Source organism: Phytohalomonas tamaricis (assembly GCF_003012345.1).
Taxonomy (GTDB): domain Bacteria; phylum Pseudomonadota; class Gammaproteobacteria; order Pseudomonadales; family Halomonadaceae; genus Phytohalomonas; species Phytohalomonas tamaricis.
In genome coordinates, this window is record NZ_PVRV01000023.1 from 337,072 (window position 1) to 452,414 (window position 115,343).

Genomic DNA, 115,343 nt, shown 5'->3' on the forward strand with positions numbered 1-115,343 from the left:
ATTCAGTCCGGCCTGCAGCTCGGCCCGAATGTCCTCTGGGGATTCACTACGCGGATTATCATCGGTAATCACAACATCATCAGCATGCTGCTCTGCGATGCTGGCCATCACCGGACGTTTGCCACGATCACGATCGCCACCGCACCCCACGACACACCATAGTCGACCGGGAACATGCGCTTTAAGCGCGACGAGCGCATTCTCAAGCGCATTAGGGGTATGGGCATAATCCACTACCACTACCGGGCACCCTGCTCGCTTGAGTCGCTGCATGCGTCCGGGGACAGGCGTGAGCGTTGCAGCCGCTTGCCACAGGGCATCGAGGCTATCGCCTAACGCATAAAGTGTCGCTATCGCCAGGAGCACATTATCTAGGTTGAAACGGCCCATTAACGCAAGCGTGAGAGTCCTCTCACCTTCCGGCGTTTTGATCACGGCGCTTTGACCATCAGACTCAGCCCGCCACCGCTTAATGCGGAACTCACAGGTAGCGTCACGTCCCACAGACACCACCTTCACATGCGACCTGACGCCGGCCGTCATCAAACGGGCCAGCGGGTCCTGGGCATTAACAATCGCAACTTCAAGCTCATCACGCTGAAAAAGGCGCGCCTTTGACGCCGCATAGGCACTCATGCTGCCGTGATAATCAAGATGATCACGGGTGAGATTGGTAAACACTGCCGCTCGGATATGGCAACCATCAAGCCGCCCCTGATCGAGCGCATGGGATGATGCCTCCATTGCCACACGCTCACATTGCTGATCAGCGAGCATGCGCAACGCCCGCTGCACACCTACTGCATCCGGCGTCGTCAGGCCCGTATCGGTCAATGCGCCAAGGCGTCCACACCCTAATGTACCGATAAGCCCGGCAGGATGATTCAGCCGCTGTGAAAGTTCTGCAAGGTAATGGGTCACTGAACTCTTGCCATTGGTACCGGTCACTGCGATTTGCGCAAGCGACTCAGGCACAGCAAACGCTTGATGGGCTAACTCTCCAAGACACGACTTGACGTCATCACTCACCATAACGCGCGAGTCTGTGCTTGGATAAGGCGCCTGCGCCAGCACCAAAGCTGCACCTGACGCAAGCGCCGCATCAATATAGTCACGGCCATCCTGACGTGTACCTGGAATAGCGATAAATACATCGCCTGCTACAATCCGGCGCGAGTCAAGGTGTAGATTCAAATGGCTACGAAGTTCAGGCCAGACACGCCCCGGCCATAAAGCGTCAAGAACATGGCGCAGATGCGCTCCTTGCAGAACATCATTCATTCTATTGACTCCGCAACATCATTGGCCGCTTCCGCTTCCTTGACCTGCTCTTTGGGCGACTCCCATTTCCCGTGAGTCTGCTCATCGGGAGGCACATCAAGTAGCCGTAGCGCCTTACCGGCAACACGGGCAAAGATGGGCGCGGCAACCAGGCCACCGTAATACTCTTCACCCTTGGCGTTGTCGATCGAGATCACCGTAATGATGCGCGGATCGGTCACCGGAGCGATACCGACGAAATTGGAGCGATACGCCTCGGTCTGATAACCGGTAGTCAGTACCTTACGCACCGTACCGGTTTTCCCCGCGACGCGGTATCCTTCTATGGCTGCGCGGCTTCCGCCGCCGTAAGGCCCGACGACCGTTTCCATCATCTCCAGCACGCTATGGGCAATCTCAGGCGAAACGATCTGATCCCCCTCAGGCGGCTTGTCGACTTTTAAAAGCGTTGGCGGCACACGCTTGCCATCGTTAGTCAGTGCGGTATAGGCACTCGCCAACTGCACGGCTGATACTGACAGACCATAACCGTAGGCGATGGTGGCACGCTTGGCTTTTGACCAGTGGTAAGGCGGCGGCAAGCTTCCCGTTGTTTCACCGGGAAACCCCAACCCCGGCGCATGGCCCAGGCCGAGCTTGTCATATTGATTCCAGACCGCATCATCGGGTAGCGCAAGCGCCATATGCGTCATGCCAATGTTTGATGATTTAGTGATGATGCCGGTCATCGTCAATTTGCCGAAATTGCGAATATCACGAATGGTATAACCATCGAGGCGCATCCAGCCCGGTGAAGTGTCAATGACCGTGTCTGGTGTGAACTTGCCTGACGCCAATCCCGCTGTCATGGCCAGCGGCTTGACTACCGAGCCCGGCTCAAACGCATCGGTGATCGCCCGATTACGTAACCCGGCGATATCCATGTTGGCGCGATTATTGGGGTTATAGGAAGGTAGGTTGGCCATCGCCAGCACTTCACCGGTATGGGCATCCATCATCACCAGGGTACCGGCATCGGCATGATGCTCTTGAACCGCGGCCTTGAGCTCACGATAGGCCATATACTGCAGACGCAAATTGATGGAAAGCTGTAGATCGCCGCCCGGACGCGCCTCCTTGATCAAATGCAGATCACGTACCAATCGCCCCTTTCGATCCTTCAACACCCGACGCTTACCCGGCACGCCGGAAAGATACTTGTCATAGGCAAGCTCAAGGCCTTCCTGGCCATGATCATCGATATTGGTTACCCCGAGCACCTGCGAGGCGACCTCACCGGCCGGATAGTAACGCTTGTACTCATGCTTGCCGTAAACACCGGCTATTTGTAGATCAAGCACCGCCTGCGCTGGCTCAGGCGTGACCTGACGCTTCAAATACATGAAGCCTTTGTCACGATAACGATCGACGCGATCGATAAAAGTGGTAGGGTCTTCCTTTAGCGCCTTGGCGAGCATGGTCAATTGTACACGATCGTCAGGCAGCTCCTTGGGGTTGGCCCATAGCGTGACGACGGGGGTCGAAATCGCCAATGGTTCACCTTCCCGATCAGTGATCATACCGCGATGGGCATCGATGCTCTCGACCCGCAACGTCCGTGCATCGCCCTGCCCCTGCAGAAACTTATGATCGAGTACCTGCAGATCAATGATACGCCCCACCAGTACCATCAATGCCGCCAGGATCACGATAAGCATGAAGCGGTAGCGCCAAGGAGGAAGCGCACGCGATTGGATGGCTTTAGTGGATGGCACCTCGTCAGAGTGTGGACCGTCGTCGTAACGACTCATGGACGAATCACCTTGGTATCACCGACATCGGGCACATGCATTTCGAGTTTATCGCGAGCAAGCTCTTCGATGCGCGAAGGCGCCGACCAGGTGCTTTCTTCCAACAGCAGTCGACTCCATACCGTTTGCAACTGGTCGTGTTCGCGCTCCATCTGCTGCAGACGCGCATATTGCACACGCGTCTGGTGGGCACTGGTCACCACTGCAAATGCAGAGGCCAACACTATTATCAATAGGATCAACACACTCAAGTGAGTCGCCCTGAAGCTTAGCTTGGCCGGCCACTGCCCCGTGTGCTGCTTCCGACCCCGTCCATTACTAGCCATAGCCATGCCTCAAGCAAGCTTCTGCGCAACGCGCATAACGGCACTGCGTGCACGTGGATTGGCATCGACTTCGGCCTCGCCGGGACGCTGCGCCTTGCCGATAGCTTTCAAGCGCTTGTTGAGTTGGTCCTCACGCACCGGCATATGACGAGGCAAATGCATATCGCCTCTCGCCTTGTCACGAATGAAGCGTTTAACGATCCGATCCTCAAGCGAATGAAAGCTGATCACCACCAGTCGACCGCCTACAGCCAAGGCTTCCAATGCTTCATCCAACGCCGTCTCGAGCTGGCCCAGCTCGTCATTGAGATAGATACGCATCGCTTGAAAGGCGCGCGTTGCCGGATGCTTGCCTTTCTCCCAGGCGGGATGTGCGGTTTTCAGCAGCTCAGCCAGCTCACGGGTGTGGGTAATGGGACGCTCGCTGCGCCGTTCGATCACCGCGCGCGCCAGGCGCTTGGCGTAACGTTCCTCGCCATAAGTCTTGAAGACACTGGCAATATCGGCTTCCTTGGCATGATTGAGCCATTGCGCAGCACTCTCGCCTGAGTCGGGGTCCATACGCATATCGAGAGGGCCGTCACGCAAGAAACTGAAACCGCGCGCGCCGTCATCGAGCTGCGGTGAGGATACGCCGATATCGAGCAACACGCCGGAAAGCTGGCCATGCAAGCCATGACGCTTGGCGATGTCACCTAGTGTCGAAAAAGGCGCGCGCTCTATATGAAAACGAGGATCGTCAATAGCTGCAGCAGCGGCAATAGCTTCAGGATCGCGATCGATGGCCAATAAGCGTCCGCGCTCGCTGAGACGGTTCAACACCTCTCGCGAGTGACCGCCTCGCCCGAAAGTGCCGTCAAGATAATGACCATCGCGGTCGTGTATCAAGGCCTCAATCGCGCCCTCGAGCAGGACGCTCTTGTGCATATGGCTTTCACGGACGCGTGACGTTGGGGACATTCGATACTCGATACTGGCTGGCTACATGAGCGGTAAGAAATTAGGAGGGAGTCGGCCTGTAAGCCGGGTTCTGTCGAGGACAGTCATTCCTCTAGGACGCATGTCACCATACGCCTCAAGCAACCTACCCGAACCCAAGTGCGGGCCACACCAATGGGTTCCTATTTGGTCTTGCTCCGAGTGGGGTTTACCATGCCACGAACTGTTACCAGTCGCGCGGTGCGCTCTTACCGCACCCTTTCACCCTTGCCGGCAGCCTAAGCTGCTTAGGCGGTCTACTCTCTGCTGCACTTTCCGTCGGCTCACGCCGCCCAGGCGTTACCTGGCACTCTGCCCTATGGAGCCCGGACTTTCCTCTCCCGGATTAAAATCCGGCAGCGACTGTCCGGCCGACTCCCAAGCGCGCAAGAATACCAGTGCCCCAGCCTGCCCTCAACCATTCTCACGTCGATCCAGTAATCGCTGGTACCACTGCTTCTTGCGGCCGCCTAAAATACGCGCCGCAATATTGGCCGCCTGCTTGACGCCAACGCCTTCTTCCATCAATGCATCCAACAGCATTTCCGATTCAACCGTTGTACTTTCTTCCTGCTCCCGCGCCGGAGCACCAGCGATCATGACAACGAACTCTCCTCGAGCCTGATTGGGATCACTCTCAAGCCTTGCCAGTAGTGCCCGTGGAGTATCATCGAGAAAGGTTTCGAAGGTTTTGGTCAACTCCCGGGCCAGCACAATCCGACGTTCTGCCATAACCGCATCGATATCTTTCAATAGCGCATGAATACGATGGGGCGACTCATAAAAGACGAGGGTCGCCTCATCGGTGACAAGCGCCTCAAGACGCTGGCGCCTTGCGCCTTCCTTAGCGGGAAGAAAGCCTTCAAAGCGAAACCGCTCTGTTGGCAGGCCTGCAGCGGACAGGGCGGCAATCAGTGCACATGGCCCAGGAACAGGAATGACATTCAGTTGAACCTCACGTAGCGCCTTTACCACACGATAACCAGGATCGGAGATCAGTGGTGTCCCCGCATCGCTGATTAATGCCACACGCTGCCCTGCCATTACTGCAGCACGCAGCCGTTCAATACGCCCCGCTTCGTTATGCTCATGCAAGGACAGCATTGGCACTCTCACGCCTAGGTGATCGAGCAGCCGTGCGCTATGGCGGGTATCCTCAGCAGCGATGAGATCCGCCTGGGACAATATCTTGATGGCGCGTTGAGACAGATCCTCAAGGTTACCAATCGGTGTGGCAACCACGTACAATGCGCCTTCACGTGACTCGGTCATTTGACCATCCGATAACTAGTGACGAGGTTTCCGGTATGTAAAAGACATGACCGGATTCGAAAACAGGACTGGCGGAACAATCACGCCGTCATGGATCAAGGCTGACAAGGAACACGACTCATGCGCAATTCGTTGCGGCGTTTGACTGGCATAACATTGGCCGCATTCATTCTGAGCGGCTGCGCAGGCCAATCAATCGTCGACCGTTTCTCCGGTCCTTCTCCGCAAGAACTGCTTACCCAGGCCCAGCAACAGCAAGGTAGCGAGGCTGCGCAGACCCGCCTTCATGCGGCCGACATCCTAGCACGCCAGGGCGATAATGCGCAGGCACTGCAAATTCTCGACACGCTTGACGAGAAATCCTTACCTGCCGAGAGCAAAGGCCAGTGGGCGTTACTGACAACGCGCCTGGCACTTGCACAGGAAGACGGCCAGCGCGCCTTTAACGCCACTCAGGTACTTGATCAAAACGTAGCGCTTTCCAGTGATGAGCGTAATGAACTGCGCAAGCGCCGTGGCTTGGCACAGGCCATGCTAGGCCATGGCCTGGATGCGGCAATTACGCTGATCCAATTGCAAGGCGACAGCGGTGATCTTGGACTCAACGATGATATCTGGCGTCAGCTTACCCGTCTGAGCCCCCAACAGCTCGATGAGGTTGCCCGTCGAGGCGGCTCACTGGCCTCTGGCTGGGTCGATCTGGCTAACTTACGCCGTGAGCGCGACAGTGATATCGCCGGACTGTTTAATGCAGTACGCGGTTGGCAGGCGAGCCATCGCAATCATCCCGCCTCGCAGCGCCTACCTCAGGAGCTTAGCGCACTGCAGGATCTGCAAGGTCAGGAAGTCCATCAAATAGCCGTATTCCTCCCTGAAAGCGGGCCTCTTCAGTCTGTTGCCGATGCCATCCGTGAAGGTATTCGCGCTCGCAGCAACGATGCTGCCAACCAGGGCGAGTCAGCACCTCAGATCATGTTTTATGACACCACTGGGGGTGACATCGACGCGCTTTACGCTCAAGCGATGATGGAAGGTGCCCAAGTCGCGATTGGCCCACTCGACAAGGACAAGGTATCGCAGCTTGAGATGCGCAGTAACGTCCCCATCCCGACGCTGGCACTGAACTACGGCACGCATGCCGATAACAGTGCCAACAATCTGTTCCAGTATGGCCTGTCGGCCGAAGATGAAGCACGCCAGGCGGCCCACCGCGCCTATCTTGATGGGCATCGAAGCGCAGGTATCATGGTGCCTGATAACGACTGGGGCTCTCGCGTACTTGATGCCTTCCGAACACAATGGCAGTACGAAGGCGGCAGCGTCGGCAACGTTGTTATTTATGATCCCAAGGCAGCTGTCGCATCCTCGGTAAAGTCCCTTCTGGGCAGTAGCGCCGGCAGCCGCAACGCGACACGCAACATCGATATGCTGTTTCTGCTTGCGCTGCCCAACTATGCACGTCAGGTGCCACCCACGCTGGATTACTATTACGCCAGCAATCTTCCCATTTATGGCACGTCGCACCTTTACGATGGTCAGCCTCAACCACGCCTCGATCACGATCTGAACGGTGTGCTGTTCTGCGATATTCCATGGCAGATTCCCGACGCTGCCGTGGGCGGCACCGATGCGCTACCTTTCTCGGTCACCTATCAGCACTTCGCGAACAACGATCAAGCGTCCTTGTTGAAACTGCATGCCATGGGTGTCGATGCTTACGAACTGGCACGTCGGCTACCCATTCTTAATGCCGTGCCCGGCAGCGAACTTTACGGCGCAACCGGCATGCTCAAAAACGAGAGCAATAGACGTATTCGTCGTACGCTACCGTGGGCAGAGTTTCGCGATGGCATTCCCCAGCCCCCCAGCATTACGGCAACAAGCAATATTTCTGCCGGATCTGCTGGGCAGCAATAAGCGATGCTACCCAGTGAAAAGCGTCGCCGCGGTCAGGACATCGAAGTCCTGACCGCACACTGGCTCACGGCACAAGGGCTTACAGAAATCGCACGTAATCAGCATGCTCGAGGCGGTGAGATAGACCTGATCATGCGTGATGGCGAAACGCTGGTTTTTGTCGAAGTACGTTACCGTGCCACCACGCGCTATGGTTCCCCGCTTGAAACCGTGACAGTGACCAAGCAGCGCCGCCTGATCAAGGCAGCGCGTTTTTATCTTGCCAATAACCGGCTATCATGCTCGTGTCGCTTCGACGTCGTGGGCGTGACCGGCCACCTTTCAGCACTCGAATTCACCTGGATAAAATCCGCCTTCGATGCCTTTTAATGCGCCATAGCCGTCGCGGCTGACGCTAATCATATGAACAGCATCGAAACGCAGCTTTTCCTATTTACTGTTTAGAGCAATCATGGATTTTCAATCGCGCATTCTCGATCATTTCAACGCCAGTATCGATGCCAAGACTTACGCGAGCGAAGTGCTGCCTCCCTTCATTGAGGCCGCCAGCCAGATGATGGTGCAAAGCTTGATCAATGACGGCAAGATCCTGTCCTGCGGCAATGGGGGTAGCGCTGGAGATAGTCAGCACTTCTCTTCGGAATTGCTCAACCGCTTTGAACGTGAACGTCCTAGCCTTCCTGCGCTGGCATTGACTACCGACACGTCGACATTGACCTCAATTGCCAATGACTACAGTTACAACGATATATTTTCGAAACAGATTCGCGCATTGGGTCAGCCTGGCGATATTCTGTTAGCTATTTCAACCAGCGGTAACTCTGCCAATATTATCCAGGCGATCCAGGCTGCCCACGACCGTGAGATGAGCGTTGTGGCACTAACAGGACGTGACGGGGGAAACATGGCCTCGCTACTCGGCCAGGAAGACTGTGAAATCCGCATACCAGCCACCTCCACGGCACGGATTCAAGAGGTCCATCTACTGGTCATTCATTGTCTTTGTGATTTGATCGACTATCAGCTTTTTGGCAGCAACGAGTGATTATCATGCTTAAATCATATTTCAGTCTGGCGCTACTCGGTCTCGTGCTTGCAACCAGCGGATGCGCCAGCTTTTCTGGCAGTAGCCAACCAAACAGTGGCGTGCGTACGGAAAGTGCGGCGGCGCAAGACAGCACCATTCGTTCGACCATATTCCAGACGCTTGGCAGTAGAGATGCGCGTTTCAACGATGCCCATGTCAATGTTGACGCCTGGAACGGCTATGTTCTGCTCTCGGGTCAGGTGCCCAGCCAAGAACTCAAGGACAAGGCCGAGCAGATCGCACGTAATACCGCCAATGTTCGCAAGGTACACAATGCCTTATCGGTAGCGGCCAATACCTCAACGACACAGCGATTGCGCGACTCCTGGCTGACGACACGTATCACGACCAACTTCGTGACCAGCAACACCATCGACAGTGACCGAGTCAATGTCGTCACTGAAAACAATGTCGTGTACTTGATGGGGATCCTGCATGATTATGAAGTGCAAAATGTGGTCAACACGGCCGCCCAGGTAGGCGGCGTGCAAAAGGTCGTCAAAGTATTCGAATACACTCAGTGAAGCCGGTCGAATCCGGTCCAATCACTTGATGACGCGCAAGGAAGGCCGTCCTTTACTGGGGCGCTCTTCCTTCTGACTTTCATTTTCGGGCTCAGCAGACGCTTCGCTTTCGCTCTTGTCGACAGACTCTAGCTTTACCCCGCCTTTTTCTTCATCGCTGTCATCAACGACATCTGCATCTTCTTCCATACCTGGCATGATGGGCTCATGGCCAAAAACCATGCCTACGCCGTTCTCTCGCGAGTAGATCGCGATCAGCGCATTGATAGGAACCTCAACCTGCATTGGCTGACCGCTAAAGCGCGCATTGAAAGCGATCATGTCATTTTCCATGTACAGATCACGTACCGCACCTGGTGCGATATTCAAGACAATCTGCCCATTTTGAATAAATTGGGTCGGTACGATAACGCCTGGCTGCTCGGCATCAACGACAATGTATGGCGTGTTGTCGTTATCCAGCAGCCATTGATAAAGCGCACGAGTTAAATAAGGACGGCTGGAAAGCATCGCTACACCTTTCGCTGTCTGAAAAAGAAACGCGCGACACATGAGGCCGCGCGACGTAGTAGTTCTATATGACAATCTGCCCTACTTCAGGCACGCAACTCGCGTTCCGCTTCAAGCAGCGAGGCACGAAACGAATCCCGCGAAAACAAGCGCTCCATGTAAGCCTGTAATGGCTTGACCTGCTTTTCAGGCAGGTCAATACCCAAACTTGGCAAACGCCACAGGATGGGCGCGATACAGCAATCGACAAGGGAGAACTCTTCCGTCATGAAAAACGGCAGATCCTCGAAAATAGGACTAATGCCGATCATGCTCTCGCGAAGTTCTTTACGCGCCTGCTCGATCTCCTTCTTCGTCGCGTTCGCGTCGAGAATCGTCGTTACCTTTGTGCACCATTCATGCTCGATGCGGTGCATCCACAGGCGGCTCTGTGCTCGCGCAACAGGATAGACCGGCAACAGCGGCGGATGCGGAAAACGCTCATCGAGATACTCCATCATGACCTTGGACTCATAAAGTACAAGATCGCGATCAAGCAGCGTGGGGACACTGTTATAGGGGTTGAGGTCGGCAAGCTCGCTGGGGGCATTATCTCCCGACACTTCTACTATATCGACTGATACACCCTTTTCAGCGAGGACGATCCTTACACGATGGCTGTAATGATCGTCGCTACCGGAATAGAACGTCATAGACGACCGCTTGGCCACAACTCCCATGAAACTTTCCTCGTATCAATTCGAGCCAAAATGATAGCACGAGCTCTTCAGCTAGTGGGCAATATAGGCAAATGCAGCCAATCTCAGCATGACGTCATCTTCATGCATAAGACAACTGGCGCAGTCCTATAATTATGGTCATATCTGTATGAATCGTCTTCTGGTATCTAGTTATATATCCGATACTGCGACGACACTTACTTTACACGCCTGTGCTCACGACAAAAAACGCCCGGGGCAATCGCACCCGGGCGTTCTGATGTCGATACGCAGAACTTAACGCTTGGAGAACTGCGGACGACGACGTGCTTTACGCAGACCCACTTTCTTACGTTCAACCATACGCGCATCACGCGTTACGTAGCCGGCGTCACGAAGCGGCTTGCGCAGCGTTTCGTTGTATTCCATCAGAGCACGTGTAATGCCGTGACGAATAGCGCCAGCCTGAGCGGAACCACCACCACCCTGGACGGTGACATAGATATCGAACTGCTCGGTGGTGTCGGTCAGTTCAAGCGGCTGACGTACTACCATCTGAGCGGTAACGCGACCGAAGTATTCGTTCAGTTCACGCTTATTGACAGTGATCTTACCGCTACCCGGCTTGAGAAAAACACGAGCCGTTGAGGTTTTGCGGCGACCGGTACCGTAATACTGCTGTGCCATGATAGACCTTCCTTCAGATGTTCAGTTCTTGCGGCTGCTGTGCGGCATGCGGATGCTCGGAGCCTGCATAGACCTTGAGCTTGGAATGCATGGCACGCCCCAGGGGGCCTTTCGGCAGCATACCCTTGACGGCGAACTCGATGACGCGCTGCGGAGCGTGGTCGATCATCTGTTCGAAGGTCATGGAACGCAGACCACCCGGATAACCGGTATGGCGATAGTAATTCTTGGCCGCAGCCTTATTGCCAGTAACACGTACTTTCTCAGCGTTAATAACGATGATGTAATCACCAGTATCAACGTGAGGCGTGTATTCTGCTTTGTGCTTACCACGCAGACGACGGGCAAGTTCTGTCGCCAGACGGCCGAGAGTCTTGTCGGTCGCGTCGACAACGAACCAGTCGCGCTGGACGGTCTGCGATTTGGCGCTGAACGTCTTCATGAGTGAAATCACCTCAGTCGGGTTTCAGGCTTGGAAAAAAGCAAATGCCTTGAAACCAATCCCTATTTTTCTTGGTTGCCCTGAATCAAAAAACCCAGGCCAACATCGAGCGAGCGCGCATTATACAAGCCCAATCAAGGCAAGTTAAGACGCACAGTAAAATAAATCAGGGTTTATGCGGCAGCGCCAGATATTCATGCGATTGCATTTCCTGAAGACGAGACAAGGTACGCTCGAATTCAAATGCCAGATCACCGCCGGTATAAAGGTTTTCGGGCGCAGCTTCAGCCGTCATCAACAGCTTGACGCCACGATCATAAAACTCATCGACCAGATTGATGAAACGACGAGCCTGGTCGGCATTGTCTCCCCCCATCACAGGTACTTCTGATACCAACACGGTATGGTACTCCCGCGAGAGCTCTATATAGTCATTCTGGCTTCTCGGACCATCACACAAGGCGCTGAATGTGAACCAGACCACGCCTTCACATAGCCGCTTAGCGTTCAGTGTGCGGTTGTTGATGGTCAGCGCGGCATCAGCCTTCCCCTTATTACCCGCCACTTTTTCAAAGCTTCCCTCTAGCGCCTTCTCAGCAGCGGCATTTGCTGGATAATGGAAGATTTCTGCCTGTTCTAGCGTTCGCAACCGATAGTCGATGCCGGAATCGACGTTAACGATCTCACAATTGCGCTTTAGCAGATCAATTGCCGGAAGAAAGCGTGCGCGCTGAAGGCCATTTTTATACAGATCATCAGGTACAATATTTGACGTTGCGACCAGCACCACGCCTTGGGCAAAGAGCGCCTCAAGCAGATTGGCCAGAATCATCGCATCGGTAATATCCTTGACAAAGAACTCATCGAAGCAGATGACTCGCGCCTCACGCGCAAACTTGGCGGCAATCAGCGTCAGGGGATTCTTTTCGCCTTTATGTATCTCCAACTCACGATGGACACGCTGCATGAAGCGGTGGAAATGGGTACGCATCTTGTCCGAAAACGGCAGACTGTCATGAAAAGTATCGACCAGATAAGTCTTGCCACGCCCAACACCACCCCAGAAATACAAACCCATGACCCTCGGTTTGGCCGGAGCTTCAGGCGGCGTCTGCTTACGCCCGAAGAGCCCTGAAACACGCCCTTTCAATCCTCCATTATCCGAGACATGAGTTTTAGGCGTTGGCTTGGGGGTCGAGATCAGTTCGTCGTAAAGTCGCTGAAGATGCTTGACTGCGCGCTCCTGCGCTTCGTCATATTGAAAATCTTCACGCTTCAGGTCAGCCTGGTACTTTGCTAGGGGCGGTTGTTGAACACTCATGTGCTTTCGGTACGCTCGTAAAATCGTGAAATGTGGGCTTTAGTATAAAGTTTTCCGCCACTATAGGCACGATAGGGCAAGGCAATACGTTGACCCTGGGTACACGCGCCCTCTTATAATAGAGCCAGCGGGAATTGGCTGAGGATACATCAGCCTGAAATAAACAGGAGAGGCTTGTGAACGAAAGCAACATCGACTGGATCTTGGCGCTGGCGTGCTTGCTGGCAGGTATTGGCATTGGCGCGATAGGCTATCATTTGCTCAACGCCAACGTGGCACGTAACCAGAAGGTCAGACAAAAGCTTGCCGAAACCGAGCTGGAACTCAACCAGGTCCGTGATTCATTGAATAATCATTTTGCGCAAGCCGCTGAACTCATTAGCAACATCCAGCGTCAGAGTCAGGAATTGCAGCAGCAGATTATGCTGGGCGCCGACAAACTGAGTGATGACGTCCAGCTTAAGCGCCGCCTGCATCAACAAGGAGGTGAAGAGCTGGTCGATGATGAAAATGAATCGTCGCTATATGCGCCGCGCGATTATGCTGAGGGCACGGACATGTCCGATGATTATGTTATCGCGCCCAAACATGAGCAGGATTCCACTCAGCCGCCCCGCTACTGACGTTCAACGCTCAAATAGTACAGGCGGATTTGTTCGCCTGTACTTTCTCTTCTCCCTCATGCTTTCGCTGTATCAGCGCGTCGACATCTGCAACTCACTAGGCTGGGTTATCGATATCAACGAAGCGATGGGTAATGGGATACTGCGCAGCCAGCCAGTTGCCTAGCGCCTCAATACCGTAGCGTTCCGTGGCATGATGACCAGCAGAAAAGTAGCTGATGCCCTGCTCACGGGCCAGATGCGTTGTACGCTCGGATATTTCGCCGGAAACAAAGGCATCCACACCCGCATCCGCCGCCGCACTGATCATGTCTTGAGCTCCCCCGGTACACCAGGCAATCTTGCGAATATCGCGATTATGCCCTTCAATTACCAACGGCGGGCGCCTTAGCACATTCTCAATATGTGCTGCCATCGCCTGATTGCTCATCGGCGCGTCGGGAGTGCCAAAAAATAGAATGCCTTCTCCCAAAGGGGCGTCAATCGCGCCTTCGACCGACCAGCCTAGCTTTTTAGCCAGCATGGCATTGTTACCAAGCTCAGGATGGGCATCGAGGGGCAAATGGTAAGCGACAAGATTAATGTCATTATTAAGCAGGGTGGCAATGCGCTGATGCTTCATACCCGTAATGGCTACCGGTTCATTTTTCCAGAAGTAGCCATGGTGAACCAGCACCATATCAGCCTCCCACGCGACAGCCTCGTCAAGCAGCGCCTGACTTGCCGTTACGCCTGTCATGATCTTTTCAAGACGCTCACATCCCTCCACTTGAAGCCCATTGATAGTGTAATCCTTGAAACGGTTCGACCCTAAAAGGTCTTCCATGGCATGAATAAGTATGTTTCGTGCAATCATCAAGGCCTCCGGGCAAGCAAAATTATACAATGATACACTAGGCCCCATTGTAGGGGCGGCGCACCTGCCCTTCGACCATTTTCCAGACGCCTCTTGATAAGGATGTATAGATGCGCCGATTTCTGGTGCCCCTGATCTGGCCTGTACTTAGCGGCATTTTGCTGGCGTTTGTATTGTTAGATCATGTCCCGCAACTCATAGGCCCCTCCGCTGTTTCAAACTCTGAGACTTTGATATCTGCCCCAGCATCTCATTCCGTGCTGCAGGCGTCCACAGAGATTCACCGGACGCCCACGGTACGTGAAGCCACTGCGTTCAATCGCCATGATGGCCCCGCCAGTTACGCCGATGCCGTTGATAGCGCGGCCCCGGCAGTGGTTAACGTTTACTCATCGCGATTGATCGAAAATGACCAGCACCCCTTGATGTCCGACCCTTTCTTTCGCCAGTTTTTTGGCGATGGAACGCCGACACGTCGGCGTATGCTTTCCAGCCTGGGTTCCGGCGTCATTGTCAGCCCGGAGGGCTACGTGCTGACCAACAACCATGTCATCAGCGGTGCCGACGAAATCCAGGTCGCACTACGTGATGGAAGGGAAACGTTGGCCAAGGTCATCGGCACCGATCCAGAAACGGATCTGGCCGTCTTAAAAATCGATCTCGGCAATCTTCCCGTTATCGCCCTAGCTGACTCCGCCAATATCAAGGTAGGCGATGTCGCGCTGGCGATAGGCAACCCTTTCGGGGTGGGCCAGACGGTCACCATGGGAATCATCAGCGCAACGGGCCGCACTCACCTAGGCCTGAACGCCTACGAGGACTTCATTCAAACAGACGCAGCCATTAACCCAGGCAATTCAGGTGGTGCGCTGGTTAATGCAGAAGGTGCACTGGTCGGTATCAATACCGCCATCTTTTCACGTTCAGGCGGCTCTCAGGGCATCGGCTTTGCCATTCCGACCAATCTGGTACGCGACATTCTCAACGATCTGGTGGTACGCGGACGGGTTATTCGCGGCTGGCTGGGCATAGAAGCACAAGAGATATCTTCAGCCCTGGCGAACTCGTTTAATATCAAGGCTCCACGAGGGGTGGTCGTTACCAGCGTTGTCCCCGATGGTCCAGCGGACCGAGCAGGCGTCAAGTCTGGCGATATCATCCTTTCCATAGACGGTGCCCCGATGCTTGATGCACAGGCGGCGATGGTCGATATTGCCGAGGTTCAGCCCGGACACGAACTGCCGCTACAGCTATATCGCAACGGTAAACGCATCAATGTCACCATTCAGGTAGGTGAGCGCCCTTCTCGTCAAACCCCAGCACTCACCGGCCAATCGCCCCAGCCTGCTAACTGATTGCATAAAAAAGCCCCGCAAAGCGGGGCTTTTTACGAATAACGTATGCATTGACATTGGAATGACACGTGCAGCGATGCTCGTCCCTAGCTATTGCTCTTCGGCATACGGTTTTCAGCAGAACGGGCATGGGCTGTCAACGATTCACCACGGGCCAACACTGATGCGGTTTGCCCAAGCACCGCCGCCCCCTCTGGAGAACACTGAATCAGTGACGAGCGTTTTTGGAAATCATAAACACCCAAGGGAGAGGCAAAGCGCGCCGTGCCCGATGTAGGCAATACATGATTGGGCCCAGCACAGTAATCGCCAAGCACTTCGGCGGTGTAACGTCCCATGAAGATGGCCCCGGCATGACGCACCTGCTCGGCCATGGCTGCAGGATGCTCAACCGATAATTCCAGATGCTCAGGGGCAATACGGTTGGTAAGCGCTATCGCCTCCTCTTCACTCGACACTAGAATCAACGCACCACGCCCGCTTAGTGATGCCTCAATGATCGCCTCACGCTCCATGGTCGGCAGTAGCTTTTCAATGCTTGCAGCTACAGCGTCTCGGTGAGCGCTGTCCCAGGTAATCAGAATGGATTGAGCATCTTCATCGTGCTCGGCTTGCGAGAAAAGATCCATCGCCAGCCAGTCAGGATCGGTTCCACCGTCGGAGATCACAAGAATTTCCGAAGGGCCGGCAATCATGTCGATACCCACCTGGCCAAATACAGCACGCTTTGCGGTCGCCACGTAGATATTGCCGGGACCGACAATCTTGTCGACGCGCAGCACGCTTTCAGTCCCATAAGCCAACGCTGCGATGGCCTGGGCACCGCCGATAGTAAATACACAATCGATACCGGCCACGTGAGCTGCAGCAAGTACCAGTTCGTTCACGACGCCATCCGGCGTAGGAACCACCATGACGACTTCAGCTACGCCCGCAACACGGGCCGGAATTACGTTCATCAATACCGATGAGGGATACGCTGCCTTCCCCCCCGGCACATAAACACCCACCCGATCTAGCGGCGTCACCTTTTGGCCAAGCATGGTGCCATCAGCCTCAGTATATGACCATGATTCCGGCTTTTGTCGCTCATGGTACTCACGGATACGCTGAGCGGCCGTAGCCAGCGCTTCACGCTGCTGTTCAGAAATATTCTTGTAGGCTTCTGCAAGCCGCTTGGCATCCAGCGTCAACTCAGTCATGGATGACACTTCAAGCCGGTCGAAGCGATGGGTCATTTCAAGCACGGCAGCATCGCCCCGACTTCTAACCGCAGCGATAATATCATCGACTCGCTGCTGTACACCCTTGTCGGAAACGCTTTCCCATGCCAGTAACGCATCAAGGCGAGCGTCGAAATCATCATCCCGGCTGGATAACAGCGCCGGGCCCCGTAGCTTGTTATTCATATCGGGCTCCGCTGGGTTTAGGTCTCGCTGCGCCGCTTGTTCACGGCCTCACGCAGCCGCTCGACAAGCGGTGTAATACGCTCATGCTGCATGGTCATGGATGCCTTGTTGACGACAAGACGCGTGCTGATCTCAGTGATAAGTTCACGCGGCTCCATGCCATTGGCACGCAACGTGTTGCCGGTATCGACAATGTCGACGATTTCATCGGCAAGGTTCATCAACGGTGCCAACTCCATCGCCCCATAAAGCTTGATGACCTCTGCCTGAATCCCCTGGCTGGCATAATAACGCCGAGCAATATTGACGAACTTGGTCGCCACACGGCGTCTCGCATGACGAGGTGCACCCCCCATAATACCGGCCGTCATCAGACGACAGCGGGAGATGTTGAGATCCAGCGGCTCATACAGGCCTTTTGCGCCGTGTTCCATCAAGACGTCCTTGCCCGCCACACCGATGTCAGCCGCCCCTAGTTGAACGTAGGTAGGCACATCGGTGGCGCGAATGACAACAAACTTGACGTCGGGCAGGTTGGTGTCAAATAGCAGCTTACGGCTCTTGTCTAGATCTTCTGCAGGCACGATGCCCGCATCGGCCAGCAGCGGCAGAGTCTCTTTCAGAATGCGCCCTTTCGAGAGGGCAAGAATCAATGGTTTGCTCATGGTCCCGAGTCGCGGTCTGGGCCGTCAGAGGACGGCCCGGTGAACAATCAGCGCGGCACTCGTCTGATCTGAGCGCCTAGCAATCGCAGTTTTTCTTCGATGCATTCATAGCCACGATCGATATGGTAGATGCGATCGACGGTCGTTTCGCCCTGGGCGACAAGTGCAGCAATAACCAGACTCGCCGAGGCGCGCAGATCAGTCGCCATGACGGGCGCGCCGGAGAGCTGTTCGACGCCCGAGACCAGCGCCGTGTTGCCTTCAATCGTAATATCCGCTCCCATACGATTGAGCTCCTGCACATGCATGAAGCGGTTTTCGAAAATCGTCTCTACTACCCGTCCTATGCCTTCAGCGACAGCGTTCATCGCCATGAACTGCGCCTGCATATCAGTGGGAAATGCCGGGTAAGGTGCGGTACGTATGTTGACCGCCTTGGGGCGTTTGCCATGCATATCGAGAGTAATATAGTTCTCCCCGACACTGATTTCCGCGCCAGCTTCTTCGAGCTTGATCAGTACCGCTTCCATGATATCAGCACGCGTATTGCGTACTTTCACTCGGCCGCGTGTCGCCGCGCCGGCCACGAGAAAGGTGCCGATCTCGATGCGATCAGGCATGACATCGAAATGACAGCCGTGCAAGCGCTCAACGCCATCGATTACGATCGTGCTACTGCCGTGTCCAGAAATCTGCGCACCCATGGCGATCAGGCATTCAGCCAGATCGACCACTTCCGGCTCGCGGGCGGCGTTTTCAAGCACAGTGCGGCCCTGCGCCAGTGTCGCTGCCATCAGTAGATTTTCGGTGCCGGTTACCGTAACGGTATCGAGCACAATGTGTGCACCCTTCAGACGCTCATCGACTCGCGCACGGATGTAGCCATTCTCGACACGGATGTCTGCCCCCATTGCCTGGAGACCGCGAATATGCAGATCAACGGGGCGTGTACCGATCGCACAGCCACCCGGCAGGGATACATCGGCAGTACCATAGTGTGCCAGCAGCGGCCCCAGCACGAGAATCGATGCGCGCATTTTTTTGACCAGATCGTAAGGCGCATGACAATCACGTACACGGCCCCCGAGCTGCACGCTCATCTTCTCGCCCATGACAGGCTCGATACCCATCCGCCCCAGCAGTTCAAGGGTGGTGGTAATATCCTGCAGATGCGGCAGATTCCCGATGACGACAGGTTCCTCGCAAAGGAGCGTAGCCGCCAGAATCGGCAATGCCGAGTTCTTGGCGCCTGAAGCCCATACCTCGCCTGTCAACGGTACACCACCGCTGATAATCAACTTATCCATGCATATGTTTTCCAGCGTTCTTAAGCTTGCGGACCGTTCGGCTGCGGGTTTTCCGCTGCACTTGCCCACTGTTGCGGCGTAAAGGTCTTGATACTGACGGCATGCAAGGCGCCGCTGGCAATCTCATCGGACAAGGCCGAATAAATCAATTGCTGGCGTTTGACGGGCGTCAGTCCGGTAAAGATTTCTCCTACAGCGATGACCTTAAAGTTGCAGCCTTCGCCCTGGATATGGAACTCGCAATCATCAATACGCGATTCCAGACGTGTCTTGACGTCATTAGGTTGCATTGTCGCGTTCACTCCTGTGGATGACGAATTTACGCCTATGGTAAATGAAAAGGGAGGTGAAACGCGATTTTGTTCAGGCAGGAAATATTTCTTCCAAGTCTGCCAGTTCGACAAGCCCACGCAGACCCGGGGAAAGTTTGATGGCACTGATGCTTACATCGTGCCGGGACGCATCACGTATCCATTCAAGCAGTACTGAAAGCATGGCACTGCTGACACTTTCAACACCGCTTGCGTCAAGCACGAGCGCATCCTTGCGCTCATCGATCCACTTCCTGCCCGCAGCAGCAAGCGGCGCGGCATCATCAAAATCAGGTGCTCCACTTACGCGGAGCACCTGTTCATCAGCAATCAAGCAAACGTCACCATGATCATAGAGCGTGGTGGTCATTGCGGCTGGCCGTCCTGACCGCCTTCTTGCAGGTCGACATCGGGAGACCATGAGCTGATGACACGATCAAAATCACGATTGTTATCGCGCATCGCCTGATCGAACTGATTACGGAACGTAAGCCCCAGGTTAATGCCATTGACCACGACATTGATCACTTTCCAGCCATTTTGACGCTGCTTGAGCGTAAACGAGACCGGATAGCTCTGCCCGTTACGAGCAATGATTTCCATCTGTACATTAGCCTGGTCCTCGTATCGCTGGGGGCTTTGCTCATCCAGCACGCGCAGGGTTTCGTAATCGAACGTCACCAGGCCATTGGAGTAAGTATCTATCAGCGTTTGCTTGAATACATCGGAAAAACGCGAACGCTGCTCAGGTGAAGCCGCTTTAAAATATTTACCCATCACACCTGCGGAGATGTAATGGTAATCAACAATGGGGTCGAGTGTATCGTTGACAAGCGACTTGAGCTCATTGTGATGCTGATTGTAATAATCGCGGCGATTTTCCAGCTTCGACATCAAGGCATCGACGCTATTTTTAACCACTGCCACCGGCGATTCTTGTGCTGCCTGCGCACTTAAGGCGCTCAAACTAGCCAGAATGGTCAACATGACGAGGCAATATTTGAAAAGCTGCTTCATCCAAATCTCCTAATAATAAACTAAGGTATCGAACTATACGTTCAGTCTTTGCCCATACTGGACACGAACTGCTGAATAAGCTCTTCCAGTACCAAAGCCTGCTGGGTATCACGGATTGTGTCGCCATCTTTCAAGGTTTCGGGGTCGCCTCCCGTACTCAAGCCGATATACTGCTCACCTAAAAGCCCAGAGGTCAGAATGGCTGCGGTCGTATCCTGGGAGAGCTTGCCTTCAAGATCCTCATCGATCTGCATTGTGACCCGGCCTTCGTACCATTTAGGGTCGAGTTCAATGCTGGTAATCCTCCCCACCGTCACACCGGCCATCGTTACTTTTGAGCGCGCCTTGAGACCGCCTATGTTGCTGAAGTTAGCATAGAGCGTGAATGTCTGATCCGCTCGAGATGGCGTCAGACCACTCACCTGCAAGCCGAGAAATACCAGTCCCAGGAAGCCGGCAAGTACGAACAGGCCTACCCCGCCTTCAATCCATTTACTGCGCTTCATCCAAACTCTCCAAACATCAGCGCGGTCAGCACAAAATCAAGGCCGAGGACCGCGAGTGAGCCATATACCACGGTACGTGTCGTCGCGCGTGAAATGCCCTCGGACGTCGGTACGAGGTCGTATCCTTGAAAGACGGCGATCCAGGTCACAACAAGACCAAAGATGACACTTTTGACCATGCCGTTCAGGATGTCGTTAACGAAATTGACGCTGCTCTGCATATTGCTCCAGAAAGAACCCGCATAGACACCGAGCCAGTCAACCCCGACCAGATAGCCGCCATAAATACCCACGACGCTAAAGAACACCGTCAGGACGGGAAGAGAGACAAAGCCCGCCCATAGCCGTGGCGCAACAACGCGGCGCATCGGGTCGACACCGATCATCTCCATGCTAGTGAGCTGTTCGGTCGCTTTCATCAGGCCTATCTCCGCCGTAAGCGCCGAGCCGGCGCGCCCCGCGAACAGCAACGCAGTAACCACCGGCGCAAGCTCACGCAGAAGCGAGAGTGCCACCATCTGGCCAAGCGCCTCATCGGCACCAAAGCCGACCAGTACGACATATCCCTGCAAGGCGATTACCATCCCGATGAACAGACCCGACACTAAAATGATCGGCAAGGAAAGCACGCCAACGAAATGCATCTGCTGCAGCCACAGGCGAAAACCTTCTGCCCGCGGTATACCGATGAAGGCCTGAACGAGAAATATTGCTGATCGTCCCAACGCCTCCAACGCATCGAGCGAGACTCGCCCAAGAGCGACAATACGATTGATCATCGCTGCTGCCCCCTGCCTGCCAGAATATCGTCATAAAAGTTCGCGGCGGGATAATGGAACGGTACGGGGCCATCAGGCTTGCCATGAACGAATTGGCTGACGCGCGGATCAGCCTCGGCATTTAAGCTCTGGGGGGTACCGTGCGCCATTACCTTGCCATCGGAGATGACGTAAACATAGTCGGCGATGGTAAGTGTCTCCTTGATATCATGAGACACCACAATAGCCGTCATGTTGAGCGCCTGATTCAAGTTACGAATCAACTGTACCAATACTCCCATGGAGATAGGATCCTGGCCGACAAAAGGCTCGTCATACATGATCAGATCGGGATCAAGCGCAATAGCGCGGGCCAGAGCAACGCGCCGGGTCATACCACCGGACAGCTCGGCCGGCATGAGATGACGCGCACCACGCAGCCCCACAGCCTGCAGCTTGATCAAGACCAGATCACGAATCATCGATTCAGGCAGGTCCGTATGCACACGCAGCGGAAACGCAACATTTTCAAAGACACTGAGATCAGAAAACAGCGCACCGCTTTGAAACAGCATGCCCATACACCGGCGCATCCGAAATAACGCTTTTCGAGACAAGCGGTGCACATCCTGGCCAGCGATATGCACCTGCCCAGCTTCAGGGGTCAACTGCCCGCCGATTAGCTTTAAAAGCGTGGTCTTACCGGTACCGCTCGGCCCCATGATGGCAGTAATCTTGCCTCGCTGAACGCGCAGGTCAACACCTGAAAAAATCTCACGCCCGGAGCGCGAGAATTTCAGTCCTTTGACATCGACTAGTATTGAGTCGGTCATGCGACTCCTATCTTGTTCATAAAATTATCGAACATCGTATCCGAATTCTGCCAACCACCGCCAGTGCATCTTGCAAAGGCCTGACACGATACGTTTAATGGCACCCCACGACGCTTGGCCCCATGGGTGTGCGGTAGATGCGGCTTACAAAGCCCCGATGTGACTCACCGGGTTAACGGCCCCATGACAGCCCTATCGGCTTGGCGTATCGTGCAGCTCTTAGCGCCTTGGGCGTGTCGATGAACAGTCCGGATCGGTACCATGACAATCAATTCCGACCATGATTTTCGCGCTAGTGCGCGGCGCACATTGATTCTAGAACAGACCGCGATTGGCGATTTGATTCCCAAGCTGGGCGATGAGTTTGATCATGCCTGCCGGCTTATCCTCACCTGCAAGGGACGAGTCGTTGTGACAGGAATGGGAAAATCGGGGCATATCGGGCGCAAAATAGCCGCCACGCTCGCCAGCACCGGCACACCAGCCTTTTATATTCACCCCGGCGAAGCCAGCCATGGCGATCTTGGCATGCTCACACATGACGATCTGGTCATCGCGTTGTCCAACTCAGGTGAGACAGCCGAAATTACTGCCCTGTTGCCCTGGCTAAAACGTATGGGTATTTGTCTCATCAGCATGTCGGGACGTGATGACTCCACGTTGGCCCGCTACGCCGACGCCCATCTAGACGCCAGCGTCGAAAAGGAAGCATGTCCCCTCAATCTTGCACCCACCTCATCGACAACCGCTGCCCTGGCATTAGGTGATGCGCTAGCCATCGCCTTGCTTGAAGCACGCGGCTTCAGTGCTGAGGACTTTGCGCTTTCCCACCCAGGCGGCACACTAGGACGACGTCTACTTATCAAAGTAGAAGATGTAATGCACGGCGGCCTACAGTTACCTAGCGTGCCTGCAGGGAGTCCTCTACGCGACGCTTTGCTTGAAATCACCCGCAAGGGGTTAGGGTTTACCTGCGTTTTGTCACCCGATGGCAGGTTAGCGGGAATTTATACCGACGGCGATCTACGCCGAACATTGGATAACTACGGGGACCTGCGCCACGTTCGAATCGATGACGTGATGACCCCCGGCGGCAGAACCGTACCGCCTGACATGCTCGCCGCCGAAGCGGTGCGGATCATGGAACAGCACCGGATTACGGCACTAGTCGTCATCGACGATGAGTACCATCCGATCGGCGCGCTGAAAATGCAGGATCTTCTGACCAGTGGCGTGATCTGAACCGACGCCAGACGTTACATCAAGGAACACAACATGGTCCATATTCCCGTAAGCGCTGAGATCCTTACTCAGGCACGCACCATCAAATTGCTTGCACTTGATGTTGATGGCGTTTTGACGGATGGCCGTCTCCACTATCAAGATGATGGCAGAGAAAGCAAAAGTTTCAATATTCTTGACGGTCAAGGCATCCGCTTGCTGATTCAAAGCGGTGTATCAATTGCGATTATTACCGGAAGAGAGTCGTCCATGGTATCACGTCGTGCACAGGAACTGGGTATTGCGCACGTCCATCAGAAATGCAAGGACAAATGGACAGTACTGACGACACTGGCCGACGAACTGGGGCTTGAGCTAAAACAGATTGCCTATTGTGGCGATGATTTGCCTGACCTTTACACGATCTGTCACGTTGGGCTGGGGTTATCCGTACCCAATGCGCCAGAATATATTCGCTCACGGGCCAGGTATGTTACTCAGCAAGCAGGTGGACAGGGTGCGGTACGCGAAATTTGTGAACTTATCATTCAGGCACAAGGCGGTTGGGATGCCATCATGGCACACTATCAGCATGAACAACATTGACGTTCCTGCACTTCTTACGGACGCTTTACGTGTGAGACAGGGCATGCTTGCAGAGGACACTCCCGGTTATGGCGCTCACCTTTAAGCGACTGTCCCCCAAAATATGGTTAGTTGTCATGCTTCTGGCGCTCGGTGGCGTGCTTGCGCTGTTCGAACAGCGCGGCATCGTTACTGCCCCAGGTCCTTCTCCAGATACCGAAGAGGGCGAGCCTGACTATTATCTTGAGGGCGCCACTTATACCCACTTCGATGCCAAGGGACAGCCTTATCAGACGTTGACATCACCGCGTGTCAGCCATCTGCCGGCCGATGATATTACCTTAGCGCGACAGCCCCACGTTGAGCTTGTCGGCAAGGATCAGCATATCTGGCAGGCCGATGGAGACAGTGCCGAAATTGGCCCCAACAATGACACGCTCAAACTGATAGGCAATGCGAAATTGCTTGAGCCCACCGAAGGCTGGCAGCTCGAAACGGATGTATTACATTATGATCGGCGCGACGCTCATGCCTGGAGTGACAGCGAAACACGCCTGAGCCAGCATGAACAGCGCATGCGCGGCGATAGTTTCGATGCCTGGATTAATGAAGATCGAATGATACTGGACGGCAACGTGCGCGGCACTCTTCCGCCCCAATGAAGACGAACCGCCATATTGCCGCTCACCGGATAAGGAAATGAATTCATGACTCGCGCTCTGCTCGCCTGCTCCACTGCTTTCGCTCTGGCCTTTGGTGCCTCGAATGCATTTGCGCTCGATAGCGATGCTAATAAGCCTATCAATATCGCAGCCGACAAGTTGCAGATTGATGATCGGGCAGGTACTGCCATCTACACCGGCCAGGTCCATATGGAGCAAGGCACAATGAAGCTCGATGCCGACCGAGTCGAGATCACCCGCGGCAATGCCGGGGGCGTATCGAAAGTCAATGCCAAGGGCAATCGTGCCTACATTGAGCAGCTACCTGCGCCTGACGATGCCACTGTCAAAGGCTGGGGCAATACCATTATCTACCATGCCGATACGCGACGAGTTGAACTGATTGGCAATGCCGAACTCCACCAGGCACAAGACACCTTCACCGGTGGCTATGTCGAATATTATCTTGACCGCCGCCAGGTCAACGCTCGCAGCAGCGAGAGCCAAAGCGGCCAGAGCCAGAATGGCCGTGTCCGTATGACGCTGACGCCCAATAGTCAGGGAAGCGATTCGCAATGAAGAGTTTGAACGTTGCGCATCTAGCCAAGAGTTTCAAGGGCCGCCGTGTCGTCCAGGACATCAGCCTGTCGATCAGACAGGGCGAAATCGTCGGCCTGCTCGGCCCGAATGGCGCGGGCAAGACAACCTCATTTTATATGATCGTCGGCCTGATCCGCGCCGATGCTGGCCGCATCACTATTGATGAAGTCGATCTGTCCCATAAGCCGATGCACGAGCGTGCCCGTGCCGGTATTGGCTATCTTCCACAGGAAGCGTCGATCTTTCGCAAGCTGAGCGTCGCCAATAACATCATGGCCATTCTTGAGATGCGCAAGGATCTCGACCGTAGCGCCCGTAAGCAGCGCCTTGAGCAGCTACTTGAGGAATTCAGTATCGGGCATATTCGTGATAACCAAGGACTAAGCCTGTCGGGGGGCGAGCGACGGCGTGTAGAAATCGCCCGCGCCCTGGCGACCGAGCCGGCCTTCATCCTGCTTGATGAACCTTTTGCCGGTGTCGACCCGATCTCGGTAGGTGAAATCAAGGGCATTATTCGTCAATTGCGCGCCCGCAACATTGGCGTACTAATCACCGATCACAATGTTCGTGAAACGCTCGATATCTGTGACAACGCCTATATTGTTGGTAGTGGCCAGATCATCGCCGAAGGTGATTCCAGCGCCATCCTGGCCAATCAGCATGTTCGTGACGTTTATCTTGGCCATGAGTTCCGGCTTTAATCGTGCCACTATAACATCTAGTACTTTTTTACAAGGTGGCATGAAAATTGCTTAAAAGCGCGCAATAGTGCTTGCAAGCCAGACGCGAGGTGGATAGCGTTGACGTATCACCACCACCACCTTGATCTATGACCATGAAACCTACCCTGCAGCTCAAGATCGGCGCCCAGCTGACTATGACGCCGCAATTGCAGCAGGCCATACAACTGCTGCAGCTTTCGACGCTGGATCTTCGCCAGGAGATTCAGCAGGCCATCGAGAGCAACCCAATGCTTGAACTCGACGAGGCATTCGGCGAAGAGGAGGTAGCTTCGGTCACGGAAGACGATTGGACCAATGACATCCCCGAAGAGCTGTCCCTTGACAGCGAATGGTCTGATACCTATCCCGATGCAAGCCTTGGTGCTCTAGGCAGTGCCAGCGGTACGGGGGATGACGGCCCTGATTTTGAGCGCAGCAGTCAAGTGCAGGGCTTGCAGGAGCATCTTCAGTGGCAGTTGTCATTGCTCGATCTTGATGAACGAGAACGCGAGATAGCTGAAACGCTGCTGGATGCCGTTAATGACGTAGGCTATCTCACTTGCACTCTCGATGAACTGTATGAAGGGCTCAAGACTCAGGGCTTGCCTGCGCTGAAAATGCCGGAAATAGAAAAAATGCTGGGTCGCCTTCAGCAACTAGACCCTACCGGCGTATTTGCTCGCGATCTTCGTGAATGTCTGTTACTGCAGTTGGGTCAGCTGCCTGATGACACACCACTGTTACAGCAGACCCGCCGCCTGGTACGCCAGTTTCTGGAAGCGCTTGCCAACGATGATCGCAAACTGCTGAAGCGTCGTCTCGGTTTAAGTGATGATGAGCTTAATACGGTTATCGCGATCATTCGGCTGCTCGACCCCAAGCCAGGTCAACGCTTCGACCACAATGACAGTCACTATGTCATTCCCGACCTGATACTGCGCCATTATCGTCGCGACGGCTGGCAGGTCGAGCTCAACAATCATGCTCTCCCCCGCGTACGCATCCAGCCGGACTATGCAGCCTTGATCAAACGCGCCGACAAGAGTGACGACAACACCTTCCTGAAGCAGCACCTGCAGGAGGCACGTTGGTTGATAAAAAGTTTGTCAAGCCGCAACGACACTCTCGTCAAGGTCGGACAGGAAATCATGCTGCGTCAACGCGATTTCATCAAACACGGTGAAGAAGCGATGAAGCCCTTGATCCTTGCTGACATTGCCCAGGCAGTCGACATGCACGAATCAACCATTTCCCGAGTAACGACACAGAAGTACATTCATACGCCACGTGGCGTTTTCGAACTCAAATACTTTTTCTCAAGCCATGTCGGTGGTGTGGGCGACACGCATGCCAGCACAGCTATTCGTGCCCGTATAAAGAAATTTATCGGTGAAGAACCTGCGCGGCGTCCCTTGTCTGACGCTAAGCTGGTAGAGTTGCTTGCCAACAACGGTATAGCCGTCGCACGCCGTACGGTGGCTAAGTATCGTGAGGCGATGGGAATACCTTCATCCAGCGAACGTAAACGTCTGGCGTGAAGCTGAATACACCAGTTCCGTAGTAAAAAGGTTTACACTCGAAGAATCGACCGTTGGAACAGGAGCGCGTCATGCAGGTCAACATTACCGGGAACCACATTGAGCTCACCGATGCCCTGCGGGATTACGTCAATCAGAAGCTCAGTCGCCTCGAACGCCACTACGACAATATTACCAATGTCCAGGTGACGCTCTCGATCGAAAAGGAGCGCCAACAGGCGGCTGCCACGTTGCATGCCAGCGGCGCCGACCTATACGGTATGGCTGAGCAGGATGACATGTATGCTGCCATCGATGTTCTAACCGACAAGCTCGACCGACAGCTGGTCAGGCACAAGGAAAAGACCCAAGCCCATGCTCAAGGCGCCGGCAAGCGTTAACACTCTCATGACACTCGACCAAATTCTTCCTCCCGAACGAACGCTCTTCGACGTCACTGGAGGCAGCAAAAAAAGGGTGTTGGAATTTTTCAGCACCTTCATCGCTCAAAACACTCCCAGCCTTGATAGCCAGGAGGTGTTCAGCCGGTTAATAGGACGTGAACGTCTCGGCAGTACTGGAGTTGGCAACGGCGTCGCTATTCCACACGCACGCAGTCCTCATTGTCGTCAACCGATGGCCAGTTTTCTTCGTCTTGCCGAACCCGTGGATTTTGATGCCATCGACGGTGAACCTGTCGACTTAGTCTTTGTCCTTCTTGTTCCCGAAGCCGCTGAAGATGCGCACCTCGCCTTGCTTGCTCAAGTAGCGGAGCTGCTCAATTCAGCCGATACGCGAACAGCCCTACGTAATGCCGAAAGTCAGCATCAGCTTTATGACACGATGGTCAACGCCATCCATCATCTTTCCGCACAGGCTTAGCCATCTTATGCAGCTCGTTATTATCAGTGGTCGTTCAGGCTCGGGAAAATCCATTGCCCTACAGGCGCTCGAAGATCTTGGTTATTACGCCATCGATAATCTGCCAGCCATGCTGCTTGCTCCGCTGATTGATCAGCTCGAAGTCGGCAGCCCTCATAGACGGCGTATTGCCGTCAGCATTGACGCGCGCAACCTACCCGACGCACTGGAGCGATTTCCAGAACTGCTTGAAGGTCTTACCCAGCGCGGTCTCGATGCGCAGGTGGTCTACCTGACGGCAGATTCCAAGATCCTGCTCGAACGTTATTCCGCCACACGGCGACGTCATCCACTCACTCGAGAAAGCCAGATGACGCTGGCGGAAGCCATCGAATCCGAGCAGCACTTCCTGGCCCCGATTCGTCACACGGCGGACTTGGTGATCGACACATCAAACCTGTCCGTTCATGATCTTCGTGGGCGTATCAGCGAACAGGTTGCGCGGCATACAGAAAAGCAGCTAACGCTGACGTTCGAATCTTTTGGCTTCAAACGCGGCGTGCCGCTTGACGCTGACATGGTCTTCGACGTGCGTTGCCTGCCCAATCCCTATTGGGACCCGCAACTACGAAGCTCGACCGGTCAGGATGCCGACGTCATCGCCTTTCTCGAAAATTATTCCGACGTACAGGCAATGTACGACGATATTCGCCAATGGCTCGAACGTTGGTTACCCGCCCATTTAGCCAGCAATCGCAGCTATCTTACGGTGGCCATCGGCTGCACTGGGGGGCAACACCGCTCGGTCTATCTCATCGAGCGATTGGCTATCCACTTTGCCACGCAGTTTCCCTCTGTACGGCTGCGCCATCGTGAGTTGAGTATTCAGAAGGCCATGGGGGAAGAAGTGCATGCCGCGTCGTGAATTGACGCTACTCAACAAGCGGGGCCTGCACGCACGCGCGGCTACCCGACTCGTACAGTGCTGCCAGCCGTTCAATGCCCAGGTAACCGTCTTTCATGGCCAGCGCCAGGCAGACGCCGCCAATATCATGTCGCTGCTGATGCTTGCAGCGCCATACGGCACGGTACTCACTATTGAAACGGAAGGCAGCGATGCCGAGGGCGTACTTGAAGCCATTACCGAGTTGATCGAAGCACGCTTTGATGAAGATATTTGAACCTGTTTCCATCTGCATTTATTGATCTCTGGCTCTGCTCCCGCGCCGTTCAAACTTTGGCATAAAGAAACATTGTTTCTTTTACATTTTCTCTTCATGTGAGAATGTTACGCTCCCTTAACGGCTTGCAGGCAACAAGGACGTCGGAGCGAATGAGCGTTAATCAGTCAGAACTCCAACCTAAGCTGGACCGCCTCAATACGGCTCTGGAAAGCGGCGCCATGGACCAGGTGCGTCGTATGCTTAATCGCAGTCTGGCGCCGGTCGATGTCGCACACTTGCTTGAGTCAACACCGCCGCGTGAGCGTGAGCTTCTCTGGGAACTGATCGAAGCGGATATTCAGGGCGAAGTACTGCAGTACCTGAACGAGGATATCCAAACCGAATTTCTTAACCGGATGGATGCCGCACAGCTGCTCTCGGCTACTGAAGGTCTCGATATCGATGACCTGGCGGACCTGCTACAACGCCTGCCTAATACCGTCATTCAGGAAGTACTCGCCTCGATGGAGACGCAGGAGCGTCTACGCGTCGAAACGGTCCTCTCGTATCCCGAGGATACCGCCGGCGGCTTGATGAATACCGATACCATCACGATTCGCCCCGATATCACGTTGGATGTCGTGTTGCGCTACGTGAGGCGTCATGAGGCGTTACCCGACTCGACCGATACCTTGCTCGTCGTCACTCGGCGTGATGAATTGATCGGCACGCTGGCCATCAACAAGCTGCTGGTGTGCGATCCTTCGGTCTCGGTACGTGAAGTCATGGAAACCGATATCATCAAGATTGCCGCGCTCGCGCCGGAAGATGATGTTGCACGCCTGTTCGAAAAATTCGATCTGATTTCCGCGCCGGTCGTCAGCACTGATGGCAAGCTGCTAGGCCGCATTACCATTGATGACGTGGTCGATGTCATTCGCGAGAATGCCGAGCACCGTGTGATGAGCATGGCGGGGCTTGAAGATGATGAAGATACTTTTGCTCCGGTCTTGCGTACTGGGCGCCGTCGTGCTGTCTGGCTCGGCATCAACCTCGTGGCCGCCACCATAGTGTCGTTTGCGATAGGCATTTTTGAAGATACCATCCAGCGCATTACTGCCCTTGCCGTCTTGATGCCGATCGTCTCCAGCATGGGAGGCATCGCAGGATCGCAAACCCTGACCGTGCTGATTCGAGGAATTGCGCTGGGGCACGTTTCAGGCAGTAATGTGCGCTGGTTGCTGGTCAGGGAAATGCTATCGGGGATGATGAACGGAGTGCTATGGGCGCTTATCGTGGCACTGATGGCGGTTGCCCGCTTCGATGACTATAAACTCGGCGGTATTATTGCCTTGGCAATGGTGATCAACTTATCGATTGCGGCACTCGCAGGCACGTTGATTCCGGTACTGCTCAAAAAACTATCCATTGATCCGGCACTTTCTGGTGGGGTCTTACTTACCACGATTACCGATGTCGTCGGCTTCGTTGCCTTTCTGGGGCTAGCTACTGCTTTCTACCCTTGAAGGCACATCATTACCCACGTACTCATAAGCACTAACACCCGCATCAGGCGGGCGTTAGTGCTTTGGACGTGTAGCGACAGTCAACCGACAACCATCATATCATTGATCAGCCAACTACCGGTATGAATGCTTCCACGCCGGTCGATGTCGTTACCCACGCCAACCAGCCCGGCATACATGTCACTCAGGTTGCCCGCAATGGTAAATTCCTCGACCGGACGAACGATTTTACCGTTCTCTACCCAGAAACCAGCTGCACCACGGGAGTAGTCACCGGTTACCGTATTGACGCCCTGCCCCATCAGTTCAGTGACGATAACGCCACGTCCCATTTCCTCAAGCAGTGCCTCAAGGGGTTTAAGCGGTGCTTCGATACGCACGTTACGTGCCCCGCCGGCATTGCCTGTCGTCGACATATTGAGACGACGCGCACTATAGGAAGACAGCATATAGCTGGCAAGACGACCGCTTTCTATGTAGTCGTTATCCCGCGTATAGACACCTTCACTATCAAAGGCGGCGCTGGCACTGGCGCCAAACTCACGGGGGCGTTCACCTAGCGTGAACCAGTCAGGGAATAATGACGCTCCCAGCGCATCACACAGAAACGATGAATCGCGGTAAAGCGCCCCACCGGCAATTGAATTTAGCAGATGGCCGACCAGGCCACTGGCCATGCGTGGGTCGAACAGCACGGGCATACGGCCAGTATCAGGACGACCGGCCCCCAGCCGTTTCAGCGTACGCTCAGCTGCACAGCGGCCAACGTCTTCAGGGGCTCTCAGCCGAGAGGGATCACGTTCGCTGGTATAGTCATAATCGCGCTGCATGCCTTGCTCATCACGCCCGATCAGCATGCAAGACAGTGAATGCCGACTACCGAGCTGACTGCCTATGAATCCATGGCTATTGGCATAAACATTGACGCCTTCACTGGTAGAAAGCGTCGCACCTTCTGAATTGCTGATACCCTCGATATCACGTCCAGCCTGCTCACAGCGCATGGCAAGATCGATAGCCTGGTCAGGTGAAATATCCCAGGAATAATGAAGGCCTAGATCGGGTATATCTGTCGCCATCAGCTCAGCATCGGCCAGCCCGGTTGCCTTGTCTTCCCCTGTGTACCGAGCGATGGCGCACGCCTTCTCTACGGCATCCTTAAGCGATTGCTCGCTATCATCACTTGTCGAGGCGCTGCCCTTGCGCTGTCCGAGATAGACCGTAATTCCGATGCCTTGATCACGGGCCAATTCGAGCGTTTCCACCTCGCCCAGACGCACGCTAACCTCAGTGCCCTGATGAATGCTGGCCCCGATCTCACAGGCATCTGCACCCTGGCGGCGAGCGTACTCCAATACTCTCTCCACACGCGACTCCAGCACGCGCTGCTGCGCTTGTGCATCGAACGCCTGGCTCATGGTTCACTCCTGCTTAATGTATGGCTCTTCTTGAGGCATGGGCTGATATACTTACCCTATACCCAGATTTAATGGATCAACATGGCTACTGATATTCCCACCGATTTTGACGATCGGCCGAGCAAGTCCCAGCTCAAGCGAGAAATGCATGCTCTGCAAGCGTTAGGCGAGAAAATCATCGAATTGTCGCCAAGCCAGCGTGCCCGTCTACCCCTGTCCGATGACATGCTCGCCGCCGTGGATGAAACCTCACGCATCCATTCCCATGAAGCGCGGCGGCGTCACATGCAGTACGTCGGCAAGGTCATGCGTAAAGAGGACCTCGAAGCGATCAAGGCAACCTTCGAGGAGTTCGAACAGGAAAAACTCAATCGCGATCTTCATTTTCATCGTCTCGAACAGTGGCGCGACCGCTTGGTTGCCGAAGGTGACAGTGCCGTAGCCGAGCTGCTCGAACAGTATCCCGACGTTGACCGTCAAACACTGCGGCAGCTCATTCGTAACGCTCAACGTGAACGCGATGCCGGTAAACCGCCTACCAGTTCGCGCAAACTGTTCAAATTTCTACGCGATAGCTCCGGACTATAAGTCGAGCTATAAATACAGCGTAACGCGTGGCTACTCGCCGGAGAGAACGCCTCCCCTTCATTACCGTTGGCCGTACTGTCTACATTAAACGGCAGTACCGCCAATGGTAATTTCATCGACCTTGAGCGTTGGCTGACCGACACCGACCGGGACTGACTGACCTTCCTTGCCGCATACGCCAATGCCGGTATCCAGCGCCATATCATTGCCAATCATCGATATTTTGCCCATCACGTCGGGGCCATTACCAATCAGCGTCGCACCCTTGACCGGCGTGGTGATACGGCCATCCTCGATCATGTAAGCTTCGCTTGCCGAGAAGACAAACTTGCCCGAAGTGATATCCACCTGCCCCCCGCCGAAACTCACCGCATAAAGTCCACGCTTGACACTCTTGATGATTTCTTCAGGCTCATGCTGACCACCCAGCATGTAGGTATTGGTCATGCGCGGCATTACCGTATGAGCATACGACTCGCGGCGTGCATTACCCGTCGGGGCCATTCCCATCAAGCGTGCATTGAGCTTGTCCTGCATATAGCCTGTCAATTTGCCATCTTCGATCAACGGCGTGCACTGACTCGGGGTTCCCTCATCATCGACAGACATCGAGCCACGCATATTCGACAGCGTGCCGTCATCGACTACGGTGACGCCACGGGCAGCAACCTGCTGTCCCATTTTTCCTGCAAACGCTGAGCTTCCCTTGCGATTAAAGTCACCCTCCAGGCCATGACCAACCGCCTCGTGCAGCAGAACGCCCGGCCAGCCATTACCCAACACCACGGGCAACTGTCCTGCCGGAGCATCGACCGCCTCAAGGTTGACCAGTGCCTGACGTACTGCCTCCTTGGCATAACGCTCGGCGACACCGTCCTGCTTGAGCTTGGCCATCGAAAAGCGGCCGCCACCGCCAGCACTACCACGCTCACGACGTCCGTTACGCGACGCAATTACCGATACGTTGAAGCGAACCAAGGGGCGAATGTCAGCGGCCAGCGTACCGTCACTGGCACGCACCATGACGACATCAAACTCGCCGGAAAGCGATACGCTGACCTGGGAAACGGCAGGATCGACCGCGCGCGCCACGCGATCGGCCTCTTGCAGCATCGCCACCTTCTCCTCGGCGGACAATTCAGTGAGAGGATCGCGCCCGGCATAACGTTCGGGATAAGTCAGACGTATCACCGGCTGCGGCGCTAGGCGTGCACCACTTCTGGCAATACCCGATGCCGTCGCTCCGGTCTCGCGCAGCGCATCGGCGGTAATCTGATTGGAGTAGGCGAAGCCGGTCTTTTCTCCAGCTTGAGCACGTACGCCTACCCCACCGTCGATATGATAACCGGCATTTTTCACTTCACCGTCTTCAAGCGACCATGACTCCTGCCAATTGCGCTGAAAGAAGAGATCGGCAAAATCAATTCCTGGCCCCATCGCATGGCCAAGACCAGTATCCAGCGCCTCAAGATCGAGGCCGCCAGGACTTAGAAGCAGCGCTTGCGCTTCGTCTAGTGGATCAATGCTGTTTAGATTCATCGGGCACTTTCCAAGCTGATTTGCGGCGAAGCCCATGGACCTCGAACGCGATAATGGATCTCGGTCACCTTGTCGACCCAATGACCAAACAGCCAATGGAGTACAAACAAAGCACCTCCGACTTGAGGCGCACCGATCAGGACGGCGGCCAAGGGTAGATTCTGAGAGACCGGCACTGTAACACCGAGCCGCTGATCCAGAGTACGGTCGACCAGGTCAACCTGTCCATCTACGGTAAAATGTGTAGCCGCTCCGCTGATTTCAATCGGTGACTGTGTCTTGAGCCGACCGGCATAGAGCGTGGCATCGCCTTTGATGGAATTAAATGCAGTTCCGGCCTTGGTAACGTCGGAAAAATCCAGCGTCAGGCGACGAACAAGATTATCAAAATTAAAAAGACCAATAAGTTTTGCCGAAGCCGAGTCGAGCTTTACGAACCGACCTTTTCCAACATCTAGAGCCAGACGGCCATCGGCTCGTTCCAATGCGAACTGCCAGGGCGCACCTGGCCAGGCCAACTGCGAGTTTAGACGTCCACTGTCGGTGTGCACAACGACAGGCTGATCGAAAGCATGCAGGGTTTTGCCAAAATCACCTATATCGAGGCGCAGCTGGCTATGCGTCAGACTTGCCGCATCGCCCACTCGTTCCCAAGCCACACGACCACTGACTGTCGAGCCCGGCAGAGAAAGACGAAGCGGTGCCACTTTCAGGCTACGCGCATTAGCCTGCCATTGGGCATGCACTGCGCCAAGCCTAGTCTCGCCCCGCTTGAGCGCATCGATGTCGAGCGAACCGTCAGGGACCGAAGCCATTCCCTCGGGGAACGCTAGCGCCTGAGCAGCAACGCTCTCGGACGTGCTGGACTCGGTCTCGATCGCGCCCAACAGCCCATCGGGCCGACGCGCTTGCTTGTCGGCACCTATTGCCATCAATGGTGCCAAATCGAGATAGTCGAGCTGCACCTGTAAAGGCAGATCGGCCTGCGGATACCAGGCTGCCGTCCCGGTTCCCAACGATGATCCCAGCGTCGCGTGCCAATTTCCATCGTGCTTGAGCGCATGCGCTGAGAAGCGCCCCAAGCACTGCGTATTGACCACTAGACATGGCGTCTGGAAATCAACTTCTTCAAACGTGATATTTTCACTCTGACGCTGGCCAGCTCCGGCAGCCTTATGCTCCTTGAACGACAATTCCTTGACCGCGGTCTGCCAGGCCATGGGGTCTATACGCGGGGTATGCCAGATCACCTGCCAGCGATCAGTCCCCTGTCCCGGTTCAGGCCATTGTGGAGCCTCAGGCCACTGCTGCACCCATATCTGCCCTTGGCGCATCTCATTACGCCAGCGGGCAAAGACACGGTCCTCGACTTCGAACGTGCCATTACCATGCGTCAAATCCATGTTGAGCTTGAGAGGTATCGATTGCGCCGCCAGCTTGCCGAACGGTGCCGGTAAATCGATAGTAATGCCTTTCAATGACGTGTTAAGCGAGAGTAAAAACTTGCCTTTTTCAAGGTCAAAACGGGCCTGATAGGGGGCGTCGCCATTGATACTCTGTGTCAACCCGTTAATGCCCAGCCAGCCAAGCACGCCACGCGCATGAGCGTTGCCGGTGACATGCATTTCCTGATGAGCGAGATCAATCTTGGCCTGAACGGGGCCTTCAAACACACGGCCATTGAGCGTACCGGTCAAACGCTCTTCATTGGGAAGATGGTGATAGCTCAAATCGCCATCAATATCGGTCACGGTGACATCAGGCTCAATAAACAATACCCTGCCTTTGTCGATCTTGCTGTCAATCATGACTTCAGCCTGCTCAGGCGCCTCCATTGGCACCTTGATATGCAGGCTTCCCCTTGTCGGCCCTGAGGCGCGCCAGCCGTTGAGCGTCGTGCTCAGCGATTCACTGAGTGGCGCAACCTGTAGCAAACGCAAGGCGTCGCCAGCGTCACCCTTGACCGTCTCGGAAGTAACGTCCAATTGCTTGTCACGCAAAGATATGTCAGCACTTTGTGTCTCCAGCCCCACCAGATTGGCATGTGTCAGATGTGCAGACAGCGTGTCGTTGCGCATCTCAAATGCCCCATCGATTTCCTTCAGCGCTGGCCATCCCTCCAGATAACCGACTTCAGCATTGCGCACATCAAGCGCCAGTCTGACGCGATCTTTATCCGGTGCGTCATCGCCATTGAACAGCAGGTTCAAGGCAAGCGTGCCATGAGGTATCTCACCTCGGTGAACATTTTTTTTCAGCCATTGGCGCAATTCGGGGTCAAGCGCGTTGAGCGGAAGCCATTCACGGGGGTGCTCAGCTTTGATATCGGAGAACGACAGATCGAGCTTGAAACGCTGATGCCCGCCTTTGGGCAGGGACAGCTCAAAATTACCGGAAGCCGGTGCGCCACGCCGTGTCACCTCCAGTTTCTTGCCGGTCAGCGTGACATTTTCATTCTCGTCAATCTGCCAACCGATAACACCGCTGGCACGCTCGAAGGACCAGGGATTCTCGAACACGCGTGGCATCGAAAAACGCATATCAGGCTTAGCGAGAAAACGTGCCTGCCCGCTTAGGCCCTCCATCTCTACCCAGGCATTGACTGGGCCACCGCCCGGCACGTTTTGCCAAGCGCTTGACGCCAGCGACTCGACACCGGCATTGAGGTGCCAACCATCGTCACGACGCAGCCCGACTCCTGTGACATGGCCTTGAGGATTCATGCCTTCAAGAGCACGATGTATATCATTAGGCAGCGGCAGTAAACCTTGCCATGCCAATGCACGGCCGATATCGAACCCCTCGGCCCGCACTTCAAGACGCTTGAAGTTATCACTGCCTTCGAGCTCTATGTTGGCAGGCAGCGCCGACGCTTTTTGATCACCAAGTTGCGCACCAAAATTACTGATCCAGCCGTGCCAATGGCCGTTGCTACGCTTAAACAATGCGTTGGCGGTAACATCGTTAACAGTAATCTGGGTGCCACGATACGCTAGCTCTACGGAGGGAATATCGATGACACTGCGCACATCCCGCAGCGCGCCGTCTCGCCACGTTGCCCATAGCGTTGCGTTACCCTGTGCGTCGCGAACATGGTAATCCGTACCGCTTGCCAACACTTGAGCGAGCGTTGCTACCTGCCCGGCATCGGCGCGCATCTGCAGACGCGCATCGAAGTCATCACCAGGTTTGGGGAGTTCAGCCACAAGCCATGCACCATCTTCAGTTCTCTCATCAACGCGCACGCGTCCTTCAAGATGTGGACGGCCTTCATGCATGGCAATCAATAGTGAGGGAAGGTGGATCTCCAGCGCCTGCTCCTGACCATGAAGCACGACATTGATATCATTGATCTGCACATTCTGACGTGCTAATCGCTTCATCCAGCGATCAATATCCGCAACGTCAAAATCCATGGCGTTACTACTGTCATCGCTACGCGTATCACGCCAACGCCAACCACCGTCCGGCGTCTGGTAAAGATGTACTGTCAGGCCATGCCCTTCCAGGCGGGAGAATACCGGATAACCCTCGCGTAATGAGGCGCCGCCATCAATCCGCGCGCTGAGGCGATCAAGCTTTAGCAACGGCTGGGCATCTTCTTCACCCTCCCCATCCGTCGCCAGCGACAGGTCACCCAGCTCAAGCCATGGATCAAAACCGGTCAGCGCCAGGTCGAGCTTGCCCAGTCGCCCTTCGACGTCCAACGGCATGCCTACCCAGTCGACGATAGCCTCCTGCGCCCAGGGCTGTTGCAGGATACCCAATCGCAGCGCTGTCAACGTGATTGCCACCAGGACCAGTAAGGTGGCAAGAAGCGTAAGACTCAATCGCAACAGGGCACGCAGTGGATACATTGCCTCACATCAGTACGATATCGTACTGCTCCTGAGAATAATGATTTTCCACTTGGAAGCGGATGGTCTTGCCAATGAACCCTTCGAGATCAGCAACCGCGGCTGACTCCTCATCAAGCAGGCGGTCGACCACGGCCTGCGAAGCCAGCACCGTATACTTCTCCGGTGCATAGGCTCGTTCATTGCGCATGATTTCGCGCAGAATCTCATAGCAGACCGTTTCCGGTGTCTTCAGCGTGCCCCTGCCCTGACAGATATGGCAGGGTTCGCACAGCACCTGCTCAAGGCTCTCACGGGTACGCTTGCGGGTCAGTTGAACAAGCCCCAGCTCGGTTACACCGGTCAGTTTATTCTTGGCATGGTCGCGTTCCAGCGCCTTTTCCAGTACTCGCAGCACCTGGCGTTGGTGCTCAGACTCTTCCATGTCGATGAAATCGATAATGATGATTCCACCCAGATTGCGCAGCCGCAACTGACGAGCAATCGCTGTCGCTGCTTCCAGGTTGGTTTTGAAGATGGTTTCTTCGAGATTGCGATGGCCGACAAAGCCGCCCGTGTTGACATCGATCGTCGTCATCGCCTCGGTCTGATCGATGACGAGATAACCACCGGACTTGAGCTGTACCTTACGTTGCAATGATTTTTGCAGCTCGTCCTCTACTGAGAACAGATCAAAGATGGGGCGCTCGCCAGGATAGTACTCGATATGCGATTCGATATTCGGCATGAACTCGCACGCGAATTGCTTCAACCGAAAATAATTTTCGCGCGAATCGATACGTACACGCTCGATATCATCACGCATGACATCGCGCAGCGTTCGCATAAACAGAGGAAGATCGTCATAAATCAGCGTCGCAATACCCGCATGGCCGCGCTGTTCATCGACCTTCTGCCACAAACGCAGCAGAAACTGCATATCCTGGGCGATCTCATCACGCCCGGCACCTTCGGCGACAGTGCGGATAATGAACCCACCGCCAATGCCTGAGGCAAACTCCTCATGGCATGCGTCAACGATCTTGCGCAGCCGTTCACGTTCCGCCTCATCCTCAATACGCAGTGAGACACCGGTATGTGGTGAGTCGGCCATGTAGACAAGATAGCGTGAGGGGATAGACAGATGGGTGGTCAAACGAGCGCCTTTGCTCCCGATCGGGTCCTTGGCCACCTGAACGACCAATGATTGTCCCTGGTGCAACAGCTGGCTGATGGACACCAGCTCGCCATGTGGCGTATTGGGCGGCATGACCTCCTGGGCATGAATGAATGCCGCACGCTCGAGCCCAATGTCGATGAATGCGGCCTGCATGCCCGGCAAGACTCTGATCACCTTGCCCTTATAGATGTTACCCACGATCCCGCGTCGCCGGCTGCGCTCGATATATGCCTCCTGCAGCACACCGTTTTCGACCACCGCGACCCGGGTTTCCATCGGAGTCAGGTTAATGAGTACCTCACCGCTCATACGGATATCCTTGTCCTTGAAGCATGGTCATTAAACGATGGCAGAAAGCACAGCGCGATTATGGCAATCTAGCCCGGACGGCGCTATGAGACTGTATATACCAACGGGAAAATCATTATTGCCCATGCACTATCGTGGGCGCTGCCAAACCGATATGCCCTGCCGGCCAAGCAATTGCGCCGTTTCGAACAGTGGCAATCCTACCACTGCCGAATAACTGCCCTCGATACGTTCAATAAAGACCGACGCCAGCCCCTGGATGGCATAGCTGCCTGCCTTGTCACATGGCTCGCCGGTATCCCAGTAGGCCTCGATTTCGCCTTCATCGATGTGGCGCATGAATACCTCGGTCGTGACACATGCCTGAAGCTCACCGGCAGGGCCGACAACGGCTACTGCTGTCATCACCTGATGACGCCGCCCCGAAAGAGCCTTGAGCATGGCAATACCATGGGCCTTGTCACGAGGCTTGCCGAGAATCTGACCATCAAGCACGACGGCCGTATCCGAGCCCAGCACCACATTGTCACTCGCACACTTGGCTCCGGCGCGGGCCTTCTCAAGCGCCAGCCTCACGACATACGCTTGGGCCCCCTCGTCACGACCGGGTGTTTCATCGATATCTATCGCACACACCGTGATCGGCACGCCAATCGACGCCAATAGTTCACGGCGGCGCGGAGATGACGACGCCAGACAGAGCGATGAAGTCATTGTCATTACACAGCCTCATCAACGTTTGATTGAATCATTCATTGCCTGGATATGCACATGACCTACGCAATGCCTGCATTCAGATTATCGAAAAACGACGCCTGACCAATTGCATAAGCGTAAAGAACCAGGGCCAGAGCAGCCCCCCCACCAGCGCTGAATAGACGAACTCAATATGCAGCGATGTGGCACCGAAGGCGAGCCTCAGCCACTGTTCAAATAGCTGAACCAGACCAAGAATGACCACAATCATCAGCGCTTGCTGCCATAGTGAGTACATTCGCATGCGCTGATAGAGCAAAAGCGCCAGGTAGGCGAGGCAAGAAAGCAGAAAGGCATTCTGCCCCAGCGGCATTCCTTCAAGCAGATCAAGCAACAGGCCGAAGATGAAGCCATGAAAGACGCCTACCCGCTGCGGCATGCTGAAGCACCAGTATGCCAACATCAGTCCCAGCCAGTTGGGACGCCACAACAGCCACACGTCAGGGAGCGGCATAACCTGTAACCCAAGCGCCAGCAGCAACGATAGCCAGATAGTCAGGTTACTGCGCATGTACACCCTCTTCACTCTCGGTCCCAGCAGTTACTCCCACCGCCTTGAGCGCTCCCATTACAGCGTTTGAATCCAGTTCGGGCTCGGCCTCAAATGCATCGCGGGTAAATAGCAATAGAAACTGGCGGCTGCGATCAATCTGAGCCATGGGACGTGCCTCAACATTGGCGAAAGGGCCACCAGGGTCGCGCTCTACCTGCGTCACCTGAGCGACGGGGTAGCCTTCCGGGAAACGGTGCGCCAACCCTGAAGTGATCAGCAGATCACCCTCCTGGATATCAGCGTTATTGGGTACATGCAGCACCTCAAGGCCATCGGATCCACCATTGCCCTGCACGATGAAGCGCAGCCCGTTGCGATTGATCTGAACCGGCACGGCATGACTGGCATCGGTGACCAACAGCACTCGACTGGTATACCGCGACACCGAAATAACCTGACCGGCCAACCCCGAGGCATCAACGACAGGCTGACCGACATAGACGCCCTCACGCTGCCCCCGGTCAATGATCATTTGCTGAATGAACGGATCATTGTCGAGCATCATCAGTTCGGCGGTGATATACGGAATATTACCGCGCGGAGTGGCCTTGAGCAGCTGGCGCAGCCGGTCATTTTCGGCAGCGAGGCTCGCCATCCGTTGGACGCGCTGGGAGAGCATCAGAAGCTGACCGCGCAGATGCTGATTCTCATCGATAAGGTCATTCTGGCGCATCACCGCCATGGATACCCAACTCAGGCCTTTCGATGGCAGGCTAACCGCCCATTGAATCGGCGCAACAGCTGTCGAGAACTGCGCCCGTGCGGACTCAACCCAATCAAAGCGGTGATCAGCAAACATCAAGGCAAAGGCCAGGATCGAACACAATAGCATCCGATAGCCCGGAACAGGTCCGTGCGTAAACAGAGGTTTGATAGGCCTTCCTCCCGCAGGCCGACGACCGCCGACATACTATCGGCGATCGCGGACGGACTCAGTCTGTGGACAGCAGCTCGAAGGAATGCTGATCGATCATTTCAAGCGCCTTGCCACCACCGCGTGCAACGCACGTCAGCGGATCTTCGGCAATGATCACTGGCAGACCGCTTTCTTCGGCGATGAGCTTGTCGATTCCACGCAGCAGCGCACCACCACCGGTAATGACCAGCCCACGATCAGCAATATCGGAGGCAAGCTCCGGCGGAGACTGTTCGAGCGCGCTCCTTACTGCAGCGACAATTGACGCCAGCGGCTCCTGCAATGCATCGAGGATCTCATTGGAATTGAGCGTAAAGCTGCGTGGCACGCCTTCAGCCAGATTACGACCACGCACATCGATTTCACGCAGTTCACCGCCGGGATAGGCACAACCGATCTCTTCCTTGATCCGCTCAGCGGTCGCCTCACCGATCAGGCTACCGTAGTGGCGACGTACATACGCCGTGATCGCTTCATCGAAACGGTCACCGCCGACACGCACGGACTCGGAATAAACCACGCCGGATAGTGAAATGATCGCGATTTCGGTCGTACCGCCACCGATATCGACAACCATCGACCCCTGAGCTTCCTCAACCGGCAGTCCCGCACCGATCGCAGCCGCCATGGGCTCTTCGATCAAAAATACTTCACGCGCACCCGCACCTTCAGCAGATTCCTTGATCGCACGGCGTTCGACCTGAGTCGACATGCACGGCACGCATACCAGCACGCGCGGGCTCGGCGTCAAAAAAGTACTTTGATGCACCTTGCGGATAAAGTACTGAAGCATTTGCTCAGTAACGGTAAAATCAGCAATCACGCCGTCCTTCATCGGACGGATAGCAGTAATGTTACCGGGCGTGCGGCCAAGCATACGCTTGGCGTCCAGGCCGACAGCAGCAACGCTGCGCATGCTGCCTGACTGGCGAATGGCCACGACCGACGGTTCGTCGAGCACGATACCGCGACCGCGCACGTAAATCAGTGTATTGGCCGTTCCAAGGTCGATCGATAGATCGCTGGAAAACAGCCCCCGTAAACGTTTAAACATGAAAGTCTTTCACCTAGTGCAGACCGGAACCCTGTGCGGATGCAAACGGTATCATCGCCCCGAAGGCGCGGCAAGCGAGGCTGCCTGCCAAAAGCGCTAAGATATGATACCTTTTTTGCCTATTTGATCTCGTTAAATTTGTACTTTTTTTAATCTGGCTTACAGGAACCCTTATGGCGATTGAACATGCAGACGTACTGCGGGCCGCTCACCTGGCCCGTTTGGGGCTCGACGAGCAGGAAGCTCATGGTTATGTTAATGACCTTTCCCGCATCCTTGAAATGGTCGATCGCTTGCAGAGCGTCGATACCGAAGGCGTGCTACCGCTTTCTCATCCGCTCGACGCCACACAACCCTTGCGCGCCGATGAAATCATTGAGCCGAATCGTCGTGAGGCCTTTCAGTCCTGCGCACCGGCCGTGGCTGATGGGCTTTATCTTGTCCCACGCGTCGTCGAATAACCAACGCTTTAATTATCCGGATCATCGCCAGTTCCATACCATGGCGCTCTGACCGGGCCATGACAATGCATAGCCGAACGAGTCAAGGAGTTCGCTAGTCCATGCACGACCTCACTCTCGCCGAACTCGCCCGCGGGTTGGCCAGTGGCGACTACTCCAGTCGCGAACTGACTACCGCCCTGCTTGCGCGGATCGATCATCTCGATCCCCAGCTCAACAGCTTCATCACCGTAACGCACGAACGCGCCTTGGCCGATGCCGACGCCGCCGACCAGGCGCGCCAAAACGGTCAGGCAGGGATTCTTGCTGGCGTTCCGATCGCCTACAAGGATATTTATTGCACCGAAGGCGTGCGCACCAGTTGCGGCTCGAAGATGCTCGATAATTTCGCCGCGCCCTACGACGCCACAGTCGTCGAGAAGCTGAAGCTTGCCGGTACCGTATGCTTGGGCAAGACCAACATGGATGAGTTTGCGATGGGCTCCTCCAACGAAAACAGTTTCTACGGCCCGGTCAAGAACCCTTGGGATACCCGTCTTGTTCCGGGCGGATCATCTGGAGGCTCAGCTGCTGCCGTTGCCGCAGGCCTCGCGCCGGCCGCGCTGGGTACCGATACCGGTGGCTCGATTCGTCAGCCCGCCGCGTTCTGTGGCATTACCGGCCTGAAACCAACCTACGGTCGGGTCTCGCGTTATGGCATGATCGCCTACGCGTCAAGCCTTGATCAGGGCGGTCCAATGGCACGCACAGCCGAGGATTGTGCCCTGCTGCTCAATGCCATGGCTGGCCATGACCCACGCGATTCAACCAGCGTGTCCCGCGTCGTGCCCGACTACACTCACGACCTGGAAAAACCGCTTACCGGGCTGAAGATCGGCTTACCCAAGGAATATTTCGGCGACGGGCTCGACAGTGGCGTCGAACAAGCGGTGCGGGAAGCGATCAAGGTCTATGAATCACTGGGTGCCCAAGTGATCGACGTCAGCTTGCCGCATACCGACCTCGCCGTGCCGGCCTATTACGTCATCGCCCCAGCCGAAGCGTCTTCGAACCTGTCACGCTATGACGGCGTGCGCTTCGGTCATCGCTGCAAGGACCCAGTCGATCTGATCGACATGTACAAGCGCACTCGCGCCGAAGGCTTCGGCGACGAGGTCAAGCGCCGCATTTTGATTGGTACGCATACCCTCTCCGAAGGGTTCTTCGATGCCTACTACCGGAAGGCGCAGCAGGTACGCCGGCTGATCCGTCAGGATTTCCTCGATGCTTTCGAAAAAGTCGATGTACTGATGGGACCCGCAGCACCGACCACCGCTTTCGAACTCGGCGCCAAGGCTGACCCGGTGCAAATGTACCTGCAGGATATCTATACCATCGCCATTAACTTGGCGGGTATTCCAGGCATCAGTGTCCCGGCAGGTTTCGCCGGTCAGCACCCGACGGAGCGCCGCCCAGTCGGCCTGCAGATTCTCGCACCGCACTTTGCCGAGTCGCATCTGCTCAATGTTGCCCATGTCTATCAGCAAGCGACCGATTGGCATCAGCGTCGCCCTGAGCTCGATGTTTAATTCGTCCAGGTTGCGGCGACAGGAGATACGTTAATGCAATGGGAAACCGTGATCGGGCTGGAAGTTCACGTCCAGCTCGCCACTCAATCTAAAATCTTTTCCGGTGCCTCGACCGCTTTCGGCGCCGAAGCGAATACTCAGGCCAGCGCGGTTGATCTCGGCCTGCCCGGCGTATTGCCGGTGCTCAACGAGAACGCCGTCGCCATGGCCGTTCAGTTCGGGCTAGCCATCAACGCCCAGATTCCTGAAATCTCGGTATTCGAGCGTAAGAATTACTTCTACCCCGACCTGCCCAAGGGCTATCAGACCAGTCAGATGGCGCAGCCGATCATCGGCCCAGGGGAAGTCGAGATCACGCTTGAGGATGGCTCGACCAAGCGGATACGCATCCATCACGCACACCTTGAGGAAGATGCCGGCAAGTCGCTGCATGAGGACTACCACGGCATGACCGGTATCGATTTAAACCGTTCCGGCACCCCGCTGCTTGAGATTGTCTCCGAGCCGGATTTGCGTTCGGCCAAGGAAGCGTCAGCCTATATCAAAGCCATTCATGCCATTGTCACTTATCTAGGCATTTCCGACGGCAACATGGCCGAAGGTTCGATGCGTTGCGACGTCAACGTCTCGGTGCGCCCCAAGGGTCAGGAAACCTACGGCACCCGCGCCGAAATCAAGAACGTCAACTCGTTTCGTTTCGCCGAGCGCGCTATTGCCTTTGAAGTCGAGCGTCAGATTGACCTGATTGAAGATGGTGGCAAAGTCATTCAAGAGACGCGGCTGTTCGACCCCGATCTCGACGAGACGCGCAGCATGCGTACCAAGGAAGAAGCCAACGACTATCGCTACTTCCCCTGTCCTGACCTGCTGCCGCTAATGCTTGACGAAGCTTACGTCGAGCATCAACGCACCACGCTACCGGAACTTCCGGCCGAGAAACGTCAGCGTTTCCAGCATGAACTCGGGCTTTCGGCTTACGACGCTGACTTCTTGTCGAGCTCGCGTCCGCTGGCCGAGTACTTCGAACGGGTCAAGGACGTAGCCGGTGATGCCAAATTGGCCGCCAACTGGGTTCAGGGCGATTTGATGGCACGGCTCAACAAGGACAGCCTTGATATCACTGAAAGTCCTGTCAGCGCCGATCAGCTCGGCGGCTTGCTGCTGCGCCTGAAGGACGAGACGATCAATGGCAAGGCCGCCAAGCAGGTGTTTGCTGACCTGTGGGAGCGCAAGGGCGAAAGTGCCGATGAGATCATTGATGCCAAGGGCCTCAAGCAGGTCACTGATACCGGAGCGATCGAGGCGATGATCGATCAGGTGATTGCTGACAATCCGGTGCAGGTCACCCAGTACCGCGAAGCGGAAGAGGACAAGCGTGGCAAGATGATTGGCTTTTTCGTCGGGCAGGCGATGAAGGCATCACGCGGTACTGCTAACCCGCAGCAGGTCAATGCGCTGCTGAAGCAGAAACTCGACGCGTTGCTATAAACGCCAAGCTCTGAGTAACGTAGCGCCCTGAGAAACAAGAAGCCCGCGCCATGCGCGGGCTTCTTCGTCAGTTAACGCAGCTTAGTCATCGATGGGCGGCGTCGGCAGTACGCACATATCATGCACTTCGACTGAGGCGGGCTGATTCAACGCAAACACTACCGCACGAGCGATATCTTCAGCCTTGAGCGCATTCTCGCGCGGACTGTCGAAGAAAGGCGTATCGACTAGCCCCGGCTCGACCAGCGTGACCCGAATACCGCTGCCACGCACCTCTTCGCGCAGGTTATACGCCATGCTCTGGACCGCGCTCTTGGTCGCACCATAAAACGACCCCGGCAGGGTACGTCGTCCTGCCACCGAGCCGGTGATCAGGACATGCCCGCGGCTCGATTTCAACGCCTCAAGACTGGCACGCAACGTCAGTGCCGGCCCCAGCACATTGGTCAGCACGACTTCGCGCCACTCGTCAGGGTCACTCCCGGCGAAGCCCTTACCATCGAGACCACGCCCAGCATTGGCAAAGACGGCGTCAAGACGGCCAAATTCATCCAGCACCTGCTTGACCATCGCCTGCTGTGAGCCCCAGTCCTGTACATCACAGGATACCGCTATCGCCTTGGTGCCGTGGCGCTCAGTAAGCTCTTGCGCCAACGCCTCAAGCTTGTCGGCACTTCGCGCCGCGAGGGCAACATGGTAGCCCTGCTCGGCCGCCAGTTCCGCTGTTGCTCGCCCAATCCCCGAAGAGGCGCCAGTAATCAGTAGTATCGGGCTCGTCATGATTCACTCCTTCGCTTTACAATTCGCATCTTGCATCATGCTAGTCAGTGATATCGTCATCATTCGTTGATGACACGCGTTTGGTCCTGCAACAGTCATAGATGAATGACATGCCGCCTGCCAAATTCATTCGTCCGGCATGGTTGCGATGTCGCCTGCTTTTGCCCGTTTCGTTCGACAAGGAATCGTTAAATGTCTGATGATGTCGGCGTCCGCCTTAAGGCGCTACGCACGTTACGCGGCATATCCCAGCGCGAGCTTGCCAAACGCTGTGGCGTGACCCACTCAAGCCTGTCACTGATTGAACAGGGGCGCGTCAGCCCTTCTGTCAGCTCGCTTAAAAAGATTCTCGACGTTATTCCGATCAGTATCGGCGATTTCTTTACCATGGACTTGGAGAACCGGGACCAAGTGTTCTACCGGGCCGATGAGCTTGCCGTTTCAAGTACTGGTGATGTGCTCTACACGTTGATAGGAGCCAATCGTGAGCGCCGCGCCCTGTCGTTCATGATCGAGACCTACCCACCCGGCGCTGATACCGGACGTGAAATGATCGCTCATCGTGGCGAAGAGGCAGGACTGGTACTTGAGGGAGAAATTGAAATCACCGTTGGGGGCGCCACACGCGTGCTGAGCGCTGGCGAAGCGTACTATTTCGACACCAACACCCCCCACCGCTTTCGCAATCTTGCTAGCACATCCTGCCGCATGGTGAGTTGTTGCACGCCAGCGCATCAATTTTGATCAAGGCCCATCCCATTGATGACAAATGCCTGTTGCTTTGTTTAGCTTGTACGCATACGAACACAGCAACACTCCCTTAGACTTAACCCTAAGCGACCTGGCTGCCGGTTTAACGTAAGATACAAGGTTACCCCGCTACTCGCAGGCGAAAGGAATCGCGCACTGCGTAGCTTTGAAAAATTGACAGGGAATGATCAATGGAGCGCGAAACGGTGCTGCCTCTCACGCAACGCCCCCACGACCCACCCCTCGCCGTGTCTGCAGATGCGTCTATCGATGTGACCCAGGCGATACGCCGCATAATGATCGAGGCGCTGATTGAACAACATAGCGACTCGGCCATTCACGCCGCCATTCACCACCACTTCAGCGCCTGCGGTGGTTATCTTCGCGCCCGCATGGCCTTCGAGACTTCTTGCGCACTTGGCTTGTCAGAGCACGATGCCTGCTTACTTGCCTCGGTCTGCGAGCTGCTGCATAACGCCTCGCTCGTCCATGACGATGTTCTTGACCACGACACACAGCGACGCGGTCAACCCAGCATCTGGCATGCCTATAACGAAGGCGTTGCCATCTGCCTGGGCGACCTGTTCATTTCCACGGCGTTTGGCCTCTGCGCTCAGCTTGAAACGCACTGCGAGCATCTGCCGGCGCTGTTGACGCTGGTTAATGCCAAAGTCCGCGCTACCATCGAAGGTCAGGCACAAGCCTTTTCATCGGCCCTGCGTGAAACACTCGAGTTTTCCCGTTTCACAAACGCCGCCAAGGGTAAGTCCGGTCCGCTGTTCAGTCTCGCACTTGAAGCGCCGCTGATCCTGAGCGGGCATCATCACGCCCTAGACGATGCCCGCCTGGCTACCGAAGCCTTCGCTGTCGCCTACCAGATTCTCGATGATATCGAAGATTATGAGCAGGACATGGCGCTTGATGAATGCTATGGCGCTTTTAATCTGATCCGCGCTCTGGAGCGCGGCGGCGTGACGGAAAACGCGTCGCGATTTGCCTGCGAACATGCCTTGCGCCTGCTGGATGACGCACAGCGACACGCTCAGCGTCTACCCATGGCCAGTGGCAACTCTCTTCATCATCATGCCGAAATGCTCAAGCAGCGTTTCGTGCATGCTTCGATCTAAGCGACAGTCATGCAGACTATTGTTATCGGTGGTGGATTCGGCGGCATGGCGGCTGCGCTCAGGGCGCGCCGCAAGGGGCATGACGTTACGCTCATCGAGCGCTGTGAAACGCTGGGAGGCCGTGCCCAGGTCTTTGAAGACCAGGGCTTTCGCTTCGATGCTGGCCCCACCGTCATTACTGCTCCGTTTCTGTTCGATGAGCTGTTTGCGCTTTTTGACAAACGCCTTGCCGACTATGTCACCCTCGTTGCCCTAGAGACCTGGTACGAATTCTATTTCCCTGACGGCACGCGCTTCGCCTACGGGCAAGACATGGACGCCACATGCGAGCAGATTGCCCGCTTTTCACCACAGGATGTGGCGGGTTATCAGAGTCTGCTTGAGGCGTCACGCGAGATTTACAAGGTCGGCTTCGAACAACTGGCTCATGTGCCTTTTCACCGCATGAGCACCATGGCGGCACAGGTGCCGGCGCTGCTGCGTCTAGGCAGCTATCGCTCCGTATGGGGAATGGTCTGTCGTCATATTGAACACCCATGGCTCAGGCGCGCCTTTTCGATTCCTCCGCTGCTTGTCGGCGGCAATCCGTTCCAGACCACCAGCATCTATGCGCTGATTCCCTATCTTGAACGCAAATGGGGCGTGCATTTTGCCATGGGCGGTACCGGTGCACTGGTCGCAGCGCTTGAACGTTTGATGATTGAAGAGGATATCGAATTGCAGCTTGGCAGTACCGTCGAGCGAGTCATCGTCGAACATGGTGTAGCACGAGGTGTCGAGCTGGAAAATGGCGAGAGAATCACCGCTGACATCGTCATTTCTAATGCCGATGCTGCTCATCTTTATATGCATATGATTGATCAGCCCTCGACCTCGGCGCGCTTGAAGCTGGCCCGAGCGCACTATTCGATGGGGCTTTACGTGCTCTATTTCGGTACTAACCGACAGTATGACGATATTGCTCACCATACTATCTGGCTGGGCCAGCGCTACCGCGAACTGTTGACCGATATTTTTAAACACCGCACCCTTTCTGATGACTTTTCGCTTTATCTCCATCGTCCGACGGCAACCGACCCCTCTTTTGCGCCTGACGGCTGCGACTCGTTTTATGTGCTCGCGCCGGTACCCAACCTGATGGGCGAAATGGACTGGTCGATTGAGGGCGAGCAACTCGGTGACAAGATACTCGAAGCATTGGAAGATACGCTCATGCCCGGCTTGCGCGAGTCGATTGTGACGCGCTTTCACATGACCCCTGAGGACTTCAAGACCCGTTACCTGAGCATGCATGGCGCCGGCTTCTCGATAGCGCCACGTTTCGATCAATCGGCGTGGTTTCGCTTTCACAACAAGAGCGAAGGCATCGATAATCTTTATCTGGTCGGCGCCGGCACGCACCCCGGCGCGGGAATACCTGGTGTGCTGTCCAGCGCCAAGGTCATCGACACCCTGCTCCCTTCGGCGCATTGAAGACGCACGAGACGACACTATGCAACAAGCCCAGCAGACACTTGCCAAACATGGCAAATCATTCTGGTTTGCCAGTCGCTTCATGGATAAGCGCGACGCGCGCGACGCAGCCCAGCTCTATATGGTGTGCCGCGAGCTCGATGACCTCGCCGACCAGGAAATGCCGGACCCTGCCATGAATGCCCAGGCGCGCCAGCGCCTGAGCACGATTCGTCAGCAGCTAATTGCCGGTCATGGCAGTGATGTCACCGCCAACTATTTGATTGATCTGGCTGAGCGCCGCGGGCTTGACCTTCAGGCTGCAGTGGCGCTGATCGACGCGCTGATCAGCGATGTCGACCGGCCAGCCTGTATCGAAAGTGACGCCGAATTGCTCGATTACTGTTATGGCGTCGCCGGAACGGTCGGCGTGATGATGTGCCCGGTCCTGGGTGCGCCGCCGCGTGCGGTTCCCCATGCCATCGACCTTGGCATTGCGATGCAGATGACCAATATCGCCCGTGATGTGCTCGAAGATGCCACGCAGGGGCGTCGTTATATTCCGGGAAGCTGGCTTGGTGGCCGCAGTGCTGCGAGGCTGGCGCGCTGTCATGCAGAAAACTGCGATAATGCAGAGGACCGCGACACCACGGCGCGCGCTGTTGAGCGGCTGCTTGACCACGCCGAGCGTTACTATCGCAGCGCTGCCGACGGCTTCGCCTACATTCCCCCTAAGAATCGCACCGCGATTCGCATCGCCGCGGAAGTCTATCGCGGTATCGGCCAGCGTTTGCGTCAGCGTAATCATGCCTGGTGGCAAGGGCGTGTTTATGTCCCGCTCAGCGGTAAGCTGTGGCTGGCGACACGCACATTAAGCGGACGTGGCGACATTCAGGCCTCCGGGCGCGATGACCATGAAGGTGCCTTGCATCACCATATCGCCGGGCGTCCCGGAACTAATGCCTGAGCCTTTACAGTGAATCGCCACGAACTGCTGATTCTCGGCGGAGGCTGTGCCGGACTGAGCCTTGCCTATCATCTGGCGCAATCAAGGCAGGCGCCTCATACCTTGATTATCGAACCGCGTACGCTTTATGAAGATGACCGTACCTGGTGCGGCTGGCCACTGCAGCCTCACGCCTTTCAGGACTGCATCGAGGCGCGCTGGGATACTTGGCGTATCACGACATCGCAAGGGGCTCATCAAGTCGAGGCAAGCCCTTATCCCTATGAGATGATTCGCAGTTCACGTGTTTATGCCAAGGCGCTCGCCGCCATCGATGCTCACCCGAATATCGAGCGCCTCACGGGACGGCGCGTCACGAGCATCGAAGATAGCACCACAGGCGTAATCGTCACGCTCGATGACGGGCAACGCTATCAGGCACGCTGGGCCATCGACACCCTTCCTCGTCCCGAACGGCTTGCCGAGCCATGGCTATGGCAGGATTTCGCTGGTCTTGAGATTGAAGCGCCGTCTATCAATGCCGGTGATATCCCGGAACTTATGGACTTTCGCGTGGCGCGTGCAGACGCACTTGATTTCATTTATGCGCTGCCCTTCGCACCGCAGCGAGCGTTGTTTGAATGGACCCGCTTTGGACGCCCCGCCTCGAACCCACTCGAACTTGAAGCTTGCCTGATCGCTTATCTTGATGAGCGTTTTGGTCATGATTATCGTGTGCTGCGCCGAGAAACCGGCAGCCTGCCCATGGCGCCCAACTCGCCTCAGTCGGGCTGCTCAGTCATCCGGGCCGGTGCCTATGGCGGATCGATGCGTGCCTCAACCGGCTACGCGTTTCATGCCATTCAACGCTGGGCTGAACCCTGCGCCCAGCAATTGCTTGCCGGTCAGTCACCTGCCGCGCCCTCGCAGAAGCGCTACCTTGTCGCCTTGGATGAAATTTACATGACCGCGCTCTCCATGAACGCAGCAATGGCGCCAGAGTTTTATCTGGCGCTTTTCAAGCAGATTGCTCCTGCTGCGGTGGTGCGCTTTCTTGCAGGTGAGCCCAGCCTTGGCGACATCGCCGCTGTTACCACAAGCTTGCCCAAACGCCCATTTCTCGCCGCCGCCTGTCACTGGGGGACGCGTCATCTATTCCGCCCTTGACCAGCTGCGCTATTTGCTTAGCAACATGATGTACTACCGCATTGTTGCCCTACCTCATTGATTAGCCAGCTTAGTTAAAACAATAGAACTTATAAGGACTTAGACCATAGTCTAGCTGGCGTTTATTCCCCCTTAACTTTCTACTGCACAGGCCGTCAATGCGTTAACGGCTCCCATTAAATGACACGCGCATTAATGTAAGCCTGCTCGTTTATTGCCTTTCTTTATTTGTCATTCGGAGAACTCATGATGAAGCGTATCGCCAAACCGATCGCATTTATTGCCGGCCTGGCAGCACTGCTTGGCGTATCCATTGCGCAGGCAGAAGAGATTGTCATCAAGTTCTCGCATGTGGTTGCCGACAGCACGCCCAAGGGTCAAGGCGCGCTTATGTTCCAGAAGCTGGTCAAGGAGCGCCTCGGTGACAAGGTTCGGGTTGAGGTTTACCCCAACTCATCGCTTTATGGCGATGGCAAGGAAATGGAAGCGCTACTGCTCGGTGACGTACAGATGCTTGCCCCGTCGCTGGCCAAGTTCGACAAATATAATGAAGCGGTGCAGATCTTCGACCTGCCCTTCTTGTTCGACAATCTGGCGGCGGTGGATCGTTTCCAGGCCAGCGAATCCGGTCAGGCGCTACTGTCCTCCATGGAAGACAAAGGCATCATCGGGCTTGGCTACTGGCACAACGGCATGAAACAGCTATCTGCCAACAAGCCTCTGCATGAACCCAAGGATGCGCGTGGCCTCAAGTTCCGCGTTCAGGCTTCAAACGTGCTTGAAGAACAGTTCAAGCAAGTGCGTGCCGTTCCACGCAAGATGAGCTTCGCCGAAGTGTATCAGGGCCTGCAGACCGGCGTTGTCAATGGCGCAGAGAACCCCTGGTCCAACATCTATAGCCAGAAATTCTACGAAGTACAGGACTACATCACCGAGTCCGATCACGGCGTACTCGATTACATGCTGATCACCAATGCCAAGTTCTGGAACGGCCTGCCTGATGATGTACGCAATGAGCTAAACGCCATCCTGGCCGAAGTCACCACTGAGGTTAATGATCAGGCGCGCGCAATCAACGAGCGTGACAAACAGAACATCATCAAGGCGGGGACGTCTGAAATCATCCAATTGACCCCGCAGCAACGCAGCGAATGGCGCGAGGCAATGCGTCCGGTATGGAAGAAGTTCGAAGGCCAGATTGGTGCTGATCTGATCGAAGCCGCAGAAAAATCGAATAGCGCTACATGATCCTCTGGGCTTCATTGGAAGGAACGCGTTGATGAAAGCAATCGCGCAGGTATGGAATCATCTGGAGGAGGGCCTGGTGGCCTTCCTTCTTGCTGCAATGACCCTCGTCACTTTCATTTATGTGATGTTCAATAACTTGTATGTTGTCTTCTATGCCGCCGCTGATGCGATGCCTGCACTGGAGGATTTCTGGTTTTCCATTGGCGATTTCCTGCTTTCTGCCGCGCAAGAAATGACCTGGAGTTCAGCCCTGACCCGCGTCTTTTTCGCCTGGCTGATCTTTCTGGGTATTTCCTACGGTATTCGCGTCGGTGCGCATATCGGGGTTGATCTGCTGGTACGGACCTTCCCTGCCCCGCTTAGGCGCGCCTGCAGTCTGCTTGTCCTCTTTATCGTGTTCGGCTATGCGATGCTGATGATGATCTCTAGCTATGACTGGGTCATGGCGCTATTCCATGCCGAGTTGGGCGCTGAAGATCTTGATGAGTTTCACATCATGCAGTGGCATATCACACTGGTGGTGCCGCTCGGCTTTGCACTGGTCATTCTGCGTCTCATCGAGGCACTCGTCCTGACCCTGAAAGGCCATCAAAACGGCTTGCAAATGGCTGATGAAGCTGCCGATGCACTCAAGCTTACCGCCGATAACGCTACCGACAAGCACCGCGACGAGGAGCCGCGCTCATGACAATCGCCTTTTTGTTCGTGGCCCTGTTCGCATTCCTGTTCTTGGGCGTCCCGATTGCGGTATCGCTCGGGCTATCCGGTGCACTGACCATCCTGCTATTCAGTGAGGATTCGATCCGCTCGCTAGCGATCAAGCTGTTCGAGACCTCCGAGCACTACACTCTGTTGGCGATTCCGTTCTTCTTGCTCTCCGGCGCCTTCATGACCAGCGGCGGCGTTGCTCGACGACTGATCGACTTCGCCAATGCCTGTGTCGGTCATATCCGTGGCGGATTGCCGATTGCCTCGGTCATGGCCTGCGTGCTGTTCGCCGCCCTTTCAGGCTCATCACCGGCTACTGTCGCCGCCGTTGGCTCAGTCGTTATCGCCGGCATGGTGCGTTCCGGTTATACCCAGTCATTTGCCACCGGCATCGTCTGTAACGCTGGCACGCTGGGCATTCTGATTCCGCCCTCGATCGTAATGGTGGTCTATGGCGCCGCCACCGAAACGTCGGTTGGCAAGCTGTTCATGGCTGGCGTAGTACCGGGCCTGCTACTCGGTCTGCTGCTGATGGTGACGATCTACATCATTGCGCGCATCAAGAACATGCCTGCGCTGCCACGCGTTCCGCTCAAGGAAACGTTGCGTCTGGCACGCAAGTCGTTCTGGGGGCTTTTGCTGATTGTGATCATTCTCGGCGGGATCTACACCGGAATGTTCACGCCGACCGAAGCAGCTGCTGTCGCCGCCGTTTATGCCGCGTTCGTTGCCGTAGTGATCTATCGTGACATCAGCTGGCGCGAGTGTCCGCGCGTTATCCTGGACGCCGCGAAGCTTAGCATCGTGCTGATGTTCATCATTGCCAATGCGATGCTGTTCGCCCACGTACTGACCACCGAGCAGATACCGCAGGCTATCACCAGCTGGGTCGTTGAACAGCAGTTCTCGCCGATCACCTTCCTGCTGGTCGTCAACCTCATTTTGCTTGTGGCGGGCAGCTTCATGGAGCCTTCGGCAATTATTCTGATCCTGGCGCCAATCCTGTTCCCGATCGCTATGCAGCTCGGTATCGATCCGGTGCACCTCGGTATCATCATGGTGGTCAACATGGAGATTGGCATGCTGACACCACCCACCGGGCTGAACCTGTTTGTCGCTTCAGCGGTTACCGGTCAATCGTTGACTCAGGTCATTCGTGCGTCGAGCCCGTGGCTATTGCTGCTGATCAGCTTCCTGATTCTGATTACTTACGTACCTTACATTTCACTGGCGCTGCCCAATCTGCTGGGCATGCCTTGAATGTGAACCTCAAACGAAACGCCCCGGCATGCCGGGGCGTTTTTTGTACTGCCATGCGCAATAGCGGATCTCACGCCCTTCATGCCTTTGTTGTTATTGCCTTGGCACCAAGATTCAGCCCTCACGAGCCCTACCTGTTATATTTTATTTTACAGTTCATGACCCATGCATGAAGTTCGCACCATCTTGGCATTTTTTATTTTCCCCTTTACTACTGAGCAAATAAGGGCATGCAGAATAACCGACATCTTGGCCGGGCCTTAAAGGGCTATCACCAATGATACTAAAAACTTGACACCTGCTCGTTGAAACTAAAAGATTAGGTGAAACAACGCTTCACACAAAGGCCCTACCATGCCCATCGATGCCTCCCCCTCCGAGGCGTTACGCTTTCTTGAACGCCATCCAGAAGTGGTCAACGTCGACTTGCTGATCAGCGACCTGAACGGCGTGCTGCGCGGCAAACGTATTCCTCGTGAGAACCTGCTCAAGGCCTATGAATACGGGGTTAATCTTCCCGCCTCACTGTTTGCGCTCGATATTACCGGCAATACGGTCGAAGAGACCGGCCTTGGCCTGGATACCGGCGATAGTGATCGTATCTGTCGCCCGGTCGCCGGTAGCCTGAAGCTGACACCATGGCAACAGCGTGTGCCTACGGCTCAGCTACTCATGAGCATGGAAGACAGCGATGGTTCACCTTATTTTGCTGACCCACGCCAAGTGCTCAAACACGTGGTGGCCAGATTCACAGAGATGGGTTTAACCCCTGTCGCTGCTGTCGAGGTTGAGTTTTATCTACTCGACCGTGAGCGCGACGACCGCGGCCGCATCCAGCCACCCCGTTCGCCATCCACCGGTGAACGCGCGCGTCACAGTCAACTCTATTCGATCAGCGAGCTCGATGAATACGCTGACTTTCTTGAAGATGTCCATCAGGCCACCAGCATTCAGCATCTGCCCCTGGATACCATGCTCAAGGAGTGCGCGCCCGGCCAGTTCGAGATCAACCTTTCCCACCGCGACGATGCTGTTCAAGCCTGCGATGACGCTGTTTTACTCAAACGCCTGATCAAGGGCGTGGCAATCAATCATGGCTTTGAAGCAACCTTCATGGCCAAGCCATACGGTCACGAAGCAGGTAGCGGCACACATATCCACATCAGTCTGATCGACGAACAAGGCCACAATGTCTTCGCTCCCGAGGCACCCAGCCGTATCGGCAGCGATCTTCTCTACCAGGCGGTTGCCGGGTTGCTTGAGCTGATGCCGGCATCTATGGCCATATGCGCACCAAACCTTAACTCCTTCCGTCGTTTCCAGCCTGGATTGTATGTGCCGCTGGCACCGACCTGGGGCTTCGATAACCGCTCGGTTGCCGTCCGCATTCCGTCAGGCAACACGATCGCCACACGTGTCGAACACCGCGTGGCTGGTGCTGATGTCAATCCGTATCTGTTGATGGCGACTCTGCTCGCCTCGATCTACCATGGCATCGAGAACAAGCACACCCCGCCGCCACCGATGGATGGCAATGCCTATAATCAGGTTGATGCCAGCCTGCCGGACAATTGGGGCACCGCGCTCGACTGTTGGGCCGAGAGCGACGTACTCGCCAGCATCCTCGGGCCGAAATTTCATCATGTCTATTATGAGAATCGCCAGGCCGAACGCACACTGGCGCAGCGCACCGTCAGCGCCCTTGAATACGACTGGTATCTGCGACTGGTTTAAAGACTTTTCATCAACTCAGCCGCGTTAGTACAGCACCTGTCAGAATGACGCGGCCGACAGACAGCCGGCCGCGTCCCAGCGGTTCAAGCAGCCATAGCACCAAGATCAACACTAAGATAGGCACGGGCGAGAAAGATATTACTTATCCTGTCTGTAACGATACGCCTATTAGCCGTATAGCGCCGCCTGCAGGGCCGATACCGTCAAGCGATAATGATCGCCCAACCGATCACATGCCCAACCGATCACGTAGTGAGTAGTACCAGGCGCCCAATGCGGAAAAAGGCACCTGCAGCTTGTGTCCGCCGGGAAATGGCAAATGCGGAATATTGGCAAAGGCGTCAAAGCGCTCATTACGTCCTGCCAGCACTTCGGCGATCAGCTTACCCGCCAGATGGGTTGCCGTCACACCATGGCCAGAATAGCCCTGAGCGTAATAAACGTTGTCATTGATGCAGCCAAACTGAGGCAGCCGATTAAGCGTCAGCAGGAAATTGCCGCTCCAGGCGTAATCAATCTTTATATTTGCTAGTGCTGGAAACGTCTGGGCGAGCTTGGGTCGAATCACCGCCTCGATGCTGGCAGGATCACGTCCGCCATACGTCACGCCACCACCATAGATCAGGCGTCGATCCGCCGATAAACGATAATAGTCGAGCAGATAGTTCAAATCCTCGACGCAGCGGTCAGTCGGCAAGAGTTGACGCGCCGTATCTTCATCGAGTGGCTCTGTGGCAACAATCTGGGTGCCACATGGCATCGTTCTGCCCGTAAGCTCCGGTACCGTATTGCCCAGATAAGCGTTCCCCGCTACCACTGCATAAGCCGCGTTGACCTCGCCCGCCGCCGTTTTTATTCGCACGCGGGAGCCATGGTTAACGGATTCCACCACAGAATGTTCATAGATCGTACCGCCCAGTGACTCTACCGCCGCGGCCTGACCAAGCACCAAATTGAGCGGATGAAGATGTCCGCCAGAATGATCGAGCAACGCTCCGGTATAGCGCTCCGAGCCGATCTCACGCTGGTAGCTTTTACCTTCAAGCAGCTCCAATTGCTGATGACCGTAACGCTCCCAAAGCGCCTTGTGCTCACGCAGATTCTGCAGCTGTTTATCATTGCAGGCAGCAAACAGGTTGCCATCCTTGAGATCGCAGGCGATAGCGTAGCGCTCGATGCGCTGACGAATGATACGATTTCCTTCGAAGGCCATATCGCCCAGCGCCTTGGCGGTATCGACACCGTAGCGTGACTCGATCATGTCCATGTCACGGCTGTAACTGTTGACGATCTGACCACCATTGCGCCCAGAAGCCCCAAATCCGACCTGCACGCTCTCCAGTACGACCACGCGATAGCCACGCTCAGCGAGATGAAGTGCCGAGGAGATACCGGTAAATCCGCCGCCAATCACGCAAACATCGGTTTCCACTCGCCCCTCCAACGCAGGACGCGACGGCGCCGTATTCATCGAGGCAGCGTAATAGGAGCTTGTATGTGAAACCTTCGTCATGCTTGCTCTCTGTTAAAAATGGTATCAAGCGTGTAACAGTGCACGTTTGTGTACACGACATCTGTGCCGTCTCGCTACCTTACCCTTGTCTGCTTCTCACCGCCTCTGCGGACTGCTTCTAGCGGCTGCGCGTCTCGTTCCATAACTGCTGGAGCAGCTGCAATTGATCGCCCTCAATGACGGGAACAAATTTCAAGCTCGCACGGGTATCATCGTCCAGCGTTGAGACTTGCTTAAGCGCCGGACTAAGCCTGTCGAAAGCCGCCTTGTTAGGTGTGCGATAAAACGTGTAGTTAGCCGTTTGCGCCGCGATATCAGGACGTAGCAGGAAGCTGATGAACTTATGCGCCAATTCAGGGTGAGGTGCGCGCGCTGGCACTACTAGCGTATCGACCCCACGTTGTGAGCCTTCTTCAGGAATGAAGAACTCAAGGTCGGCGTAGATATCCGGTGCATCGGCTTTACGATAATCGAGATCACCACTATACGTTACGGCTACCTGCGTAACGCCACGTGCCACCTGATCTATTGCCGCAGTACTGTCGGCAAATCCGCTGAAGTTAGGTCGATTCATGGTCTGGCGTATCAGCTTGGCGGCGTTGACCCAAGGTGCCTGCCCAGTACAGTCAAATACCGCGCTCTGATAGGCACACGCCATGCCGAAAGTCACTTGAGGATCTCCCCCGAGCAGTGCGAACGGCTGACTGGCATTAACCTTCGGGTCGAACAATGCTCCCCACGAGTGAGGTAAATCAGGCAGCGTTCTGGTGTTATAGACGATACCGGTCACGCCCCATAGGTAAGGCACGCTGTAGCGATCGTCAGGGTCATAAGCAGGATGTCGAAACTCATCCATAAGATGCTCACGGCCCTTGATCTCGCTAGCATCAAGCGGTTGAATCAGCCCCGCCTTGGCCAAGCGCGGCACATAATAGTCGGTAGGCACGACGACATCATACTGAGCATCACCTCCGGCACGCAGCTTGGAAAACATCTCTGCGTTGGAGGTAAAGTAGCTTTGCACCACATCGGCGTCATATTCCTGTTCAAACTGAGTAATGACCTCAGGGTCCATGTACTCGGTCCAATTGAACAGATAAAGTTTCTCTTTCGCCTGAACATCAGATGATATCAGCACCGCTGCAAATAACGCCGCATGAACAAAAACATGACATCGACTGTGCATTCCCTGCTCCCTTTCTTGTCGTTACTATGAGTCCTCATAACTATGAGTCCTCATAGTGATCGAACCGATCATACGCGCAACAGCAGATGCTCCCGTTCCCATGAGCTGATGACACGGTAATAGGCAGAGTGCTCAGCACGCTTGACCGCCAGATAACTCTTAACGAAACGCTCACCCATAATGTCGGCCAGCGCCTCGCACTCGCTCAGCAGCGCCATCGCAGGTCCAACATCTGCCGGCAGGACATACGGTGTCACACCCGCCAGTCCGGTTAACGGCGGGCGTGGATCAAGCTGCTGCATCATACCCAAGTAGCCACATGCCAGAGATGCCGCCATGGCCAGGTAAGGGTTGGCATCTGCACCGGGCAGCCGATTCTCGACGCGCATGTTTTCCGGCGCACCCACCGGCACGCGCATGCCCACGGTGCGATTATCATAGCCCCACTCGATGTTATGCGGCGCTGAACCACTCGCCTCACTCGGCATCAACCGGCGGTAGGAGTTGATATTGGGCGCAAAAAACGGCATCGCTGCCGGCATGTAGTGCTGCAAACCGCCAAGGTAATGCAGAAACAGCTTGCTTGGCTGGCCGTTTTCACCGGCAAACAGATTTTTGCCCGTCTCGGCATCCCACAGGCTTTGATGCAGGTGCATGGCGCTGCCCGGCTCATTCGCCATCGGCTTGGCCATGAAGGTGGCATACATGCCATGACGCAGCGCGGTCTCGCGCAGGGTACGCTTGAAGATCACTACCTGGTCGGCCAGGGCGAGCGGATCACCATGCTGGAAGTTGACTTCCATCTGGCCCGCCCCTTCCTCATGAATCAGCGTGTCGATGTCGAGTTCTTCGGTTTCGCAGAAATCGTACATATCCTCGAATAGAGGATCGAACTCGTTGACGGCGTCGATACTGTAGGACTGCCGTCCACTCTCCTGCCGTCCCGAGCGGCCTACCGGCGGCTCCAGCGGATAATCAGGATCAGTGTTGGTCTTGACCAGATAGAACTCGACTTCCGGCGCGATCACCGGCTTCCAGCCGCGCGCGGCGTAAAGTTCAAGCACGCGCCGAAGGACGTAGCGCGGCGCAATTTCGACCGGCTCACCGTTCATGTAGTAGCAGTCGTGGATAATCTGCGCTGTCGGGTCATCCGCCCAAGGCACGAGATAGACAGCGGAAGGATCGGCCACCAGTTGCATATCAAGTTCGGCAGGATTCCAGAACCGCAACTCGTCATCGTCGGGATAGCCGCCGGTGACCGTCTGGATAAAGATCGAATCTGGCAGCCGCGGCCGGCCACCGTTCAGATATTTATTGGCGGGCATAATCTTGCCCTTGAGAATGCCGGTCAGGTCGCTTACCAGACACTCGACTTCAGTAATACCGTGGGTGCGAAACCATTCGCTCAGATCCACGGAAGAATGCTTCAGGGTCATAATCACTCCTGGATAGTGGCACTGGCCGACGCGAGGCGTAAATGAAACGCCGCGCGCCGGCGACCCATCAGCGTGACTGTACTTCGTTCCACATCTGCTGGAACATCTGCAATTGTTGCCCAGATAGACTGGGTGTGAACTTCAACCGTGCCATATCTTCAGGACTCGGCTGCGCCGGCGGCTGCTTGAGCGCCTCGTCGAGATTAGGCACGGCCGCCTCGTTAGGCGTGGAATAATAGGTGTAGTTGGTCAGCTGAGCGCCGACCTGCGCATCGAGAATGAAATCGATGAACTTGTAGGCGAGATCAGGATGGGGCGCTTTGGCCGGAATGGCCATCGCATCCACCCAGATTTCTGACCCTTCATCGGGAATCACGAACTTGACGTTCTTGTAGCCCTCGGGATCGTCGAGCTTGTACTGCATGTAATCGCCGTTATAGGTCACGCCAAGCTGGACGATGCCGCGCGAAACCTGCTGTAGCACGGCGGTTGAATCGGTGAAGCCACTGAAATTGGTGCGGTGCTTGGTTGCCAGCATCAGCTTGGCGGCATCGACCCAGTTGTCCTTGCCGGTGCAGGCATAGTCCTTGCCCTGAAAGGCGCAGGCGGCACCGAACATCACCTGGCCGTCATTAAGCATCGAGAACGGCTGCCCCTGGTTTTTTTGCTCGTCAAATAGCAGCGACCAGCTCTTCGGCGCGTCGGGGAAGGTCTCGGTATTGTAGACCAACCCGGTAGTGCCCCATTGATAAGGCACCGTGTACTTGGCGTCAGGATCGTAATCGGGGTTGGCGAACTTTGCCATCACGTTGCCGAGATTCGACAGCTTGCTCTTGTCGAGCGGCTGCAGCAGCCCGGCTTCGATCATGCGTGGAATGAAATAATTGGACGGCACGACCACGTCATACTGGGATGTCCCGCCCGCCTGAAGCTTGGCGAACATCTCTCCCAGCGAGCCATAATAGTTTTGCACCACCTCGACGTCATATTTCTTCTCGAACGCGGAAATAATCTCCGGGTCCATGTAGTCGGTCCAGTTGAACAGATAAAGCTTTTCCGATGCGGCGTGAGCACTGCCAGCGGCAAGCGCACTCAAGAGCCCGGCGACAAGACGAATACGTATTTTCGACATGATGGTTTCCCTCGATCCCTTACTTGTTGTTGCTGACTGGTTATTGTCTGCCGTCACAAATGACGACGCTCCCTGTTGAATAAAAGACTCAGCACCGCAGCCAACGCGACAGCACCGATCATCAACGTGGCGATAGCGTTGATCTCAGGCGAGATGCCGCGCCGAATCGCACCCCAGATATAGATCGGCAGCGTGGCACTTTCAGGCCCGGCAGTGAAAAAGCTGATCACGAAATCATCCACCGACAACGTGAACGACAGGAAAAAGGCCGATAGCAGCGCCGGTTTGAGTGTCGGAATGATGAAATGCACCGCCCGTTGTAGCGGACTGGCATAGAGATCCTTGGCGGCGTCGAACAGCGTCGCGTCGAGGCCAACAAAACGCGAGTAGACGATCAACGCCACGAAGGGTATCTCGAAGGTGACATGGGCAATGATCATCGTCCCGAGCCCCGGGCTCAGCAACCCCGTCAAGCGGTTGAGTTCGACAAAGAACGCCATGTTCGAGATGCCAAAGACAATGTCCGGCATCACGATCGGCAGGTAGATCAGCACGATCAGCCAGCCCAGCTTACGCCCACGGTGGCGGTACATGCCGTAGCCGATTAATGTACCGAGAATCACCGCGATGACCGACGAGACCACCGCCAGCAGTAGCGTATGGCCAATCGCATCGATAATCAGCTCATTGCCGAGCAAGCGCTCATACCAGCGCAGCGAGAAGCCGGTAAATCGCGCCGCGCTATTGGATGAATTAAATGAAAACAGCATCACTATGACGAGTGGCGCGTAGAGAAACAGTAACGTCAGCCACCAGAAGGCGCTCAGGCCGCGCTGGAAAGCGCTCTTCTTTCTCATATTACCACCTCGTCGCCACCGCCAAGCTTGCGTCCCATACGGCGCAGCACGAACAATCCTATGAACGTTGCCAGCAGCATTAACATCGAGCCCGCCGCGCCTAGCGGCCAGTTGGAACCTGCAGCGAACTGGGTGGCGACCAGATTACCCAACATCATCGCCCGCCCGCCGCCAAGTAGCTCGGGTATCACGTACATGCCAAACGCTGGAATCGCCACCAGCACGGAGCCGGCCAGCAGGCCGGGCAGCGTCTGCGGCAATACCGCTACGAAAAAGGCCCTGACCGGCGAGGCGTAGAGATCACGAGCCGCCTCTATCAGGCCATGATTGAGCTTTTCGAAAGCAGCATATAGCGGCAACACCATAAACGGCAGGAAGTTATAGACCAGCCCCAGCGTCACGGCGAAGTTCGACGGAAACAGTCCCAGGTTAGGAGCGATTAATCCTAGCGCTTCAGCGGCATTGGACAGCGGTGTGCCCGGTGCCAATAGATTCATCCAGCCGAAGGCGCGGATGACCTGATTGGTCCATGACGGCACTACCACCAGCAGCAGCATAATCGGGCGCCACTTTTTGCGGCAGGTGGTGATGTAATAGGCAATCGGATAAGAGACCAGTACCACCAGCACCAGCGATAGCGCGGTCTGCCACAACGAGCGCAGCAATGTATAAAGATTGCCCGGGCTCCAGCCCAAAAAGCCGAAGCCTGCCAGATTACGAAAAGACTCAAGCGACAGCGGTAGCGACGGCTGGCCGTAGGGACCGTTGGTCATGAACGCCACCGAGATTAGATAAAGGCTCGGCAGCACCAGAAAGATCAATATCCATGCCGCCCCCGGCATTACCGCAACCAGCAGGTGACGCGTATCCCGCCACATGAGCCGACGGCTTCGGGCGCGCAGCGTGGCATCGATGCTTGCAGAAGAGCGAGTGTTCAAGGCGCATCCTTCAATATCACGATGTCTTCCGGGTAGATCTCGACCTTGACGAGATCGCCCACTTTGAAGAGGCGCTGGCCGCTGTTACTGACCTCTGCCATCAGCTCAGTGGTGCCACAATCGAGGCGATACTCGACGTTGCTGCCCCGGTAGAAGCGCTCCGTGATGCGTCCCTCTACGCGATTGAGATTGATTGGCGCATGGGGGCTCGGCGTACCAGGCGCACTCAGCTCAATCGTCTCGGGCCGGATCAGCGCCAGACTGCCCTCGTTGACATCATCGCTATTGAGTTCGCCCAGCGACGTGGTGAGGCGCTGACCGTCGCGTGCAGAAATCTCGAACAGATTGTCATGGCCCATGAACCGCGCGACGAAGCTGTTGGCCGGGCGTTCATACACTTCCTGGGGCGTACCAATCTGCTGAATGCGACCATCATTGAGCACAGCGATGCGATCGGACATCACCATCGCCTCCTCCTGATCATGGGTGACGAATACGAACGTCATGCCGAGGCGCTTCTGGGTGCGCTGCAGCTCGATCTGAAGCTGCTCGCGCAGTCCGGCATCGAGTGCGGACAGCGGCTCATCAAGCAACAGCACATCCGGCTCACATACCAGCGCCCGAGCCAATGCGATACGTTGACGTTGACCACCGGAGAGCTGATCGACACGGCGATCAATCAGCGCGCCGAGCTTGATGAACTCGGCGATCTCGCTTACGCGACGCTGGCGTTCAGCGCTATTGACGCCGCGCATCTTCAGACCAAAGGCGATATTGTCGCGTACCGATAAATGAGGAAACAGCGCATAGGATTGAAATACGGTGTTGACGCTGCGCAGATGCGGCGGCGTGTCGGTCACATCCATCCCACCAATACTGATCTGGCCATCATCAGGCGTATCCAGCCCGGCAAGCATGCGCAGCAGTGTGGTTTTACCGCAGCCGGAGGGGCCCAGCAAGGTAAAGAACTCGCCCTCGCGGATATCGAGATCGAGACCGTCGAGCGCTACAACACCGCCATCGAAGTACTTCTTGAGCCCGAAGATCGAGATCGAGGACGCCTGCCGTGGTGCACTGGCGTTTTCCTGCCCTGCCTCACCACGTCTCGGGTGATCACTATTCATCGTCTCGGGCGTGCCATGTGGCGCCTGGCTCATGTTTCAGCCTCTTTGAAATCGCATGCCTGCGAGTAAAAAAATGACGTCACTATGTTCGTCTTGTTAATTGCCTTACCTGAATCATCGTTAGCCGTACAGCGGTGCTTATAACCGATCACGCAAGCGATAAAACGATGTAGCCAATACCAATAGCGGTGTACGAAAGCGTGTACCGCCAGGAAAATCGAGATGACGCATACGTGCAAACATATCAAAGCGTTCAGCTTGTCCCATGATGCTTTCGGCCACCAACTTTCCCGCTAGTCCGGCCAATGCCATGCCATGCCCTGAATATCCTTGCACATAGTAAATGTTATTGCCGATACGCCCAAAATGCGGTGCACGATTGCGTGTAATTGCTACCTTCCCTCCCCAGCGATAGGCAATATTGACCCTATCAAGTACTGGAAAGAGCTGAGCCATCTTGAGTTCCATACGCCGCCGCAGCCCGCGGGGCTCACGTCCGGTGTAACTGACCTGCCCCCCGTAAAGCAGCCGACGATCCCCGGAAAGACGATAGTAATCAAGCACGAAGTTAGCGTCCGATACAGCGTCATCCTGAGGTAGCAACTGGCTGACCTGTTCGTGACTCAGCGGCTCGGTGGCAATGATGTAGTTAGCCACGGGCATGATCTTGGTCTGTAATTCAGGGATGAGCCCACCCAGATAGGCATTACCTGCAACAAAAACGAATTCTGCCTCTATCTGCCCTTGTGCAGTGGTTATCCGCGCCGGACGCGCACGTTCGATATCGGTTACTTGTGAGTGCTCAAATATTTCCACACCCCTACGCTGCGCCGCCTGCGCCAGACCGAGCGTATAATTGAGAGGATGGAGATGACCGCCCTCGGCGTCCGCCAAACCGCCCAGATAGCCGTCACTCACGACGCGCTGGCGAAACGCGTCTGGTTCAAGCCACTCCAAACCTTGATAGCCATAGCGCTGCGCCATGGCGTCCTGCCAATGGCGGTAGGCCTTGACATGACGTGGCTTGACCGCGGCATGAATGTAGCCCCATTTCAGATCGCAGGGAATAGCGTGACGCTCGACCAATTCGGCTGTCAGGCGTACCGCTTCACGGCTCATTTCCCATACTTCGCGGGCAGCCTGCAAGCCCAGCGCATGCTCGATCACGTCAAGCTCGGTCCCAAGCCCGGGTAGAATTTGACCGCCGCTACGTCCCGACGCACCAAATCCGATCTCATATGATTCAAGTAGCGCCACACGATACCCCTGCTCGGCCAGATGCAGGGCAGCCGAACAACCACTAACACCACCACCCACGATACAGACATCAAAACGCCGAGCACCGGTGAGAGGCTGCGTGGGCGTCAGCGTGACGGCGACCGAGTCGCGATAATAAGAAGTCGTTTCAGGCATAACACGCTAAATGAGTAGAGGTGCCAACACACCGCGATACAGCCGCGATCTTTGAAACGTTATGCGCCTATCAGCGCCGATACGATTCAACACCATTGTTAATACCGCCCCTTACAAAAGTCTATAGGCGGAGACAGCGCAAGGCACAATTCTGTCAGGTATTGCTATCGACATATTATTAACGCGTTTGATAACGTCGCGGATAGCAGGTCTGTCGGCACTGAACTCATCCACAGCAGCGAGGCCGCAATATGCGGCCTCGCTGCTATTTATGCACGGTCTTTCGATATTTACGAGCTACTACAGACCGAACAGGCGGGGTCCTTGCGGAGCCCGAAATTACGCCATTGCCCGTTCAAAGCATCGAAGGTCGATAAGCCTTGGTGGGGCGTACCTGCAGCGCTGAGTATCTTGACGGCTTCCAATGCCTGAAACGTACCGATCACGCCGACCAGCGGTGCAATCACACCGCTTTCAGCGCAACTCAACGCTTCATCAGAGGCATCTTCACCATAGAGGCAAGCATAGCAAGGTGAATCGTCACGGCGCAGATCGAACACCGCAAGCTGACCGGAAAAACGGATAGCAGCACCGGAAACCAGCGGCGTACCCGCTGCCACGCAAGCACGGTTGATGGCGAAACGGCTGGAGAAACGGTCGGTACAGTCGAGCACGACGTCAGCTTCGGCGATAGCGCGCTCAAGCACCCCGCCTTCAAGGCGCTCAGGTATCACTTCAACCGTACAGTGCTGATTAATCTCTGCAATACGCCGCGCGCCGGACTCGGCCTTGCCGGTGCCAAGGTCGGCTTCACCGTGAGCAATCTGACGCTGCAGATTGGAAAGCTCGACATCATCGTCATCGGCAAGCGTCAATCGCCCGATTCCTGCCGCAGCAAGATAGAGCGCTACCGGTGAGCCAAGCCCGCCCACGCCGATTACCAAAGCATGCGCCGCGAGCAACCGCTCCTGCCCTTCGATATCTACTTCCGGTAGCATTATCTGACGGCTATAGCGCAAGAGCGTCTGATCGTTCATCGCCATTGGAACATTCGACTCGCCTTGTTGCAGTGATCACATCGCCTGACAATCATCGGCTTGGACATCACAATTTGTCGTCCAGCTCATCGATGTCAGGCACATAAAGCGAAAACTCTTCCTTGACCTCTTCCATGACCACGTAACTTTTTGATTCCTTCACGCCGGGCAGCGTCAGGACCACGTCGCCCAGAAGCTGGCGATAAGCCGACATCTCGGGAATCCGGCACTTGAGGATATAATCGAACTGCCCCGACACCAGATGACACTCCTGAATCTGCGGCAGCTTGGCTACGGCGCGACGAAACTCGTCAAACACGGCCGGTGACTGGGTTTCGAGACTTACCTCAACGAATACCAAAAGCTTGGCCTTCAGCGCATCGGGGTTAAGCATCGCCTTATAGCCACGAATAATGCCAGCGCGTTCAAGCCGCTTAACGCGCTCAAGACATGGTGTGGTCGAAAGCCCCACGTTGGATGCCAGGTCCACATAAGAAATTCGCGCGTTGTCCTGCAGACAACGCAAGATATTAAGGTCAATCTTGTCTAGCGTTCGGGATTTAGTTTTCATTATCGCTTATTCCGCGCCGCCCATCGGATTATCGATGACAGTGAATATCAGTGTTGTTATGCCCTTCAGCGTTTATTATTAACACAGATAGTATTCCTCCCACCATGCAGGCCCTGCTTCGTTAACCGTGCGCAACGTGCCCCAGTGTCACACGAGGCCGACCGCCGAGATCATGGCACGTCTCAACGTCAATGAAGCCTGACGCTCTGAACACAGCCTGCACCGCTTCACCTTGCGCCATGCCATGCTCGACCAGCAGCCAGCCGCCCGGTTCAAGATAATCCTGTGCGCTACGCGCCAGATGATATAGATCAGCAAGGCCATCCTGCGCTGCGATCAGGGCTGAACGCGGCTCAAAACGTACATCACCACGCTCAAGATGGGGATCGCTGTCGGCCAGATAGGGAGGATTGGATACAATAATATCGAAGCGCTCGTTCTCTCCAAACGCTGAGAACCAATCGCTTCGCATGAAATGAACGTTGCTCATGCCAAGACGCGTTGCGTTAGTGCGCGCCAGTTGGACGGCTGCCTCAATGATATCCACACCGAATACGGACCATTGCGGCCGCTCACTAGCCAGTGCCAAGGCTATCGCCCCGGTTCCTGTGCCCAGATCAAGTAGTCTGCCCCGCGCAGCTTGAGCACGCTTGAGTGCCTCTTCGACGAGCAATTCCGTATCAGGACGTGGGATCAATGTGGCCTTCGAAGTAGAGAGCATCAACCCCCAGAATTCGCGCTGGCCAATCAGGTAAGCGATGGGCTGGCCCTGCTCACGGGCCGCGAGCAGGTCATGAAAACGTGCCTCTGTACCGGGCTCCACTTCCCGATCGCCCCAGGTGTAGAGCCATACCCGCTCACGCTCTAGCAAGTAAGCGAGCAGAAGCTCAGCATCAAGACGTGGCGTATCGCTGAACGGTACCAGGCGCTGCGTAGCCGTAACAAGTAATTGATCGATGCGCATTGCTTATTGCCCCGCTTAGGCGGTTTGCAGCGCAGCGAGCTGTTCAGCCTGATACTCATGCACAAGAGGATCGATCACTTCGTCCAGGCTGCCAGCAACAATTTCGTTGAGCTTGTAGAGCGTCAAGTTAATACGGTGATCCGTTACTCGTCCCTGTGGGAAGTTATAGGTACGAATACGCTCGCTGCGATCGCCCGAGCCGACCAGAGATTTACGCGCATCGGCTTGCTGTTGGCGGTGCTCGCTTTCGGCGGCCTGTTTGAGACGTGCAGCTAGCAGCGCCATCGCCTTGGCACGATTCTTGTGCTGGCTACGTTCGTCCTGACACTCGACCACCGTGCCGGTCGGCAGGTGGGTAATGCGAATCGCCGAATCGGTGGTATTGACGTGCTGACCGCCCGCGCCGCTGGAACGAAAGGTATCGACGCGCAAGTCACTGGCGTTGATGTCGATTTCACCGACGGCGTCGGCCTCCGGCATAATGGCTACCGTGCACGCCGAGGTATGGATGCGTCCTTGAGACTCGGTGGCTGGTACGCGCTGTACACGGTGAGCGCCGGATTCAAATTTGAGACGACCATAGACGCCCTGTCCGGAAACCCGTGCGATAATTTCCTTGTATCCCCCATGCTCACCATGGCTGGCACTAATGGTTTCGACCCGCCAACCCTGAGTTTCGGCATAACGTGAATACATCCGAAACAGATCGCCGGCAAACAGTGCCGCCTCGTCCCCGCCGGTCCCGGCACGCACTTCCAGAAAGACACTGCGCTCGTCGTCGGGGTCTTTGGGCACCAACAGTTTTTTCAGTTCCTCTTCAAGCGTTTCGAGGCGCTCACTGGCCGCGTAGAACTCTTCTTCAGCCATGTCACGCATATCGGCATCAGCGTCGCTGCGCATCTGCTCGGCATCGTCGCGATCACCTTCGACTTCACGATAGCGCGCCCAGGCCTGCACTAGCGCTTCAAGGTCCGAATATTCCCGGGAATAATCACGAAACCGCATCTGATCGGTAATGACTTCGGGCTCGGCAAGGAGCGCTGCTAGCTCCTCGAAGCGCTCCTGAAAACTATCGAGTCGCTGACGCAAAGAGGCTTTCATTAAATATCCTGTTCCTGTACGGCCACTTCCTGCTTCCCGACCTTTTCGCCAAGCAGCAATTCTTCGGCCGCCTGAATAATATCCTGACGCTGGGCCCCGGACGCAGCGCGCAGCCGTGCGGTGGTGCCGTGCAGCAGCTTGTTGGTGAGCTGATGGGTCAGCTTGCGAATTACCTCTTCGGGGTCCTGCCCCTGGGCAAGCTGTGATAATGCCTGAGTTTCAGCCGCACGGCGCAGCGCCTCAGCCTGCTGGCGATGGCGCTTGATCAGATCGCCGGCGCCGCGAATGCGTTGCTCATGTTGCCAGGCGCTGACGCCGGCGACGATCATTTCTTCGGCCTGGGCCGCAGCAGCTTCCCGCGAACGGCGATTCTCTTCGATTACTTCATGAAGATCATCCACTGTATAGAGAAAAACGTCATCAAGCTCACCGACCTGCGATTCGATATCACGTGGCACGGCGATATCAACCATAAAGAAAGGACGGTGCTTGCGCACCTTGAGTGCACTTTCCACCATGCCCTTGCCAAGAATGGGCAGCGGACTCGCCGTAGACGAAATGATAATATCGGCACAGGTCAAAGCGGCAGGAATTTCCTCAAGCCCGATCGCCACGCCTTCGATTTCACTCGCCAGTGTCTGGGCCCGTTCTCGGGTACGGTTGGCTACGATAACGCCCTGGATGCCCGCCTCCTTGAGATGGCGAGCAACCAACTCGATTGTCTCGCCAGCGCCGATCAGCAATGCTCGCGAGCGCGCCAAATCGCCAAAGATACGTCCAGCCAGGTTGACCGCTGCATAAGCCACCGAGACGGGATTATCGCCGATACCGGTTTCAGTGCGCACCTGCTTTGCGGTTGCAAATGTATGCTGGAAAAGCCGCTCGAGATCACCGTCCAGGCTGTGAAAACGTCGTGCCTGCTGATAGGCACTTTTCAGCTGTCCCAGAATTTGTGGTTCGCCCAGCACCATTGAATCGAGGCCGCATGCGACACGCATCAAATGCCGTACAGCCTCGTTGCCGTGATAGTAGTAAGCACAGCGGATAAGGTCCTCGCTGGGTAGCCGGTGAAACTGGCTTAACCAGTCAAGCACATCCTGCTCACCACTTTCTTCAGCAGTGCAGTAGATTTCAGTCCGGTTACAGGTCGACAGGATCGCTGCCTCACTGACCGCTGATAACGATTTGAGCTCCGACAACGCCTGTTCGAGCTGATTAGGGGCAAAAGCCACCCGTTCGCGAACAGCGAGCGCCGCCGTTTTATGGTTGATGCCCAGGGCAAGAAGCGTCATGTTAACGTGTCATCAAGAACGTTCATAAACGTTAGGCTATCCAATGGCTTAGCGCGCAAAGAAAAGCCTCGTCAGGTCATTGCATGGGACGATGTGGCCTCGTCCTCGCGTAGTCAATCCAATCATTCTACCATAGCACCGATAACCATGTGATGTGGCGCTTTGCCCCCGCACGCTGATCCGGTACTCTGATCTTCTGTGTATATGTAAGGGGAAGGCATGCCTTCACGCTCATTGTTCTTTCCTATAGCGGCGATTTTCATCGCCAGCGGGCCGTTGTGGCTGGCAGGTTGCCAGTCAACGCCGCCTATGTCGGCGCGCCAGGACCCTTTGGCATCGGCCCCACCTATCACCCAAGGGCTTGATGCCAGCGGTCTGAGTCAGTTGCTCGGCGCTGAGATTGCCGGGCAGCGTGGCGACTTTGCTGCAGCAGCGCGCGGCTACTATGCCCAAAGCGAGCGCTATGATTCTCTAGCCTTGGCGCAGCGCGCCACGTTGGCGGCGCGCTACGCGGGCGACCCCGCTCTATTCGAGCGTGCCGCACGGCGTTGGGCTGAACTCTCTTCTCAATCAGCCGATGCCACTGCCGGCGCGCCTCATCGCATTCTGGCCGAAATCGCGGGCAAGCGCGGCGACTGGGATGAAGCCCTGCGTCAGTTACTCGCCGTCGACGCGCTGGGTGAGAACATCGATCTGGAAGCTTTTGTCGAAGATGCTGTCGATGAAGGCGCCAAACCCAACGTGCTGCTCAATGAACTGGACAGCTATATAGCGCAACACTCCGATCGTCCCGCACCGCGCATCGCCGCCGCGCTGCTCGACACCCGAGAGCAGCAGTTCGATACCGCGGCGACACGCCTTGCCAGTGTTGAACAACGCTGGCCAGAACTCCCCATTTTGTGGCTGGCGCGCAGTCAGCTTGAGCTTGAACGGGATCAGCCTGGCATGGCACTGAAAGCCGCGCAGCGTGGCCAAACGCTCGCACCTGATGACAGCCGCTTCGTCCTCGCCATGGCCCAGGCTCATCTAGCATTGGATAACATCGATCTGGCTGAAAAGCAGTTCGATACACTGTTAAAGCGGCATCCCAACAATACGGCTTTGCGGCTTTCACTTGCTCGGCTGTATTTGCAGTATGGCCACGCCACCAGTGCCCGACGCATACTGCTGCCATTAGTGGCTAATAGCACTGATGCTCCAGACGACGCCTACTTCCTCCTGGCCCTTATCGCCGAGCAGCAAGACGATATCGATAGCGCGTTATTGTATTATCGGCAGGTTCGCGAAGGAGAACAATTCATCGCATCGCGAGCACGAGCGGCACAACTACTTATCGGGCATGATCGCCTGAACGAAGCACGTATTTTTCTCGACACCCAACGTCAACGACATCCAGCAAGCAACGCGGATCTACTCGCTATAGAACTCATGCTGCTTGATCAAGCCGGCCAATCAGGGGTGGCCAATCGGCTACTTGATCAGGAAATTGCCGCCCAGGCCCCGAATAATAGTAATCTCATTTTCACCCGCGCCATGCGCGCCATGCAGGCAGACGATCTGCAGGCAATGGAGCGAGATATGAAAATATTGCTTGAACGCAATCCCGATGACGCGGAAGTGCTGAACGCTTATGGCTACACGCTTACCGAGCGCACCGACCGACATGAACAAGCACTTGAACTGATCAAACGCGCGCATGAGCTTGACCCACAGAGCCCGGCCATCATGGATAGCCTCGGCTGGGTTTACTTTCATCTCGGTGAATTCGAACGTGCCGAGGGCTATTTGCAACGCGCCTACGCTGCCATGCCTGATGAGGAAGTCGCCGCGCACTTGGCAGAGCTTCTCATCAACCTGGATCGTCCCGATGACGCCAGAACGATTGTGCTAAAGGCGCTGGATCGTTTCGAGACGCATCCGACACTTGATAGTCTGCTTAAACGCCATCCGCAATTGATGCCCTTTCCTGTCAACGGAAGTGGCACCAGCACCCCTGTTTTCCAAGAGAATGCCCCATGAGAGTCCGTTTTCTTTTACCCGTCTTGTTACTTCTATTTATTAGCGGATGTGCCACCCAAGCACCTATACCGGATGTTGCACGCCATATTGGTGATTGGAAAAGCCAGAGCGCACAGACCAAATCACTCGACACCTGGACTATCGCCGGTAAGGTAGGCGTGCGTACACCACATGACAGCCGTAGCGCCAACCTCGACTGGATACAGCAGCCAACACAGTATCGTATGATGATCAGCGGTCCGTTTGGCGTAGGAAGGAACACGCTGGAAGGAACCATAAACAACGTAACGCTAGCCAATGGTGACGGCACATTTACTGCTGATACACCAGAGCAATTAATGGAAGAACAGTTAGGCTGGTCATTACCCATCTCTTCTCTCGATTACTGGGTACGCGGCATTGCTGACCCCTCGGAATACAGTGAATTTACCTACGACAACGAAGGTTTTCCTGCCGAGTTACGCCAGGCCGGCTGGACAATCCGCTATCTTGACTGGAGTTACGCGGACGGGCTGTGGTTACCACGTCGCCTGAAGATGAATTATGGCGACCTGACCGCCACTCTGGTCGTTAATGAATGGCATCCCCATCAGGCTTCATCATGAGCGAGACGCTGACCCTACCCTCACCGGCAAAGCTCAATCGTATGCTGCATATCGTTGGTCAGCGCAGCGATGGCTATCACGAGTTGCAGACGCTTTTTCAGTTTCTCGACTACGGCGATACCTTGCACTTTACACCGCGGGCAGACGACAGGATCACGTTAACCCCCCCGTTAGAGGGAGTGGACACCGAGCATAACCTGATCGTGCGCGCGGCACGGCTGCTTCAAAATGCATGCAATGTTACTTGCGGTGTAGATATCCGGCTCGATAAGCAACTGCCGATGGGCGGCGGACTTGGCGGTGGCAGCTCCAATGCTGCGACCACACTACTCGCACTCGACCGGCTCTGGAATCTAGGGCTAAGCAATGATTACCTGGCGACACTTGGCCTTTCACTCGGCGCCGATGTACCGGTCTTTATCCGCGGATTTGCAGCCTGGGGTGAAAGCATCGGTGAGCGACTGATCCCCGCGCAGCTGGATGCCCCTTGGTTTGTCGTCATTCATCCCGGCATCGGGGTTGCCACACAGACAGTGTTCAGCCATCCCGAATTGACACGCAACAGTGCGCCAATTAGTATGGCGCGCGCAGTTGAAGGGGGTCGGAACGACTGTGAGCGCGTAGTTCGCATGCTCCAGCCGGCCATCGGTGATGCGCTCGACTGGCTCGATCAATTCGGCTCAGCCATGCTGACCGGAACAGGTGCATGCGTATTCTGCGCCTTGACGAATCGCGCCCAAGCCGATAGCATTTTGCACCGCCTTCGTGAAGAAAAAAACGAAGGACGGTATCGTGATTGGCAGGCTTTCGTCGCTCGCGGATGTAACACCTCCCCTCTTCATACCGCTCTGGAGGAATGCCGGAGCAACATGATGAGCTGATCGTTACTGGGGTATAGCCAAGTGGTAAGGCACCGGTTTTTGGTATCGGCATTCCCAGGTTCGAATCCTGGTACCCCAGCCAATTATCTCGACCATAGCGGATCGACGATCGCTCCTGAACTTCAACCGCCTTGATATCCCACAAGCGTCCATAAGGTGGAAGCGCGTGTCTAAACTGATGGTCTTCGCGGGGAACGCCAACCCCGAACTCGCCCGCAAGGTAGCCGAGTGTCTCGATAATCGACTCGGCCATGCCACGGTCGGTCAGTTCAGCGATGGGGAAATCGCCGTCGAGATCAACGAAAACGTCCGCGGCAAGGACGTCTTCATTTTACAATCCACTTGCGCCCCGACCAATGACAACCTGATGGAATTGATCCTGATGGTTGATGCGTTGCGTCGTGCTTCCGCTACACGCATCACTGCCGTCATGCCTTATTTCGGCTATGCACGCCAGGACCGCCGCGTACGCTCGGCACGCGTCCCCATTTCAGCCAAGGTTGTGGCGGATATGATGGTCAAGGCCGGCGTCGATCGCGTCATGACTATGGACCTGCATGCTGACCAGATTCAGGGCTTTTTCGATGTCCCGGTAGATAACGTCTACGGCTCCCCGATTCTGCTCGACGACATTGAACGTCAAAACTATGACGATATCGTCATAGTCTCACCTGACGTCGGTGGCGTAGTACGTGCCCGAGCTGTCGCCAAGCAACTCAACGCCGATCTTGCCATTATCGATAAGCGTCGTCCGCAGGCCAACCAGGCGCAAGTGATGCATATCATCGGCGATATCAAAGATCGTACCTGCATACTGGTCGACGATATGGTCGATACGGCCGGAACGTTATGCAAAGCCGCTGAAGCGCTAAAGGCCCACGGTGCGCGTCGCGTGATCGCCTATTCCACTCATGCCATTTTGTCCGGCCCTGCCGTCGACAACATTGCTGCCTCAAATCTCGACGAGCTAGTGGTTGGTGACACCATCCCGCTTGCCGAGCATGCGCGACGTAGCGGCAAGATTCGCCAACTATCTGTAGCCGGTCTTATTGCCGAAGCTATCCGCCGCGTCAGCAACGAAGAATCCTTCAGCGCGATGTTCCACTGACATCGCCGCGGTAGCGGCCCCTCGCTCGTTGAGTGGGCCTTTATGGAGACGGCACCAACCTGGTCGCGGGTGGTGTCGTTTTCGACATTGAATCAACGAGGTTTAATCCTATGAAACATGATTATAAATTGACTGCCGTAGTCCGTACGGAGCTGGGGAAAGGTGCGAGCCGCCGCCTGCGTCGTGCGAACGAACGCGTCGCGGCCATTATCTATGGCGGCAGCGCGGAGCCTACACCGATCGCCATCGACAAGCCGGCGTTCTACAAGTCGCTTGAAGATGAAGCGTTCTTCTCTTCCATCATCACCATTGATGTCGATGGCAAGAGCGAACAGGTCGTCGTTCGTGATCTTCAGCGTCACCCGTACAAACCGCTGGTCACTCATGCTGACTTCATGCGCGTCGACGCGACCCACGAAATCACTCTGACTGTACCGCTTCACTTCACCGGTGAAGAGGAGTGTGTGGGTGTTCGTGAAGGAGGCGGCGTCATTCACGTGCTGTCCAATGACGTTGAAATCAGCTGTCTGCCGGCCGATCTTCCGGAATATCTGGAAGTTGATATCAGCAAGCTCGCCCTCGGCGAAACCTTGCACCTGTCAAATATTGTGCTTCCCAAGGGCGTCAGCATCACCGCGCTTACTCATGGCGAAGATTATGACGCTGGTATCGTGGCCGTGACACACCCGACCAAGGGTACGACATCCGATGATGACGATGCTCAGGATCCGGAAGGTCAGACTGCAGCCGATAACGGCGACCAGTAACACCCAGCACTCGTTTATTGCTGCATAACAGGACGTCCGCATGAGCAAGGTACACGCTATCATTGGCCTGGGAAATCCCGGCGCACAATACGCTGATACCCGGCATAATGCGGGCGCCTGGCTGGTAGAAGCCTTGGCACGTGAATGCCTGGAAACACTACGTCCCGAACGCAAGTTTCTGGGTGATTACGCCAAGGTGCGCTTCAAGGGGCACGAGCTGCATCTGCTCGTGCCTTCTACCTATATGAATCGTAGCGGTCAGTCAGTCTCTTTATTGGCCAAATTCTTCAAGCTCGAACCCGAGCAGTTTCTGATCGCTCATGACGAGCTCGATATCCCGGCCGGCCAGGCACGTTACAAGCAAGGCGGTGGCCATGGCGGTCACAATGGCCTGCGCGACATTATCAGCGCGCTGGGTAATGCCAATTCATTTCATCGGCTCCGTGTTGGCATTGATCATCCCGGTGACGCCAAGCTGGTCACTCACTATGTTCTCGGCTCGCCCGGCAAGGCAGAGCGGCAGGCCATTGATGCTGCAATCGAGGAAAGCCTAGCCACACTGCCTGATGCAATTAGTGGCGAGTGGGCTCGCGCCATGAATCGGCTACACAGCTTCAAGGGATAAATAGCCTTACACGCCTCCCTTCTCAATCTATCGTTTCCTTTCTCATCATTAAACGCGTTAATTTCAAATCGACACTCGTCATCGACCGATGACTCACGGTATCCTTTCGCGTTTAAGTAATGTCTCTTCAGGATCGCGCCCATGGGTTTTAACTGCGGTATCGTTGGCCTGCCCAACGTCGGCAAATCCACGCTTTTTAATGCACTGACCAAATCCGGCATTGACGCAGAGAATTTCCCTTTCTGCACCATAGAGCCCAATACGGGCATCGTTCCCATGCCGGACCCTCGCCTCGACAGGCTCGCAGAAATTGTTCAACCGCAAAAGGTTCTGCCGACGACCATGGAGTTTGTCGATATTGCAGGTCTAGTGGCAGGCGCTTCAAAAGGTGAAGGGCTCGGCAACCAGTTCCTGGCCAACATTCGTGAAACGGATGCTATCGCGCATGTTGTGCGCTGCTTCGACGATGACAATGTCATTCATGTTGCCAATCAGGTCGACCCACGCAGTGACATTGAGACCATCAATATCGAGCTGGCGCTTGCTGATCTCGATAGCGTCGAACGGGCCATTCAGCGCCTTGTGCGTGTGGCCAAGGGCGGTGACAAGGAAGCGATCGCTACCAAGGCATTACTGGAGCGCATCCAGCCCCACCTGGCCGAAGGCCAGCCGCTGCGCAGCTTTGGTCTCGATGATGATGAGCGCGCCCTCGTCAGAGGCTACGGATTTTTGACCCTCAAGCCAACGATGTACATTGCCAATGTTAACGAAGATGGCTTTGAGAACAACCCGCACCTTGACGTAGTGCGCATGATTGCCGAAGAAGAAGGCGCCCTTGTAGTACCTGTGTGCAACAAGCTTGAGGCTGAAATCGCCGAGCTTGAGGACGAAGAGCGTGCGATGTTTCTTGATGATCTCGGTATGGAAGAACCCGGGCTCGATCGGGTAATTCGTGCTGGCTATGCCCTGCTCGGCCTACAGACCTACTTCACCGCAGGCGTCAAAGAAGTTCGGGCTTGGACAGTCAAGGTAGGCGCTACGGCACCGCAAGCAGCGGGTGTCATCCATACCGATTTCGAGAAGGGATTTATCCGCGCCGAAGTGGTCTCCTATGAGGATTTCATTGCCTATCAGGGCGAGAACGGTGCCAAGGAAGCGGGCAAATGGCGATTGGAAGGCAAGAGCTATGTCGTTCAAGATGGTGACGTCATGCACTTCCGCTTCAACGTATGATGTTTGTCTGTAATCTCTAAAATACTTGACAGATCAATGGGCTTAGGCGTAACATGCGCCTCCATTGAATGGCTACGTAGCTCAGCTGGTTAGAGCACATCACTCATAATGATGGGGTCCCCTGTTCGAATCAGGGCGTAGCCACCAGATTACAAAAACCTCACAGCTCTTTGGGCCGTGAGGTTTTTTTGTAGGCGTTTGCGACTCGGTTGGGCCGGACGAATCGAATTTAACTATCCGCCAGCCCGCAAATGACTTCGTCAATATCAGTCAAGCACAGCGCGATTACAGAAAGCGCTCAATACGTGAATCAGATGATCGGGGTCATGCGCGCCGGCTGTCTCCCGTATTGAATGCATTGCCCACTGCGGCAGACCAACATCAATGGTGGGAACACCAATTTCACTAGCTGTGATCGGTCCAATGGTACTGCCACATCCCATGTCAGCCCGGGTCACAAACGTCTGCACTGGCACCCCTTGTGTGTGGCAGATATCCCGAAACATTGCTGCTGTAGCACTGTTGGTGGCATAACGCTGGTTGGCATTGACCTTGATGACCGGTCCAGCGTTGAGCTTTGGACCATGTGCGGCATCATGCTTGTCAGCAAAATTGGGATGCAGGCCATGTGCATTATCGCAGGAAATCATTCGTGAGCGTTGGATAAGCCGGACGCGCCCCTCTTCACCACCAACGCCTACGGCATCATTGAGGCGGTGAAGAACATCGGCAAGCATGGTACCGTGTGCCCCGCTGGCACTGGCGCTTCCTACTTCTTCATGATCGTTGGCAACAAAGAGGACCCCTTGAGTTCCATCGCTCTGTAGTAGCGCCTCAAGCCCACAGAAGCATGACAGCAAGTTGTCGAGGCGCGCGCTGGCGATCAGTTCACCCTCGATGCCGAGCTGTGACGGTGGTTGCACGTCATAAAAGCCAAGCTCGAAATCGAGAATGCTTATCTGATCAATATTGTGCTGCTCCTTTATCCAGCGCTTCAGCAAGGTATCGATATCATGATGCTCGCTTTCCGCTTGCATCTGTTCAGGCATCTGCCAGAGAATCGGCGCCATTTGTGTCTGGGCGTTAAGCGCCTTGCCTTGGTTAACCTCACGATCAAGGTGAATAGCTAAGCTCGGAATAATGGCAACGGGGCGATCAACATTGATCAGCAAACCTTCGATAGTGCCGTCAGCTTTACGCACATGGACGCGTCCAGCCAGCCCCAGATCACGATCGAACCAAGGCGCGAGCAAAGCACCGCCATAGACTTCAATACCTAATTGCAGCCAACTGCGAGAGGTAATCGTTGGACGTGGCTTGAGACGCAAACCAGGACTATCAGTATGGGCGCCTATCATACGCAAGCTCTCAAGCGTGCATTGGGGAAGTTGAAAGGCAATCAGCGAAGACCCGTTACGTACAGTATAGTAACGACCACCTGGCACTAACGACCATGCTTCGACTTCATCGAGGGGTTTAAATCCTGCAGCATCGAGACGCTCGGTCATCTGCTTCACAGCATGCCATGGCATTGGTGAACTATGTAAAAAATCAAACAAACGCATTAGAGTATTAGAGTTAAACATCTTAATCCTTATAAGTACTGTCTGTGCCGAACGGCTTGGGCTGCTACAATTCGGACTTTGCAAGTTTGTGCGCGTGAACCACGCGCTAGAGAATGAGTGTACCTGAGACCGGGAGTGCTTAGTTGATGAGCCCGTTTGCAAATGCTCGACACATGGCGGCCTTCGCCCTGTGCTTTTTTTTGGCCATTCCTGCCTTGGCCGATATCAAGCCGACAGACGATGGTCGACAGGCTTCCAAGGAGGTCGCCCAGTCCTTGCGCTACGGGCATTATGAAAATGTCACGTTGGATGATGCCTGGTCGCAGAAAGCCTATAAACGTTTTCTCCACCTCATCGATCCTCAGCATGCCTATCTACTTTCCAGTGATATCGGAGAATTCGCTGACTTGAAAGTTGATTTCAATGATGCCGTACAAAACGGTGATCTGGACCGCGTGTATGCGCTTTACAATCGCTATCAGCAGCGTCTTGAAGACCGTTTAACTTGGCTAATCAACCGCCTCGATCAAAACCCTCAGTTCGACTTCACTACCAACGAACGTCTAGCCCTCGATGATGAAGAGGGCGACTGGGCTGATGATGAGTCGCAGCTTGATGATTTTTGGCGAAAACGGCTCAAGAACGCCGCGTTGGCGATGAGCCTTTCCGATACCGCCGACGACGACATCAATGAGCAGCTCAAGAAGCGTTACGAAGGTCAATTGACTCGTATTCTCCAGACAAACTCAGAAGATGTCTTGAGCGTCTTTCTTAATTCCATTACTGGCTCGATCGACCCACACTCTGATTACCTCTCCCCTAGCCGTGGAGAATCCTTTGACATTCAAATGAAGCTGTCACTTGAAGGGATCGGTGCACTACTGCAGTCAGAAGGCGAATACGTCAAGGTTTCAAGCCTTGTACCTGGGGGACCTGCCGAAAAAAGTGGTCAGCTCAAACCAGCAGACCGGATCGTAGCCGTTGGACAAGGCTCTGCTGGCGACATGACCAATGTCGTGAGCATGCGTCTTGATGATGTCGTCGACTTGATTCGAGGTCCTAAGGGCTCGAGCGTGCGCCTCGAGATCATTCCAGCCAAGGCCGTCGATGTCACCCAGACGCGAGTCGTTGAGATCAAGCGAGATACCGTTAAGCTTGAAGATCAGGCCGCTAAAAGTGAAGTGATTGAGCTTGAGCGTGATGGCCAGACGCAGCGCATCGGTGTCATAACTGTCCCTGCGTTTTATGTTGACTTCGATGCTTGGCAAGCAGGCGAAAGCGATTATCGCAGCACTACACGTGACGTGAGAAAGCTGATCGAAGATTTGAAGCAACAAAACGTGCAGGGCATCGTACTGGATCTACGTAGCAATGGCGGAGGTGCGCTGCAGGAAGCCAACTCCATGATTGGCCTGTTCATCGACCGCGGCCCGACCGTTCAGGTACGTGATGCTCGAGGACGCATTAATCTGTACGGAGACACTGATCGTGGCACTGCCTATGACGGTCCGCTTGCTGTGTTGGTTGATCGCCTATCAGCGTCTGCTTCTGAAATATTTGCCGGTGCGATACAGGATTACGGACGCGGCCTTATTCTCGGCTCGCAAACTTTCGGTAAAGGGACCGTGCAAACATTAAGCGATCTTAGTCACGGCGAGTTGAAAATGACGCGTGCGAAGTTTTACCGCATCTCAGGCGAAAGTACTCAGGAAAAGGGTGTCGAACCTGACATTGCCTATCCGAACCTGTTCGATCCAGAAGAAATCGGTGAGAGCTCCTTGGATAACGCCCTACCCTGGGACACAGTACGTCCAGTCACTTATCGTCGTTATGGCAATCCTGAAAAGTATCTGGACACACTTCGCGAGCGTCATGAGGCACGTGTCATCAATGAGCCTGATTTTCGCTATCTAGAACGTGAAGCGGACCTAGCCAGGAAGCTGCGCGAACAAAGCACTAGCGTCAGCCTCAATCTGGAACAGCGCAAGCGCGAGATGGAAGCTCAGGAAGCGGAGCAATTAGCGCTGGAAAACCAACGACGCCAGGCATTAGGGCTTGCTCCCATCGAGCATTGGACCGATGCCCGTGATGAAGATGACAATCAAACGCCTATTGATCAAGCCCAGCTAAATGAGAGTGCTGAAATACTGCTCGATTACACACACCTGATCAATCCATCCTGATCGAAGTATCCAAAAAAAGCCGCCTGCATCAATGCATGGCGGCTTTTTTATTATCTAAAATCAGTGTCTACCGCAAGAGCAACAAGAAAAATCTCTGTATGTCATAAGCCAATACGGCCAATACACAAACTATAATAGACGACCCAGCCAAAGATAGAAGCTTACTTCCAAGCGCTACCCACTGGTTCAACGTGAGAAATTCAATATTGAAATATATTACTATCGCTGCAAAACAATATTCATAGAATCATTTAAACAAGATATTAAACATTATAAAAGACATCATACTTAATAGAAAACAGCTTAATTCTTAGCAAGTGATAGACAGACCTAACAAACCAATCTTCTCAACGCATCGGTAAAAATTATTTATTTAAACTATTATTTATTACTTCTTTGACGCTAACCAAACCAAGCAGCTCAACTGTATCGTCTGTACTCATGTGATATTCACTCATGAGGCTATCTAAACGCTCTTTAAATTCTTTCTCAGGATCACGAGGCGGCTCAAGACTTCTCAGCATTTCTCCCAATTGTGAATCCAGTGCCCATTTTTCCTTGATGGAAAGTGTACTTTCGCGTGCCATGCTTTTCCTTTTTTAAAATTAACCAACCATTCGGATAACGCGGCTGTTCCCTGACACTTCAATTAGGATAAACGCATTTAATGTCAGCGCAACACGAGCCGTGGAGCTTATTGCATTAGAGCCATAATTTTGAAATTAGTTTAAAATCATGGCTATTTTAAATTAAAAATATTGAAACGACATGCTCTGCGGAGCACCGTTTCCAGGCGCAGGCAAATAAATAAGCAGGTTGGCTAACTCTTTTATCAAAAGTACTTTTACTTGTCAACTGCCAGTAACCTACCATCGGTTAAAAGCGCATGATAAGAAAAATAGAGCATCAACTTGATAAGAAACAAGGTTTCGCGAAGTTAAAGAATGAAGTGTGGTTCTGCTAATACAACTAACATCACCAATAAACTCAAAGTGACAGCACACCAATAGCACAACATTATATTTACAACATGGAGTTAGTTAATAGACAGCTACCGAAGAAGCAGCATTTCTATTGATTGCTAGTATAAGAGGTAGAAAGGTAGCTTAGTTCAGCTTGCCATGATTGATGATAATACCAATCAATATCAGAGTTATGGCTCCCCGAGCAGGACTCGAACCTGCGACCCAATGATTAACAGTCATTTGCTCTACCAACTGAGCTATCGGGGAATAACTGAACTTCTGTGCCAGGACAGGGATATGGCTCCCCGAGCAGGACTCGAACCTGCGACCCAATGATTAACAGTCATTTGCTCTACCAACTGAGCTATCGGGGAATGTCCTTGAGCACGCGGCGTAGTATACGGATTGAGAGCTGAGCGTCAAGCCCAGCAATCTTCACTGCAAGAATTTTTTATCATTATTCGCCCTCCACTCCACTCCACGCCAAAAAGGCGTGACATGCACAAGCCTGATCAGAAGATCACAGAATTTAGCTCGCTAACCCATCTAAAGCTATCTATAGACGATAGGCCGCAGTGAAGTAGGGAAAATCAAACGATCTAAAGAAGCAGGATAAGAGAAAGGAGTAGTGGCTACGCCCTGATTCGAACAGGGGACCCCATCATTATGAGTGATGTGCTCTAACCAGCTGAGCTACGTAGCCATACGGGCGATGAATTATACAAGGGGTCCGTTATTTCACAAGTCCTTGAACGAAATCTTATAGCGCTAGTGCCTCCGTCATAGATAACCGCAACATCTCATGCTGAATCCAACTGTTTGCATCTGCGCCAATCAGCTCAGGCCTTACTCACCATTAAACCTTCCACGCTAGAACCACACGCCATTGCTCTCATCGTAAATATCGAACACACATAAGGTATTCCACCGCTTTCCCCCACCCTTTTCCAAGCTTATAGCTGCTTTAATCCAACCACTGGTCGGCGCAATATTTTTATTAATTGAACGTTCAATAAAAATTGCTATACTAATCTTGCTGCAATCATCAGATCATGCAGGTCAAGATTAAGGAGATATGGGCGGTGCCAAAGATCGGGATGGAACCCATACGCCGACAGCAACTGATCCAAGCTACCATGGAGGCGATCGACGAAGTTGGGCTAGCAGATGCCACAATTGCCAGGATTGCCCATAAAGCGGGCGTATCCACCGGCATCATTAGTCACTACTTCGGCGGTAAGGACGGGCTGTTCGAAGCCACCATGCGCCACATCCTTGGCGATCTAGGGCAAGCGATACGTAAATGGCGTGACAGTACACCGGACGACAGTCCTCATGATCATCTCCATGCCATCATTCGCGCCAACTTCGATCGCAGCCAGGTTGACCGCTCCGTAATGAAAACCTGGCTCGCATTCTGGGCAACCAGCATGCATCGCCCTGACCTGCAGCGCTTACAGCGCGTCAATGACAGGCGGTTATTTTCCAATTTATGTCATCAATTTCATCGTGTTTTACCCCACGACAAAGCGCGTAACGCGGCGCGCGGCCTAGCAGCCTTGATTGATGGCCTATGGCTTCGTGGCGCATTAGTACCCGATGGCTTCGATACCGAACGTGCTATAGCCCTGGCCTATCGCTACGCGGATGAACAGCTGGCTGCCAACTAACACAGCTAAATTTCATGCCTATTCAATTTGGCAGCGACAACATAAACCCTGCTGCTACCAGAATTCAGCTCAACGCGTCTCTGCACCGGTAATGAATGGCACATTCTTTTATCGACCATGAAGCAGGCGCGACCCACTTCAAAACTCAAGGAGCTTTTTATGGCCTTTTTTGAAACGCAACAACTCTATATCGGAGGACAGCGCGTCAACGCCACTTCCGGTGAAACCTTTCAGACGATCAACCCGGCTGATGGTAGCCTATTGGCTGATGTTCAACAGGCGTCTCAAGCTGATGTGGACCGCGCGGTTGAAGCGGCACGTGAAGGCCAGAAAGTCTGGGCAGCGATGACCGGCATGGAGCGCTCACGCATCCTGCGCCGTGCAGTCGAGATCCTGCGCTCGCGCAACGACGAGCTCGCTCGCATCGAAACGCTCGATACCGGCAAGCCACTCAGCGAAACCCTAGAAGTGGATATCGTCACCGGTGCCGACGTGCTCGAATACTATGCCGGCCTCGCCACTGCGGTCGAAGGCGAGCAAATCCCGATCCGCAGCGACTCCTTCGCCTATACCCGTCGCGAGCCACTCGGCGTATGTGGTGGCATCGGCGCCTGGAACTATCCGATCCAGATCGCCTGTTGGAAAGCCGCGCCAGCGCTTGCCACGGGTAATGCGATGGTATTCAAGCCGAGTGAAGTGACGCCGCTGAGCGCATTGCTGCTGGCAGAAATATTCACCGAGGCCGGCGTACCGGACGGCGTCTACAACGTTGTCCAGGGTGACGGTCGTGTCGGCGCGATGCTCACTGAACATCAGGGCATCGACAAGATTTCCTTTACGGGTGAAGTGGGCACCGGCAAGAAGGTCATGGCCGCCTCCGCCGCTTCATCGCTCAAGGAAGTGACCATGGAGCTCGGCGGTAAGTCTCCGCTAATCGTTTTCGCCGATGCCGATCTCGACCGCGCCGCTGATGGCGCGATGATGGCCAATTTCTACTCCAGTGGTCAGGTCTGCACCAACGGCACTCGCGTGTTCGTCGAACGCTCGGTCAAGGAGGCCTTCGAAGCCAAGATGCTTGAGCGGATCAAGAATATCCGTGCCGGCGACCCGCTCAACCCCGACACCAACTTCGGCCCGATGGTCAGCTTCGAACATCTCGAGAAGGTGCTCTCCTACATGGAGATCGGCAAGCAGGACGGCGCGCGTCTGCTGACCGGCGGCGCACGCCTGACCGAAGGCAAACTCGCCGATGGCGCCTACGTTGAAGCGACGATCTTCACCGACTGCACGGATGACATGCGCGTTGCCCGCGAAGAGATCTTCGGCCCGGTAATGTCGATCCTGGCTTTCGATGACGAAGACGAAGTGATCCGCCGCGCTAACGATACCGACTACGGCCTCGCCGCCGGCGTCTTCACCGAAGGGCTGAGCCGCGCCCACCGTGTCGTGCACCGGCTCGAAGCCGGCATCTGCTGGGTCAATACCTGGGGTGAGTCACCGGCGGAAATGCCGGTCGGCGGCTACAAGCAATCCGGTGTCGGCCGCGAGAACGGCCTGGCGACGTTGGCCCACTACACGCGCATCAAATCGGTACAGATCGAAATGGGCCCTTTCGCTTCGGCGTTCTAAAAGGCCTCGTCCGCTTCAAGCCAGGAAGCCGATGCCTGTCGGCTTCCTGTCGCCCAATCAATAATGCGAATCAACGCAGAGGAGCTTGATATGTCACAGGCTCGTGAATTTGACTACATCATCGTTGGAGCCGGATCGGCCGGTAACGTACTAGCTGCCCGTCTGACCGAAGACAGTGACGTTACCGTGCTGCTGCTAGAAGCTGGCGGCCCCGACTACCGCTTCGATTTCCGCACCCAAATGCCTGCCGCACTCGCCTACCCGCTGCAGGGCAAGCGCTATAACTGGGCGTTTGAAACCGAACCGGAACCGCACATGAATAACCGCCGTATGGAATGCGGCCGTGGTAAGGGCCTCGGTGGCTCGTCGCTGATCAACGGTATGTGCTACATCCGCGGCAACGCCATGGACCTTGAAGGTTGGGCGCAGCTGCCCGGGCTCAGCGACTGGACCTATCAGGACTGTCTGCCCTACTACAAGAAGGCAGAGTCGCGTGACATCGGCCCCAACGACTATCATGGCGGCGACGGTCCGGTCAGCGTCACCACGCCCAAGGCTGTCAACAATCCGCTCAACCGCGCCTTCATCGAAGCCGGCAAGCAGGCTGGCTACCCCGAGACTGATGATCTCAACGGCTACCGGCAGGAAGGTTTCGGGCCAATGGACCGCACCACTACGCCCAACGGACGGCGCGCCTCCACCGCGCGCGGCTATCTCGACCAGGCCAAGCAGCGTCCTAACTTGACCATCGAAACCCATGCACTGACCGATCGTGTGCTGTTCGAAGGCAAGCGTGCCGTCGGCGTCGCCTACGCACGCGACGGTGAGAAGCAGCAGGCCCGCGCCCGCCGCGAGGTACTGCTGTGCGGCGGGCCGATCGCCTCACCGTCGATCCTGCAGCGCTCCGGCGTCGGCGACCCCGAATGGCTCAAGCCGCTGGGCATTGACGTCGTCCACGCCCTGCCCGGCGTCGGCAAGAACCTCCAGGATCACCTGGAAATGTATATCCAGTACGAGTGCAAGCAGCCGGTTTCACTCTATCCGGCGCTTAAGTGGTACAACCAGCCCAAGATCGGCGCCGAGTGGATGTTCAAGGGCACCGGTATCGGCGCCAGCAACCAGTTTGAATCGGGCGGTTTCATCCGCACCGACGAAGGCGAATCGTGGCCCAACCTGCAGTACCATTTTCTGCCGATCGCGATCAGCTACAACGGCAAGAGTGCGGTGCAGGCCCACGGGTTCCAGGCTCACGTCGGCTCGATGCGCTCCAAGAGCCGCGGCCGGGTCAAGATCACCTCGCGCAACCCCGAGCAGGCGCCGAGCATCCTGTTCAATTACATGAGCGAGGAGCGCGACTGGGAAGAGTTCCGCGACGCGATCCGTGTCACCCGGCGCATTATCAGCCAGCCGGCAATGGACGAATACCGGGGCCGCGAGATTTCGCCGGGAGAGGACGTCCAGACCGACGAGCAGCTCGATGAGTTCGTGCGCAACCACGCCGAGACCGCCTACCATCCATGCGGTACCTGCAAGATGGGTGACGACGAGATGGCAGTGGTCGACGGTCAAGGCCGCGTCCACGGTATGGAAGGACTGCGCGTGATCGACTCATCGCTGATGCCAGTGATCGTTACCGGCAACCTCAACGCCACCACGATCATGATCGCCGAGAAGATTGCCGATCGCGTCCGCAACCGTGAGCCGCTGCCACGTGCCAATGTGCCATTCCATACAGCGCAGAAGCCTAACCAGAATGCGCCCGATGCTGATACCCACGAAGCGGTGAAGCAGTAACGCATCGCCACGTCACTAAGTGCTAAAACCACAAAAGGCGGCTCTCGGAGCCGCCTTTTTTTGTTTCATGTCAGCCTATGGCTCTCTCGATTCACGCCTGCCAGAAGGCGATGAACGACTGGAACGAGAACCAGAAACCGATCAGCGTGATCACCATCGCCACCAGACCCAGCGCGATCATCCAGCTTGGATGGCGGTAACTACCCATCAGGGAAGCCTTGCGCGAGGCGATCAGCACGGTACCGAGTGCAATCGGCAGTACTAGCGCATTGACTGCCCCGGCAATCACCAGCACTTTCACCGGTCGGCCAACGAAGGTGAAGATGAACGTCGACAGCACGATAAAACCGATGATGAAGGCGTTCTTATGGCGTTCGACGCTCTCATGCAGCGAATACATGAACGACACGCTGGTGTAGGCCGCGCCAATCACTGAAGTGATGCCCGCCGCGAATAGCACCAGTCCAAACAGACGATAGCCGAGCTCGCCCAGCGTCAGACCGAACACCGACGCGGCCGGATTGGAGGCTTCAAGCACGCCGCCCGCACTCACCACGCCCAGCGCGGCGAGGAACAGGCAGATACGGATGAAGCTCGCCGTGACGATACCCAGTACTGCGGCACGGGTAACGTCCTTGACGTGAGATTCACCGGTGATGCCCGCCTCGATCAGCCGATGGCCACCCGAGAAGGTGATATAGCCGCCCACCGTACCGCCAACCAGGGTAATAATCGGCAGGAACAGCGTCAGGTAGCTCTCCGGCACGAAGGTGCGATAGAGCGCTTCCTGAAGCGGCGGGTGCGAACTGAGCATCACATAGCCGAGCATGAACAGCATTACCAGCCCCAGCAGTTGAATGACGATATCCATCACCTTGCTGGCGTTCTTGAGCACAAAGATGACGATGGTCAGCACTGCCGCAATTACTGCGCCCATCACCGGCGGGATGCCGAACAGCGCGTTGAGGCCAAGCCCTGCTCCAGCGATATTACCCACGTTGAAGGCGATGCCACCGAGCACGATAAACGCCGTGATCAGGTGGCCCAGCCCCGGCAGAACGTGGTTAGCGACGTCCTGTCCGCGCCTTTTCGAGACGGTGATGACGCGCCAGATGTTCAGCTGGGCGCCGATGTCGATCAGAATCGAGATCAGGATAGCGAAGGCGAAGCTGGCCAGATACTGCTGGGTGAACAGTGACGTCTGGGTTAGAAAGGCTGGGCCGATTGATGAGGTAGCCATCAGAAAGATGGCGCCACGCAGGATACGCTTCTTGCCTACGGGCTCTTCGGCCGCGGCCGCATTGTTGTTGTCAGCCATGATACTTGAAGCTCCACTGGCGGCGAGTTCAGACCCGCCGCGATGATTGATTGTCGTTGAGTGGATGAAAAGTGCTAATCGTATCTATCACGCCTCAAGGGCAGCGCGCAGCGCCAGATAGGCACGTCGCGCCTGGGTGGCGCTTACCGGGCGCAGCCGCACGCTGATGCCCGGCAGACATTGCCCAAGCCGGGAGACGGACATCGGCGTAAGCGCGCCAAGACGTGGATAACCGCCGATGGTCTGCCGATCGTTCATTAGCACGATCGGCTGACCGTCGGCTGGCACCTGCACGGCCCCGAGCGGAATCCCCTCCGACACCATCGTCTCACGGTGGCAGCGCAGCTGCGGGCCGAGCAGGCGCACGCCCATGCGGTCGGCGCGCTCGTCAACCTGCCAGTCGGCGTTGAAAGCCTCGAACAGACTGCGGCCATCGAAGTCCTCGATCTGCGCGCCAAGCACCATATCGAGCACCACCGGAGCGTCCAGATCGAGGCTAGCGGTAGGCGGCAGCGCCCGCCCCGGCTTCGGCGCAGAGCCGGCCCGGCAGTGCAGCACATCGCCTTTGGCCAACGCCTGTCCGTTGCCATCAAGCCCGCCCAGCCCTTCGCGCACCACGGTCGCACAGCTACCCAGTGTTTCGGGCGCCGCGAAGCCGCCCGGCGCGGCGAGATAGGCGCGCACGCCGGCGAGCGGCTGCGTGAAAGCGAGGCGCTGACCGGGCCGCATAACAAAGCTGCGCCCCGGCACCAGCGGCTCACCGTCCAGCGTCGCGCCAAGATCGGCACCGGCCAGTGCCAGCGTGGTCTCGCTCTCGCTCTCCAGCGCGAAGCCGCCAAGGGCGATCTCAATCACCGCCGCCTCAAGCGGATTACCGAGCAGATAGTTGGCGGCCCACAGCGAGATAACATCCAGCGCCCCGCCCTGGGTGACACCGAGATGACGCACGCCGAAGCGACCGCCGTCCTGCAACAGCGCAAATGGCCCGGCCTCGACCACCCGTAGCACCGCCTGCGCCTGTGAACGTTGCTCGTTCATCGCCGCTCCTCCAGCGCCGTGGTATCACCGCCGTGGCGGATAAAGACGTCACGATTGACCGGCTCGAAGCGCACACGATCACCGGGGCGCAGCAGACTGTAACCGTCACGGTCGCGGTCAAACAGCCGCGCGCTGGTGCGCCCGATCAGGTTCCAGCCGCCCGGCGAGACACCGGGATAGGCTGCGGTCTGACGCTCGGCAATGCCAACGCTACCCGGTGCGATGCGTTTGCGCGGTGTGGCCAGACGCGGCGTGGCGATCAACGGCTCGACCAACCCCATGAAAGCAAAACCGGGGGCGAAACCGAGCGCAAAGACGCGGTACTCGCGCTCGGCGTGGCGGCGGATCACCTCGTCGACAGTGATATTTGCCCGCGCGGCGATCGTTTCGAGTTCAGGACCCACCGCAACGTCATACCACACCGGCAGCACATGAGTTTCACCCTGCTCATCGTCTGCGGGCTCGAGCGCTTCGAGCGTCTGAAGCGCACGCTCCCGCGCCTCGCTCAGGGACAGCCGAGCGATATCAAAGTGGACCATGACGGTGGTATAGGACGGCACCAGATCGATCAGCACGTCAGCGAAGGCTTCGCGCAGGCGCTGCGTTGCGGCCAGCAGCCACGGCATGTTGGCCTCGTCGATAGTGTCGAACAGCCGCACCATCACGCAGTCGAGCGCCACGGTTTCGAGGCGCAGCGCTGGTGACCGGCCATTGTCCTTGGCGGCCATCAGGCATTCTCCACGGCGTCGAGGGCGCTGCGAATCGCCTTTACTGCAGCGACCGATTCGGCATTGTCGCCATGGACACAGAGCGTGTCGGCAGCAAGCGCCAGCGCACTGCCATCGGCGGCGGTCAGCGTCTCGCCTCGGGCCAGACGCGTTGCTTGATCGACGATGGTGTTGCGGTCATGGTGCACGGCGCCCGGTTGGCTGCGCGCCACCAATCGTCCGGCGCTATCGTAGGCTCGGTCGGCAAAGGCCTCAAACCATAGCTGCACGCCATGGCGCTCGGCCAACGCCTGAGTTGGCGCCGGGTCGCGCGTCGCCATGACCATGATCGGCAGCGTCGCGTCGAAGGCAACGACAGCGCGCATGATTGCGGCGAGAATCTCTTCGCTGCCCATCATGGCGTGATAAAGCGCACCGTGAGGTTTTACGTAGCTGACCTGCGTGCCTTCGGCACGGCAGATCGCCTCCAGCGCGCCCAGTTGATAAAGGGTCAGATTCTCGACCTCGGCGGCACTGACTGCCATCGCACGACGGCCGAAGCCGACCAGATCAGGATAGGCGGGATGTGCCCCGACGGTGACGCCGTGGCGCACGGCGAGTGCCACGGTACGACGCATGGTGTCGGGGTCGGAGGCATGAAAACCGCAGGCGACGTTGGCGCAGTCGATATAGGGCATGACCTCGGCATCGAGCCCCATTGTCCAGGCGCCGAAGCTTTCGCCCATGTCACAGTTCAGCTTGAGACGGTCTTTCATAGGGGGTCCTCAGCATCTTTATATTTTCATGACAGCGATGATGTCATTCATCAGCATGAATCACGGCGCGACCAGGCGTTGGCCAACGTCAACGCAATATCACGCTAACTATCAGCACACCGAACTGTCACCTATTTTTCTTAAAATCTTAAATACGTTATTAATTTTTAGCGCTAAATTGCTAATGTTTTCACGAACAGATTCATATCGAGCCTTCGACTCGACAAGCGGCTGCGCCTCACTCATGCTGAGCGACTTATAAGAAAAGTGGTCTCTCGGCGAATGTTAGTGCAACGGATTCAAACTCTTTCCTTATTTGACGCTATCCGGCAGATTACTCTTACATCACCCGATTCAACCCATCGCACCGGGGCGCGGTCATTGCTGACTTGCCTCCGTGATTACGCCTCGACGATATGATCGCTTCATGAACGATACACACGCTTCGCAACGCCCCCCCCGGCAGAAAAGACGCCTTCTGTTGGTTATCGTGGTTCTCGCCCTCATCGCACTGATTGCCTTTGGCTTCTGGCATTTCCGCTCTGGCAGCAACGAGCAAGGACAGGCCAAAGCTCCCGGCGGCAGACCTTTCGGCGGTGGCGCGGCCACCGCTGTGGCTGCCATCGCCGCTGAACAGCAGGATTTCCCGATCTACCTGACCGCACTGGGGACCGTCACACCTCTGCACAGCATTGAAGTGCGTTCGCGGGTCGAGGGCGAGCTTGTCGCGGTCAATTTCGAGGAGGGCCAGTACGTCGAGAAAGGGCAGACGCTGGCCCAGATCGATGCGCGCGGCTACCAGGCCGATCTCGATCAGGCCCAGGCGCAGCTCAAGGAAGATCAGGCGCAGCTCGCCTCGGCTCGTCAGGACCTGGCACGCTATCAGAAGCTGATCAAGAGCAACTATATCTCGCGTCAGGAACTCGAAACCCAACAGCAGTTGGTCAAGCAGTACGAAGGTGCTGTCGAGGCCGACAAGGCAAGCATTCAGAATGCCCGCGTCTCGCTCGACTACACCACCGTCGTCGCCCCTGTTGACGGCATCATCGGTATTCGCAACGTCGATCCTGGCAATGTTGTCCAGCTCGGCGATGAAAATCCGATCGCGACGCTGACCCAGCTCGACCCGATCTCGGTGATCTTCTCGATGCCCTCGAAATATCTCGCCTCACTGCGCCAACGTCAGCTCGCCGGAGAGGACATTGACGTGACGGCGCTCAACAGCGATGAAACCCAGACGCTGTCCAGCGGTACGCTGACCAGCATCGACAGCGCGATCGATACCGCCACCGGCACCATCCGCATGCGCGCCCGCTTCGACAACGATGCTACGACCCTATTTCCCAACGAATTCGTCAACGTACGCCTGACCCAGCAAACCCTGCATGACACTGTGGTAGTGCCCGAAACGGCGATCCAGACCAGTCAGGACGGCACCTACGTCTATGTCGTCGGCGCCGATAACAAGGTGACACGGCGCGCCGTTACGCTTTCCGCCAGCGACGACACCCACGCCGCCGTTGCCTCCGGCGTCGAAGCTGGCGAGCAGGTTGTGGTCGATGGCGTCGACAATCTGCGCGACGGTGCCAGCGTCAGAGTGGTCAGCCACAGCCTGCCCGGTGATGACACCAACGAGGCCACATCACCCGCATCGCCTTCCACCAGCGACAGCGCACAAGATCCGGCCTCATGAACCCGTCTCGCCTGTTCATCCTGCGTCCCGTTGCCACGACGCTGGTGATGCTCGCCATCCTGATCTCCGGGGTCCTCGCCTACCGGTTGCTGTCAGTATCGTCGCTGCCGGAGGTCGACTACCCGACTATCCAGGTCACCACCCTCTACCCCGGCGCTGGCCCGGACGTGATGCTGTCCAACGTCACCTCTCCGCTTGAAGATCAGCTCGGCGAGATATCCGGGCTCGAGGACATGAGCTCAACCAGCAGTGGCGGCGCCTCGATCATCACCCTGCGCTTCAGTCTGGATACCGACCTCGGCGTCGCCGAACAGGGCGTGCAGGCAGCGATCAATCAAGCCAACAGTCTGCTGCCCAATGACCTGCCGATGCCACCCAGCTACAGTAAGGTCAATCCGGCCGACACCCCGGTAGTCACGCTGGCAATCCGCTCTGACTCACTGCCGCTCACTAAGGTCTACGACCTGGTCGATACTCGCATCGCCCAGCGCATCGCCCAGATCAGCGGCGTCGGCCTGGTGACGATCGCCGGTGGCCATCAGCCGGCGGTACGCATCCACGCCAACCCGCGTGAGCTGGCGGCCCACGGCCTCGATCTCGAAGCGGTGCGCAGCGCGATCGACAGCGCCAACGTCAACCAGGCCAAGGGCACCCTCTACGGTACCTACCGGGCGATGAGTATCGACGCCAACGATCAGCTCGTCTCCGCCGACGAGTATCGCAACCTGATCGTCAAGTACGAGGATGGCGCAGCGGTGCGCCTGAGCGACGTCGCCGATATCGAGGATGGCGCCGAGAACGCTTACCTTTCAGCCTGGGCCAACCGCGAGCAGGCGATCATCCTCAACGTTCAGCGCCAGCCCGGCGCCAACGTCATCAACGTCGCCGATGCGATCAAGGCGTTGCTGCCGCGCCTTGAGCAGAGCCTGCCTGGCAACGTCGACATCGAGGTGCTGACCGACCGCACCGCCACCATCCGCGCCTCGATCCACGACGTGCAGTTCGAGCTGATGCTCGCCGTCGCGCTGGTGGTGATGGTGACCTTCCTGTTCCTGCGCAACATCCCGGCCACGATCATTCCCAGCTTCGCCGTGCCGCTGTCGCTGATCGGCACCTTCGGCGTGATGTACCTGGCCGGCTTCAGCCTTAACAACTTGACCCTGATGGCGCTGACCATCGCCACCGGCTTCGTTATCGACGATGCCATCGTGGTGCTGGAAAACATAACCCGCTACATCGAGAAGGGCGAGCCGCCGCTGCAGGCCGCGCTCAAGGGCTCCAAGCAGATCGGATTTACCATTGTATCGCTGACGGTATCGCTGATTGCGGTGCTGATTCCGTTGCTGTTCATGAGCGATATCGTCGGCCGGCTGTTCCGCGAGTTTGCGCTGACGCTGACCATCTCGATCCTCATCTCCGCCTTTGTCTCGCTGACACTGACGCCAATGCTATGCGCACGCATGTTGCGCCAGCGTCCCGCTGCCGAGGAAGGCGAAAAACAGGATGTACGGACACGCAACAAGGCCAGCCTCTTCGAGCGGCTCGCCCATCGCTACGATCTCGCCCTATGCTGGGTGCTGCGTCATCAGTTCGCGACGCTCTGCGTCGCCATCGCCACCTTCGCCGTGACCGCGTTGCTCTATCTGCTGATCCCCAAAGGCTTGTTCCCGCTTCAGGACACCGGCATCATCCAGGGCGTTTCCGAGGCGAGCCAGTCGACCTCGTTCGAGGCGATGGCCCAGCGCCAGCAGCAGCTGGCCGAGGTGGTGCTCGATGACCCGGCGGTGGAGAGCCTGTCGTCCTACATCGGCATCGACGGCGACAACACCACGCTCAATACCGGCCGCTTTCAGATCAATCTCAAGCCGATCGACGAGCGTGATGTCAGTGCAGCCGAAGTCATCACGCGACTCAACGCCAAGACTGCCGATATCGCCGGCATAAAGCTCTATCTGCAGCCCGTTCAGGACCTGACGATGGAGGACAGGGTCAGCCGCAACCAGTACCAGTTCACGCTGATTGACAGCGACCGCACACGCCTGACCAGTGCCGTGGAGGCCATGCTCGAACAACTGCGTCAGGCACCGGCAATTGCCAGCGCGACTACCGACATGCAGAACCAGGGCCAGAAGCTGCTGCTCAAGGTCGATCGAGAGCGGGCCAGCCGCGTCGGCGTGACCATGGCCGACATCGACGCTGCTCTCTACGACGCCTTCGGTCAGCGCCTGATTTCGACCATCTTCACCCAGGCCAATCAGTACCGCGTAGTGCTCGGCGTCGGTGATGAGTTCCAGCGTGGCCCAAGCGCCATCGACCGGCTCTACGTGACCAATGACAACGGTGATACGGTGCCGCTCTCAACCTTGGTGACGGCTGAGCAACAGGTGACGGCACTGTCGATCCAGCGCGACAACCAGTTCCCTTCGGCGCTGCTGTCGTTCGATGTCGCCGACGGCTACTCGCTCTCTGATGCATTCGCCGCGATCGAGCAGGCCGAGACGGAGGCCGGGCTGAGCAGCGAGACAACGCTATCCTACCGTGGTGCGGCGCAGGCCTACTCGAACTCGACCAGTAATACCCTGCTGTTGGTGCTGGCCGCAGTGGTGACGATGTATATCGTGCTCGGCGTACTCTATGAGAGTTTTATCCACCCGCTGACGATCCTCTCCACTCTGCCCTCTGCAGCGATCGGCGCGCTGCTGGCGCTGATGGTGAGCGGCAACGATCTCGGCATGGTCGGTATCATCGGCATCATCCTGCTGATCGGCATCGTCAAAAAGAACGCGATCATGATGATCGACTTCGCCCTCGATGCGCAGCGCAGCCAACATCTGGCACCATTTGAAGCGATCTACCAGGCGGCCCTGCTGCGCTTTCGGCCGATCATGATGACCACCTTCGCCGCCCTGCTCGGCGCAGTGCCGCTGATGCTCGCTTCCGGCTATGGTGCCGAACTGCGCCGCCCGTTGGGGCTGGCGATGGTTGGTGGCCTGCTGGTCAGCCAGCTGTTGACACTATTTACCACACCGGTGATCTATCTCTATTTCGAGAAGCTGTCGCGCTACTGGCGCAGCCGTCGCCAGGATGATCCACGTCAGGCGCTGCCCGAGGATAACGCGTGAGTCTGTCGTCGCCCTTCATCCGCCGCCCTATCGCCACCGCCCTGCTCACGCTTGCCATCATTTTAGTCGGCGCGCTGGCCTACGTGCGTCTGCCAGTGGCACCGCTGCCGGAAATGTCGTTCCCTACCATTGTGGTTAGCGCCAGTCTGTCCGGCGCCAACCCGCAGACCATGGCCTCGACCGTGGCGACGCCGCTCGAACGCTCGCTGGGGCGCATCGCTGGCATTTCCCAGATGACGTCGTCCAGTTCGGACGGTTCGACCCGGGTCATCATCCAGTTCGACCTCGACAAGGACGTCAACGAAGCGGCACGCGAGGTCCAGGCGGCAATCAACAGCGCCCAGCCGCTGCTGCCGAGCGCCATGACCAGCGCCCCGACCTACCGCAAGATGAACCCGGCCGATGCGCCGGTGATAGTCATTGCATTAACCTCAAAAGAGATCGACCAGGGCACGCTCTACGGTATTGCCGACGACACTATCGCGCCGAAAATCTCCCAGGTGCCCGGCGTCGGTAGCGTCAACGTCGGTGGGAGCTCTTCGCCGGCGGTGCGGATCGAACTTGATCCGCGTGCGCTCGACAGCGCCGGCGTTTCCCTTGATGAGGTGCGCAGTGCCATCTCGAATGGCAACAGCAACGTGCCGACCGGTTTTCTGCAGAATGGACGCTACCGTTGGGAAGTTGCCACCGACAGCCAGCTGTTCGATGCCAGCGACTACCGCAAGCTGATCGTTCATAGCGGTGATGATGGCGCCACGATCCGTCTCGGCGACGTGGCCGCCGTCAGCAACGGCGTCGAGGACAGCTATAACATCGGCTTCTATAACCACGATCCGGCGATACTGCTGGTGGTCAGTGCCAGTGCCGGTGCCAACGTGATCGAGACGATCGACGGCATCCGCGCGCGTCTGCCCGAGATCAGCAAGGCGCTCCCACAGGGCGTGAATTTCAACGTGGTACTCGATCGCTCGCCCGGTATTCGCGCTTCACTGCACGAGACTCAGTTCACGCTGCTGCTCGCCGTCGCGCTGGTGGTGATGGTGGTGTTCGTGTTTCTGCGCAGCGCACGTGCGACGATCATCCCCAGTGCGACGATCCCGGTCTCGCTGATCGGTACCTTCGGTATCATGTATCTGTTCGGCTTCTCGCTCGATACGCTATCGCTGATGGCGCTGGTGGTAGCGATCGGCTTCATTGTTGATGACGCGATCGTGGTGGTAGAGAACATCGCCCGTCATATCGAGCGCGGTGAGCCGCCGTTCAAGGCAGCCCTGGAAGGGGCTCGCGAGGTGGGCTTCACGGTGCTGTCGATGAGCGTGTCGCTGGTGGCGGTATTCATTCCTCTGCTGCTGGTGGGTGGCCTGATCGGACGGCTGTTTCATGAATTCGCCGTGACCCTGGCGGCAGCGGTGCTGGTCTCGCTGGTGGTCTCGCTGACGCTGACCCCAATGCTGTGTTCGCGCTGGCTACGCGTGCGTGAACCCACAACCCCGCCCCGCTGGCAGCGTGCCATCGAGCGTATCGGCCACGCTATCGTTCGCGGCTACGAAGTAACCCTCGATGGCGCATTGCGTCATCGCCGCCTGACGCTGCTGTCGCTGGTCGCTGTCATCATCCTCAATGGGTATCTCTATGTCGTCATCGATAAGGGCTTCATTCCCGATCAGGACACCGGCCGCCTGATCGGCGCCGCACGAGGCGACCAGAGCCTATCGTTCGAGGCGATGTCGTCCAAGCTCGAACGTATCCGTACCGCCCTGCTCGACAGCCCCGACGTCGCCACTGTGATGGGCTTCATGGGCGGTGGCGGACCCGGCGGCGGCGGTATCAGTTCGGCGACGCTGTTCATCTCTCTCAAACAGGCGCGAGATTTCGACACCCAGCAGGCCAGCAACCGACTCAGTGCGATGTTCCGCGACATGCCCGGCATCCAGGTCTTCATGCGCGGCATGCAGGATATCCATGTTGGCGGGCGCGAGAGCAACGGTCAGTACGAGGTGACATTGAAGAGCGATGATCTCGATCTGCTCAATACATGGAGTCCCAAGGTCAGCCAGGCGATGCAGGAGATCCCGCAGCTTACCGGGGTAAGTAGCGATACGCGCAGCGAAGGCCAAGCAGTGAAGCTGATCGTCGACCGCGACAAGGCCTCACGGCTGGGCGTTGATATGGACACCGTCGACACCGTGTTGCACAACGCGTTCAGTCAGCGCGAGATATCGAGTGTCTATCAGGGCACCAATCAGTATTACGTGATCATGCAGGTCGCCAAGCCGTTCCGAGAGTCGGCCCAGGCGCTCGACATGCTGCACGTGTTCGATGGTGACGGTAACCGCATTCCGGTATCGGCATTCAGCCATTACGAGCGCAGCACCACGCCGGTCAGCGTTAACCATCAAGGCCAGTTTGCCGCCACTACTGTGTCGTTCAACCTCGCCGATGGCATCACGCTCGACCAGGCGACCCAGGCGATACGCACTCGGCTCGACGAGCTCAATCTGCCGATCGACGTACAGGCCGATTTTGAGGGCAGCGCGGCTTCCTTCCAGAGTGGGGTCGAGGCAATGCCGTGGTTGATCCTCGCCGCACTGGTGACGGTCTATCTGGTACTGGGGATTCTCTACGAGAGCTATGTCCATCCGCTGACCATTCTCTCAACGCTGCCGTCGGCCGGAATCGGGGCTCTGCTCGCTCTGATGGCATTGGGCAAGCCGTTCACGCTGATCGCGCTGATCGGCATCATTCTGCTGATCGGGGTAGTCAAGAAGAATGCAATCATGCTGGTCGATTTCGCCCTCGACGCTGAGCGCCGCCTTGGCATGGCACCATTTGAGGCAATCCGTCATGCCGCGCTGGTGCGTTTTCGTCCGATCATGATGACTACCCTGGCGGCGATTCTTGGCGCCGTACCATTGATGATCGGCACCGATGAGAACGCCGGACTACGTGCCCCGCTGGGCATCTCGATTGTTGGCGGTCTGATCTTCAGCCAACTGCTGACGCTCTATACCACCCCGGTGGTCTATCTCTATCTTGATAAGTTGCGCCATCTAAAACGCCGCTGACCAATGGATTCAGCAGGGCTTCAAGCGGCCATGGCCTATCATTTATGCCATGGCCGCTTGGCTTATACGCATTCAAGTGTCAGGCGAATAATTCGCTCACTTTCCTTGACATAAATAAGTAACAATTATAAAAGACGCTCGATTCCATAATAAATAGTCTGCTCAACACACCCCAAGGGAACAGTAATGAAGACAATAACCTTCAGAACACTGGCCATTGCACTCGGTGTCTCCAGCACCGCCTTGACCGCCCCTTACGCTTTTGCCCAATCCAGCAGCGATCAGCAAACCATTCAGCAGCTGCGCCAGCAGCTCAACGACATGCAGGCCCGCCTAGAACGGCTGGAAAGCCAGCAGGGGGAAAGCCAGCAGAGTAAGACGGGTGCTGACATTACGCGCCTAGCGGATAACAGCTCAAATGATGGCAATAGCGTCCAGGGCAACAGCACTCAGGGTGGCAGTTCGACGACATCCGGAGGTGCCGACAGCACTGGCGTTAGTCAGTCCGCTGCCGGTCAGGAAGTCGCCAACGAACAATCCGGCTCTGGCGACCAGAGCCTGGCACAGAAAAACAGCTCGCTGCTTGAGAAGATGCAGCAGACCCAGATCGGCGGAACGTTCGAATTCGGTCAGGTGTTCAACGACTGGGACGAGGAAGACAAGGACACCGGCGGCGATCTCGATTTCAACAAGTTCATCATCGCCGTGGATGGCGAGGTCGATGATTTCACCTACTCCCTCGACTACCGTTTCTACGACGGCTACCGCTTCATTCAGCACGGCTGGCTGGGCTATAACGTTAATGACAGCAATACCGTCAAGGTCGGCCTGGTACAGGTGCCGTTCGGCAACATGGATTACGGCTATCTCGGCTGGTACGGCAACCTCGGCTATCTCGCTGGCTTCAACGACAACCAGAACCTGGGCGTCAAGTGGGACCACGATGCTGGCGCCTGGACCACCTCGCTGGCGTACTTCAAGAACTCCCAGCTCGGTAGCACCAACGAAAGTTATGGTGCCAACCCGCCCGGCGGCACTGACGACGCCTATCTTGATGATGATGGCAGCCTTGTCACTGGAGACCAAGGCAACAAGTCTGAGAACCAGCTTGCTGCGCGTATCGCCTATACCTTTGGCTACGACACCGACTATGCCACTGAAATCAACCTTTCAGCCAAGGGCGGGCAGCTCTATAACGAAATAACCAACGATAGCGGCGACACCTGGCAGGTCGCCCTCGGCCTCGATGGCAGCTACGGCAACTGGCGCACTCTGCTGCAGGCCACCACCTATGCCTATCATGCCAAGAACCCGAGCGAAGCGATTAGCGGCGTCTCAGACAATGTCATTCAGCTCGGCGCTTTCGGCTTCAATTACAACATCCCTGACTCAGGCCAGGTGTATACCGCCAGCTTGGGCTACAGCCATGACGTTGACTGGGGACCGGTCACCAATCTTTATTTCTACAACGACTACAGCTACATGAGCCCGGATGGTCATTATCCGCTGGCCGGACGCAGCGATGTCGACGATCCCCAGCTCAACGATCTTGGTGTGCTGGTATCGGCCGGGCCGTATTACGCCTGGTTTGATGTCGTCACCAACAAGAACGGCCTGAACTACTTTGGCTCGCCGGTTGATGACAGTTGGCACACCAGTCTGATGTCCCACTTCGGCGTACAATTCTAATCGGCGTATTTACGCTTAAGCGACCTGCAAAAAAGCCCCGCTCTCACGAGCGGGGCTTTTTTATAGCGCGTACTGCCAAGCGCCTGCTGGCCTAAGAGCACCAACGAAATAATGCTGCACTCAACTATAGCGGGCAAAGGCCTGCAGGCTGTCAACGAAGCGCGTCTTATAGTCGTTGAATATTTCAGGGTCACGCTTGAAAGTGCGCAAAATCGCGTCTTCGCTGAAGGTAACGGGCTCAGGGGCTTCGCCTAATGAGGTTACCTTGGAAAGATAATTGAAGCCGATCCGGCTACCGTCGTCGGCGTAGAACCACTTATTGAAACCGAAGGTTTTGAAAAACCCTTCCAGACGGGGGTCGCGCGTACTGACCCGCAGTGCTGTTGTGCTGGTCAGGCGCTCGACCAGCTCACGCGCATAACCCTCGCCACGCTTTTGCTCAGGCGTGGCGAGCAGGCGCATATCCAGCCCCTTGCCCTCCATGTCGAGCACTAGCAATGATGCACTGAGAATACGCCCCTTGTCATCGACCAGTGCCAGCACCCGTGCTGCTTCGTTTTCGAACAGCGCGGCAAGCGTACCGGTAAAGACGATGAGCGGCTTCAACCCCGCCTCTTTGCCATAGATCGCGGCACACAGCATCGCAACACACGCGTCCCGTTGCTCTCCGGCGTGTATTTCAGCCACTTTCATCACAATTTTCGCCTTCTGTGTCGGTCAAGGTCTTGTCAAAACACAATATATCTACCCGCCACGGCACAATGTGCCTTTACGAGCATAAAGCTGCGAAGGCTAGCACATTGCAATATCAGAACAGAACCTGAACCCGCGGATAACGACCTTTTTGCACATCGAGTTTGCGTTCGGGCCCGATAACATGGCAGCACCTCCTTTCGCTTTAATCTGTCCATTGAGCCCATCGAAACACTCGGCACTCAAGAGCATCATCTATACTCAACTGTCGGATCAGGACGATCCACGGGTGGTACGCGTAAGCGGCCGCTCCGCCATGACTGCCAGCCAGCAGCGTGGAGTGAACATCAGCGGGCCCGTTCATCTCCTTTACGAGAATGGACAGCGCTTCGATATCGAGCCCACACTGGCTGCAGTCGGCATACATTCAAATGCATGAGGCAGACATGACGCTTCCCCGCTTAATTGGGCACCGTGGATTTTCCGCCCACGCGCCCGAAAACACCTTATCCGCCATTGATGCCGCCGCCCGTGCCGGCATCAATTGGGTAGAGCTTGACGTTCAGTGCCTGGGCGACGGCACGCCGGTGATCTGGCACGACGCCCACGTCGCGCGCTGCAGCGATGGTGGTCCAACGCTTCTGCGTGACCTGACCATTGACGACGCCCGGCGCCTTGATGTCGGCAGCTGGTTCGATGAACGCTTCACAGGCGAGCGCATTCTGACACTCGATGACGCGCTCGACGCACTCAACGCCCGCGGCATGGGACTTAACCTTGAACTCAAGCTGAGCACCGGACACGACCCGGTACAGTTGGTCGAGACGGTGTTACCCAGAGTGACTTCCGCACTACCCCCCGAGCGGTTGCTGGTGTCGAGCTTCGATGGCGATGCGCTCGATTGTGCCCGTAAGCTCGACAATGATGTCAGGCTGGGAATCCTATATGACGACAAGATACCGCGTGACTGGCCGTGGGATGTCGAACGCCTGCGCGCCTTCAGCGTCCATCCCAACTGGGTGCACCTCAATCAGGAGCGGGTGATTGAACTCAAGCGCGCCGAGATCAGTCTGGTGTGCTACACGGTCAACGAACCCGACCGCTTCGCACCGTGGTGGGAACAAGGCGTCGATGCGGTCATTTCAGACGACCCCACCCTATTCTTTACTGACAGCGACCGTACACGCTGATCTTTAGCGATATCTGCCCCTTCTGAACATTCGGGTCAACGATGAGTGCTGCTTGGCCAAGGTCAAGCGGCACTCTGTCCTATCGTTATTATGCCCTATTGTCATCAACATGCTCCGCCTACAATCTTCTTCCTTCGTGCCGATAATCGCAGCTGATTCCTCGCTAAAGACAGCTGGACTTGCCGACGAAAACGTCGAGTTTCAGCGTTCATTACGTGAGGCAATGCCTTGGCGGATGCCGTTGAGGCAGGCTAATTAGTTCGCACGCTATCTAGCTTTTAGGATTAGTTCCCTATAAATTACTCAATCTTCAAGGCGTCTCATCAGGCCATGAATACCCCGCTTCGCCGCACCCTGCCTCCTCATGGCAGTGCTCGCTGCCTGCGCCATGCGAACGAAGGCTGTATTCTTGACCGCCTCGCCGAGGGTTTGAGCTTCGCCGTCGAGCGTCGACAGGCCGCAAGCCCGTATAGCCCCGTTGGTATCCTGTACTACAGCCCCGAACCACTTGAATCGAAATCGGCCCAGTCATGTCTGACACCTCTATAGGAAACGATGCTCTGAATGTTCAGCTGCGGCTGACTCTGGTCCATGCCGCCAAGGGCAACGGCGCACCGGGCCGGGACGATTGGCAATGATCGCTCTCCCTCCGCTGCGTGACTGGCTGTTCTCGCTTAAGACCTTCAGCGCCTCAATGACGGCGCTTTACATTGCGCTCCACCTGCAGATGCCGCGCCCTTACTGGGCGATGGCGACGGTCTATATCGTTTCCAGCCCGTTCGTCGGCGCGACCAGTTCAAAAGCACTCTATCGCGCCCTCGGCACCTGTCTCGGTGCCAGCGCCGCAGTCTTCTTCGTCCCGCTGTTCGTCGACACGCCGCTGGTGCTCAGCGCCATCATCGCGATCTGGACCGGCACGCTATTGTTTCTGTCGCTGCATGTCCGCACCGCACGCAGCTATGCACTAATGCTCGCTGGCTACACCCTGCCGATGATCGCCTATTCCACCATCAACACACCCGAAGGCATCTTCGAGGTGGCGGTCTCGCGCAGCGAGGAGATCGTGCTGGGCATCGTCTGCGCCAGCATCGTCGGCAGCGTGGTACTGCCGACCCGGCTGACTCCGGTGCTAGTGCAGAGTATCGACAAGTGGTTCGACGATGCATCCGCCTATTGCGCCCAGTTCATCGCCCGCCGCGCCGATTCCGTATCCGTCGCGACGCTGCGCTCGGCCATGGTCGGCACCGTCAACAGCCTGCAGTTGATGATCAGCCAGGTGCCGTACGAAGGCATGCGGCCCCAGACGGTCAAGCAGATCCGTGAGCTGCGCGGGCGCATGGCGCAGCTGCTGCCGGTGGTCGACGCGCTGGACGATATCCTTACCGCGCTAGAGCGACGCGCGCCCGAGCAGGCCAGGCGCCTGGCGCCGCTGCTGGGCGAGCTGGAACCGTGGATCGAGAGCAGCAGTGCACAGCCATCGCTGGCCAGCTGGCAGCACCTTCACCACGCGCTCGAACACCTCGAGCCGAGTACCGAGGAGCTGGCGCAGCCGGCCCAGGCGCTACTGTCCAGCGCACTATGGCGTCTGCGTGAATGGATCGATCTGTGGCAGGACTGCCGCACCCTGCGTGCGGCCATCGCCGCCGAACGCGACGTGAAGTGGACACCTGTTTATCGCCACTGGCGGCTCGGCATCTCCCGCCGCTATTTTGACCGTCCACTAATGATCTATTCGGTGCTGACCACGATCCTGGGTATTTTCATCGCCTCGCTGATCTGGATCGAGACGGGCTGGCACGATGGCGGTAGCGCCGTAGTGCTGGCGGCGGTGGCGTGCAGCTTCTTCGCCGCAATGGACGAACCGGCGCCGCAGATTTTCCGCTTTTTCACCTGGACGATAGTCAGCGTGATGCTGTCGAGCATCTACCTGTTTGCCATTCTGCCCAATATCCATGACTTCCCGCTGCTGGTGCTGGCCTTCGCCGGGCCATTCATCGCCATCGGCACGTTGATCACCCAGCCGCGTTTTTATCTGCCGACGCTCTTGACCATCGTTCAGACAGCCACCTTCGTTGGCATTCAGGACGTCTACAAGGCTGACTTCCTTACCTTTATCAACAGCAATCTGGTGGGCATTGCCGGGCTGCTGTTCGCTTTCATCTGGACGCTGATCAGCCGACCCTACGGCGCTGAGCTCGCTGCCCGACGCATGACCCATGCCAGTTGGCGGGATATTGCCGCCACGACCGCCGCCGAGCCGCTGGCGGACCGTCGCGGCATGGCCGGGCGCATGCTCGACCGCTTCATGCAGCATTTGCCGCGCCTGGCCATCAGCGGGCAGGATACTGCGCCCGCCGTGCGCGAACTGCGCGTCGCGCTTAACGCATTAGATCTGCGCATCTGGCAGCAGCGACTACCGGACGATCAGCATCAGGTAGTGACCGCTGCCCTGGCTGCCGTACATATGCACTTCAGCGCCTGTCTGAAGGCAGGCAGGCCGTTGGCCACGCCGCATGCCGTATTCCATCGGATCGACGCCGCCCTGGCCCTGATCACGCACAGCACGCCCGCCAGCGCCGGGCTGCATGTCATGCATGCCTTGATCGGGCTGCGGCTGGCTCTGCAATCGGGCGAGGCGATTATTGCCGATCCAGCTGTGGACGATCCCTCACTGTCTCCTGCCGGTATCGATGGAGCACCGCTATGATCGGCGATATCGACGTGGGCAGCGTCTACCTGCCGACACTTTTGATGCTGATGCTGCTGACGTATCTCTTTTACCTGCCGCTTCAGGTGCTGCTGACGCGGATACATTTTTATCGCCTGGTCTGGCACCGCGCACTATTCAACGTCGCGTTGTATGCCCTGCTGCTGGGTCTCGTGGACGCTCTCTACCGTCATTGGATGCCATGAAAAAGCCCCTGATATCGCTCGGTCGTATGTTTTTCACCCTCGTGGTCGTCGTGCTCGCCGCGCTCGTCATCTGGCGTCTGGTGGCCTACTACATGTTTGCACCGTGGACCCGTGACGGCCACGTGCGCGCCGATGTGGTGCAGATTGCCCCGGACGTGTCGGGAATCATCGCCCACGTCGAGGTGAGCGATAACGAGCCCGTCCAGCGTGGTCAGGTACTGTTTACGATCGATCCTGAACGTTTCAAGCTCGCCCTGCGCCAAGCCGAATCGACACTGGCCGACCGCCAGACCAGCCTTGATCAGGCCGAGCGCGAGATGCGGCGCAATCGCGGGCTGGGCAATCTCGTCGCCACCGAAGAGCTCGAAGAGAGCCAGACAAAGGTTGCTCGTGCCCGCGCCGCGGTGGCGGAAGCCAAGGTGGCAATCGATACCGCCAAGCTCAACCTGAAACGCGCCACCGTGGTCAGCCCCGTGAACGGCTATATAAACGACCGCGCCCCACGCGCCAGCGAATACGCCGTCGCCGGCCGACCGGCCCTGTCGGTGGTGGACAGCGACTCCTTCCACGTCGACGGCTATTTCGAAGAGACCAAGCTGCCCCATATCCACGTCGGCCAGCGCGTCGATATCCGCGTGATCGGCGAGCAGCGCCACTTGCAAGGGCATGTACAAAGCATTGCCGCCGGCATCGAGGATCGCGACCGCAGCAGCGGCGCCAATTTGCTGCCCAACGTCAACCCAACCTTCAGTTGGGTCAGGCTGGCGCAGCGCATCCCTGTGCGGATCGCTCTCGATAACGTGCCTGACGATGTGCGTCTGATTGCCGGCCGGACCGCCACGGTATCGATCATTACTGATACCGAATACGCCGCGCCCGCCACGGAGAAGACGCCATGAGGCATTGCCTGCGTCCGGCCGGCACGGCCCTGGTAGTAACGCTGCTGAGCGCCTGCAGCGTGGTGGGCCCGAACTATCAGTTGCCGGAACAGGCGCAGATCAATCGTCCCGAGCATCAGGGCGAGTTCAGCGCCGTCGATGCCCAGGCCGTTGTTTCCGCGCCGCTACCGGCCGACTGGTGGCGGCTGTACGACGACCCGGCGCTTAATGATTTGGTGCAACAAGCCCTTGTGACCAATAGCGAGCTGCGCGTCGCCGCCGCCAATCTGGCCCGCGCCCGCGCCGAGCTGGGCGAAGCCAACGCCCGCGGCGGCTTCGAAGCCAGCGCCTCAGCCGGCGTCGAGCGCACCCAGGTCTCGGGTGAAGCCTACCTGCTTGAAGACAAGGTGCCGGTGGCCAACATCGCCGATGCCGGCATCAATCTGTCCTATCAGTTCGACCTGTTCGGCACCCTACAGCGTGGCATCGAAGCGGCCCAGGCCGACGCCGAAGCCACCCAGGCAGCGGCTGATACGGCACGTATTACCGTGGTCGCCGACGTAGTACGCGCCTATGCACAGATTTGTGCCGCTAACGAGGAGCGCGCCATCGCCGAACATTCGCTGGCGCTGCAACAGCAGAGCCTCGAACTTGCCCAGCGGCTGCACGCGGCGGGCCGCGGCACGCTGCCCGCGGTGACTCGCTCGGAGACCCAGTTCAAGTCGCTGCGCGCCGAGCTGCCGCGCTTCGAAGCCGAACGCCAGTCCGGCATCTTTCAGCTTGCAATGCTGCTTGGCGAAGACGCCGGAAGTCTGCCGAGCAACGTGACGCAGTGTGACAGCCTTCCCCAGTTGGCCCAGCGTCTGCCGGTCGGAGACGGTACGGCACTGCTCAAGCGGCGTCCCGACATTCGCCAGGCTGAGCGCCAATTAGCAGCGGCCACAGCGCGGATCGGCGTCGCCACCGGCGAACTCTACCCCACCATCAGTCTCGGCGCCTCGACCGGACTAACCGGCATTGCTGAGCATCTGGGTCAGCCCGCCACCCAGCATTGGGGCATCGGTCCGCTGATCAGTTGGACCCTGCCTGCCAACGGCGCCCGCCAGCGCGTCCAGGAAGCACAAGCGTCGAGTCAGGCCGCGCTGGCCCGCTTCGACGGTGTGGTACTCAACGCAGTGCGCGAAACGGAAACCGGCCTGGCCCGCTATAGCGCTGCGCTGGAAACGCGCGATGCGCTGGTCGAGGCTCAGCGCTCGGCCAAAGTCTCGGCCGAGCAGACCCACCGCTTTTTTATTGCTGGACGCGAATCGGCACTGGCTGATCTCGCTGCGGCGCGTGTGTTGAGCACGACCCATGCCCAACTGGCCGATGCGCAGGCCCAGGTCGCTATGGCGCAAATCGATCTGTTTCTGGCACTGGGTGGCGGCTGGCAAAAGGAAGACGAACAGCAGACGAGTACTGTGCGAACAACCACGCCCTAAGCCCGGCAATCGGGACATGAAAGCAAAAACGCGCCCAATGGGCGCGTTTTATGCTGAGAGCAACGCATTGTGAGCAGCGATGCTGCTGATACGATTAGAAGAAAAGTTCGCGCAGCGCCTGACCTGGCTCTTCCTCACGCATGAAGCGCTCGCCGACCAGGAAGGCGTTGACATGGTGGGCACGCATACGTTCCACATCCTCGCGGCGGGTTATGCCTGATTCGGTCACCACCGTGACACCTCTAGGCACTTGCGCCAGCAAACGAAATGTGGTCTCAAGCGTGGTATCAAACGTACGCAGATCACGATTGTTAATGCCCACCAGGCTCAGGTCGAGCGCCAGCGCCCGCTCCAACTCCGGCTCATCGTGTACCTCAACCAGCACGTCCATGCCCAGCGCCTGTGCCTGCTGATGCAGGTCCTTCATCAGGACGTCGTCGAGAGCGGCAACGATAAGCAAAATGCAGTCGGCCCCCATCGCGCGGGCTTCGAAAACCTGATAGGGATCGACCATAAAATCCTTGCGCAGCACGGGCAGGTTGCACGCCTCACGCGCCGCGATCAGGAAGTCTTCGCTGCCCTGAAAGAAATCAACATCAGTCAACACCGAAAGACAGGCCGCACCGCCCGCTTCATAACTTGTCGCGATCGCTGAAGGGTTGAAATCTTCCCGAATGATGCCTTTAGACGGTGACGCACGTTTAACCTCGGCGATCACGGCGGGGTCACCATCGGCGATACGCTTATCAAGCGCTGCAACAAAGCCACGCGGCATATCAGCCATTTCGGCGTTGATACGCATTTGGGTATCAGTGATCAAGGCGCGCCGCGCGGCGATCTCATCATGCTTGCGATCAATAATCGTGTTCAGGATCGTTGGCAACTCGTTCATGCCTTTCTCGCTCATTATCTGTCTCGCTCGGCACACATACGGGTAAAGTCGGCAAGTTCCGTCATTTTTTCAAAGGCACGCTTGGAAGCCATCGTCTCTTGGGCCAATGTCACACCGTCCTGAAGGGATGCGGCGACATCAGCCGCATACAGCGCAGCGCCAGCATTAAGTGCAACCATGTCCATGGCCGGGCCGGGCTCGCCCTTGAGCGCCGACGTTACCAGGCGCAAGCTGTCCGTTGCTGTCTTTACTTTCAGGGATTCAAGAGAATGGCGTTCGATACCCAGCTGTTCGGGGGTAATGTCGTATTCGACGATTTCTCCTTCCTTGAGCTCGGTCACATGCGTGGGCGAGGCCAAAGATATCTCATCAAGACCTTCCGCAGAATTGACCACCAGAACATGGCGGCTCCCCAGGCGTTTTAATGCATTGGCCATGATCGGCAGTAGCGCCTTGTCATAGACCCCCAGCAGTTGATGCGCCACACCCGCCGGATTGGTCAAAGGACCAAGAACATTGAAGATGGTGCGTACGCCCAGGTCGCGGCGTGGCCCAACCGCATAGCGCATTGCCTTGTGATGCACCGGTGCGAACATGAAGCCGACGCCGACTTCTTCGATGCAGCGCCCGACCAGTTCAGGTGCGAGATCAAGTGTTATGCCTGCGGCTTCAAGCAGATCGGCAGAGCCTGCCGAAGAGGAGACACCACGATTGCCATGCTTGGCGACACGCCCCCCGGCCGCTGCCACTACGAAACTGGCCGCAGTGGAGACGTTGAACAGGTTAGCGCCGTCACCGCCGGTACCCACGATATCGACGACATGATCGCCACTGACCTTCACCTTCAACATCAGCTCACGCATGACCTGCGCAGCCGCTGTAATCTCCTCGGCGCTCTCACCTTTCATCGCCAAGGCAACCAGAAAACCTCCGATCTGCGCCTCGCTGGCCTCACCGGTCATGATCATTTGCATGACCGCGTGCATCTCATCGTAATCGAGATGGCGATGCTTCAGCAGGGCACCAATGGCTTCTTTCATCTGCATGAGCGTTCCCTTTCCCTTACCGCTTCAAATCCGGCCTTTAAAGCGGCCGAAGGGTGTCAATTTCTATTAACGCACCAGTTCGGCTTCAGCGGCATCAGCGTGCTGTTGCCCTACTCCGCGCTTTAGAAAGTTAGCCAACAGCTCATGCCCTTGACGCGAAAGAATCGATTCGGGATGGAACTGCACGCCTTCGATGTCCAACGTCTTGTGGCGCAGGCCCATGATCACACCAGGTGTAACATCGTCGTCGACAGTCGCCGCGGTGACCTCAAGGCAGTCAGGCAAGGTTTCACTATCAACAATCAATGAGTGGTAGCGCGTTACCTCGAGCGGACCGTCAAGCCCTTCGAATACACCCTTATTGGTGTGGCTAATCATTGAGGTCTTACCATGCATAACTTTCGGGGCGCGTATCACGCGACCGCCGTAAACCTGCCCGATCGCCTGATGACCGAGGCAAACGCCAAGAATGGGCACACGGCCGGCGAAGCGGCGAATCGCTTCCATCGAAATGCCGGCTTCATTGGGCGTACACGGCCCCGGTGAGATGACTAGGTGCGTAAACTCACGCTGCTCAAGGTCATCAATAGTCAGCGTGTCATTACGTACCGTATCGACCTCGGCTCCAAGCTCACCCAGATACTGGACGATGTTGAAAGTAAAACTGTCGTAATTATCAATCATCAAAACAGACATGGCGATAATCCTTTGAAATATAAATACTTTAAGTTGTCAATTTCGCGTTATTAACCAGCATGTCATCCAGAATGGTCTCAATGCTTATCGTCTACGTTTGAGAAAGGCCAGACGCAAAAAAGCCGCCCTCATAGCGTGGCGGCTTTCCACTTTCGAGACAAGCGTGGACGCCGCGCTTAGTTAGCGCGCCACCACTGCAGGCTCAAGTTTTGGGGTACCGGTATATTCATAGCCTAGATACTGCTGTCAGGAGGTCATCATGTCAAGGCAGCGCGCCTTTAAGGGCGCACTGCCTTGAGAGATATCAGTCGAGGTTATCAAGCCCCTTCTCGGCCATCGCCACGGCGCGGAACATGGCACGACGCTTGTTAAGCGTTTCCTGCCACTCAAGTTCCGGGTCCGAATCGGCGACGATGCCACCGCCGGCCTGAACGTGCAATTGACCATCCTTGATGACAGCGGTGCGGATGGCGATCGCCATATCCATGTTGCCCTGCCAGGATAGATAACCAACCGCGCCGGAATAAATGCCGCGCTTGACCGGTTCAAGCTCGTCGATCACTTCAAGAGCACGAATCTTCGGCGCGCCGGACAATGTACCCGCCGGGAAGGTGGCCCGCAGAACATCGATCGGCCCCAACCCTTCCTTGATGCGCCCGGTGACATTGGAAACGATATGCATGACGTGTGAATAACGCTCAATAGCCATCTTGTCGGTCAATTCGACCGTACCATCACGGCTAATCCGACCAACGTCGTTGCGGCCCAGGTCGATCAGCATGACATGCTCGGCGATCTCTTTGGGGTCAGAGAGTAAATCGTCTTCCAGCGCCTTGTCTTCTTCTTCATTACGGCCCCGATGTCGCGTGCCGGCAATCGGGCGCAGCGTGATTTCATCATGCTCAAGGCGTGCCAGAATTTCCGGCGAGGCGCCAACAACGTGATGGTCGTCCAGGTTGAAGAAAAACATGTACGGCGAAGGATTGAGGCTGCGCAGCGCCCGGTAGAGATCGAGCGGCGGCGCCGTAAAGGGAATCGACATGCGCTGTGATGGCACGCACTGCATCAGATCGCCGGCGAAGATATATTCCTTGATCTGACCTACCGCATCTTTGTAGCCCTGCTCAGTGAAGCTGGCGAAAAAATCGTTCTCGCCAATATTGCTCCGCCCTGTGCCCGGGCTTGTTGCAGACAACGTCATTGCACGCAGTTGCTGCTCAAGCACACCAAGACGCTCAAGGGCCCCTGAATAGCTATTTTCTTCACGAGGATCAGCATGGACCAGCAGTGATAGTCGCCCTGAAAGATTGTCAAAAACCACCAGCTCTTCAGCGACCATGAGCAGAATATCAGGAACATCGATCGGGTCAGGCTTTTCAACCCCACGCAACCGCGGCTCGATATAGCGAATCGTGTCGTAGCCGAAATAGCCCACCAGACCGCCATCAAAGCGCATCGTATCTTCCGACGCGGGTGCCTTGAAACGCTGACGGAACTGCTCGATCCAGCTCAGCGGATCATCGGCTTCAGTGGCGCCGACCTGTTCGCCATCCATGAAGTGGCGCACAACATGCCCCCGCACTTCGATACGTTCCCGGCATGGCAAACCGATGATCGAATAGCGTCCCCACTTTTCGCCACCCTGCACGGACTCAAGCAGGAACGTCCAGGGCGCATTGGCCAGCTTCAGATAGGTGGAAAGCGGTGTATCAAGATCAGCCAGAACTTCGCGGCTAACAGGAATACGGTTGTACCCTGCTTCGGCCAACTCGGCGAAGCGCTCGTATGTCATCATGCCAAAGGTCTCTAATCGCAAGCTTGAGGGGAGTTACGCCGTCTATCGCGCATCCTATGCCCTTTCACTCAGGGCCGGGGAAATGCATCACCATCGCCAGCGCTTTACTTCGCGCATCAGCGCATGAACCTTTTTATGGGCCAATGACATGACATATCCGTGAATGGATTAAAAATCAAAGGGTATAAAGGCCAGAAAAATATAGTGCCTGTTGGCCAGACATAAAGATTTTTTACCCTAAACGAGTTCCTTAAGCGTTTCAACCATCCAATCCGGGCGACTATCGGCCACCGGCTCGCCGTGATTGTAGCCGTAAGGCACGGCCAATGTACGAAAGCCAGCAGCTTGACCGGCGAGTACATCATTTTTGGAGTCGCCAATCATCAGGCACTGCGCAGCTGGTATATCGAAACGCTCGGCTGCAAAAAGAAGCGGTGCAGGATGCGGTTTTTTCTCATTGAGAGAATCGCCGCCGAGCGTCATTGCGAAAACATCGTCAAGTTCCAACGCTTCAAGAATCGGCGCAATGAACAGTTTCGGCTTATTGGTGATCAGTATCTGAGTGATGCCTCGCG

The 115,343-nt window shown here is 56.3% G+C and carries 106 protein-coding genes, 5 tRNA genes and 1 other RNA gene (2 of these 112 only partly in view); 54 read left to right on the forward strand and 58 right to left on the reverse strand.

Features of this window, described 5'->3' with window-relative positions; all coding sequences use genetic code 11:
* The 6 genes from C3Z11_RS13015 to rsmI all read right to left on the reverse strand — a co-directional run.
* Nucleotides 1-1,281: the 5' portion of a UDP-N-acetylmuramoyl-L-alanyl-D-glutamate--2,6-diaminopimelate ligase gene (locus C3Z11_RS13015; protein WP_106478378.1), read on the reverse strand. 192 nt of this gene lie to the left of the window's left edge; only the first 1,281 of its 1,473 coding nucleotides appear in the window; it begins with the start codon at nt 1,279-1,281; its stop codon lies beyond the left edge, outside the window.
* Nucleotides 1,278-2,978 carry a peptidoglycan D,D-transpeptidase FtsI family protein gene (locus tag C3Z11_RS13020; protein WP_262927406.1) on the reverse strand — a complete coding sequence of 567 codons (1,701 nt, stop codon included), beginning with the start codon at nt 2,976-2,978 and terminating at the stop codon, nt 1,278-1,280. Before C3Z11_RS13020 ends, C3Z11_RS13015 begins: the two co-directional genes overlap by 4 nt.
* A gap of 89 nt (nt 2,979-3,067) precedes the next feature.
* The gene (gene ftsL, locus C3Z11_RS13025) at nt 3,068-3,316 is read right to left on the reverse strand and encodes a cell division protein FtsL (RefSeq protein WP_317450679.1); all 249 of its coding nucleotides are present in this window, start codon (nt 3,314-3,316) and stop codon (nt 3,068-3,070) included.
* A gap of 90 nt (nt 3,317-3,406) precedes the next feature.
* Complete coding sequence (gene rsmH / locus C3Z11_RS13030; protein WP_106478381.1) at nt 3,407-4,357, reverse strand: 16S rRNA (cytosine(1402)-N(4))-methyltransferase RsmH; 951 nt, start codon at nt 4,355-4,357, stop codon at nt 3,407-3,409.
* A gap of 43 nt (nt 4,358-4,400) precedes the next feature.
* Nucleotides 4,401-4,754, reverse strand: an RNA gene (gene rnpB / locus C3Z11_RS13035) — RNase P RNA component class A.
* A gap of 35 nt (nt 4,755-4,789) precedes the next feature.
* Entirely contained in the window at nt 4,790-5,647 is an 858-nt protein-coding gene (gene rsmI, locus C3Z11_RS13040) for a 16S rRNA (cytidine(1402)-2'-O)-methyltransferase (RefSeq protein ID WP_106478382.1), read from the reverse strand.
* A gap of 120 nt (nt 5,648-5,767) precedes the next feature.
* On the opposite strand from rsmI, the gene C3Z11_RS13045 reads away from it, so the two are divergent.
* From C3Z11_RS13045 to C3Z11_RS13060, 4 genes are all read left to right on the forward strand, one after another.
* Nucleotides 5,768-7,564, forward strand: coding sequence for a penicillin-binding protein activator (locus C3Z11_RS13045; protein ID WP_106478383.1), 1,797 nt, complete (start codon nt 5,768-5,770; stop codon nt 7,562-7,564).
* Nucleotides 7,565-7,567: 3 nt separating this feature from the next.
* The gene (locus C3Z11_RS13050; protein WP_106478384.1) at nt 7,568-7,933 is read left to right on the forward strand and encodes a YraN family protein; all 366 of its coding nucleotides are present in this window, start codon (nt 7,568-7,570) and stop codon (nt 7,931-7,933) included.
* 82 nt (nt 7,934-8,015) lie between these two features.
* On the forward strand, nt 8,016-8,609 hold the full coding sequence (locus C3Z11_RS13055; RefSeq protein ID WP_106478385.1) for a phosphoheptose isomerase: 594 nt from the start codon (nt 8,016-8,018) through the stop codon (nt 8,607-8,609).
* 5 nt (nt 8,610-8,614) lie between these two features.
* Nucleotides 8,615-9,175, forward strand: a complete 561-nt coding sequence (locus C3Z11_RS13060; RefSeq protein ID WP_106478386.1) for a BON domain-containing protein — start codon at nt 8,615-8,617, stop codon at nt 9,173-9,175.
* 21 nt (nt 9,176-9,196) lie between these two features.
* Here the strand turns inward: C3Z11_RS13060 and C3Z11_RS13065 are convergent, their stop codons facing one another.
* The 5 genes from C3Z11_RS13065 to zapE all read right to left on the reverse strand — a co-directional run bounded on the left by C3Z11_RS13065 (nt 9,197) and on the right by zapE (nt 12,833).
* A complete protein-coding gene (locus C3Z11_RS13065; RefSeq protein WP_106478387.1) occupies nt 9,197-9,685 on the reverse strand; it encodes a ClpXP protease specificity-enhancing factor in 489 nt (162 codons plus the stop codon).
* A gap of 86 nt (nt 9,686-9,771) precedes the next feature.
* Nucleotides 9,772-10,404, reverse strand: a complete 633-nt coding sequence (gene sspA / locus C3Z11_RS13070; protein ID WP_106478388.1) for a stringent starvation protein SspA — start codon at nt 10,402-10,404, stop codon at nt 9,772-9,774.
* Nucleotides 10,405-10,680: 276 nt separating this feature from the next.
* A complete protein-coding gene (gene rpsI, locus C3Z11_RS13075) occupies nt 10,681-11,073 on the reverse strand; it encodes a 30S ribosomal protein S9 (RefSeq protein WP_394810215.1) in 393 nt (130 codons plus the stop codon).
* A 10-nt stretch (nt 11,074-11,083) separates the two neighbouring features.
* The gene (rplM, locus tag C3Z11_RS13080; protein ID WP_106478390.1) at nt 11,084-11,512 is read right to left on the reverse strand and encodes a 50S ribosomal protein L13; all 429 of its coding nucleotides are present in this window, start codon (nt 11,510-11,512) and stop codon (nt 11,084-11,086) included.
* Nucleotides 11,513-11,678: 166 nt separating this feature from the next.
* Nucleotides 11,679-12,833, reverse strand: coding sequence for a cell division protein ZapE (zapE, locus tag C3Z11_RS13085; RefSeq protein WP_106478391.1), 1,155 nt, complete (start codon nt 12,831-12,833; stop codon nt 11,679-11,681).
* A 176-nt stretch (nt 12,834-13,009) separates the two neighbouring features.
* Between zapE and C3Z11_RS13090 the strand changes: the two genes are divergently transcribed.
* Complete coding sequence (locus C3Z11_RS13090) at nt 13,010-13,456, forward strand: YhcB family protein (RefSeq protein ID WP_106478392.1); 447 nt, start codon at nt 13,010-13,012, stop codon at nt 13,454-13,456.
* Nucleotides 13,457-13,553: 97 nt separating this feature from the next.
* Here C3Z11_RS13090 and C3Z11_RS13095 read toward each other — a convergent pair whose 3' ends face one another.
* The gene (locus C3Z11_RS13095) at nt 13,554-14,312 is read right to left on the reverse strand and encodes a Nif3-like dinuclear metal center hexameric protein (RefSeq protein ID WP_106478393.1); all 759 of its coding nucleotides are present in this window, start codon (nt 14,310-14,312) and stop codon (nt 13,554-13,556) included.
* 110 nt (nt 14,313-14,422) lie between these two features.
* Here C3Z11_RS13095 and C3Z11_RS13100 point away from each other — a divergent pair, with 110 nt between their 5' ends.
* Complete coding sequence (locus C3Z11_RS13100; RefSeq protein ID WP_106478394.1) at nt 14,423-15,667, forward strand: Do family serine endopeptidase; 1,245 nt, start codon at nt 14,423-14,425, stop codon at nt 15,665-15,667.
* An 86-nt stretch (nt 15,668-15,753) separates the two neighbouring features.
* On the opposite strand, the gene hisD is transcribed toward C3Z11_RS13100, so the two are convergent.
* The 9 genes from hisD to C3Z11_RS13145 form a co-directional block, all read right to left on the reverse strand.
* Nucleotides 15,754-17,076: a histidinol dehydrogenase gene (gene hisD / locus C3Z11_RS13105; protein WP_106478395.1), complete on the reverse strand. Its 1,323-nt coding sequence runs from the start codon at nt 17,074-17,076 to the stop codon at nt 15,754-15,756.
* 17 nt (nt 17,077-17,093) lie between these two features.
* Entirely contained in the window at nt 17,094-17,741 is a 648-nt protein-coding gene (gene hisG / locus C3Z11_RS13110; RefSeq protein WP_106478396.1) for an ATP phosphoribosyltransferase, read from the reverse strand.
* Between the two features lie 47 nt (nt 17,742-17,788).
* Entirely contained in the window at nt 17,789-19,048 is a 1,260-nt protein-coding gene (gene murA / locus C3Z11_RS13115; protein WP_106478397.1) for a UDP-N-acetylglucosamine 1-carboxyvinyltransferase, read from the reverse strand.
* Between the two features lie 20 nt (nt 19,049-19,068).
* Complete coding sequence (locus tag C3Z11_RS13120; protein WP_106478398.1) at nt 19,069-19,338, reverse strand: BolA family protein; 270 nt, start codon at nt 19,336-19,338, stop codon at nt 19,069-19,071.
* A gap of 73 nt (nt 19,339-19,411) precedes the next feature.
* Nucleotides 19,412-19,729, reverse strand: a complete 318-nt coding sequence (locus C3Z11_RS13125; RefSeq protein WP_106478399.1) for an STAS domain-containing protein — start codon at nt 19,727-19,729, stop codon at nt 19,412-19,414.
* Nucleotides 19,726-20,376: an MlaC/ttg2D family ABC transporter substrate-binding protein gene (locus C3Z11_RS13130; protein ID WP_106478400.1), complete on the reverse strand. Its 651-nt coding sequence runs from the start codon at nt 20,374-20,376 to the stop codon at nt 19,726-19,728. Before C3Z11_RS13130 ends, C3Z11_RS13125 begins: the two co-directional genes overlap by 4 nt.
* Nucleotides 20,377-20,417: 41 nt before the next feature.
* The gene (gene mlaD / locus C3Z11_RS13135) at nt 20,418-20,882 is read right to left on the reverse strand and encodes an outer membrane lipid asymmetry maintenance protein MlaD (protein WP_106478401.1); all 465 of its coding nucleotides are present in this window, start codon (nt 20,880-20,882) and stop codon (nt 20,418-20,420) included.
* A complete protein-coding gene (gene mlaE, locus C3Z11_RS13140; protein WP_106478402.1) occupies nt 20,879-21,661 on the reverse strand; it encodes a lipid asymmetry maintenance ABC transporter permease subunit MlaE in 783 nt (260 codons plus the stop codon). Before mlaE ends, mlaD begins: the two co-directional genes overlap by 4 nt.
* Nucleotides 21,658-22,473 (reverse strand): ABC transporter ATP-binding protein, encoded by an 816-nt coding sequence (locus C3Z11_RS13145; RefSeq protein ID WP_106478403.1) that lies wholly within the window; start codon nt 22,471-22,473, stop codon nt 21,658-21,660. Before C3Z11_RS13145 ends, mlaE begins: the two co-directional genes overlap by 4 nt.
* 261 nt (nt 22,474-22,734) lie before the next feature.
* On the opposite strand from C3Z11_RS13145, the gene C3Z11_RS13150 reads away from it, so the two are divergent.
* The 11 genes from C3Z11_RS13150 (at nt 22,735) to mgtE (ending at nt 31,330) form a co-directional block, all read left to right on the forward strand.
* Complete coding sequence (locus C3Z11_RS13150) at nt 22,735-23,715, forward strand: KpsF/GutQ family sugar-phosphate isomerase (protein WP_106478404.1); 981 nt, start codon at nt 22,735-22,737, stop codon at nt 23,713-23,715.
* Between the two features lie 33 nt (nt 23,716-23,748).
* The gene (locus C3Z11_RS13155; protein ID WP_262927391.1) at nt 23,749-24,300 is read left to right on the forward strand and encodes a KdsC family phosphatase; all 552 of its coding nucleotides are present in this window, start codon (nt 23,749-23,751) and stop codon (nt 24,298-24,300) included.
* A 68-nt stretch (nt 24,301-24,368) separates the two neighbouring features.
* Nucleotides 24,369-24,941 carry an LPS export ABC transporter periplasmic protein LptC gene (gene lptC, locus C3Z11_RS13160; RefSeq protein WP_106478405.1) on the forward strand — a complete coding sequence of 191 codons (573 nt, stop codon included), beginning with the start codon at nt 24,369-24,371 and terminating at the stop codon, nt 24,939-24,941.
* A gap of 45 nt (nt 24,942-24,986) precedes the next feature.
* Nucleotides 24,987-25,520, forward strand: coding sequence for a lipopolysaccharide transport periplasmic protein LptA (gene lptA, locus C3Z11_RS13165; RefSeq protein ID WP_106478406.1), 534 nt, complete (start codon nt 24,987-24,989; stop codon nt 25,518-25,520).
* Nucleotides 25,517-26,242 (forward strand): LPS export ABC transporter ATP-binding protein, encoded by a 726-nt coding sequence (lptB, locus tag C3Z11_RS13170; RefSeq protein WP_106478407.1) that lies wholly within the window; start codon nt 25,517-25,519, stop codon nt 26,240-26,242. Before lptA ends, lptB begins: the two co-directional genes overlap by 4 nt.
* 128 nt (nt 26,243-26,370) lie before the next feature.
* A complete protein-coding gene (locus tag C3Z11_RS13175) occupies nt 26,371-27,801 on the forward strand; it encodes an RNA polymerase factor sigma-54 (RefSeq protein ID WP_106478408.1) in 1,431 nt (476 codons plus the stop codon).
* Between the two features lie 71 nt (nt 27,802-27,872).
* Nucleotides 27,873-28,181: a ribosome hibernation-promoting factor, HPF/YfiA family gene (gene hpf / locus C3Z11_RS13180; protein WP_106478409.1), complete on the forward strand. Its 309-nt coding sequence runs from the start codon at nt 27,873-27,875 to the stop codon at nt 28,179-28,181.
* Nucleotides 28,182-28,188: 7 nt separating this feature from the next.
* Nucleotides 28,189-28,662, forward strand: a complete 474-nt coding sequence (ptsN, locus tag C3Z11_RS13185) for a PTS IIA-like nitrogen regulatory protein PtsN (protein WP_106478542.1) — start codon at nt 28,189-28,191, stop codon at nt 28,660-28,662.
* Nucleotides 28,663-28,669: 7 nt separating this feature from the next.
* Nucleotides 28,670-29,566 carry an RNase adapter RapZ gene (rapZ, locus tag C3Z11_RS13190; RefSeq protein ID WP_106478410.1) on the forward strand — a complete coding sequence of 299 codons (897 nt, stop codon included), beginning with the start codon at nt 28,670-28,672 and terminating at the stop codon, nt 29,564-29,566.
* Nucleotides 29,553-29,822, forward strand: coding sequence for an HPr family phosphocarrier protein (locus tag C3Z11_RS13195; protein WP_106478411.1), 270 nt, complete (start codon nt 29,553-29,555; stop codon nt 29,820-29,822). The genes rapZ and C3Z11_RS13195 overlap by 14 nt, the downstream gene beginning before the upstream one ends.
* 152 nt (nt 29,823-29,974) lie before the next feature.
* Complete coding sequence (gene mgtE / locus C3Z11_RS13200) at nt 29,975-31,330, forward strand: magnesium transporter (protein ID WP_106478412.1); 1,356 nt, start codon at nt 29,975-29,977, stop codon at nt 31,328-31,330.
* Between the two features lie 80 nt (nt 31,331-31,410).
* On the opposite strand, the gene pmbA is transcribed toward mgtE, so the two are convergent.
* Entirely contained in the window at nt 31,411-32,748 is a 1,338-nt protein-coding gene (pmbA, locus tag C3Z11_RS13205; RefSeq protein ID WP_106478413.1) for a metalloprotease PmbA, read from the reverse strand.
* Nucleotides 32,749-32,829: 81 nt separating this feature from the next.
* Between pmbA and yjgA the strand changes: the two genes are divergently transcribed.
* On the forward strand, nt 32,830-33,336 hold the full coding sequence (yjgA, locus tag C3Z11_RS13210; RefSeq protein ID WP_106478414.1) for a ribosome biogenesis factor YjgA: 507 nt from the start codon (nt 32,830-32,832) through the stop codon (nt 33,334-33,336).
* An 84-nt stretch (nt 33,337-33,420) separates the two neighbouring features.
* On the opposite strand, the gene tldD is transcribed toward yjgA, so the two are convergent.
* The 7 genes from tldD to C3Z11_RS13245 form a co-directional block, all read right to left on the reverse strand.
* Nucleotides 33,421-34,875 carry a metalloprotease TldD gene (gene tldD / locus C3Z11_RS13215; RefSeq protein WP_106478415.1) on the reverse strand — a complete coding sequence of 485 codons (1,455 nt, stop codon included), beginning with the start codon at nt 34,873-34,875 and terminating at the stop codon, nt 33,421-33,423.
* Nucleotides 34,872-38,732, reverse strand: coding sequence for a YhdP family protein (locus tag C3Z11_RS13220; RefSeq protein ID WP_106478416.1), 3,861 nt, complete (start codon nt 38,730-38,732; stop codon nt 34,872-34,874). Before C3Z11_RS13220 ends, tldD begins: the two co-directional genes overlap by 4 nt.
* A 4-nt stretch (nt 38,733-38,736) precedes the next feature.
* A complete protein-coding gene (rng, locus tag C3Z11_RS13225) occupies nt 38,737-40,200 on the reverse strand; it encodes a ribonuclease G (RefSeq protein ID WP_106478417.1) in 1,464 nt (487 codons plus the stop codon).
* A 129-nt stretch (nt 40,201-40,329) separates the two neighbouring features.
* Nucleotides 40,330-40,920, reverse strand: a complete 591-nt coding sequence (locus C3Z11_RS13230) for a Maf family protein (protein WP_106478418.1) — start codon at nt 40,918-40,920, stop codon at nt 40,330-40,332.
* A gap of 73 nt (nt 40,921-40,993) precedes the next feature.
* Nucleotides 40,994-41,467 carry a rod shape-determining protein MreD gene (gene mreD, locus C3Z11_RS13235; protein WP_106478419.1) on the reverse strand — a complete coding sequence of 158 codons (474 nt, stop codon included), beginning with the start codon at nt 41,465-41,467 and terminating at the stop codon, nt 40,994-40,996.
* Nucleotides 41,457-42,383, reverse strand: coding sequence for a rod shape-determining protein MreC (gene mreC, locus C3Z11_RS13240; RefSeq protein WP_262927408.1), 927 nt, complete (start codon nt 42,381-42,383; stop codon nt 41,457-41,459). The genes mreD and mreC overlap by 11 nt, the downstream gene beginning before the upstream one ends.
* Nucleotides 42,384-42,441: 58 nt before the next feature.
* The gene (locus tag C3Z11_RS13245) at nt 42,442-43,479 is read right to left on the reverse strand and encodes a rod shape-determining protein (RefSeq protein ID WP_106478421.1); all 1,038 of its coding nucleotides are present in this window, start codon (nt 43,477-43,479) and stop codon (nt 42,442-42,444) included.
* 173 nt (nt 43,480-43,652) lie between these two features.
* On the opposite strand from C3Z11_RS13245, the gene gatC reads away from it, so the two are divergent.
* The 3 genes from gatC to gatB all read left to right on the forward strand — a co-directional run bounded on the left by gatC (nt 43,653) and on the right by gatB (nt 46,996).
* A complete protein-coding gene (gatC, locus tag C3Z11_RS13250) occupies nt 43,653-43,940 on the forward strand; it encodes an Asp-tRNA(Asn)/Glu-tRNA(Gln) amidotransferase subunit GatC (RefSeq protein ID WP_106478422.1) in 288 nt (95 codons plus the stop codon).
* A 101-nt stretch (nt 43,941-44,041) separates the two neighbouring features.
* On the forward strand, nt 44,042-45,508 hold the full coding sequence (gene gatA, locus C3Z11_RS13255) for an Asp-tRNA(Asn)/Glu-tRNA(Gln) amidotransferase subunit GatA (RefSeq protein WP_106478423.1): 1,467 nt from the start codon (nt 44,042-44,044) through the stop codon (nt 45,506-45,508).
* Nucleotides 45,509-45,541: 33 nt separating this feature from the next.
* A complete protein-coding gene (gene gatB / locus C3Z11_RS13260; RefSeq protein ID WP_106478424.1) occupies nt 45,542-46,996 on the forward strand; it encodes an Asp-tRNA(Asn)/Glu-tRNA(Gln) amidotransferase subunit GatB in 1,455 nt (484 codons plus the stop codon).
* 81 nt (nt 46,997-47,077) lie between these two features.
* On the opposite strand, the gene C3Z11_RS13265 is transcribed toward gatB, so the two are convergent.
* Nucleotides 47,078-47,776: an SDR family oxidoreductase gene (locus C3Z11_RS13265; protein ID WP_106478425.1), complete on the reverse strand. Its 699-nt coding sequence runs from the start codon at nt 47,774-47,776 to the stop codon at nt 47,078-47,080.
* 192 nt (nt 47,777-47,968) lie between these two features.
* Here C3Z11_RS13265 and C3Z11_RS13270 point away from each other — a divergent pair, with 192 nt between their 5' ends.
* The 9 genes from C3Z11_RS13270 to C3Z11_RS13310 all read left to right on the forward strand — a co-directional run bounded on the left by C3Z11_RS13270 (nt 47,969) and on the right by C3Z11_RS13310 (nt 58,168).
* Entirely contained in the window at nt 47,969-48,520 is a 552-nt protein-coding gene (locus tag C3Z11_RS13270) for a cupin domain-containing protein (protein WP_106478426.1), read from the forward strand.
* Between the two features lie 197 nt (nt 48,521-48,717).
* Nucleotides 48,718-49,653: a polyprenyl synthetase family protein gene (locus C3Z11_RS13275; RefSeq protein ID WP_106478427.1), complete on the forward strand. Its 936-nt coding sequence runs from the start codon at nt 48,718-48,720 to the stop codon at nt 49,651-49,653.
* A 9-nt stretch (nt 49,654-49,662) separates the two neighbouring features.
* Nucleotides 49,663-51,126: a phytoene desaturase family protein gene (gene crtI, locus C3Z11_RS13280; protein ID WP_106478428.1), complete on the forward strand. Its 1,464-nt coding sequence runs from the start codon at nt 49,663-49,665 to the stop codon at nt 51,124-51,126.
* Nucleotides 51,127-51,145: 19 nt separating this feature from the next.
* The gene (locus tag C3Z11_RS13285) at nt 51,146-52,072 is read left to right on the forward strand and encodes a phytoene/squalene synthase family protein (protein WP_106478429.1); all 927 of its coding nucleotides are present in this window, start codon (nt 51,146-51,148) and stop codon (nt 52,070-52,072) included.
* A gap of 9 nt (nt 52,073-52,081) precedes the next feature.
* Nucleotides 52,082-53,218 (forward strand): lycopene cyclase family protein, encoded by a 1,137-nt coding sequence (locus C3Z11_RS13290; protein WP_106478430.1) that lies wholly within the window; start codon nt 52,082-52,084, stop codon nt 53,216-53,218.
* Nucleotides 53,219-53,464: 246 nt separating this feature from the next.
* The gene (locus tag C3Z11_RS13295; protein WP_106478431.1) at nt 53,465-54,466 is read left to right on the forward strand and encodes a TRAP transporter substrate-binding protein; all 1,002 of its coding nucleotides are present in this window, start codon (nt 53,465-53,467) and stop codon (nt 54,464-54,466) included.
* Between the two features lie 31 nt (nt 54,467-54,497).
* The gene (locus C3Z11_RS13300; RefSeq protein ID WP_106478432.1) at nt 54,498-55,154 is read left to right on the forward strand and encodes a TRAP transporter small permease; all 657 of its coding nucleotides are present in this window, start codon (nt 54,498-54,500) and stop codon (nt 55,152-55,154) included.
* Nucleotides 55,151-56,434 (forward strand): TRAP transporter large permease, encoded by a 1,284-nt coding sequence (locus C3Z11_RS13305; protein WP_106478433.1) that lies wholly within the window; start codon nt 55,151-55,153, stop codon nt 56,432-56,434. The genes C3Z11_RS13300 and C3Z11_RS13305 overlap by 4 nt, the downstream gene beginning before the upstream one ends.
* Before the next feature lie 354 nt (nt 56,435-56,788).
* Complete coding sequence (locus tag C3Z11_RS13310; protein ID WP_106478434.1) at nt 56,789-58,168, forward strand: glutamine synthetase family protein; 1,380 nt, start codon at nt 56,789-56,791, stop codon at nt 58,166-58,168.
* 229 nt (nt 58,169-58,397) lie between these two features.
* Here the strand turns inward: C3Z11_RS13310 and C3Z11_RS13315 are convergent, their stop codons facing one another.
* From C3Z11_RS13315 to hemA, 13 genes are all read right to left on the reverse strand, one after another.
* Nucleotides 58,398-59,681 carry an NAD(P)/FAD-dependent oxidoreductase gene (locus C3Z11_RS13315; RefSeq protein ID WP_106478435.1) on the reverse strand — a complete coding sequence of 428 codons (1,284 nt, stop codon included), beginning with the start codon at nt 59,679-59,681 and terminating at the stop codon, nt 58,398-58,400.
* 118 nt (nt 59,682-59,799) lie between these two features.
* Complete coding sequence (locus tag C3Z11_RS13320; RefSeq protein WP_106478436.1) at nt 59,800-60,867, reverse strand: polyamine ABC transporter substrate-binding protein; 1,068 nt, start codon at nt 60,865-60,867, stop codon at nt 59,800-59,802.
* A gap of 68 nt (nt 60,868-60,935) precedes the next feature.
* Nucleotides 60,936-62,303, reverse strand: coding sequence for a glutamine synthetase family protein (locus C3Z11_RS13325; protein WP_106478437.1), 1,368 nt, complete (start codon nt 62,301-62,303; stop codon nt 60,936-60,938).
* Nucleotides 62,304-62,370: 67 nt separating this feature from the next.
* Nucleotides 62,371-63,435: an ABC transporter substrate-binding protein gene (locus tag C3Z11_RS13330; RefSeq protein ID WP_106478438.1), complete on the reverse strand. Its 1,065-nt coding sequence runs from the start codon at nt 63,433-63,435 to the stop codon at nt 62,371-62,373.
* A 53-nt stretch (nt 63,436-63,488) separates the two neighbouring features.
* On the reverse strand, nt 63,489-64,292 hold the full coding sequence (locus tag C3Z11_RS13335) for an ABC transporter permease (RefSeq protein ID WP_106478439.1): 804 nt from the start codon (nt 64,290-64,292) through the stop codon (nt 63,489-63,491).
* Nucleotides 64,289-65,230: an ABC transporter permease gene (locus tag C3Z11_RS13340; RefSeq protein ID WP_262927392.1), complete on the reverse strand. Its 942-nt coding sequence runs from the start codon at nt 65,228-65,230 to the stop codon at nt 64,289-64,291. Before C3Z11_RS13340 ends, C3Z11_RS13335 begins: the two co-directional genes overlap by 4 nt.
* The gene (locus C3Z11_RS13345) at nt 65,227-66,387 is read right to left on the reverse strand and encodes an ABC transporter ATP-binding protein (RefSeq protein WP_262927393.1); all 1,161 of its coding nucleotides are present in this window, start codon (nt 66,385-66,387) and stop codon (nt 65,227-65,229) included. Before C3Z11_RS13345 ends, C3Z11_RS13340 begins: the two co-directional genes overlap by 4 nt.
* Nucleotides 66,388-66,492: 105 nt before the next feature.
* The gene (locus C3Z11_RS13350; protein ID WP_106478440.1) at nt 66,493-67,767 is read right to left on the reverse strand and encodes an NAD(P)/FAD-dependent oxidoreductase; all 1,275 of its coding nucleotides are present in this window, start codon (nt 67,765-67,767) and stop codon (nt 66,493-66,495) included.
* Nucleotides 67,768-68,057: 290 nt separating this feature from the next.
* The gene (locus C3Z11_RS13355) at nt 68,058-68,804 is read right to left on the reverse strand and encodes a HesA/MoeB/ThiF family protein (RefSeq protein ID WP_106478545.1); all 747 of its coding nucleotides are present in this window, start codon (nt 68,802-68,804) and stop codon (nt 68,058-68,060) included.
* A gap of 67 nt (nt 68,805-68,871) precedes the next feature.
* Nucleotides 68,872-69,375 carry an Lrp/AsnC ligand binding domain-containing protein gene (locus C3Z11_RS13360; RefSeq protein WP_106478441.1) on the reverse strand — a complete coding sequence of 168 codons (504 nt, stop codon included), beginning with the start codon at nt 69,373-69,375 and terminating at the stop codon, nt 68,872-68,874.
* A gap of 121 nt (nt 69,376-69,496) precedes the next feature.
* The gene (prmC, locus tag C3Z11_RS13365) at nt 69,497-70,339 is read right to left on the reverse strand and encodes a peptide chain release factor N(5)-glutamine methyltransferase (protein WP_106478442.1); all 843 of its coding nucleotides are present in this window, start codon (nt 70,337-70,339) and stop codon (nt 69,497-69,499) included.
* Between the two features lie 15 nt (nt 70,340-70,354).
* A complete protein-coding gene (gene prfA, locus C3Z11_RS13370) occupies nt 70,355-71,440 on the reverse strand; it encodes a peptide chain release factor 1 (protein ID WP_106478443.1) in 1,086 nt (361 codons plus the stop codon).
* Nucleotides 71,440-72,732 carry a glutamyl-tRNA reductase gene (gene hemA / locus C3Z11_RS13375; protein ID WP_106478444.1) on the reverse strand — a complete coding sequence of 431 codons (1,293 nt, stop codon included), beginning with the start codon at nt 72,730-72,732 and terminating at the stop codon, nt 71,440-71,442. The genes prfA and hemA overlap by 1 nt, the downstream gene beginning before the upstream one ends.
* 219 nt (nt 72,733-72,951) lie before the next feature.
* On the opposite strand from hemA, the gene C3Z11_RS13380 reads away from it, so the two are divergent.
* From C3Z11_RS13380 to C3Z11_RS13420, 9 genes are all read left to right on the forward strand, one after another.
* Nucleotides 72,952-74,751, forward strand: coding sequence for a tetratricopeptide repeat protein (locus C3Z11_RS13380; RefSeq protein WP_106478445.1), 1,800 nt, complete (start codon nt 72,952-72,954; stop codon nt 74,749-74,751).
* Nucleotides 74,748-75,356, forward strand: coding sequence for a lipoprotein insertase outer membrane protein LolB (lolB, locus tag C3Z11_RS13385; RefSeq protein ID WP_106478446.1), 609 nt, complete (start codon nt 74,748-74,750; stop codon nt 75,354-75,356). The genes C3Z11_RS13380 and lolB overlap by 4 nt, the downstream gene beginning before the upstream one ends.
* Complete coding sequence (gene ispE, locus C3Z11_RS13390; RefSeq protein ID WP_106478447.1) at nt 75,353-76,237, forward strand: 4-(cytidine 5'-diphospho)-2-C-methyl-D-erythritol kinase; 885 nt, start codon at nt 75,353-75,355, stop codon at nt 76,235-76,237. The genes lolB and ispE overlap by 4 nt, the downstream gene beginning before the upstream one ends.
* Before the next feature lie 7 nt (nt 76,238-76,244).
* Nucleotides 76,245-76,319, forward strand: a tRNA-Gln gene (locus C3Z11_RS13395).
* A gap of 84 nt (nt 76,320-76,403) precedes the next feature.
* Entirely contained in the window at nt 76,404-77,345 is a 942-nt protein-coding gene (locus C3Z11_RS13400) for a ribose-phosphate pyrophosphokinase (protein ID WP_262927394.1), read from the forward strand.
* 110 nt (nt 77,346-77,455) lie between these two features.
* Nucleotides 77,456-78,112, forward strand: coding sequence for a 50S ribosomal protein L25/general stress protein Ctc (locus tag C3Z11_RS13405; protein ID WP_106478448.1), 657 nt, complete (start codon nt 77,456-77,458; stop codon nt 78,110-78,112).
* 40 nt (nt 78,113-78,152) lie between these two features.
* Nucleotides 78,153-78,737 carry an aminoacyl-tRNA hydrolase gene (gene pth / locus C3Z11_RS13410; protein WP_106478449.1) on the forward strand — a complete coding sequence of 195 codons (585 nt, stop codon included), beginning with the start codon at nt 78,153-78,155 and terminating at the stop codon, nt 78,735-78,737.
* Nucleotides 78,738-78,878: 141 nt separating this feature from the next.
* Nucleotides 78,879-79,970 carry a redox-regulated ATPase YchF gene (gene ychF / locus C3Z11_RS13415; protein WP_106478450.1) on the forward strand — a complete coding sequence of 364 codons (1,092 nt, stop codon included), beginning with the start codon at nt 78,879-78,881 and terminating at the stop codon, nt 79,968-79,970.
* Nucleotides 79,971-80,040: 70 nt separating this feature from the next.
* Nucleotides 80,041-80,117, forward strand: a tRNA-Met gene (locus C3Z11_RS13420).
* A gap of 119 nt (nt 80,118-80,236) precedes the next feature.
* Here the strand turns inward: C3Z11_RS13420 and C3Z11_RS13425 are convergent.
* Nucleotides 80,237-81,556, reverse strand: a complete 1,320-nt coding sequence (locus tag C3Z11_RS13425; protein ID WP_106478451.1) for a M18 family aminopeptidase — start codon at nt 81,554-81,556, stop codon at nt 80,237-80,239.
* 125 nt (nt 81,557-81,681) lie between these two features.
* Here C3Z11_RS13425 and C3Z11_RS13430 point away from each other — a divergent pair, with 125 nt between their 5' ends.
* Nucleotides 81,682-83,718 carry a carboxy terminal-processing peptidase gene (locus tag C3Z11_RS13430; RefSeq protein WP_106478452.1) on the forward strand — a complete coding sequence of 679 codons (2,037 nt, stop codon included), beginning with the start codon at nt 81,682-81,684 and terminating at the stop codon, nt 83,716-83,718.
* Nucleotides 83,719-84,083: 365 nt separating this feature from the next.
* On the opposite strand, the gene C3Z11_RS13435 is transcribed toward C3Z11_RS13430, so the two are convergent.
* From C3Z11_RS13435 to C3Z11_RS13450, 4 genes are all read right to left on the reverse strand, one after another.
* A complete protein-coding gene (locus C3Z11_RS13435; RefSeq protein WP_106478453.1) occupies nt 84,084-84,305 on the reverse strand; it encodes a hypothetical protein in 222 nt (73 codons plus the stop codon).
* Between the two features lie 569 nt (nt 84,306-84,874).
* A tRNA-Asn gene (locus tag C3Z11_RS13440) sits at nt 84,875-84,950 on the reverse strand.
* Nucleotides 84,951-84,981: 31 nt separating this feature from the next.
* A tRNA-Asn gene (locus C3Z11_RS13445) sits at nt 84,982-85,057 on the reverse strand.
* Nucleotides 85,058-85,312: 255 nt separating this feature from the next.
* Nucleotides 85,313-85,386 (reverse strand) — tRNA-Met (locus tag C3Z11_RS13450).
* A gap of 349 nt (nt 85,387-85,735) precedes the next feature.
* Between C3Z11_RS13450 and betI the strand changes: the two genes are divergently transcribed.
* The 3 genes from betI to betA all read left to right on the forward strand — a co-directional run bounded on the left by betI (nt 85,736) and on the right by betA (nt 89,776).
* Nucleotides 85,736-86,353 carry a transcriptional regulator BetI gene (betI, locus tag C3Z11_RS13455; protein ID WP_394810211.1) on the forward strand — a complete coding sequence of 206 codons (618 nt, stop codon included), beginning with the start codon at nt 85,736-85,738 and terminating at the stop codon, nt 86,351-86,353.
* A gap of 159 nt (nt 86,354-86,512) precedes the next feature.
* Nucleotides 86,513-87,982, forward strand: a complete 1,470-nt coding sequence (gene betB / locus C3Z11_RS13460) for a betaine-aldehyde dehydrogenase (RefSeq protein ID WP_106478455.1) — start codon at nt 86,513-86,515, stop codon at nt 87,980-87,982.
* 90 nt (nt 87,983-88,072) lie between these two features.
* Entirely contained in the window at nt 88,073-89,776 is a 1,704-nt protein-coding gene (gene betA / locus C3Z11_RS13465; RefSeq protein ID WP_106478456.1) for a choline dehydrogenase, read from the forward strand.
* Nucleotides 89,777-89,867: 91 nt separating this feature from the next.
* On the opposite strand, the gene C3Z11_RS13470 is transcribed toward betA, so the two are convergent.
* The 4 genes from C3Z11_RS13470 to C3Z11_RS13485 all read right to left on the reverse strand — a co-directional run bounded on the left by C3Z11_RS13470 (nt 89,868) and on the right by C3Z11_RS13485 (nt 93,615).
* Nucleotides 89,868-91,094 (reverse strand): NRAMP family divalent metal transporter, encoded by a 1,227-nt coding sequence (locus C3Z11_RS13470; protein ID WP_106478457.1) that lies wholly within the window; start codon nt 91,092-91,094, stop codon nt 89,868-89,870.
* Nucleotides 91,095-91,181: 87 nt separating this feature from the next.
* Entirely contained in the window at nt 91,182-92,132 is a 951-nt protein-coding gene (locus C3Z11_RS13475; RefSeq protein WP_106478458.1) for a 5-oxoprolinase subunit C family protein, read from the reverse strand.
* Nucleotides 92,129-92,860: a 5-oxoprolinase subunit PxpB gene (gene pxpB, locus C3Z11_RS13480; protein WP_106478459.1), complete on the reverse strand. Its 732-nt coding sequence runs from the start codon at nt 92,858-92,860 to the stop codon at nt 92,129-92,131. Before pxpB ends, C3Z11_RS13475 begins: the two co-directional genes overlap by 4 nt.
* Entirely contained in the window at nt 92,860-93,615 is a 756-nt protein-coding gene (locus C3Z11_RS13485) for a 5-oxoprolinase subunit PxpA (protein WP_106478460.1), read from the reverse strand. The genes pxpB and C3Z11_RS13485 overlap by 1 nt, the downstream gene beginning before the upstream one ends.
* A gap of 427 nt (nt 93,616-94,042) precedes the next feature.
* Here C3Z11_RS13485 and C3Z11_RS13490 point away from each other — a divergent pair, with 427 nt between their 5' ends.
* From C3Z11_RS13490 to C3Z11_RS13505, 4 genes are all read left to right on the forward strand, one after another.
* Nucleotides 94,043-95,308, forward strand: coding sequence for an MdtA/MuxA family multidrug efflux RND transporter periplasmic adaptor subunit (locus C3Z11_RS13490; RefSeq protein WP_106478461.1), 1,266 nt, complete (start codon nt 94,043-94,045; stop codon nt 95,306-95,308).
* Nucleotides 95,305-98,430, forward strand: a complete 3,126-nt coding sequence (locus tag C3Z11_RS13495; RefSeq protein ID WP_106478462.1) for a multidrug efflux RND transporter permease subunit — start codon at nt 95,305-95,307, stop codon at nt 98,428-98,430. The genes C3Z11_RS13490 and C3Z11_RS13495 overlap by 4 nt, the downstream gene beginning before the upstream one ends.
* A complete protein-coding gene (locus C3Z11_RS13500) occupies nt 98,427-101,495 on the forward strand; it encodes an efflux RND transporter permease subunit (protein ID WP_106478463.1) in 3,069 nt (1,022 codons plus the stop codon). The genes C3Z11_RS13495 and C3Z11_RS13500 overlap by 4 nt, the downstream gene beginning before the upstream one ends.
* Before the next feature lie 186 nt (nt 101,496-101,681).
* Complete coding sequence (locus C3Z11_RS13505; RefSeq protein WP_106478464.1) at nt 101,682-103,184, forward strand: hypothetical protein; 1,503 nt, start codon at nt 101,682-101,684, stop codon at nt 103,182-103,184.
* A 120-nt stretch (nt 103,185-103,304) separates the two neighbouring features.
* Here the strand turns inward: C3Z11_RS13505 and C3Z11_RS13510 are convergent, their stop codons facing one another.
* Nucleotides 103,305-103,877: a hypothetical protein gene (locus tag C3Z11_RS13510; protein ID WP_106478465.1), complete on the reverse strand. Its 573-nt coding sequence runs from the start codon at nt 103,875-103,877 to the stop codon at nt 103,305-103,307.
* Nucleotides 103,878-104,061: 184 nt separating this feature from the next.
* On the opposite strand from C3Z11_RS13510, the gene C3Z11_RS16915 reads away from it, so the two are divergent.
* The 7 genes from C3Z11_RS16915 (at nt 104,062) to C3Z11_RS13540 (ending at nt 110,339) form a co-directional block, all read left to right on the forward strand.
* Nucleotides 104,062-104,316, forward strand: a complete 255-nt coding sequence (locus C3Z11_RS16915; RefSeq protein WP_158701044.1) for a hypothetical protein — start codon at nt 104,062-104,064, stop codon at nt 104,314-104,316.
* A gap of 7 nt (nt 104,317-104,323) precedes the next feature.
* Nucleotides 104,324-105,067 carry a glycerophosphodiester phosphodiesterase family protein gene (locus C3Z11_RS13520; protein WP_106478467.1) on the forward strand — a complete coding sequence of 248 codons (744 nt, stop codon included), beginning with the start codon at nt 104,324-104,326 and terminating at the stop codon, nt 105,065-105,067.
* A 330-nt stretch (nt 105,068-105,397) separates the two neighbouring features.
* Nucleotides 105,398-105,616 (forward strand): hypothetical protein, encoded by a 219-nt coding sequence (locus C3Z11_RS16920; protein ID WP_158701045.1) that lies wholly within the window; start codon nt 105,398-105,400, stop codon nt 105,614-105,616.
* Nucleotides 105,617-105,701: 85 nt separating this feature from the next.
* On the forward strand, nt 105,702-107,774 hold the full coding sequence (locus C3Z11_RS13525; RefSeq protein WP_106478468.1) for an FUSC family protein: 2,073 nt from the start codon (nt 105,702-105,704) through the stop codon (nt 107,772-107,774).
* Nucleotides 107,771-107,980 (forward strand): DUF1656 domain-containing protein, encoded by a 210-nt coding sequence (locus tag C3Z11_RS13530; protein WP_106478469.1) that lies wholly within the window; start codon nt 107,771-107,773, stop codon nt 107,978-107,980. The genes C3Z11_RS13525 and C3Z11_RS13530 overlap by 4 nt, the downstream gene beginning before the upstream one ends.
* Nucleotides 107,977-108,879, forward strand: a complete 903-nt coding sequence (locus tag C3Z11_RS13535) for an efflux RND transporter periplasmic adaptor subunit (protein WP_106478470.1) — start codon at nt 107,977-107,979, stop codon at nt 108,877-108,879. Before C3Z11_RS13530 ends, C3Z11_RS13535 begins: the two co-directional genes overlap by 4 nt.
* Entirely contained in the window at nt 108,876-110,339 is a 1,464-nt protein-coding gene (locus C3Z11_RS13540) for an efflux transporter outer membrane subunit (protein ID WP_106478471.1), read from the forward strand. The genes C3Z11_RS13535 and C3Z11_RS13540 overlap by 4 nt, the downstream gene beginning before the upstream one ends.
* Nucleotides 110,340-110,433: 94 nt before the next feature.
* On the opposite strand, the gene trpC is transcribed toward C3Z11_RS13540, so the two are convergent.
* The 5 genes from trpC to C3Z11_RS13565 all read right to left on the reverse strand — a co-directional run.
* Nucleotides 110,434-111,246 (reverse strand): indole-3-glycerol phosphate synthase TrpC, encoded by an 813-nt coding sequence (gene trpC, locus C3Z11_RS13545; protein WP_106478472.1) that lies wholly within the window; start codon nt 111,244-111,246, stop codon nt 110,434-110,436.
* A complete protein-coding gene (gene trpD / locus C3Z11_RS13550; protein ID WP_106478473.1) occupies nt 111,246-112,277 on the reverse strand; it encodes an anthranilate phosphoribosyltransferase in 1,032 nt (343 codons plus the stop codon). Before trpD ends, trpC begins: the two co-directional genes overlap by 1 nt.
* Nucleotides 112,278-112,343: 66 nt before the next feature.
* On the reverse strand, nt 112,344-112,973 hold the full coding sequence (locus C3Z11_RS13555) for an anthranilate synthase component II (protein WP_106478474.1): 630 nt from the start codon (nt 112,971-112,973) through the stop codon (nt 112,344-112,346).
* Between the two features lie 304 nt (nt 112,974-113,277).
* On the reverse strand, nt 113,278-114,765 hold the full coding sequence (trpE, locus tag C3Z11_RS13560) for an anthranilate synthase component I (RefSeq protein WP_262927411.1): 1,488 nt from the start codon (nt 114,763-114,765) through the stop codon (nt 113,278-113,280).
* Nucleotides 114,766-115,005: 240 nt separating this feature from the next.
* Nucleotides 115,006-115,343 carry the 3' end of a phosphoglycolate phosphatase gene (locus tag C3Z11_RS13565; protein ID WP_106478476.1) on the reverse strand. 340 nt of this gene lie beyond the right edge of the window, so the window shows 338 of its 678 coding nt (coding positions 341-678); the start codon falls outside the window, past its right edge; it ends in the stop codon at nt 115,006-115,008.

Bases quoted from the DNA above. Each gene is read 5' to 3' on its own strand.
- C3Z11_RS13540 (WP_106478471.1), top strand. From the start codon at position 108,876: ATGAGGCATTGCCTGCGTCCGGCCGGCACGGCCCTGGTAGTAACGCTG.
- C3Z11_RS13355 (WP_106478545.1), bottom strand. From the start codon at position 68,804: ATGAACGATCAGACGCTCTTGCGCTATAGCCGTCAGATAATGCTACCG.
- C3Z11_RS13220 (WP_106478416.1), bottom strand. From the start codon at position 38,732: ATGTATCCACTGCGTGCCCTGTTGCGATTGAGTCTTACGCTTCTTGCC.
- betA (WP_106478456.1), top strand. From the start codon at position 88,073: ATGTCACAGGCTCGTGAATTTGACTACATCATCGTTGGAGCCGGATCG.
- rng (WP_106478417.1), bottom strand. From the start codon at position 40,200: ATGAGCGGTGAGGTACTCATTAACCTGACTCCGATGGAAACCCGGGTC.
- C3Z11_RS13535 (WP_106478470.1), top strand. From the start codon at position 107,977: ATGAAAAAGCCCCTGATATCGCTCGGTCGTATGTTTTTCACCCTCGTG.
- C3Z11_RS13530 (WP_106478469.1), top strand. From the start codon at position 107,771: ATGATCGGCGATATCGACGTGGGCAGCGTCTACCTGCCGACACTTTTG.
- murA (WP_106478397.1), bottom strand. From the start codon at position 19,048: ATGGATAAGTTGATTATCAGCGGTGGTGTACCGTTGACAGGCGAGGTA.
- hisG (WP_106478396.1), bottom strand. From the start codon at position 17,741: ATGAGCAAACCATTGATTCTTGCCCTCTCGAAAGGGCGCATTCTGAAA.
- C3Z11_RS13270 (WP_106478426.1), top strand. From the start codon at position 47,969: ATGTCTGATGATGTCGGCGTCCGCCTTAAGGCGCTACGCACGTTACGC.
- mlaD (WP_106478401.1), bottom strand. From the start codon at position 20,882: ATGAAGCGCAGTAAATGGATTGAAGGCGGGGTAGGCCTGTTCGTACTT.
- C3Z11_RS13310 (WP_106478434.1), top strand. From the start codon at position 56,789: ATGCCCATCGATGCCTCCCCCTCCGAGGCGTTACGCTTTCTTGAACGC.
- C3Z11_RS13060 (WP_106478386.1), top strand. From the start codon at position 8,615: ATGCTTAAATCATATTTCAGTCTGGCGCTACTCGGTCTCGTGCTTGCA.
- C3Z11_RS13100 (WP_106478394.1), top strand. From the start codon at position 14,423: ATGCGCCGATTTCTGGTGCCCCTGATCTGGCCTGTACTTAGCGGCATT.
- hpf (WP_106478409.1), top strand. From the start codon at position 27,873: ATGCAGGTCAACATTACCGGGAACCACATTGAGCTCACCGATGCCCTG.
- trpC (WP_106478472.1), bottom strand. From the start codon at position 111,246: ATGAGCGAGAAAGGCATGAACGAGTTGCCAACGATCCTGAACACGATT.
- ychF (WP_106478450.1), top strand. From the start codon at position 78,879: ATGGGTTTTAACTGCGGTATCGTTGGCCTGCCCAACGTCGGCAAATCC.
- C3Z11_RS13475 (WP_106478458.1), bottom strand. From the start codon at position 92,132: ATGAACGAGCAACGTTCACAGGCGCAGGCGGTGCTACGGGTGGTCGAG.
- C3Z11_RS13145 (WP_106478403.1), bottom strand. From the start codon at position 22,473: ATGACCGACTCAATACTAGTCGATGTCAAAGGACTGAAATTCTCGCGC.
- tldD (WP_106478415.1), bottom strand. From the start codon at position 34,875: ATGAATCTAAACAGCATTGATCCACTAGACGAAGCGCAAGCGCTGCTT.
- betI (WP_394810211.1), top strand. From the start codon at position 85,736: ATGCAGGTCAAGATTAAGGAGATATGGGCGGTGCCAAAGATCGGGATG.
- C3Z11_RS13345 (WP_262927393.1), bottom strand. From the start codon at position 66,387: ATGAGCCAGGCGCCACATGGCACGCCCGAGACGATGAATAGTGATCAC.
- hemA (WP_106478444.1), bottom strand. From the start codon at position 72,732: ATGACGCTTCTTGCCCTGGGCATCAACCATAAAACGGCGGCGCTCGCT.
- rplM (WP_106478390.1), bottom strand. From the start codon at position 11,512: ATGAAGACGTTCAGCGCCAAATCGCAGACCGTCCAGCGCGACTGGTTC.
- trpD (WP_106478473.1), bottom strand. From the start codon at position 112,277: ATGCAGATGAAAGAAGCCATTGGTGCCCTGCTGAAGCATCGCCATCTC.
- C3Z11_RS13380 (WP_106478445.1), top strand. From the start codon at position 72,952: ATGCCTTCACGCTCATTGTTCTTTCCTATAGCGGCGATTTTCATCGCC.
- C3Z11_RS13300 (WP_106478432.1), top strand. From the start codon at position 54,498: ATGAAAGCAATCGCGCAGGTATGGAATCATCTGGAGGAGGGCCTGGTG.
- C3Z11_RS13295 (WP_106478431.1), top strand. From the start codon at position 53,465: ATGATGAAGCGTATCGCCAAACCGATCGCATTTATTGCCGGCCTGGCA.
- C3Z11_RS13555 (WP_106478474.1), bottom strand. From the start codon at position 112,973: ATGTCTGTTTTGATGATTGATAATTACGACAGTTTTACTTTCAACATC.
- C3Z11_RS13285 (WP_106478429.1), top strand. From the start codon at position 51,146: ATGCAACAAGCCCAGCAGACACTTGCCAAACATGGCAAATCATTCTGG.
- pmbA (WP_106478413.1), bottom strand. From the start codon at position 32,748: ATGAGCCAGGCGTTCGATGCACAAGCGCAGCAGCGCGTGCTGGAGTCG.
- trpE (WP_262927411.1), bottom strand. From the start codon at position 114,765: ATGACATACGAGCGCTTCGCCGAGTTGGCCGAAGCAGGGTACAACCGT.
- prfA (WP_106478443.1), bottom strand. From the start codon at position 71,440: ATGAAAGCCTCTTTGCGTCAGCGACTCGATAGTTTTCAGGAGCGCTTC.
- C3Z11_RS13245 (WP_106478421.1), bottom strand. From the start codon at position 43,479: ATGTTTAAACGTTTACGGGGGCTGTTTTCCAGCGATCTATCGATCGAC.
- crtI (WP_106478428.1), top strand. From the start codon at position 49,663: ATGCAGACTATTGTTATCGGTGGTGGATTCGGCGGCATGGCGGCTGCG.
- lptC (WP_106478405.1), top strand. From the start codon at position 24,369: ATGGCGCTCACCTTTAAGCGACTGTCCCCCAAAATATGGTTAGTTGTC.
- C3Z11_RS13435 (WP_106478453.1), bottom strand. From the start codon at position 84,305: ATGGCACGCGAAAGTACACTTTCCATCAAGGAAAAATGGGCACTGGAT.
- C3Z11_RS13045 (WP_106478383.1), top strand. From the start codon at position 5,768: ATGCGCAATTCGTTGCGGCGTTTGACTGGCATAACATTGGCCGCATTC.
- gatB (WP_106478424.1), top strand. From the start codon at position 45,542: ATGCAATGGGAAACCGTGATCGGGCTGGAAGTTCACGTCCAGCTCGCC.
- C3Z11_RS13125 (WP_106478399.1), bottom strand. From the start codon at position 19,729: ATGACCACCACGCTCTATGATCATGGTGACGTTTGCTTGATTGCTGAT.
- C3Z11_RS16920 (WP_158701045.1), top strand. From the start codon at position 105,398: ATGAATACCCCGCTTCGCCGCACCCTGCCTCCTCATGGCAGTGCTCGC.
- lptA (WP_106478406.1), top strand. From the start codon at position 24,987: ATGACTCGCGCTCTGCTCGCCTGCTCCACTGCTTTCGCTCTGGCCTTT.
- C3Z11_RS13315 (WP_106478435.1), bottom strand. From the start codon at position 59,681: ATGACGAAGGTTTCACATACAAGCTCCTATTACGCTGCCTCGATGAAT.
- C3Z11_RS13510 (WP_106478465.1), bottom strand. From the start codon at position 103,877: ATGAAAGTGGCTGAAATACACGCCGGAGAGCAACGGGACGCGTGTGTT.
- zapE (WP_106478391.1), bottom strand. From the start codon at position 12,833: ATGAGTGTTCAACAACCGCCCCTAGCAAAGTACCAGGCTGACCTGAAG.
- C3Z11_RS13175 (WP_106478408.1), top strand. From the start codon at position 26,371: ATGACCATGAAACCTACCCTGCAGCTCAAGATCGGCGCCCAGCTGACT.
- rsmH (WP_106478381.1), bottom strand. From the start codon at position 4,357: ATGTCCCCAACGTCACGCGTCCGTGAAAGCCATATGCACAAGAGCGTC.
- C3Z11_RS13305 (WP_106478433.1), top strand. From the start codon at position 55,151: ATGACAATCGCCTTTTTGTTCGTGGCCCTGTTCGCATTCCTGTTCTTG.
- rsmI (WP_106478382.1), bottom strand. From the start codon at position 5,647: ATGACCGAGTCACGTGAAGGCGCATTGTACGTGGTTGCCACACCGATT.
- pxpB (WP_106478459.1), bottom strand. From the start codon at position 92,860: ATGGCCGCCAAGGACAATGGCCGGTCACCAGCGCTGCGCCTCGAAACC.
- yjgA (WP_106478414.1), top strand. From the start codon at position 32,830: ATGGCTACTGATATTCCCACCGATTTTGACGATCGGCCGAGCAAGTCC.
- C3Z11_RS13360 (WP_106478441.1), bottom strand. From the start codon at position 69,375: ATGAAAACTAAATCCCGAACGCTAGACAAGATTGACCTTAATATCTTG.
- C3Z11_RS13065 (WP_106478387.1), bottom strand. From the start codon at position 9,685: ATGCTTTCCAGCCGTCCTTATTTAACTCGTGCGCTTTATCAATGGCTG.
- mgtE (WP_106478412.1), top strand. From the start codon at position 29,975: ATGAGCGTTAATCAGTCAGAACTCCAACCTAAGCTGGACCGCCTCAAT.
- ptsN (WP_106478542.1), top strand. From the start codon at position 28,189: ATGACACTCGACCAAATTCTTCCTCCCGAACGAACGCTCTTCGACGTC.
- prmC (WP_106478442.1), bottom strand. From the start codon at position 70,339: ATGCGCATCGATCAATTACTTGTTACGGCTACGCAGCGCCTGGTACCG.
- C3Z11_RS13525 (WP_106478468.1), top strand. From the start codon at position 105,702: ATGATCGCTCTCCCTCCGCTGCGTGACTGGCTGTTCTCGCTTAAGACC.
- C3Z11_RS13155 (WP_262927391.1), top strand. From the start codon at position 23,749: ATGGTCCATATTCCCGTAAGCGCTGAGATCCTTACTCAGGCACGCACC.
- C3Z11_RS13120 (WP_106478398.1), bottom strand. From the start codon at position 19,338: ATGCAACCTAATGACGTCAAGACACGTCTGGAATCGCGTATTGATGAT.
- C3Z11_RS13430 (WP_106478452.1), top strand. From the start codon at position 81,682: ATGAGCCCGTTTGCAAATGCTCGACACATGGCGGCCTTCGCCCTGTGC.
- C3Z11_RS13505 (WP_106478464.1), top strand. From the start codon at position 101,682: ATGAAGACAATAACCTTCAGAACACTGGCCATTGCACTCGGTGTCTCC.
- betB (WP_106478455.1), top strand. From the start codon at position 86,513: ATGGCCTTTTTTGAAACGCAACAACTCTATATCGGAGGACAGCGCGTC.
- lolB (WP_106478446.1), top strand. From the start codon at position 74,748: ATGAGAGTCCGTTTTCTTTTACCCGTCTTGTTACTTCTATTTATTAGC.
- C3Z11_RS13150 (WP_106478404.1), top strand. From the start codon at position 22,735: ATGACAATCAATTCCGACCATGATTTTCGCGCTAGTGCGCGGCGCACA.
- ispE (WP_106478447.1), top strand. From the start codon at position 75,353: ATGAGCGAGACGCTGACCCTACCCTCACCGGCAAAGCTCAATCGTATG.
- C3Z11_RS13275 (WP_106478427.1), top strand. From the start codon at position 48,718: ATGGAGCGCGAAACGGTGCTGCCTCTCACGCAACGCCCCCACGACCCA.
- C3Z11_RS13520 (WP_106478467.1), top strand. From the start codon at position 104,324: ATGACGCTTCCCCGCTTAATTGGGCACCGTGGATTTTCCGCCCACGCG.
- C3Z11_RS13405 (WP_106478448.1), top strand. From the start codon at position 77,456: ATGAAACATGATTATAAATTGACTGCCGTAGTCCGTACGGAGCTGGGG.
- C3Z11_RS13095 (WP_106478393.1), bottom strand. From the start codon at position 14,312: ATGATTGCACGAAACATACTTATTCATGCCATGGAAGACCTTTTAGGG.
- C3Z11_RS13470 (WP_106478457.1), bottom strand. From the start codon at position 91,094: ATGGCTGACAACAACAATGCGGCCGCGGCCGAAGAGCCCGTAGGCAAG.
- C3Z11_RS13330 (WP_106478438.1), bottom strand. From the start codon at position 63,435: ATGTCGAAAATACGTATTCGTCTTGTCGCCGGGCTCTTGAGTGCGCTT.
- C3Z11_RS13020 (WP_262927406.1), bottom strand. From the start codon at position 2,978: ATGCTTATCGTGATCCTGGCGGCATTGATGGTACTGGTGGGGCGTATC.
- mreD (WP_106478419.1), bottom strand. From the start codon at position 41,467: ATGCGCAGTAACCTGACTATCTGGCTATCGTTGCTGCTGGCGCTTGGG.
- rapZ (WP_106478410.1), top strand. From the start codon at position 28,670: ATGCAGCTCGTTATTATCAGTGGTCGTTCAGGCTCGGGAAAATCCATT.
- gatA (WP_106478423.1), top strand. From the start codon at position 44,042: ATGCACGACCTCACTCTCGCCGAACTCGCCCGCGGGTTGGCCAGTGGC.
- C3Z11_RS13485 (WP_106478460.1), bottom strand. From the start codon at position 93,615: ATGAAAGACCGTCTCAAGCTGAACTGTGACATGGGCGAAAGCTTCGGC.
- C3Z11_RS16915 (WP_158701044.1), top strand. From the start codon at position 104,062: ATGGCAGCACCTCCTTTCGCTTTAATCTGTCCATTGAGCCCATCGAAA.
- C3Z11_RS13350 (WP_106478440.1), bottom strand. From the start codon at position 67,767: ATGCCTGAAACGACTTCTTATTATCGCGACTCGGTCGCCGTCACGCTG.
- C3Z11_RS13230 (WP_106478418.1), bottom strand. From the start codon at position 40,920: ATGACAATGACTTCATCGCTCTGTCTGGCGTCGTCATCTCCGCGCCGC.
- C3Z11_RS13050 (WP_106478384.1), top strand. From the start codon at position 7,568: ATGCTACCCAGTGAAAAGCGTCGCCGCGGTCAGGACATCGAAGTCCTG.
- C3Z11_RS13325 (WP_106478437.1), bottom strand. From the start codon at position 62,303: ATGACCCTGAAGCATTCTTCCGTGGATCTGAGCGAATGGTTTCGCACC.
- gatC (WP_106478422.1), top strand. From the start codon at position 43,653: ATGGCGATTGAACATGCAGACGTACTGCGGGCCGCTCACCTGGCCCGT.
- lptB (WP_106478407.1), top strand. From the start codon at position 25,517: ATGAAGAGTTTGAACGTTGCGCATCTAGCCAAGAGTTTCAAGGGCCGC.
- C3Z11_RS13495 (WP_106478462.1), top strand. From the start codon at position 95,305: ATGAACCCGTCTCGCCTGTTCATCCTGCGTCCCGTTGCCACGACGCTG.
- C3Z11_RS13130 (WP_106478400.1), bottom strand. From the start codon at position 20,376: ATGAAGCAGCTTTTCAAATATTGCCTCGTCATGTTGACCATTCTGGCT.
- C3Z11_RS13265 (WP_106478425.1), bottom strand. From the start codon at position 47,776: ATGACGAGCCCGATACTACTGATTACTGGCGCCTCTTCGGGGATTGGG.
- mlaE (WP_106478402.1), bottom strand. From the start codon at position 21,661: ATGATCAATCGTATTGTCGCTCTTGGGCGAGTCTCGCTCGATGCGTTG.
- C3Z11_RS13335 (WP_106478439.1), bottom strand. From the start codon at position 64,292: ATGAGAAAGAAGAGCGCTTTCCAGCGCGGCCTGAGCGCCTTCTGGTGG.
- C3Z11_RS13055 (WP_106478385.1), top strand. From the start codon at position 8,016: ATGGATTTTCAATCGCGCATTCTCGATCATTTCAACGCCAGTATCGAT.
- C3Z11_RS13425 (WP_106478451.1), bottom strand. From the start codon at position 81,556: ATGTTTAACTCTAATACTCTAATGCGTTTGTTTGATTTTTTACATAGT.
- sspA (WP_106478388.1), bottom strand. From the start codon at position 10,404: ATGGGAGTTGTGGCCAAGCGGTCGTCTATGACGTTCTATTCCGGTAGC.
- C3Z11_RS13320 (WP_106478436.1), bottom strand. From the start codon at position 60,867: ATGCACAGTCGATGTCATGTTTTTGTTCATGCGGCGTTATTTGCAGCG.
- hisD (WP_106478395.1), bottom strand. From the start codon at position 17,076: ATGAATAACAAGCTACGGGGCCCGGCGCTGTTATCCAGCCGGGATGAT.
- C3Z11_RS13195 (WP_106478411.1), top strand. From the start codon at position 29,553: ATGCCGCGTCGTGAATTGACGCTACTCAACAAGCGGGGCCTGCACGCA.
- C3Z11_RS13490 (WP_106478461.1), top strand. From the start codon at position 94,043: ATGAACGATACACACGCTTCGCAACGCCCCCCCCGGCAGAAAAGACGC.
- pth (WP_106478449.1), top strand. From the start codon at position 78,153: ATGAGCAAGGTACACGCTATCATTGGCCTGGGAAATCCCGGCGCACAA.